Raw genomic sequence first — 85,437 nt, forward strand, 5'->3', positions numbered from 1 at the left:
CTGGACCGCGACACCAACGCGGCGGTCAACGTCGCCAAGGCCGCCGGACTGGCGGTATCAGCCTGTGGAGCGCAGGTAAGACCGATACTCGTACCGGCGCAGCGCGGTGAAGCAGGAACCCACCCGGAGCCCCGCCCGACAACGGCCGACCAGACGGGAATCGCCCTCCCTTAGGTTCCTTATAGGTGGGCGAGGATGTCAAAAGTCGATCAGCTGCCTGCGGTCGATCGTCCAGCCCCTCGACGCCGACGCGATCGAGCGGCTCCCGCTCATCCGTGGCTGCGCCGTGCAGTTCCAGCGGTACGTCAAGGGCACCAACGTCCGGGTGCACACCGTGTCCGGGGACGTCTTCGCCACGCGGATCGACACCGACCGCGTCGACTACCGCTACGCCCACCGCGACGGCGGCCGGGCCGACCTCTCCCCGTGGCAGCTGCCGGATGAGCTGGCCGAGCGCTGCGTACAGCTGGCCGGCCGGCTGGGGCTGTCCCTCGCCGGCATCGACCTGATGCTGGCCGACGACGGCGAGGTCTACTGCTTCGAGGTCAATCCCAGCCCGGCCTACAGCTACTACGAGTCCTGCACCGGCCAGCCGATCGCGCGTGCCATCGCGCTCGCGCTCGCACGGCCGTGAGGCCCCCCCGTACGCCGCGGTGCGGCACACGGGGGGAGTTCGCTTCCGCCATCAGGGTTGGGGTGTGAGGAGCACGGCCGTGGCCACCCCCGCGGCGTCCGCCGCGATGGCGGACATCTGGCCGCTGTTGTTGACGCCTGTCGCTTCGAGGATCGTGAACCCCGGCGTCGCCAGGTTGCCGGTCAGGTCGGTGAGGGTGGAATCCGAGGTGTCGAAGGCGAAGCCTCTACGGCCGGGATCACCGAAGTCGCCCACGAACCCGACGATCACCCCGGCGTCGCTGAATGCGCGCGTGCTGCCGGTCGTCGCCGCGAGCCCGGTCGGACCGATGCCGAACGGGCCGAGCTTGAACATCACCGGTGTCCGTTCCGTCCCCCCGGCCGGTGGGACCGAATCTCCGGCGATTCGCCCGAATGCGTTCTCGACGGCAACGGCCCTGCTGTCCCCCAGGAATCCACCCGAACCGTTCTGGAGCGTCCCGAGCGCGGTTCTGGTGAAAGGCGATGCGGTCGATGAGAAGAATGCCCGGCTGGCGACGTTGCCCTGTACATCCAGCGCGGTGCCCTCGCCGACGATCCCCCCGCCGTTGGCGATGCCGCTGGCCTGACTGAAGTCCGTCGTGCCCGGCGGCAGGATATCGAGCGGAGTCAGCGCGAGGTCGGCCATCGGCTGGCCGGGCAGCGAGAGAAAAGCGTGCGCGGTCCCCGAAGTGGCGGTGTCCGACTGGCCGACTATCTCTCGGTTGTCGTTGATGTCCAGCGCCTCACTGTTTCCCAGGAACCCCGGCGACGTGGGTGAACCGGTCGGGACGAGGGTGCCGAGGTCCACGGGCAGGCCACCTGCCGGCCAGAGGACCGCTCGCCTGTCGACGGGGTTCCCGAAGGCGTCCAGCGCTTCGGAACGGCCGACGACGTCACCCGCGCTGTTGATCGCGAGCGCGGCTGCCGAGGTGGGGGCTCCGCCCGTCGAGAGCGGACTCAAGCGCGTCACGGCCCCCGTCGTGCCGTTGGGGGTGGTCGGACGCCACACGAATCCCGTCTCGTCGCCCTCACCCACCACGTCGCCGCGTTCGTTGATGTCCCACGCGACGCTCACTCCGATGACCGGTGCCGCGCCTAAGGTCGTAACGATAAACGGAACAGTGACAGTCATGTCGCACCTCCGAATCGCGCAGGTGAATGAGCCGGGTGCGACCGGACGGCGGTTCGGTTGTGCCGCAGCGAATCCTCGTTGCCCGAATCCATTCGGCCGTCGACGAGTGCGGATACCGCATTGCCGGCACCGGGCTCCATGCCGCTATTTGACTTATGGGAAAATTGTCCCAGATTAGTCAATGTCTGGCGATCTGAACAGGCTGAGGCGATGGGCTGCGGGCCGCCGTGCCAGGAAGACCCGCTTCCTGGGAACCTCCCTGGTCGGAGCACAGGTGGAAGGCGCCGGTGACCGATGGCCGGTGCGACACGGAGAAACCCGCGGGAGATTTCTTCCAGGGAACGTCCCGATGGACATCAAGACGGCGCCGGTGGGGCGCCGGCGTCTGGCCTGAGGTGAGGCCGCCGGCGGCGGTGCGGCCGTCCGGTGCGACGCCGGTCTCGAAGATCTGGAAGCCGGGCCGGTCGAGGGCATGGAGTTCGCCTTCGGGCCGGTCGTCGTGGCCGCGCCGCCGGACGAGCACGCACACGCCGGTTCAGACGGTCACGGCTCGCTGTGATGGCCCAGAAGGGGCTGAGGATTGTCCTCGACGACGAGTTCGCCGTCATCGTCCCGGTACGCGAGCGGAAACTCGGTCAGGATGCGGAGGATCTCCGGTTTGGGGCCGAGCCCGAGGTGTCATCGGACCTCGGCGCTCATCGTGCGGGTCCGCGGCAGCACCCGGCCGACCGTCTTCGGGAAGAGCAGAGGATCGACTGGCCGGGGCGGCGGGGTCCGCTACGCGGACCCCGCCCGTGCTCTCCCGGAAACCGGTGCCGAGCCGTTGAACGCTGCGGGAACGCGACGGCAGTGGCCGCCTTCTCGTCAGCGAGCCGCGCCGGTGACGATGAGTGAGACGTTCTGTCCGCCGAAGCCGAAGGAATTGCTGAGCACGGCCTCCTGGGGGACGTCTCGTCGCGCTGTGACGACATCGAGATCGATGTCGGGCCCGACGCCGGCCGCGGTGAGGTTACGGGTCGGCGGGATGACGCCGTGCTCCACACTGAGGACGGCGATGAGCGCCTCGATCGCACCGGCCGCGCCGAAGAGATGACCGAGTGCCGCCTTGGGGGCTGTCACGGTGGCGCGGCCGAAGACCTCCCTGATCGCGTGTGCCTCGGCGACGTCGCCGGTCGGAGTTCCGGTGGCGTGGGCGTTGATGTGGCTGATCCGCTCGGGAGCCAGACCGGCTTGCGCAAGGGCCTTGCGCATGGCAGAGATCTGACCGGAGCCGTCGGGAGCGGGTGCCGTGATGTGGTGGGCGTCGGCGGCGATGCCGGCTCCCGCGAGCACCGCGTGGACGCGCGCACCCCGGGCGTCGGCATGCTCGGCGCTTTCGAGCACCACGACGGCGGCGCCTTCACTGAGGACGAATCCGCTGCGGTCCGCGGCGAACGGCCGGGACGCTGAAGCGGGTTCGGCGGCGTACCGCGACAGTGCTTGTGCCTGGGCGAAGCCGGCGACGGTGATCGGGGTGATCGCGGCCTCGGTCCCGCCCGCGATGACCACGTCCGCCTCGCCGGCGCGGATGAGCCTGGCCCCCAGGGCGATCGCCTCGGCACCGGAGGAACACGCCGAGACAGGTGTGTAGACCCCGGCCCGTGCGCCGTATTCGATGCTGATCAGCGCCGCCGCCGCATTGGGCATGAGCATCGGTACCGTGCGCGGCGAGACGCGCCGCGTCCCGGCCGCTTCCAGTACGTCGTCTTCCTTCAGCAGCGTCCGTACGCCCCCGATACCCGTGCCGATCGCTGATGCGAGCCGGTCCGGGTCCACCCGCGGGGCACCGGCATCGGTCCAGGCTTCGGCCGCCGCGGTGAGGGCTGCCTGCTGCGAGCGGTCGAGCCGCCTGGCCTGCACCGGCGGCAGCGACTCGGCGGGGTCGATCGTCATCGTCCCCGCGGCGGTGTCGGGGAGGCCGGTGTCCTCGTGGCCGCGCAGGACGCCGCCGCGGATGCCCGACTCGCCGGCGAGCAGGGCTTTCCAGGTGGACTCCACGTCTCCGCCCAGTGGTGTGATCGCGCCGAGTCCGGTCACGACGACTCCAGTCCGGTGCATGCCCTTCCGCCTTTCTTGTATGCGATACAAGCGAACGGGCCTAGTTGTATCACATACAATTCGGGTGTGGAGAAGAAGCGAACCGAAGCCCGATCGACGCCGGCCCGGTCGCGTGACCGCGGTCGCGCGACGAGACGCCAGCTGATCGAGGTGACCGCACGGCTCTGCAAGGAGCGGCCCGGCGCCGAGGTGAGCGTCGCGGAGATCGCGAACGCGGCAGGCGTCTTCCCCAATCAGGTCACCTACTACTTCGGCTCCAAGGATTCGCTGCTCGTGCACGCCGCCTTCCTCGGCCTGCTGCACGACGCCCGACGGATCGAGCGCATCGGTCGCCAAGCCCCCGATGCGGCGACGTTTCGGCGCAACATCGCCCGCGCCGTACTGGCCATGCCCTCGCTCCCATCGGTCGCGCGAGCACTCGCCGCCGGGATCTCCAAGCCCGAACTCGCCCCCGTGGTCGACCGGCACCTCCAGTTGCTGTTCCGGCAATCCGGGCGCTTCGTGAGCCAGCTCGTCGACGGTCGCGGCTGGAGGGTCCGTCGACCGCTCGACGTGGAGGTCAGGACGTTCTGGAGCACCGCGCTCGGCGCAGTGCTGCTCGTCCGCGCCGGGGCGCACGGCACTGTCGCCGATCTCGACCTCGCCGGAGCATTGACCATCCACGACGAACCCGAGCGCGGCTAGCCGGCGGCGACGCGGCGACGGTGCTGGGGCGGCTCGTGTCGGCGGACTCCGCACGGGCTGAGGTCGAAGGCGCCGGACACGCGTCGGGATGAACGTGGACGGAGCGCCGGCCACGCTCGCGCGGGCGCGCCGGCCAGGGGCCGGCACCGCGGTGGCTCGATCCAACGCCCGGCTGTCGTCGGCGATTTACCGCGTGTGATCCGCCTCGGTGGCGCGGGGATCAAACCGGTCGTGACGGCGGCGGATACGGATGGTCGTGAAGCCGCTTTTTGCCCCTGGTTGCCGAGCGTGTGTCCGGGCCCAGGCTGGAAGAACCCAAGAGATCCGGTGTACCGGGCCAGGAGGCGAGGTTCGCGATGAGCAGGCTTGAGGAACAGATCACCATCGACGCCCCCGCGCAGGAGGTCTGGGATCGGCTGCACGACGTGGAGGCCGCGCTCCTCACGGTCGGCGTGCTGGACAGTGCCTGCGCCATCGCGGAGGGGCCCCGGTAAGCCAACAGCCTCTGACACACCACCGAATACAGCCACCACACCAAGCTGATCGGGGACTTCGGGAAGAAGTTCACCCTGACGAGCCGAGGTCGGTATCGTCCGGAGCATGGGCTTCACCAGCGCCTGGGCGATCACCAGCCACCCCGACTCCTTCATCTCCGATCTGTCTCCCCGCCTGCTGACCGCGATGGAGGCGGACCGGACCGAGCCGCGCGCCCAGCAGCGCTGGGAGCGATGGCAGAAGGCTCCGCTGCCTGACCGCCGTACTTGGTACGGGAGTTCAGGGCTCACGGCAGCGGACGGTGCCGCTGTGGAGTCGTTTCGGGAACTCACCGCCCCAGGGCTCAACGTTGACGACATGTGCTGCGGCACGGCCGATCCGGACTTCTACGTCGTCGACGATGTGTGGACGGACCAGCCAGCCGAGGGCATCTTCGTCTCGGTCAATTCCAAGGAATACGCAGTCTCGTCGCTCTTCCATGCCATCGGCCCGGCCCGTGCCGCCCTCCTGCCGGGCTGGTGCGGCAACCTCCTGCTCACCTCCGCCCAGGTCCGCGAGACCCTGCCGTGCGTGGAGCGAGCCCTCGCCTTCACCGGTGCCGAACGGTCTGCTGCGGAGGCTCAGGACTGGCTGTACTACTCACCCCGAGAGGAGTCGGTTCTTGACGGCCCGCTGCGGCTGTGGCGCGCCGCCGCCGAGAACGGGCTCGGCCTGTGCGGGGTGGCGGTCCACCTCTCCTGACCCTCCTCGGCCCGAATCGGCTTCCCACCGGGCCCTCAGGCGTGCGAGTGACCCGCCTGCCGCGCCGGGTGGGCCGCGGGGATCGACCGGACTTTTCGTCAGTCACCACTCCGAAGGTCACACAGGCCTTCCTCAAAGGCCGGGAGTGGGTACGGCTCGGTGCCGCGCCCCGGCATCTCAAGCTTCTTGAGCTGTCCGCCGACGATGTGGGACACCAGCGGTACAGGCAGTGCGTCCGGCCAGAGGCCGGTCCGCTTGCCCTCCGAGAGCACCCGGCGGAACGCTCCGGTGGATCCCCGCAGGCTTCGGCCGTTTGCCTTCAACTCGTCTGCGGCGCACTCGCCTTCGCCATCGACGACCTGGAGCAGGATCTGTTGCGCGCGGGGCGGCAGGCGGTCGTAGTACGAGCGGGCCCGCTCCGGGGTCCAGCGGTCGTCGGGCACCGTGGTCACGACGGCAGCCGGCATGGTGGCGAGGGCGAGCAGTTTCTCGAGTGCCTCGGGGGTCGGATTCTCCACCGTGATCGTGATCTTCATGGCGGACACCATTGCACCTGAGAGCACTGAACACAAATAACCACAGCAAACACGCCAGAGACAAAGAAGGAGCCTCGCTCATCTTCGAGCGCCTGGACGACGGCACCGAGCAGATGGTCGTCGGCAAGCGCGCATCGAAAGACGACCACTGGTCCACCGGCCGGGAGTGTGTCATCCGCGACCCGGTAGCGATCACTGCCGTACGCACCTACATCTCGCTGCTCGCCGAACTCGGCTGAACAGAGCCGCAGTTGCCACTGCTCCGCGGCATCATCCGGTGGGGCCGGCTCATGCCCGTCCCCGCCGTCGGACGGCGCCGCCCACGCACGACGCTCGGCCGGGAACCCCGGCCGAGCGCGTGGCGTGCTGTCCTGCGGTGGATCGGGGATCAGAACTCGGTGCTGATCGTGACGCCGCTGAAGTCGGTCACGGCGTACAGGCTGAGGTACCGGTAACCGGCGGTGGGGTTGGTGATGGTGAGGGACTGGGTGGTGCCGGCGTTGGTGGAGGAGGCGGTGTAGGCGCTCGGCGAGGCCCAGATGCCGGGGTTGTAGTACAGGTGCGCGGTGCCGGTGCCGCCGGAGGTGGTGACCTTCAGGGTGGTGGTTCCGGCCGGCAGGTAGACGTACAGGTAGTCCAGGTTGCCGGCGGTCGCGGCGCGGCCGCTGCGCGAGCAGTTCCGGCCCATCGCGTCGGTGTCGGTGGCGCCGCGGTAGCTGTGCGAGACGTACTCGGCGAGGCCCTCGACCCACCAGATGTCTGGGACGGACATCTGGGTGGGGTAGTTGCCCTTCAGGTCGTGGACGCTGTCGAGGTAGTGGGTGTACTCGTGGTTGAGGTTCCACACCCGGGCGGGGTCGTTGTTGTTCCAGGTCTTCTGGTACATCACGGTCGCGGCCCGCGCGTTCGGGTCGGACGCGTCCATGACGGTCTGGCCGCCGTTGTCGGTGTCGTTGCCGAAGATCGCCCACGAGTAGGTGGTGTAGTCGGTCTTGTTGGCGAAGATCCCGAAGGTGACGTTCTTGGCGTACTGGTTCGGGATCGGCCCGTTGTCCTTGACCACGTTGTGGAAGAACGCGTCCTGGTTGCGCAGACTGGCGCAGACGGTGGCCAGCTCGTCGGCCGACAGCGCCTGGGCCTGGAGGGTGCGATTGTCGCAGACCAGCTGGTTCGGCAGGACCACCGAGGTGAGCTTGGCGGGCAGGTTGCAGATGTCGTAGTACGAGCACTGGCCGCCGTTGTAGTACGCCGCCTGGACGGCCGTGTGCACGTACAACGGTGCCGCGGGCGTCAGCAGCGGCGCGGAGTCCAGCACCTTCCTGACCAGCGGCTTGACCGCTGCCTCGACGGCGGGGCCGCTCCCGGCCATCCGGGCCAGGTCGTTGCCCGCGTTGGTGTCGAGGACGGCGTTGGGCCCGCTGAGCAGGTCCTTGTGGTTGATCGCGAAGTCGGCGAGGGAGTGGGCGAGGCTCGGGTCGGCGGCGACCGCCTTGACGAAGTCCGGGTTCGAGTTGCCCCGCCAGAGCGGGAACTGCAGAACGGAGTTGACCGCGCCGACCATCTTCGGGACCGCGTTGTAGGAGTTGTTGTAGTCGTCCAGTATCCGCTTGTAGACGCCCAGGTAGCCGGCCTGGACGTTGGCGCTGTCGGTGAGCCACACCACGTCCCGGAGCACGATGCCGTTGCTCTCGGTGACGTCGTGCCAGCGGGCGCCGGCGAAGAACGTGTCCAGGGCGGCCCTGACGGCGGTGGTGAGCTCGCCGGTGTACGGGCCGGCCGCGTCGGGATAGTAGAACTGGATGTAGTAGCCCACCTGAAGGTAGAGCGCCAGCTGGAGGATGCCGGTCGAGTTGTCGCCGGTGTAGCCGGCCGCCAGGTCCTTGAAGGCGCCCGCGACGGACAGCATCCGGGACTGCTGGAAGATGCTCGGGTCGGTGCCGCCGCTGCTGTACAGACCCCGGATGCACTCCGGGGTCGAGCTCTTGATGAACGCGACCAGGTCGGTCCCGGTGCGGCCGGCGAAGTCGGCCGGGGTGCAGGCCTGTGCGGCGGCGGCCGCGTCCGCGCCGGACGGGGCCCGCGCGGCAAGGGACTTGGGCTGGGCGTGGGCCCCCGTCGCGGCCATGGCGGCCGGCCCGCCCATGAGGCGCTCGCCGATCAGCGCCGGGGGCAGCGGGACCGCGGGCGCGGCGGGTTCCTCGGAGCCCGTCGTCGTTCCGGTGGCGGACGGGCCGGCCGTCTTCGCGGCGGTGGGCGCAGCGGGCGCCACGGCCGGGGCCGGGGCGGCGGTGACGGCAGCGGGTGCCGCGAAGGCCTGGGCCGGCAGCACGGCGGTGGCCGTGGCGCAACAGGCGACGACGCCGGCTGCGAGTGTGGAGAGTCTTGTGCGCAGGAGCACGCCGAGTCCTTCTTCGAGTGGGGGCAGCCCGACATGGAGTCAGGCTGAAGGAAGGAGATTTGGCGTGGATCCTGTCACCGACCGGAGGTCAGAACAATGTCACAGGTCATATGGCACGACAGTTTCGGCCACCTCGCGCCCACCGCGCCCCCGCGTGGCTGACCTGCGACGCTTCGGGCCGGGGTGGTGCGACGTGCGGGTGCGGGAGGTCCGTCGGATCACAAGCCGGGAGGTCCGCCCGCGGCCGCCCAGGCCTGCAGGCCGCGTGGAGTGGCCGATCTGCATCTCCGGCCCTGAAGGCCGCGGGGTCGGCCGGCGGCGGGTGGGCGGCAGCGGGCCCCGCGTCAGAGTGTGATGCGGCTCACATGTGACGGCCGATGAGTTTCCGGCCCGCCGCCGGTCCTATGAGCATGACGAACACGCAGACCCCCGCCGCCAAGGGCCCCGCCAGCTACTTCCCGTCCATCGAGAAGAAGCACGGGCAGCCGATCTCCCACTGGAAGGAACTGATCCGCTCCTCGCCGCTGACCAAGCACATGGAGCTGGTCGCCTGGCTGAAGGAGGAACACGGACTCGGCCACGGGCACGCGAACGCCCTCGTCAAGCACACGCTCGACGAGGGCGCGGAGTAGTACTGCAACGGTGCTTGCCGCGACGAGGCTTCGGCTCCCGGGCTGTGGCCTCGTCGTTCGTCGTGGCTGGTGCGGGCCTGGCGTCGGCGTCGGCAGCGCCGGTGGGGAGCCATCGTCAAGACCTGTGGACGGGCCGATCGTTGTCAGTCCGACTCGGTCGCGGCGATGGCGACGAGTTCGACTTCGAACCCATCGGTGTTCTCCAGATAGGCGGCGTAGGTCTGTTCGCCGCCGGCGTGAGGGTGCCGGTCGGGGAACATCAGGGTCCAGCCGTGCCGCGCGGCCTCGGAGACCAGTGCCTCCACGGTGCGGTGACCCTCAACGTGGAATGCGAGATGGTTCAGGCCGGGCCGGCACCGGTCGTGCTGGTCCGCGATGAGCGCCGGGGACTGCTCGAAGACCAGGTACGTCGTCCCGAGCCGCCAGCTCTGGCCGTTGTTCCAGCTCTGGAACCGCGTGTAGCCGAGGGCTTCCAGCAGCCAGCCGAAAGAGACGACGGCCCGGTCGAGGTCGGGCACCCAGATCTCGACGTGGTGCAGCATCCCAGTGACGGGGCGCGTCATGCAGCCACCGCCGGGGTCGGCTCGGCCGGGAAGTCGTGGAACACCAGCACCTCGTCCTCATCGTCGGTGATCGTCTTGACCGCCCTCGGGAACTTCGCACCGTGCTGCCGGGCGAACACCTCAACGGCCCGCGCCGCGTGCTCGCGGTCCTCGGCATTGTAGATCTCCTGCACGGCCTGCTTCGCCGCAGGCCCGGCGGACTTGGGCAGGCAGTCGATCACATCGGAGGTTTCGTGAACCCAGCACCTTTGCTCGCGGGTTGCGGGGAAGACCTCACGCAGCGCCTTCAGGAAGCCGAGCGCGTCGACACTAACAGGCCCCGGCTTTCAGCCAGCGGCGCAGGGCCAGGCGGAGGCGGCCCGTGGTCGGGCGGCCGGCGAGGACGGCTTCGAAGCGGCGGTGGTCGCGGGCTGCCCGCAGCACCGCGACGTCGTGGGTACCGGGGGCGGGCGGGGCCGGTTCGGCGTGCTGGGCGGCCCGGTAACTGTCGAGGAGGTGCTGGTGCAGGGCGTTCATGCGCCCACCATGTACCCCGGCCGCCCCGTCCGTCCCGCCGATTGACGACCCCCGTCAAATGACACGGCGGCTCCCCCCGCCGGGCCGGGTGCAACCGGGGCCCGGCACCATGGAGGGGTGAGCGTGACCATCGACATCACCGGACTGCCGCACGAGCGGATCACCTTCTGCCCCTCGCCACTGGCCGAGCTCGGCAACGCGCTGCACGCGCTGGCCGAGCCCGCTCACCACGCCCGGGTGCACGCGTGGACGACGACGACCTCCGCCGCGCTCGGGCCGGAGCTGGCCGACCGACTGCTGGAGGCCGACTTCATGTGGCGGTCGACGCGCTCCGACTTCCTGATGCCGGCCCAGCCGCGGGAGACCCTCGCCGAGGAGCTGGACGACCTCGACCGCATGGACGACGAGAAGTTCGTCGGCACGGCCCTGGAGATCTCCTGCAGCACCAACCACTACCCCAAGGGCCTGCCGTCACCGCTGGTCGACGACTGGTCGCGACGCCGCGCGCTCGACCTGGCGGCGGCCCGCGGCCCACGCCAGGCGGCGTTCGTCGAGCGGATGCTCGCCGATCCCACCGCCACGCGCGCATGGATACGACGGCTTCTGGAGGACTGCGACCAGGCGTTCTTCGCCGACACCTGGCGCCGCGTCCGCGTCCAGCTCGCCGCCGACGCCCAGCACAAGACCGAGCTCCTGCGCCGCAAGGGCCTGGCGCAAGCACTCACAGCGGCGTCACCGGCGCTGAGCCTGGAGGAGGACGAACACGGCAGCCGCATCGTCGTCGACAAACTGCTCCACGGCCGCACCGACGCCCGCGGCAGCGCCGTCACGCTCCTGCCGAGCGTGTTCGGCTGGCCACACCTCTTCACCCTGTACGGGCCGGGCTGGCAGCCCGTGATCCAGTACCCGGCCGCCGCCCACGAGGTCGGCGGCACCGAGCCCGTGGAGACGGTCAAGCTGCGCCTGGACGCGCTGACCCATCCCATGCGGATGAACCTGTGTCGCAACCTCTCGCGCGGCGCGTACACGACGAACGAACTGGCCGACGCGTACGGCATCACCGCCCCCGAAGTCTCCCGCCACCTCGCCGTTCTGAAGAAGGCCGGGCTGCTCATCACCCGGCGCCGGGGCCGCTACGTCCTCAACCAGCTCGACCTCTCGGTCGTGACCCGGCTCGGCAGCGACTTCCTGGAGTCCGTGCTGCGGTAGGGACGGCCGGGCGGGGCGGATCAGTCGAACAGGCCGAACCCGGTGATGACCAGGCCTGGTAGGCGGTGGCCCCCGAAGCACAGGGCGACTTCGTCGCGCAGCGCCCGCACACACGCGGCACCCTCATCAGGCCTGTCATTCCGCTGCCTTGACGAGGGCGGAAGCGGCGCTGGGACGGCCGGCAGGGCCACCGGCGCCCCCGCCGGGGCCGCCGAGTCTCACCCTGCATCTGTGGAGCCAATGGGACGGGCCCGGGTCTGTCGGCGGACAGCGCGTGACAATTCGATTGCCGTGGTGAACCTCGGTGCATACGGTCTACGCATGTCACAGCCGGATCAGTTGCCTCCCGGGACCGTATGGGCCGAAGGGCTGCTGCGGGAGGTGTTCCCCGACGCCGAGGTCATCGAAGTGGTGCCGCGTACGGGCGGCCAGTTGAGCGCGGTGTACGAGTTGCGTTGTGCTGATCCTGTCCACTGCGCGATCTTCAAGGTGTATGCGCCCGAGTGGGCCTGGAAGCAGGCAAAGGAGGTTCGCGTCTACGGGATGCTCGCGAGCCTTGGATCCCTGCCGGTGCCGAGCGTGCTGCACCACACGCCGGGGGGAGGGCCCGGTGGCCGGGCCGTCACGATCCTGAGCCTGCTCGAGGGGCGCCCGTTGTCCGAGGCGTCGAAGGATCTGGACCCGGCGCGAATTCCGTCGTTCTACCGGGAGATGGGCGCCGCCTTGGCCACGATCCATCAGATCGGCCAGGAGGCCTACGGGTATGTGACCGACCGCATCCTCGATCCGCGCTGCGACAACGGGAGCTACATGCGGCGCCAGTTCGCCAAGAAGCTCGGGGAGTTCAAGGCTCTGGGCGGCGACGGCCGGCTGCACGACGCGGTCGCGCGGCGGGTCGAGCGTGATGGGGCGCTGTTCGACAACTGCGAGACCGCCGTGCTCTGCCACAACGACCTGCACGAGGGCAACGTGCTCGTCGCACGGCGTCCGGGCGGCTGGGAGGTGACCGGCGTGATCGATGTCGAGAACGCGATCGCCGCGGACCCGCTGATCGACCTGGCCAAGACCGACTACTACTCCCTCGGCCGTGGCGAGCCGGAACGCAGCGCGCTGTTCGAAGGCTACGGGCCGCTTCCCGCCGACGCCGTCGAGCGGCTCGAACTCTACCGGCTGTACCACGCGGTCGAGTTGTGGGACTGGTTCCGTTCGATCGGCACGGTCGGGCCCTTGGGCGCCATCGCCGATGACATCGCCCGGCTGGCGGGTTAGGCAGCCCGGTGCACCAGGGCGGCGTCGTTCGAGCGGTCCGGTGTGATCACGTGATGCCGAAGGTGACGGGTGGGCGGCGGGGGCCGCGGGCGTGATGGGGGAGCCCGGCGGGGATGTTGTCGTGGCCGACCGGCTGCGCTGGTCTCGCTCTCCGGCGGAAGCGGGTCCTGCTGGCTCCCTGATCGAGGTCGGTCGCGGACTGTAGCTTCCCCGCATGGGCGTGTACCTGATGAGCGTTGGCGCGGGCCGTCCCCGGCTGCCCGCGTTCCGCGTTCAGCGCAGGACGGCGAGTTCGGCCACCACGGCGCGGTGGTCGCTGAGCGGCAGGGCGTGCTCGGAGACGTCGACGGCGGTCAGCGCGGGCCCGTGCAGGACGTGGTCGATCTGGATCACGGCCGGGACGCGGTAGTCGGGGTGGTCCTGGGGCCAGGTCGGGAAGAGGCCCGCGCCGAGTTCCTCGTGGGTGTCGGTCAGGCCGGTGTCGATCAGGTCGCGCATCGGCTTGTGGTCGAGGGTGGCGTTGAAGTCGCCCAGCAGGACCGCGTTGTGGGTGCGCCCGGGCGCGGCGGCGCGCAGGTCGTGCAGGCCCTCGGCCCAGCGGCGGGCGTCGCCGAGCGGGTAGTACGTGTGCACGGCGACCAGCTGCACCGGGCGGCCGGCGACAGCGACGGTCAGGTTGGTGGTCGGCCAGGCCGGGTCGGCGGCGGAGCTGACGGGCAGCCGGGTGTAGAGCGCGGTGTCGGTGCCGGCCGGCCGCTCGCGGTGCGGCAGCAGGGCGCGGATGCCGGCCGCGTCCAGCGCGTCGGCGGCGGAGTCGCTCTGCTCCTCGACCGCGAGCACGTCGATCCGCTGGTCGCGTACCAGGTCGACCAGGGACTTCGGCGAGACCTGCCCCATGAAGTTGTTGCTGGTCGCCACCCGCAGCCGGGGCGCGTCGGCCGGCGCGTCGGCCCCGTCCGGGACGAGCCGCGGTATCAGCCACCACAGTTGCAGCACCGCCAGCGCGGCCGCGATCCCGGTCAGCCACCGTTGGCGCAGTACCGCCACCGCTGCCAGCAGCAGCACGCTGAGCAGCGCCGCGTAGGGCAGCCCGGCCATCGGCATGGCCCACACGGTGCCGTCGTCCCACCCGAGCAGCCGCACCAGCGCGAGCGCTGCCGGGCCCAGCAGCAGCGCCCCGCACCCGATCAGCGCGGCCAGGCGCCAACGGCCTCTGCCGACGGGCGACGCGCTCTTCGACGTACCGTCCGTCACGGTGCTCCTTCCAGGGGGCGGCCGACAGCCGTGATCACCGGCCGCCGTCATGAAGGACGGACGCCTGCGCCCGGGGCCCGGTTCCGCGGGCCTCACCGTGTCAATGGCCCGGGCTCCGGGTTTCGCCCTGTGCCTGGATCGCGGTGATCGCAACGGTGTTGACGATGTCCTGGACGAGGGCGCCGCGTGACAGGTCGTTGACCGGCTTGCGCAGTCCTTGCAGCACCGGTCCGATGGCGATCGCGTTTGCCGAGCGCTGGACGGCCTTGTAGGTGTTGTTGCCCGTGTCGAGGTCCGGGAACACGAGAACGGTGGCGTGGCCCGCCACCTTCGAGCCGGGCAACTTGGTGGCCGCGACCCCGGGGTCCACCGCGGCGTCGTACTGGATCGGGCCCTCGACCGGCAGTTGGGGACAGCGTTCGCGGACGATCGCGGTCGCGTCTCGCACCTTGTCGACGTCCGCGCCTGCCCCGGAGGTCCCGGTGGAGTAGGACAGCATCGCCACCCGCGGCTCGACATGGAACTGGGTGGCGGTCCGCGCCGACTGGATGGCGATGTCGGCCAGCTGTTCCGCGTCCGGATCCGGGTTGATCGCACAGTCGCCGTAGACCAGCACCTGATCGGGCAGGCACATGAAGAAGACCGAGGAGATGCTGGAGACGCCCGTCGCCGTCCTGATGACCTCGAATGCGGGCCGGATGGTCGCTGCCGTGGAGTGCACTGCCCCCGACACCATGCCGTCGGCCAGGCCCTGGTGCACCATCAGCGTGCCGAAGTACGAGCCTTCCACGATCAGATCGTGGGCCATTTCGAGGGTGATGCCCTTGTGGGCGCGGAGTTCGGCGTAGGTCTGTGCGAAGGTCTCGCGCAGTGGCGAGTCGTGCGGATCGACGATCCGGCAGATGGCGCGCTCTTCGTGGTCCCCGGCCTCCGGGCCGAGGTGGATGCCGAGGCCGGCGGCCCGCCTGCGAACCGCGCTCTCCTCACCGAGGAGGGTGAGATCACAGACGTTGCGGCGCAGCAGCACTCCGGCGGCGCGCAGGATGCGCTCCTCGGTGCCTTCGGGTAGCACGATGTGGCGGCGGTCGGCGCGGGCCCGCTCTGTCAGCTGGTGCTCGAACATCATCGGCGTGACTCTGATGCCGCGGGTCATGGACAGGCGGCGAGTGAGTTCACGGGTGTCGACGTGCGTCTCGAACAGGCCGAGCGCGACCTCCGCCGTGTGCGGGGTGGCCGTGGTCAGCTCGCCTTCCAGGGTGGACAGCGCGGTGGCGGTCGGGAAGGAACGGCCGGCCACCGAGATCACCGGGGTGCCGGGTGCCAGCCGGTCGGCGAGTGTCATGATGTCGGGTCCCGGCCGCTGTCCCAGGGTGAGCAGTACTCCGGCGATCGCGGGGGCACCTGCCGAGTGCGCGGCCAGTGCTCCGACGACGAGGTCGCACCGGTCGCCGGGGGTGATCATGAGGCAGCCGGGGGTCAGCGCGGGCAGCAGGGTGGGCAGCGTCGCGCCGCCGAAGACGTAGTCGAGTACGCTGCGGGCGAGTCCGGCGTCGTCGCCCAGGAGCACCTCGCCATCGAGTGCCTGGACCACCTGGGCCACGGTGGGAGCGGCGAGTGAGGCGTCCTCGGGCAGGACGTAGACCGGCACCGGCAGCCGGCCCTTCAGATGCTCGGCGACTTGTGCGGCGCGGTCGGGGGCGATCCGGTTGGCGATCACGGCGACGACGTCGCAGTCCTGCGCAGTGAGGGCGCGGTGCGCGTTGTGCACCTCGTCGACGACCGAATCGGCGCTCTGGTGCCTGCCTCCCACGACGGTGAGCACGCAGGCGCCGAACTCGTTCGCGAGGCGGGCGTTGAGCGCCAGTTCCGTGGGCAGTCGGGTGTCGTGGTAGTCGGAGCCGAGGACCAGTACGACCTCGTGCTCACGGGCGACGGCGTGGAAGCGGTCGACCAGGCGGGAGACCAGCTCGTCGGTGCCGCGCTCGGCCTGGAGCGATGCGCCGGCCGGGTGGCTCATGCCATGGGCGGTGGCCGGGTCCTGGGAGAGCCGGTAGCGCGAGCGCAGCAAGTCGAACAGGTGGTCCGGCCCCTCACGCGTCAAGGGGCGGTACACGCCCACCCGCGCCACGTGGCGGGTCAGCAGTTCCATCATCCCCAGGTCGACGACCTCGCGGCCGTCACCGCGTCCGAGGCCGGTGATGTACACGCTGCGGGTCACGCCCTGCTCCGTTCTCCGCCGGGCCGGTGTGCTGCCACGGGTCGTTGTCGTCGTCCTTCTCGTCGAGCCTGACCGGGTCGCGGGGGCCGGATGCGAACGGTCAGTGCGGCCATGTCCATTGGGCGACCTCGGGCAGGTCGACGCCGTGTTCGCGGATCCAGGAGTGGTGGCGGGTGCGCGCGTCGGTCATCTGCTGGCGGACGGCCGCGGCGCGTACGGCGAGGCCGGGAACGCGGTCGATGACGTCCATGACGAGGCGGTAGCGGTCGAGGTCGTTGCGGACGACCATGTCGAAGGGTGTGGTGGTGGTGCCTTCCTCCTTGTAGCCGCGCACGTGCAGGTGGGGGTGGTCGGCGCGCCGGTAGGCGAGGCGGTGGATCAGCCAGGGGTAGCCGTGGTAGGCGAAGATGACGGGCTTGTCGCGGGTGAACAGGGCGTCGTACTCGCGGTCGGGCATGCCGTGCGGGTGCTCTTCGGCGGGCAGGAGGCGGGCGATGTCGACGACGTTGACCACCCGTACCGTCAGGTCGGGCAGATGGCGTCGGAGCAGGTCGGCGGCGGCCAGGGTTTCCTGGGTGGGCACGTCGCCGGCGCAGGCCAGCACGACGTCCGGCTCCCGGGTGCCGTCCTCGGTGCCGGCCCACTCCCAGATTCCCGCGCCGCGTGCGCAGTGCGCCCTGGCCTCGTCCAGTGTGAGCCAGTCGAAGCAGGGCTGCTTGCCGGCGACCACGACGTTGACGTAGTCGCGGCTGCGCAGCACGTGCTCGGCGGTGGCCAGCAGGGTGTTGGTGTCCGGCGGCATGTAGACCCGCACCGCCTCGGGGCTCTTGTTGAGGACGTGGTCGACGAAGCCGGGGTCCTGGTGCGAGAAGCCGTTGTGGTCCTGGCGCCAGACGTGCGAGGTGAGCAGGTAGTTCAGGGAGGGGACAGGGGCGCGCCAGGGCAGGTGGCGGGTGGTGCGCAGCCACTTGATGTGCTGGTTGACCATGGAGTCGACGATGTGGACGAAGGCCTCGTAGCAGGAGAACAGGCCGTGGCGGCCGGTCAGCAGGTAGCCCTCCAGCCAGCCCTGGCAGGTGTGTTCGGAGAGGATCTCCATCACCCGCCCGTCGCGTGCCAGGTGCTCGTCGGTGGGGAGAAGCTCGGCCTGCCAGGCCTTTCCCGTGGCCCCGTACACGGCCTGCAGACGGTTGGAGGCGGTCTCGTCCGGGCCGACGAGCCGAAAGTCGCGGCGCTCGGCGGTGTCGGCCATGACCCGTTCCAGCAGACCGCCGAGGACACGGGTCGGTTCGTGCAGGCCGGTGCCGGGCTTGTCGAGGTCGACGGCGTACTCCTCCAGCGGCGGTATCGGCAGGTCGCGCGTGAGCAGTCCGCCGTTGGCATGCGGGTTGGCGCCGAGGCGGCGCTCGCCCCGGGGCAGGCAGGCGAGCACCTGCTCCCGAGGGCGGCCGTGTTCGTCGAACAGCTCCTCGATGCCGTAGGAGCGCAGCCACGAGTCCAGCAGTCGCAAGTGCTCGGGGTTGTCGCGCACTTCCGCCAGCGGGACTTGGTGGGCGCGCCACGTTCCCTCCACCGGCACGCCGTCCACCTCGTGCGGGCCCGTCCAGCCCTTCGGGGTTCGCAGTACGATCACCGGCCAGCGCGGCCGTGCGGTGAGGCCTTCCGTGCGGGCGGCGCGCTGGATGGCGGCGATCGTGGTGAGAGCCCTGTCCATGGCGGCGGCCATGTCCTGATGGACCGCGCGGGGGTCGTCACCGGTGACGTGGATCGGTTCGTGGCCGTAGCCCTGCAGCAGCTCGTCGAGTTCCGCCTGGGGGATGCGGGCGAGCACGGCGGGGTTGGCGATCTTGTAGCCGTTCAGTTGCAGGATCGGCAGCACGGCGCCGTCGGTGACGGGGTCGAGGAACTTGTTGGAGTGCCAGGAGGCGGCCAGCGGTCCGGTCTCCGCCTCGCCGTCGCCGATCACGCAGGCGACCAGCAGCCCGGGGTTGTCCAGTGCGGCGCCGTAGGCGTGGGAGAGGGAGTAGCCCAACTCCCCGCCTTCGTGGATCGAGCCGGGGGTCTCGGGGGCAACGTGGCTGGGTACGCCGCCGGGAAAGGAGAACTGGCGGAACAGCTTCGCCATGCCGGCCTCGTCGCGGGTGATGTCCGGGTAGGTCCGGGTGTAGCTGCCGTCCAGCCAGGAGCCGGCGAGCACGGCCGGGCCGCCGTGGCCGGGGCCCCAGATGCAGATGGCGTTCAGGTCGCGGGCCTTGATCACCCGGTTGAGGTGGGTGTAGACGAGGTTCAGCCCCGGCGAGGTGCCCCAGTGACCGAGCAGCCGGGGTTTGACGTGTTCGGGACGCAGCGGCTCGCGCAGCAGCGGATTGGACATCAGGTAGATCTGTCCCACCGCGAGGTAGTTCGCGGCACGCCACTGGGCATCGACTTCGGCGAGCTCCTGCTCACTCGGAAGCCCGGACGGGGACATACCGCTGTCGGGTTCGGGGCGCACGTGGAACCTCCCGCCCAGAGGTGATGACTGCCGTTCGACCTTGTACGGGGAGTTCCAGTCTTTCACCCGCACAGGTGAGGCGCACGTGGGGCGAACGGTCGGTTGTGCTGGTCCGCGCGTCGTTGCTCGGCAGCCTCGGGCGGTCGTCCCGGGCTCCGGTTGAGCCGCCCCTGTCGCCCACTTAGCCTGGCGATATGCGCACGCCGCGGATGACGGTCGTCGGCGCTGGTTCCTGGGGGACGACGATCGCGTCACTTGTCGCCCGCAACGCCCCGGTCCTGCTGTGGGCGCGCGAGTCGGCACTGGCTGAGCGGATCAGTGTCACGCACGAGAATCCGCACTATCTGGCGGGCCGGCCGTTGCATCCGGAGCTGCGGGCGACGGCGTCGCTACCCGCGGCCGCCGAGCACGCGGACGTGGTCGTCATGGCCGTGCCGACGCACGCCTTCCGGCAGGTCCTGGCGGAGCTGGCGCCGCACGTCCGTCCCTGGGTTCCGGTGGTGAGCCTCTCGAAGGGCTTCGAGGAAGGCACCAACAAGCGGATGAGCGAGGTGGTCGCGGAGGAGCTCTGCGGCCATCCCGCGGGCGTCCTGTCCGGGCCGACCCTGGCGCAGGAGGTCCTTGCCGGACTGGCTGCCGCGGCTGTCATCGCGATGCCCGATCCCGCTGTCGCCCGGTACCTGCAGGGCCTGATGCGGACCAGCCACTTTCGCGTGTACACGGGCCACGACGTGACAGGTGTCGAGGTCGGTGGAGCCGTCAAGAACGTCGTGGCGATCGCTGCCGGGATGGCGGACGGCCTGGGAACCGGGGACAACACACGGGCTCTGGTGATCAGCCGAGGGGTTGCCGAGATGACCCGCCTGGGGGTCGCGATGGGCGGAAATCCGGCCACGTTCGCCGGCCTGACCGGCCTCGGTGACGCCATCGCGACCAGCATCAGCCCGCTCAGCCGCAACCGTGCCCTGGGGTTCCAGCTCGCGCAGGGCAAGAAGGTCAGGGAGGTGACTGAGGGATCGCGCATGGTGACGGAGGGCGTTCGGGCCTCGCGGGCGGCGTACGAGCTCGCGGCGACGTTCGGTGTGGACACCCCCGTCATCCGGGAGATCAATGCCGTGGTGAACGGGGGAAGGGCCCCCGGAGAAGCCTTTCGCGGGCTGCTGCGCGTCACACCTGCGACGGAGGAGGAGGCCGGCTGACATGAGCGTCAACGATGTGCCGGCCAGTGCGGTGGAGACGGGCCTGCCGGTCGAGTGGGGCGTCGAGCGGACGATGACGGACTTCGAGGCGATGCTGTGGCGCCTGGAGGCCGATCCTCGGCTGCGGTCCCCGGTGGCCGTGCTGGAAGTCCTCGACCGCACTCCCGGCCGGGACCGGTTCCTGGCCGCGCACGAGTGGGCCAGCCGGCTCCTGCCGCGGACCCGGATGCGCGTCGTGGACACGCCGCTGCACCTGGGCAACCCCCTGTGGGCCGTGGACCCGAACTTCGACCTGAGCTTCCACGTACGACGGCAGCACCTGCCGTCACCCTCGACGTTCGAACAGGCTCTGCGGGTGTGCCAGACGGTCGTCAGCGAGCCCTTCGACCCGGCTCGACCGCCGTGGCAGGCGCTGCTGATCGAAGGTCCGGACGGCGGCCCGGCCGTCTACCTGCTGAAGACGCACCACAGCCTCACCGACGGGCTCGGCGGCATGCAGATGCTGGCCCTGCTGCACAGTCGTCGGCGTAGGCACATCGCGCACAAGTGGCAGAGCGAGCCCCCCGCGGGTGAGCCGATCGGACCGTGGCGTGCGCTGAGCGAGCAGGTGGCCGGAGGTGTGCGCGCCGCACCCGCCCGGCTGGCGGCCACCGTGCTGCACGCGCCCCGGACACTGGCCCCCCTCGTCACCCGCCCCACCCACGCGGCAGCGGGGCTGCGATACCTGCGCTCGCTGAACCGCATGCTGGCCCCGCCCGCGTGCCGGCCTTCGCCGCTGTTGCGCGGCCGGAGCCTGTCCTACCGGTTCTCGGTGCTGGAGACCACGGTGGACGCCCTCAAACGGGCGGGCAAGGCCGGCGGCGGTTCCCTCAACGACGCCTACATCGCGGCGCTTCTCGGCGGCCTTCGCCGCTACCACGAGGCGCTGGACTGCCCCATCGACCAGCTGCCGATGGCGATGCCGTTGAGCATACGAGCCGGGGGCAACCCGATGGGCGGCAACCGTTTCACCGGAGCCCGTTTCGCGGCCCCGGTCGGTATCGCGGACCCGGCCGAACGGATCGCAGCGGTCCACGGGATCGTCCTGGGCGTGCGCGACGAACCCGCGCTCGATGCCCTCCGACTGCTCGCACCGGCACTGAGCCGGATCCCGGCACCGCTGCTCACCACCTGGTACGCCGGCCAGTCCACCCGCCTCGACCTGCAAGCCAGCAACTTCCGGGGAATACCCGTGCCGGTCTACCTCGCCGGCGCCCGTATCGAGCGCATGTTCCCCTTCGGGCCGCTCCCCGGGTGCGCGCTCATGGTCGTCCTGGCGTCCCACTGCGGTACGTGCTGCATCGGGATCAACGCGGACCCGGCCGCGGTCACCGAGCCCGAGCTGTTCCTGCGGTGCATGCAGGCCGGCCTCGACGAGGTCCTCCACCTCGGTGGCGAGAGCACCCCCCGAAGCCTGGCCGCCTGGCGGAAAGCATGGGAGAAGGCCCTGTGATCATCGACCTCGGAAAGCTGGAAGACCGCCTGGCCGCACTCAGGCCCCAAACGGTCCCCGGCCTCCTGCACAGGCGCACGACACAGGCGCAGGACCTCGCGAGGCATCCTGTGAACAGCGAGCAGGACGAGATCCCGCTCCTGGTGTGCGAGGAGATCACCGCAAGCACCCGGTACCGGTGCGGCATCAGGGAACTGGCCGACAGGCTGCAACTGCCGCCACACGACGTCGCCCGACGCGCCCGCACGTACCTACGGGAGATGGCAGCCGGCCAGAACAGGCTCGCCGTCGACGTCTGGGGACGGCTCGGCGCCTACCTCGCGCGCGCCTACCGGATCGACATCACCCGCGCGCGGCTGGACGAGGTGCGGCGCCTCGGCCGGCGCCACCCGCTGGTGTTCCTCCCCGCCCACCGTTCCTACCTCGACCCGCTGGTGCTGCGCCCGGCGCTCCTGCGCAACGGCTTCCCGCCGAACCACGTCCTGGCCGGCATCAACCTCTCCTTCTGGCCGCTGGGCCCGCTGGAACGGCGCAGCGGGTACGTGTTCATCCGCCGGACTCTTGCGGGGGACGAGATCTACAAGTGGGTGCTGCGCCAGTATCTGGGCTACGTGCTGCGCAAGGGGTTCAACCTCGAGTGGTACGTCGAAGGCGGTCGCAGCCGCACCGGGAAGCTGGGCCCTCCCCGCTACGGTCTGCTGACCTACCTCGCCGAAGCGTTCTGTGACGGCGGCGTGGACGACGTGTGCATCATCCCGGTCTCCATCACCTACGACCAGCTGTACGAGGTCGGTGCTCTGGAGGCGGAGGCGCGCGGCGCAGCGAAGGAGCCCGAGAACCTGCCGTGGATCGTGGGCTACGTCCGGGCGCAGGGCAGCCGGCGTGGTCAGGTGCACCTGGCCTTCGGCAAGCCGTTGTCGCTCGCGGGCGAGCTGGGGAGCGACTGGGCGATTCTGCCTCTTCAACAGCGGCGCCACGCCGTCCAGAGGCTCGGAACCGAGGTCATGCACCGCATCAACTCCGTCACCCCGATCACGGCGACGGGACTGGTCACGCTGTGCCTGCTGGGCGCCGGAGGCCGAGCCCTGACGGTCGCCGACATCCAAGCCCTGCTCGACCCGCTGCTCGGCTACGTCGGGCGCCGCAACCTGCCCACCGCCGCCGAACCGTCCCTGAAGGGCACCGGCGGCATCGGACGCGTGCTGGAGGTGCTGATCGCCGGCGGCGTGATCACCTGCTACGCCCAGGGGACGGAACCGGTGTACCAGGTCGCCGAGAACCAGGTCCTGGCCGCAGCCTTCTACCGGAACAACATCATCCATTACCTGGTCAACCGGGCGCTGGCCGAACTGGTTCTCCAGGCCGCGGCCGAGGAGCACTACCAGGACCCCGTCGCGGACGGCCGGCAAGAGGCCCTGCGGCTGCGGGAGCTGCTGAAGTTCGAGTTCTTCTTCAGCGACAAGCGGACCTTCCGTCAGGAGATCCGGTCCGAACTCACCCTCCTCGACGAGCGGTGGACCGAACTCCTGGGCTCACCGGAGGCCGCCGGAGAGCTGCTGGAGCGGGCCAGGCCGCACCTGGCCCACCGGGTTCTGGCCTCCTACGTGGAGGCGTACCTCGTCGTCGCCGACCGGCTCGCCGCCCGCCCCGGGCACGAGCCGATCGAGGACAAGCCGTTCCTCGACGAATGCCTCGACGTCGGACGCCAGCTGCTGATGCAGCAGCGCATCAGCAGCAGCGAATCGCTGTCCGTCGAGCTGTTCGCCACGGGGCTGCAACTCGCCCGCCACCGCGGACTGACCGATCCCGGCGATGCCGGGGTCGCGGACCGGCGGGCCGCTCTCGCCCGCGAGCTGCGGACGCTCGTCGGGCGGCTGGACCGGTCCCGCGTGCTGGCGCTGAGAGACATCGGCGCGCCGCCCGCACCGCCGCCGGCCGCCGGGGAGCGACCGTGACCAGCGTGGCCGAACTCCTCGCGTCCATCGCCGACGCGCCACCGGGACGGTCGAGCGCGGCCTTCTTCGACCTCGACGGAACGATCGTCGAGGGCTACACGGCGGAGACCGTCTACCGCGACCGGATGCGCCACGGCGGTATGGCCCCGGGCCGGTTCAGCCGCCTGGCACTGGCCGCACTGGACATGCGGTTCCGCCAGGCTCCCCTCGACAAGCTCGTCGGCGTCGCTTTCGAAGCGTTGGCCGGACGCACGGAGGACGAGCTCAGCGAACTCGGCGAGCGGCTGTTCAGACAGGACATCGCCGGCCGGATCTACCCGCAGGCGCGCCGGCTGGTCCAGGCACACCGCAGGGCCGGGCACCGCGTCGTCATGGCGACCTCCGCGACACCGTTCCAGGCCGGCCCCGTCGCCGCCGACATGGGCTTCGACGCCGTGCTCTGCACGCGCCCGCGGGTGCGGGCCGGGACGCTCACCGGCGAGGTGGACGGCGACGTCCTCTGGGGCCCCCGCAAGGCACGCGCCGTCACCGACCACGCCCAGCAGCAGGGCATCCACCTCTCGGACAGCTTCGCCTACAGCAACGGCACCGAGGACGTCCCGATGCTCACAGCGGTCGGCCACCCACGGCCCCTGAACCCGGAGCCGGCACTCGCCGACATGGCGCACATGCGCGGCTGGCCCATCGCCCGGCTCCAACCGCCCCGCCGCGGCATCACGCTCTCCTCGGCTCTGCGCACCGGCGCGGCAGTGGCCGCCCTGAGCACCTCGGCGACGCTGGGAATCGCCGTCGGACTGCTCAACGGCGACCGGCAGGCCGGTGCGAACGTCGCCACCGGAGCGGGCTGCGGCCTCGCCCTGGCCCTCGGCGGCATCACACTCGACGTCATCGGTGAGGACAACCTGTGGGCCCAGCGCCCGGCCGTGTTCATGTTCAACCATCAGAGCAGCCTCGACATGCTGGTGATCGGGGACCTCCTGCGCCGCGACTGCACCGGCGTGGCGAAGAAGGAGCTGGCCCACGACCCGCGCTTCGCCCCCATCGGCGCACTCATCGACGTCGTCTACATCGACCGGGCGCACACCCAGCAGGCGAAGAAAGCCCTGCAGCCGGCGGTCGGCAAGCTCCGCGACGGCATCTCCATCGCCATCGCTCCCGAAGGCACCCGCTCTCCCACCCCGACGCTCGGCACCTTCAAGAAGGGCGGATTCCACATCGCCCTGCAAGCGGGCGTGCCGATCGTGCCGATCGTCATCCGCAACACCGGCGAACTCATGTGGCGCAACTCGCTCTGGCTGCACCCGGGCACCGTGGACGTCGCGGTACTGCAGCCCGTCCCGACAACGGGATGGACCCCGGACAACCTCGGCGAGCACGTCACGGACGTGCGCCGGCGCTTCCTCGACACACTGGCCGACTGGCCAGGAGACATCTCCCACGCGGACGCCCCCAGGTGAGCGCTCCGTGCGCCGCGAGGCCGCACGACAGGGCGAGGAAGGCCCTGGCAGTTCGCGTTCCGGACCGCGGGAGAACGGAACGGAGGGACCACTCATGGAGAACCCGCCTCTCCTCCAGGGAGTGCACGTCGTCGACATCGCAAGCTTCATCGCCGGCCCCGCCGCGGCCACCGTGCTCGCCGACTTCGGTGCCGACGTGGTCAAGGTCGAACCACCACTCACCGGGGACACGTACCGGGCGTTCAGCCGTGTGCCCCCGAACCCGGAGGTCGAAGACGTCAACTACGCCTGGCAGTTGACCAACCGCAACAAGCGCAGCATCGAGCTGGACCTCAAGTGCCCCGAGGCACGGGCCGTCACCGAGCGGCTCGTGCGGTGGGCGGACGTGCTCGTGACGAACTTCCCCCCACCGACGCGAGCCAGGCTGGGCCTGGAGTACACGGACCTCGCCCCCCTCAACCCGCGCCTGGTCTACGCGGACGTCACGGGCTTCGGCGAAACCGGTCCGGCCGCCCATCTGCCCGGCTTCGACGCAACCGCGTACTGGGCGCGCACCGGCCTGATGGACGTCACCCGGCAGCGTGACACGCCACCGGCCATCAACGTGGCCGGCTCGGGCGACCACGCGACGGCCATCAGCCTGTACGCCGGGATCATGACGGCGCTGTACAGGCGCGAGAAGACCGGCGAAGGCGCACGCGTCACCGCCTCGCTGATCGCCGAAGGCGCCTGGGCCGCAGGCGTCTGGCTGCAGGCGGTACTACTCGGCGCCCCGAACCCCCGCCCGATCGACCGGCTCGACCCACCCAACGCCCTCACGAACGCCTACCGCACCGCGGACGACCGCTGGCTGCTGCTGGCCTTCGTCAACGAGGACAAGCAGGTTCCGCTGTTCCTCAAGGCCATCGGACACCCCGAGGCAGCGGAGAACCCCCACTACGCCACCACCCCGAGCCGTCGTGCCCACGCCGCCGAGATCACCGCTCTGCTGGACAGGGCATTCGCTGCCCGTCCCCTCGCCGAGTGGCGCGAGCTGTTCGACGCCGCCGACATCACCTACGGCGTCGCCCAGACACTCGAAGAATGCGCTGCGGACCCCCAGCTGCTGACCAACCGGATACTCCTGCCGATCGACGACGGCAGCGGCCGGCCGCACCTGACCATCGACAGCCCCGTGCGGCTGGACCAGGAGCAGAAGGTCAGCCCACGTCCGGCCCCGGAGCTGGGGGAGCACACCGAGTCCGTGCTGCGCGAACTCGGCTTCGACACTGCCGGAATCGACGAGCTGCGTGGCGCGGGAGCGATCCCGCCGTCCCGCTCGCAAGCGGCCGGCCCCTGAGGGACCCGCCGGACACCCGCGCCGAGCCGCAGGCGATCGCCACCATCGACCCGGCGCGGAACCTTCCAGGCGGGTCGACCCGATCGGAAGGACCCACATTGATCACCCATTCCGCTTACACGGTCGAGCCCTGGCGACTGCGCGAGGCCAGTCTCCACTGGGACGTCCTGGCACAGAGCGAATCGCTGTTCGCCCTGTCCAACGGAAACCTCGGCTGGCGAGGCAACCTCGACGAGGGCGAGCCGCACGGCCTTCCCGGCTGCTACCTCAACGGCTTCCACGAACTGCGCCCGCTGCCGTACGCGGAGGCCGGCTACGGATATCCGGAGTCCGGTCAGACGGTCATCAACGTCACGGACGGCAAGGTCATCCGCCTCATGGTCGCCCGGCTCACCCTCAGGCTTGTTGGGCCCGAACGGCCTTCCACTCCCGGGCGAGCGTCGCGTAGACGTACTCGCTGCCCCAGCGTCCGTCGTCGAGGTCGTTCTCGACGAGGTGCGCCTCCCGGCGCATGCCGAGGCGCTCGCACACGCGCACCGACCCGGTGTTGAGTACGTCGAGTCGGGCGAAGAGCCGGTGGACGCCCAGCTCGGCGAAGGCCAGTGCCGCGGTCGCACGTGCCGCCTCGGTCGCGTAACCCCGGCCGCCGTACGCCGGGTTGAAGGTCCAGCCGATCTCGGCCTGGCGAGCCCGCGCGCTCGCGAGCTTCAGGACGACCTCGCCGACGACCTTCGCCTCGCCGACCGGGCAGACGGCGAACACGAGGTCGTCGCCGTCCTCGGCCCAGGCCGTGCCGGCCGCGCGCCGCGTCACGCTCTGCGCGCACTGCTCACGGGTGAGCGGCGGCCGGTAGAGGTAGCGAGCGACTTCGGGGAGGCTCTGGTACGCGTACAGGTCATCGAGGTCGTCCGGCGTGAACGGACGCAGAAGGAGCCGTTCGGTGCCGAAGGGCAGCAAGGGCAGCAAGGGCGCGGTCATCAATCCGGTGTCTCTCCTCCAGGGGACGCCCCGCCGGCCCGTGACCGGGCCGTGGAGCCCCCCAACGACTCGTCCTGGGTGACAACGCCGTTCTAAGCCCCTTGCCACCAGCTGCGCAACCGTAATTTCACGACCTCGGGCTGACACTCCAGCGAGGCTTCGACGTTCTGCCTGCTCAGAGGGCGGCGGACACTTCTCGATCACGCAATGACCCTGCCAGGTACCGCCCTCCAATCGCTGCGACGCTCGTCTCTCGGCATACAACTGGCGTCCCGATGCTGACGCTCACGAACGATTCGGAAGTTTGCTGCACAGCGGGGGATCAAGACGCATCGCCCTGAAATTGGGCGGAAGCCGCACTCGGGCGGATCCAAACCCACTCGCGTGGGCGCCCGGTAGTGGGTGAGACTGACGCGCGATGAATGAGCAATCGTGCGGTGTTGAAACGGTCTTCGAGACGACGAGCGGCCGTGTACGGGGCAAGGGGTCCGACGGCGTCACCGCCGTGCTCGGCATCCCGTACGCGGCCGCGCCTTTCGGTGCCCTCCGGTTCCGGGAGCCGCAACCGGTGCCGGCCTGGGGCGGGATCCGGGACTGCACGGCCTTCGGCCCCATCGCTCCGCAGTCCGCGGAGCTGCCCGGGGCGCCGGTGTGGCGTCCCGGGGACGAGGACATCCTCTCCGTCAACGTGTGGGCGCCCGAGCGTGCGGACGGCGGCACGCTGCCGGTGTTCTTCTGGATCCACGGCGGCGCTTACACCTTCGGCTCCTCCGCCCAGCCCGACTTCGACGGGACAGCCCTGGCCCGCGCCGGACTGGTCGTGGTCAGCTGCAACTACCGGGTGGGCTTCGAGGGCTTCGGCCATGTGCCCGGCTTGCCCGACAACCGCGGACTGCTGGACCAGGCCGCCGCGCTGCGCTGGGTCCAGGACAACATCGCGGCCTTCGGAGGTGACCCCGGGAACGTCACCGTCGCCGGACACTCCGCAGGAGCAGGCTCGGTCGCCTGCCTGATGGTCATGGAGCAGACAGGGGGGCTGTTCCGGCGGGCCATTGCCCACAGCGTGCCCAGTGCTTTCTACGCGGTGGAGCTCGCGGCGGCGGTCACCGAGCGGATCGCGGCCGAGGCGGGGGTTGCCCCGACCGCGGAAGGACTACTTTCCGTGCCGCCCGAAGGGCTGGTGGCCGCCTCCGACAAGGTGGCCGCGCGCTGCGGGACCGACCCGGTGGCGGCGATCCATGCCTTCGACCCGGTGATCTTCCAGCCCGTCGTCGACGGCGAAGTGCTGCCCGTGGACCCCCTTCCTGCGCTCGCCGCGGGGACAGCGCGGGAGGTGGAGCTGCTGGTGTGCCACACGCTGGAGGAGTACTGGTTCTTTCACGCGGTGGGAGCCGTACGGGAGGTCACCACCGAGGCGGAGCTGGCGGACTTCGCCGAGGCCCTGCATCTTCCGGCCCGCCTGGTGGACGGTTACCGCGCGTCGATGCCGGACGCCCCGGTGTTCGACCGCTACCTCGCGATGTTCGGCGACGCGGAGTTCGGCGAGTACACCACCCGCCTCGCCGAGCACCATGCGAGCGCCGGCGGCCGGGCGTACCTGGCTCGTTTCGCCCGCAGGCGCGAAGGGGTCAGGCCCTGGCACACCGCGGACATCCCGTTCGCCTTCGGCAACCTGGACGCCGTCGGCGCCGACTTCCTCATCGGCGGTGCCCCCGACGACCACGACCGCGCCCTGTCTCACCGCATGCTCCGCTCCTGGGTCGACTTCGCGGCCACCGGTGACCCCGGCTGGCCTGCGGTCACCGCCGACAACACCCCGGTGAGGTCCTGGTCCGTCCCCGGCGACCACCTGGGCAACGACAACACGTCCGACTTTCGCGCCCTGTGGCGGGGCGTCGGGTTCGACCTGGAGCGCCCCGGGCGGACGGCGACGACCGGGCATCGATCACAGGGGGCTTCCATGTCCGGCTAGCGGCCACAAGATCCAAGCTGGTGACGGCAAGCGCGGAAAGTGCGAGGTAGCGCCCAGCGACATCAACAACGTCCGCCCGAAGCTCAAGCGGCTCGCCGAGCGGGGAGACCTGGCCGAGACCGAGCAGTGGCTGTTCACCCTGCCGCGGCCGTAGCCCTCCGGCGAGGCCCGCAACCAGCCTGCTCAGCCCAACCGAAAGACCAAACCGGGCATCACGTCACATACCGCCCTCTCGGTGGGTGTTTTGGTAGTCATATTCCTATGCGCGGCTTTCATCCCTGTCCACTTTCGTGACACTGCAGCCGATAGGAGAAGATTGCTCCGCCTTCAATTGCCGGCTGGGCTGTCCATCTCATCCGCTTCTGGGCCCTGAAATCCGTCTGGTTTGAAGAAGTCATAGAACCGCCCAACAGGCTGCGGAACGGGATCCTCCGTCGCATCCGTGCCGGCGCTGGTGCCGTGAGCCAGCGGAAGCCATACCCCAGCGACCTGCCCGACGCTCGATGGGCCCTGGTCGAGCCGAAACTGACGGCCTGGAGAAAGGCCCGGCTCGACCGTCGGCCCACTGGGAAATCGGCCCAGGTCGAACTGCGCGACGTTTTCAACGCGATCCTCTACGTCAACCGCACGGGAATCCCCTGGAAGTACCTCCCGCACGACTTCCCGAGCCACTCCACCGTCTACGCCTACTACGCGGCCTGGCGCGACGAGGGAGTCCTCGCGGAACTCAACTATGACCTGACCGGCCTGGCCCGCGTGAAGGAGGGCGCAAGCCCGAGCGGACCGCGTCCGTAATCGACACCCAGAGCGTGAAGACCTCGACCGGCGTGCCCCTGAGCAGCCAGGGGACAGGCGCGGCAAAGAAGATCGTCGGCCGCAAGCGCGGCATCCTCACCGACACCATCGGTCTGGTCCTCGCCGTGGCCGTCACCGCGGCGAGCCTGTCCGAGAATGCCGTAGGAATCCACCTCCTCAACCAGGCCAAGAAGACTTACCCGAGCATCTCCAAGAGCTGGGTCGACACCGGCTTCAAGAACGCCTTGATCGAGCACGGGGCCGGCCTCGGATTCGATGTCGAAGTCGTCGCCAGAAAATCCGACGTCCGCGGCTTCCGCGTCGTGAAAAGGCGCTGGGTAGTCGAACGAAGTCTGGGATGGCTCATGTTGCGCCGCCGGCTGGCCCGCGACTACGAGACCCTGCCGAGCAGCTCCGAAGCCATGATCCACACCGTCTCAATCGACAACCTCACCAAACGCATAACGGACGAGACCAGACCAACCTGGCGAGGAACTTACTAGGGCATAAAGGGCAATCCGCTTACGCCAGACGCCCTCTCAGAACGGACCGTGGAGGCTGCCCAGTCTGTCGGTCAGGCGCAGGTTCTCGGAGTAGTCGACGGGGCAGGCGATCACGGAGACCGTGTCGTCGTCGAGGGCGCGGCGCAACGCGGGTAGCAGTTGGCCGGCGGCCTTGATGGCGTAGCCGCGCGCGCCGAAGCTCTCGGCGTAGGCGACCAGGTCGGGGTTGGCGAACCGGGTGTGGCTGTGGCGGCCGAGTTCGAGTTCCATCTTCCAGGTGATCAGGCCGTATTCCTCGTCCACCAGGACAAGGACGACCAGTGGAACGCGTTGGCGGACGGCGGTTTCCAGTTCCTGGGAGTTCATCAGGAACGAGCCGTCGCCCATCATCGCCAGGACTCGTCGGTCCGGCTGTGCGAGCTTGGCGGCGATGGCGCCCGGCAGCGCGAAACCCATGGTGGACAGGCCGTTGGAGACCAGGCAGGTGTCCGGTTCGTAGGTCGGGTAGAGGCGGGACATCCACATCTTCCCGGCCCCGGTGTCGGCGAGGACGATGTCATGGCGGTCCAGGGCGGTGCGGACATCGTGCACCACGCGCTGCGGCACCAGGGGGAACGCGTCGTTGTCGCGTCCGTACTGGAGCTCTTCGTCGAGCAGCGTGCGGATCTTGGCGCTGCTTGCGGAGTCGTAGGTGAGTCCTTCGGGCAGTGCCGCCACGAGTGCGTCCAGTGCCTGCGAGGGGTCTCCTTCGACGCCCACGGCGACCGGGTAGTGGGCGTCGACCTCGGCGGGGAAACGGTGCACGTGAACGATTCGCTTGTCGCCGTGCGGGTTGATCTTGACGGGGTCGAACTCCTGGATCTCATAACCCACACAGACCAGCACGTCGGCGGTGTCGAACCCGAAGTTGCCGTAGTCGTGGCGCATGAAGCCGACCGCACCGAGGGCGTTCGGATGGTCGTCGGGGAAGACGCCCTTGCCGTGGAACGTGGTCGCGACCGGGACGTTCAGCCGCTCGGCGAACCGCTCCAGGGCGGCCGAGGCCCGGGCTCTGGCGGCGCCGTGGCCTGCCAGCACGACGGGGTGCCGAGCCGTGGCGAGCACCTCGGCCGCCCGCGCGATCTGGGTGGGCGAGGGCGCGTCGGCGCGCACCGCGTCGATCTGCAGGGGTGCGAGGGGCTTTGCGGGACGTTCGGCCTCGATGTCCTCCGGCACCGCCAGGAACACGGCACCGGGGCGCTCGCTCTGCGCGGTCTTGAACGCCTTGCGTGTCATCTCCGGCACCGCGTCCGGACACTCGATGCGGGCTGCCCACTGGGTGACCGGGGCGAACATCGACACCAGGTCGATGACCTGGTGCGACTCCTTGTGGATCCGGCGCAGCGACCCCTGCGCGGCCAGGGCCACCATCGGCGCGCTGTTGGTCATGGCGTCCGCCGTGCCGAGCAGTAGATTGATCGCACCAGGTCCCAGCGTGGCCGAGCACACGCCGGCCCGGCCGGTCAACCGTCCGTAGATCTCCGCCATGAACGAGGCGGCCTGCTCATGGCGCACCAGGACGTACCGGATCCCGGAGCCGTTCAGCGCGTCGACGAAGCGGATGTTCTCCTCGCCGGGAATCCCGAAGACGTACTCCACGCCCTCGGCCCGCAGACACCGCACCAACAGATGCGCGACGTCCTCCGCTGCTGCCGTGTCCCGCGACTCGCTCGCGCCTTCGGTACCCATGAGACGAACGTAGGCACGCCCGCCTGCCCCGGCCACTCGTCAGCCGCCGACCGAAGTGGCCGGGCGGATACCGATGCCTCAAGCGTGCCGGGGCCGTTCGGCGGCGTCGGGATGGCGGTGGCCGTGGGCTGCCCGCACGCTGGAGCCGGATAGGGACGTGCGCCGCCGGGCATCGTGCTGCGCAGAGGGTTCTGGGAGGACTGTGTGACCGCTTCGTCGCCCGCTACCGACGCACCGCCGGCCCGATACGACGATCTGCGCGCCCTGGTGATCAACTGCACTCTGAAACGCTCGCCACAGACGAGCAACACGCAGGGGCTGATCGACCGGAGCACCACCATCCTGGACGCACAGGGAGTGCACGTCGATGTCGTACGGGCCGTGGACCACGACATCGCCACCGGGGTGTGGCCCGACATGACGGAGCACGGCTGGGAGACGGACGCCTGGCCGGACCTCTACCAGCAGGTCCTGGCGGCCGACATCCTCGTCCTGGCAGGACCCATCTGATTCGGCGATACATGTCATGAGCGCGAGCTTGGTCCAGGTCTTCGGCGGACGCCCCGCGCATCGGCGACGGGCGACGGTGCCGCGCACTCCGGGTGGGTTGGACAGTACCCCGGGTATCCGGCCGCACCAACCGGGCTGGCCAGGGCCGAGCCTGCTCGTCGACCCGGACGGCTCGTAGCCGTTTGCCGCAGCACGTACCTGCTATGTGCTCGGCTCCGGAAGTCCCTCGGGGTTGATCATGTAGTGGGGCGGAACGAGGATTCTTCTGAGCGATAGGCGGTATGCAGGGCTCCGGGCACTGGTCGTCGGCAAGGCCGACCCGACCGGTGCGCCGGACTGCGGCGGCGTGACGACTACCCGGAACGACGAGTGCCGGATCTGGTCCAACCACGGCGGCGGGGGCACCGTCGACTACGACCAGATGATCGACCAGCGGGAGTCCGGCAAGGGAGTGTGGCAGGTGGTCGGCTTCGTCGGGACCGGCCTGTCGGCGGTCCTGACGGTCGTGGTGGTCACCAAGCTCGACCCCAAGTGCCCGTGGGGCAAACCGGTCCAGCTGTCTGCCCGTGCTGCCACCAGCCGACGCTGCGGAAGAAGAAGGTTGCTACGGTCCGATGGCTCCTCGCTCCTGTCAGCAGTTGGCGGGCACGGCGGCTCGCTTCCGTATTCCGCGACGGTCTGTCGCATGAAGCCGCGTGGCAGTTGGTGCGATTGCGATATCACCCCGACGAATTGCCGTATGTGCGGAACGCGATCGTCCGGACGTCGTCATCGACCCGCCATCCGGGTGCTCGCGGGCGGCGGGACTCGGTCTGACCGAGACGGGCATCGGTCCGCGTCAGTCGGCTGAACGGCCCGGCGCCGGTCGGGTCCGTCGGCCCCGCCCGGGCTGGTAAACACGTTTGGAAGCGGGTGCGGGCGAAGGCGATCGCCCCTGAGCTGTCGGCGAACACCCGGACGGAACCATCCGCGTCCGGGACCTGCGCACCGGGCGGCGCCTCGGCACGAGCATGAACGTCCGCGCCATGGCACAGCCGAGTCCGGCTGCGGTCAGCGCCCTCGTCAGCACCCGCCTGCCCGATGGACGCGTCGTGGCGATCGCGTGCAGCGAGGACACCACTTGTGCGACGGTGGCGGCCTGGCCGGCCAGAGCCGATGCGCGATGGGTTCCCTGACGGTGCCGGGCAGTCTCCCTGCGCTCTCTGGAGGTCTCCGGCGCAGGCATGCAGCCGGCCGACGTCCTGCCTTCAAACTCCCATCCCCCACGCCGTCCTGATCCGCCGACCGACACCGCAGGGTCGGTGGAGTCGGGGCCCTGGCATACGATCACGTCTCGGATCATCGTGGGTCGGGGCAATGGGGTGTGGATGTTCAATCTGCTGGTGTCGCAGACGGAGCCGAGGGCATATCGGACGCTGAGCGATGCGCTGCAGGCAGCCCCGGCCGGGGCGGTCAACATCGCGATCACGCCCGGTCACTACCGGACCGAGGCGTACCGGTTCTGGGGGACGGCGGTCGTCACCGCGCTCGGCCCGCGCGGGTCCGTCGTGATCGACTGCTCCGACGAGCACAACCTCCAGATCGAGGGCCGCACGACGCTCCAGCGCCTGGTCCTGCGCAACTGGCACCCCGACGGGCTGGCACTGAGCGTCGTCGGCGGCACCGCGGTGGTGGAGGATTGCGAGTTCATGAGCCGGTCGGCCACCAGCGTGTCGGCCCGCAGCGGTGCGGAGCTGTTCCTGCGCGGGAGCACCGCCCGCGACGCCGGCATCGCCTACCTGGACGCAGCCGGCGTGATCGAGGGCACCGAGGTGATCGGCGCCGGGGCGTGCGGTATCGCGCTGCGTGACGGCGCCCGGGTGAGCGTGCGTAACTGCCGTGTCAACGGTGCCCGGGAGCACGGGATCTGGGTCACCACACGGGCCAACCCGCTGATCGAGCAGTGCGAGATCGACGGCACGGACCAGGCCGGGATCATGGTCGACGCCCACGCCAGGGCCGCGATCCGCGGCGGCTCCATCTCCGGCTCCAAGCTGTGCGGACTCGTGGTCCGGGACGACGCCCACGCCACCGTGGAGGGGCTGCGGATCACCACGGCCGCGATGGACGGCGTCTGGTGCACCACCCGCGGTGTCCTGACCGCCGACAGGGTCACCGTGCAGGACGCCCGCCGCCACGGAGCGGTCGTGGACGACGGTGCCGCGGCCACGCTCACCAGCTGCGTCATCGAGGGGTCGACGGACCTCGGGATCGCGGCCGGCGGAGGCGGCAGCCGGACCGAGGTGACCGGCGGCCGGATCGAGCGGAACAAGGTCGGCGTCGGCTTCGGCGACGACGGCGCGCTCACCATGACCGGGGTCGAGCTGACCCGCAACGCCGACGCCGGCCTGGTGCTCATGCCCGGCGGGCCCGCCCGGCTGCGCAACGTCACGGTCACCAGGACCGAGGGCCCCGGGCTCATCGTGTTCCGGGGCGCCGACGCCGACATCGAGGCACTGGTGTCGACGGGCAACCAGAAGGGCGACCTGCGGGACTTCCAGCCGGCGTCGGACTCCACCACGGCTCCCGCCACCACCCCCGCCCCGCCGTCGGCACCGCCCCGCCCGTCCGTCCCGCCCACCGAGCGGCCGACCGGCAGTGCGGCGCCGACCGCCGCCCCGAACGCGTCCCTGGACGCGCTGCTCGCCGAGCTGGACGCCATGATCGGCCTGCGCGAGGTCAAGGAGGAGATCGGCAAGCTTGTCAAGTTCCTGCGGGTGGCCGAGCAGCGCCGCCGCGCTGGGGTGGCCCAAGGGCCGTCGATCGGGCGGCACATGGTGTTCTCCGGCTCCGCGGGCACCGGCAAGACCACCGTTGCCCGGGTGTACGGGCAGCTGCTGGCGGCCCTCGGCGTGGTCGCCGACGGCCACGTCACCGAGGTCTCCCGCGCTGACCTGGTCGGGAAGGTGCTCGGCGAGACGACCCAGAAGACCACCGCCGTCTTCCACAACGCCCGCGGGGGCGTGCTGTTCATCGACGAGGCCTACGCCCTCTCCCGCCGCTTCGGCGTGGGCACGGACTTCGGCCAGGAGGCGATCGACACCCTTGTGAAGCTGATGGAGGACCACCGGGACGAGGTCGTCGTCGTGTTCGCCGGCTACTCGGCCGAGATGCGCGAGTTCCTCTCCACCAACCCCGGCCTCCAGTCCCGGGTCTCCCGCACCATCGAGTTCGAGGACTACACCCCGGACGAACTCGTCGCCATCGTCGAGGGGCTTACCGCGCAGTTCACCTTCGTCCTTGCCGACGGCACCCGCGACGCCCTGAAGGCCCACTTCCAGCTGTCCCGGCGCACCGCGACGTTCGGCAACGGGCGCGAGGCCCGGCGCATCTTCGAGGCCACCGTCCAGCAGCAGGCACTGCGGCTGGCCGACCACGACGACCCCTCGCCCGAGGAACTGGTGCAGCTCCTGCCCGAGGACCTGAACGGCGTGGTCGACCGCGGACTGGGCACACGCTTCGGCGAGGCCAGGGACACCGACCAGCTGGACGCCATCCTGGGCCAGCTCTCCGCCATGGTGGGCCTGGAGAGCATCAAGCAGCAGATCCGGGACCTGATGGACCTGATCGTGATGGCCCGGCGCCGCCGCGCGGCTGGCCTGCCAGCCGACCCGCTGCCCAGTCACCTGGTCTTCTCCGGCCCACCCGGGACGGGCAAGACCACCGTCGCCCGGCTGTACGGCTCGCTGCTCGCGGCCTTGGGCGTCCTCGCCCGTGGGCAGGTCGTCGAGGTCTCCCGCGGGGGCCTGGTAGGCGCGTTCACCGGGCAGACCGCGGCCCTGACCACTGAGGCCTTCGAACGGGCCCGCGGCGGTGTGCTGTTCATCGACGAGGCCTACGCCCTGGTCCGTCCGGCCGGCTCGGGGCCCGACTACGGGCAGGAGGCGATCGACACCCTGGTGAAGCTGATGGAGGACCACCGCGATGAGGTCGTCGTCATCGTGGCCGGCTACACCGACGAGATGCAGTCATTCCTCGCCGCCAACCCCGGCCTCGCTTCCCGCTTCTCTGCCACCGTCGAGTTCCCCGCCTATGGCCTTGACGAACTCGTCGAGATCCTGGTCCGGATGGCCGAACCCGCCGGCTACACCCTCCCCGCCGACACCCTCACCGCCGTGCGCTCGCACCTCACCACCCACGCCCCCGACTTCGCCCTCGGCAACGCCCGCGAGGTCCGCAAACTCCTCGCGGCCGTTCAGACCGCCCAGGCTCGCCGCCTCCGCGACTGCGAACGCACGGGCCTGGAGACGACCGTCGACGACCTCCGCCTCTTCCGCCCGCAGGACATCGGCGCCCTGGAAGGTTCATGAAGCTCTCGGGTTCTGGCCCCGCCACGCGAGTGGCGGGGCCGGGCTGCCTGCCGTGGCGATGGCGGAATGGGCTGGGGAGCTGGTCGTGCACTGTCGTGGGGTGGCGTTGTGCACAGAGCGCATGAGGCAGCGGGCCTGGTGCGCGTCCGATCGGTTACAGGAACAGGACCGGCTGACGACGTCAGTCGAGGTCGCGCCAAGTCCACGCGGCGGCTGGCCGGCCGTCGATGTCATATCCGTGGGCGACGTGATGCCCGTTCGGGAGGGCGAGTCCCATCTGGGCGGCCCGGTCGGCGAGCCTTCGAGCGGCCTGGCCGGCGCCGAGGTCCTGCAACGTTGTCACGGCTTCGGCAACGTACTTGGGATGGAACAGGTCCACGTGTTCGGCGGGGTCGCGTGCCAGGAGTTCCTGGACGGCGCCATGGGCGCCGGCCTGGTGCAGTGCTTCGAGCAGGCGGAAGATGCCGGGGCTGGTGATGTCGGCCTTGCCGGCCGGCCCGCGGCGCACCAGCAGTTCGGCCGCTTCGCCAGCCTCGGCCTCGTGCAGAGCGGATAGCAGCAAGCCGGTGAAATCAGGAGACGCAGTCACGTCGGTGTCGGCGGCGATGCGCAGGGCCAGTGCCTCGGCCGCGCGGGGGACCCCCGATTCGTATAGCCGCTCCAGCCGCATGGAAACGTGGACCGGATCGTCCAGGTCGGCTTCGTCCGCAAGCCGCCGGGTCAAGGCGCGAACACCCGCAGCATCGCCTACCGCATGGAGCTCGGTGACCAAGTCGACGAGCCCCGACCATCCACCGAACAGGAGCTTCTGGTCGCTCAGGTCCGCCTGCTCGGCCGGCCGACGGTTCAGCAGCTCGGAGATGACGTCGTCGGCGCCCGCTTCGCGCAGTGACTTCAGCAGCGCAGCCGTCCAGTTGGCCTGGGTCAGGTCTCCCTCGACGGCTGCCCTGCGGGCCAGCCGGATGAAGGACGAGGACTCGCCGGTGGCGGTGAACGCCTTCAGTAGGTCGTGGACGAGGTGAGGCATGTCGAGCCCGACCGAGCCGGCCGGGTCACGGCGCAGCAGGGTCCCCACGGCCGGGTGGGCCAGGGTCTCGTGGAGCGCCGTCAGCAGGGCCGCGACGTCGGCGGGGTCGGTGACGTCCACAGTGTCGGCGGCACGTTGTGCCAGGACCCGGGTGGCCCGGTGTTCGTCGAGGTCGTAGAGTGCGTGCAGCAGTTCGGCTACGTCGGTCGGGTCATCAAAATCAACCAGCTCAGCGGGTCCCCGTTCGAGCAGGTGGGCGAGCGCTTGGGCGCCGTTCGGACCGGCGGCACGCAGCGCGGTCAGCAGTGAGGCGCCAGCGCGGGCATCGGTCAGACGCGCTTCTACGGCGATGCGTCGCGCGAGGTTTGTGAAGTGGTGCTCTTCACCGATGCGCGCGAGTGCCGTCAACAGGCTCACCGCGGGGGCTAGAGGTTCGACCGTCGCCTGTTCGACCGGGGCGCGACTCAGCAGCGCGTCGCTCATCTCCCGCAGGCCGGCCGTGTTCAAAGCCAGGAGAAGGGCCGCGACGGCGTCGGCATCCGTCACGTCGATTCCGGCGATGGCCTGTGCGGCGGTGAGCTCCAAGGACCGCGTCGCCCCGATGTCGTGCAGGACGTTCAGTTGCTGCACGACCACCTCGGACCGCTCGCCGGTCGGTACCGGATGGGTCCGGTCTCTGAGGACGTCGACGGCGCGGTGGGCACCGGACTTGCGCAGGGTTCTCACCAAGTAGGCGACGGCCCACGGATCGGTGAGACTCGCGTGGGCAGCGACCCAGCAGGCGCCCTCCTGCAGGGGGTCGAGGAGGCCGGCGATGCGGGCGACCAGCTCGGCCGGGGCATGGTGACTCCCGGCGAGGACAGCCTTCCTGCCCAAGAGGACGGCGTGCTTGTGGAATTCCCGCTCATGGGCCGACTTGGCCAGTTGGGCCAGGTCGTCCGCATCCGTGGTGTGGGCTGCGAGCGCCTCCCACAGCACGGCAGTCCCGAGAACCCGCTGCTTGCGGGTGTGCTGGTCGAGGTAGTCGGCCGGCTCGTACCGCGGGCCGGAGCGCACACTGGCACGGACCGGCACCAGTGCGGGCAACGCGCTGTACGCACCGCTGCTGCTCACCGCCTCGAGGGCCTGGTCCGGGTCGATGTTCCGCTGGCGCGAGGTAAGCCTGCCGTCGGCTGCGTCGGTCAGCAACTCCGAAGGGAGCGGGGTCCGGTGTCCGAGTCGGCGAGCCGTGAGTGCTGCGGAGATCAGCTCCCATTCGAAGTGATCGAACGTCCCCCCGGGCCCGGCACTGAACGCAGCGAGTAGCTCGGGGCCGCCGCTGAGGTGCTGGATCACCCTGCCGTCCGCGCGGCCGGCCTCCAGAGCGTGCAGCAGCCGCCGGTCCCGTCGGCGCTGTCCGAGACCGAGCCATTCGCGGCGCTCGGCTTCGGAGAGCTCGGCGGGCAGGGACACGGGGGAAGACAGCGGCCCGATCAGCAGTGCTCGCGCGTGGCTGTGCGGATCTCCGGGGATCCCGCGTGCGGTGAGCTGCTTCCAGTAGGGGTCCTTCCAGAGCGTGCCGACGGCCAGGAGGCCGGACCGTCCCCGCAGGAGTCTGTGCAGGCCCGCGGCGGCCCTCTCGCCGTGGGCGTTGCCGAAGAAGCGCTGTGACTCGTTGAGCCACAGCACCGCACCGGGTGGCACGCTGTCGTTCTCGATGAGGTCCAGCAGGTCCTCGCCGTCGACGGGCCTCAGCAGGGGGCGATCGGGGGCCAGCGCGACGAGCGCTTCGTACAACGCGCGCGTTTTCCCTGTGGACGACTCCCCGACCAGCATCGCGAAGGCGGAAGGCCCGCCGGCCAGCACGGCCGTCATCACAGCCCGGAGTTCCTCGTCGAAGGGACGCTCCAGGTACGGGGTCGGGCGGTCATCGGTCCGAACGGCGCGACCGGGCAGGGCGGCGTGGTGGATCTCCAGCTCTGCCAGCGGGACCTGAAGTACCGGAACATGGTCAGGCATCCGGGTTGCCTTGGGTCGGGTGCTGGTCGCCCGTCGGCCCGCGGTCCGGACGGCTGCCGGGGACGCGCTGCGCCCGGTGCCGGCCCGTCGCTCGGCTGCGGCCTTCTCGCGAACTTTCTCCCACTCGCCCGGGCTTCTACGGCGGCGCCCCGGATCCTCGCGTGCGGCCCGGAGTTCCAAGTAGTTGACCAGGACGGCGAAGTCCTCCTTGCGGGACGGGATCGCCTTGCCGGTGAACCAGGCGTTCAGTGATGGCTTCGTGAACCTCACCCGCGGTTCCACACGATCGCCGAACCTGATGATCTGGGTGTAGGAGCAGCCTGACGCTTCCATCAGCTCGCGGAGTTCCTCGGCCAGTGACCGCCCGTTCTCCTCGTGGGCTCCCATGCGTCTTCCCCCGTTCGGACCGAACCCTGGCCGAACACTATCTGATTCCCCTGCTGGCCTGGGGAGATGACCGAATCTCCGCCGACGGCGCCTCGCCGAACCCCTCCCCGAACAGGTGATGTCCTCCTCAGTCGCTCGGCGTGGTGCCGGGCGGTCCGAAAGGGGGATTTCCCATGAAGCGCCACTACCTCCCGACCGTCGGCAAGCCCATCCGCGCGATGGGTCGGCGGGGACTCTTGACGGCACTTCTTCGCATCGTCGTCAAGGTCGTTCTGAGCGAGGCCATCCAGGCCCTGCTCGACGCGCTGTCGTGATTCACCGCTGACAGCGCACGGCCCGCCCCGCACTACTCGCGGGGCGGGCCGCATCGTCTGGAGGACTGCTCGAACCGGTCGCCGAGGCTCGGTATGGTCAGGATCCGGGAGAGACGTGGGTCTGGACTGTAGCTGTACGACGAGAAGTGGGCCAGGCTGTGGGGCACACCGACACCGACGGCAATGCCGGCGCGGTGCTCCGGTCCAGAACGACGGCAACCTCGTGACCTACAGGACCGACGGCGCGCGCCCTGGGCCCGGCAATTCAACAGCAACACCTCGTGCGCCAAGCGCCCCTGTTGCTGTAGCGGACACATGAACGTGTGTCCCCGCCTCGCGCAACCCGGTGCCCCCGGACAAGCGCACGAGGCGGCTCCGCCGCCGGTAGGGGTCGCGAACGGATCACCTGAGGAGGACGAGTGCCCGATGGCGGAACCCCGCCGTCGGGCACTCGTGCCAGTCGCTCAGTTGCTCAGTCGCTCGGTGCCGGTCGCGGATGAGCTTCCCGGGCCCTGCCAGCCGGTGGCGGAGGGCCAGACGACGGAGACGTCGAGGACCTGCTCGACGAGGTCGGGGATCCACGGCTCGTCGGGCGGCGAGGTGAGGACGACGTGGAGCCGCTCGGGAGTCCCGCCCGTCACTTGTCCGATCTCCCGCACGCGGACGGCGCCGGCCCGCACGGCGTGGTACGAGGTGTGGCCGGCCGGAAGGACCTCACAGATGATCGGACCCCGCTCTCCGGGCCGGACGACGTCGACGATCGACGAGTCCTGCGGCTTGTGGCCCGCCCTGAAGAGGGCCGCCAAGAGCTGGTGGCGCACCGCCTCGTGCTGGAGGCACGTCCGGTCGGCCTCGGCCGCGGTCGCGAGCTCGGCCGTCAGGTGTTGAGTGCCGCCCAAGATGAGCATGAGCTTGCCACTCACGATGAGCATGAAAGGCCGGGCATTTCGGGCATGCGGGGTGGGTTTGATCTTCATCGTGTCACTGGGATGCTCATCGTGCCGCAGCGCGGTGGAGGGTGGAGGCGCGGAGGGCCTGGTTCTGCCCGTTCAGGGTGTGCCAGAGCGCGGGGTGGCGGGGGTCAGCGTGCCGGGGCGGGCAGGAGTCCGTCGGTGACGACGGTCAGCAGCTGCAGTGCGGTGGCGCCGACGGTGCCCACGAGGGCCAGCCGGAGGCGGTGGGCCAGGTCGTGGAGGTGCGCGGTGGCGAGTTCGTGTAGGTAGTCGACGCCGCTGGCGGCCGGGAAGGGCCGTGGTCGTGCGGCGGCTTCCAGCGCGTCGGCCAGGGCCGAGGCCGCGGCGGCCACCGTGGCCAGTGCTTCGGCCAGCGGTGGCACCGTCCACCCGTCGAGCGGGCGCAGGGCGGCACCCAGCAGCTGGGCGGTCCGGGCGGCGCGCGCGGAGATCGCGTCAGCGCCGCGGCGGGCACGGCGGCACCAGTCCCTGACGGTCCCGGCGGGGACCGCCAGTTCGGCGGCGATGGTTCGGTGCCCGGCCCCGTCCGCGGCGGCGAGCAGGGCCGCCGCCACTGTCCGGGCGCCGTAGCCGCTCCGGGGCACCACGGTGGCCGGCAGCAGCACGTGAGTAGCCGCGCAGCCGGTGCACCGGGCCCGGTCGGGCGTCAGCTCCACCGCCTCGTCGCCCTCCCGGATCCGCCGGGGCCTGGCCCGGCCCCACGGACGCAGGCGCTCGCCGCAGTCGGGGCAGCGCAGCAGGCGCGCGCAGAGCGCGAGCCTGGCCGCCGCCAGATCCAGCACCCAGATCACTCCTACTCACCTGCTTCATCCGGTCAGCGTCCCCGGCAACGTCGACCGTGGGAAGGGGGAACTGGTGTTGCAGGCTGCCGCACTGACGGGCCACCGCACAACATCGGCTGCGGAAGTCGCGGGATCGGCACCCCGAGCACCGCTCGGCGGCCGGCCACCTCACTGACCAGCCACCGGACGGCGATGTTCACGGTGCCGCTCGGCACCTTGAGCGCGAACGGTGCACCGCACATGCTCACCGTGAATGGCAAATCCGGCCCGAACCGTGCTTATCCAACGTGGCAATCAACATCAGGACGTCGGCCGGCGCGGCCGCGGCGGACGACTCGGAGGACTCCTCGCCCGTGAGCTTCGCCACGGCGGCGACCGCCCGGTCCCGCCAGCCGGTGCTCCGCAGGACCTCGCCGAGCCGCTCCAACTCGGCTGCCTCCGCTGACCGTACGGCCTCCGGAAGGCTGCGGGAGAGGTCCCGCAGCACCGTCAGGTCGGCGGAGGACGGGGATCCCAGGAGTCGCCAGACGGAGAGCCAGTCGGCCTGGTCGCGGCGGAGGCAGCCGCCGACCAGAGCATCGAGTTCCAGGACACCGGTATCGGACAGTTCGGCCGGACCGTCGCCACCGATGGCGGTCAGGACCGCCAGCGCGCTCCTGTACCGCTCGGTCGAGCGCTCGGAGATCCCGTGGCGCCCGAAGTCGTTCGCCGACACGACGTACACGCCGGAGCGGCGTTGCACGACCCAGACGTTCAGTTCCTGCCCGGCCTCGGGTGCCCGGTCAGTGGGCCTCAACTTCAGGAGGTACCGCCGCTGCCGGTCCTCCGGCACACGGGTGACCCTCCAGTGCAGCTGGTCACCGTGGGCGAGGGCGCGTACCCGCACTTCGGTACCGGGTGTGAGTTCGTCCGCCGCTCCCAGGCCGGCGGCCGCCAGGATCTCGGCGTCCAACGGGGTGGGCCTGCGGAGGAAGAGCACCGAACCGCCGTCCGGCGAGAGGCTCCAGGTGTGCGATGAACCGAGGACGAGGTGATTGCCCCGCGGCTGGGTCTCGATGTGGCCGCCGGACAGGTCCGCCGCCAGCGCGTTGCGGAGCCGGCTCAGGAAGGCGTCCGGCTGATCCGACCGGTCCGAGGCGAGGTCGGCGTACGCGGTCCGGGCCTCCGCGCTCACCTGGATCTGCTCGACCGTCAGGGCACGTACCGCAGCCGTGTCCTGGAGAGCCGGGCCGCGGTCGGCGGCGGCGAGCCCGGAGACCCGGTACCGGGACGGGACCCCGGCCAGGTACTGCGCAGGACTCCGTTCGCCGTGCACGCTCCGGTAGCCGGTCAGCGCCGTCCCGTCGTGGCTCAGGACGAACCGGTAGCCGCTGAGGTCGACGAGGCGGTAGCCGTCCGTCTGCTGCGCCTGGCGCCCGTTGGTGAGGAACGTGGCGATCACGCCACGGATCTCGGCTTCGGCCTCCTGGTCACTGCCGCCGTGCGCGGTCACGAAGGCCCGGACGGCGGCCCTGGTCACCCGGAGCCTGCCGAGGAACGCTTCCGACGCCTCCAACCCGGTCCCGAGGTCGGCGTCGGCGGGTACCCTGGGCAGGTTGCGGGGTGTCGGCCGCTCCGGCACCGAGCTCGTCCGGAAGCCGCCGCAGGAGCTGTCACGGCACCAGCCGTCGGCGTTCTGCGTGGGCAGCTCGCAGCGCTGCCCATCCAGGTGGAAGCGTGAGCAGACGCGACCCTGCGCCGGGCCGGACGCAGGCTCCGGTGCGGGATCGTCCGGTCCGGCGGAGGGCGACGGGCCGGCGGCGGGCAGCATGACCGCAGGCAGGGGTGAGGTGTGCAGCACCGTCAGCGTCTGGGTGCTCCGGGTCAGGGCCACGTACAGCTGCCGCGGGCCCTCGGCACCGCGGGCGGTGATGTCGCGCATGCGGCTGCGGCGGGCGGTGAGCGCAGAGGGCCGGGGGACCGCGCCGGTGTCTCTCCGGGGTCCTGCGTGGTCTGCTGTGCGCGGAGCGTGTGCCGGGCGGCTCGCTCGACCGCCCCGACGCCGTGGCCGAGCTGGTCGTCGGTGTGTGGTTGTCCGACACGAGGAGCAGTCGCGCCAGGCCGGGTGCGGACCGGCCCGCCGCCTCTGCCGTGCTGGGACCGAGCTGCGCCGTCTGAACCGCACTCAGCAATGTTGCGGGGGCGGTCGGCCGTGGATCGGGCCGCCCCCGCTTCGGAGGTGCGACGCCCATGGTGCCGGGTCCTGCGGGTCAGGATCTCGTGGGGATGCCGGGCAGCGGCCCTGCGCTGCTCTCCGGCCCTTCGGTCAGCGCAGGCCGTCCCACAGGAGTCGTTCGGGCCGGGCGGGGTCCTGATGGACGGCGGGTGCGGTGGCGTCCAGGAACATGACGGACCGGCCGGGCAGGTAGGCGGGCCAGGGTGGCAGGTGGCCGTCGGTGGGACGGCCGTGGCGGGCGAAGGAGGTCCAGGCGCCGCGTATCCGTTCGGACAGCAGCGGATGGGCCGACGTGTCCATCAGCGGGTCGTGGTTCCCGAAGACGGGGCCGAGTTCGGCCATGTGGCAGGCGCCGAGGGAGCCGTCCAGGGCCGGGGAAGGCTGGGTGAATTCATAGAAGTAGGTGTCCGCACCGTGGGCGGCGCGGGCCTCTGCGATGCGGACCGCCGGCAGACGGTAGCCGTGGTCGGTCATCACCGCCGAGAACAGGTCGGCGGCACCGGCCTGCGGCCGGGCCTCGGCGTAGACGGCCCGCGCGGCCACGGGCTCCAGCCCGAGAGCGGTGAGGAAGCCGTGCAGGAAGCCGTCGTCGATGCGGTCGGCCATGCCGAGCGGTACCAGGAACAGGCGGAACTCCTCAGCGGTGACGCCCGTGAGCAGATCCAGCCGGTGGCCCGCACCGGCGGCGACGGCGTCGACGGGGCGCTCGGGCAGCGTCGCCGTCCCGGCCACCGGCAGAACGGTCGTGCCGCCTCCTGCGGACTCGCCCCACTGGCCCGGATCGGTACTGCGGGCGATCTCCTGGGCGAGTCGGCTGTTGGCTGCGGCCAGGTCCTGCGGTGGGACGGCGGCGAGGGCTTCAACGGTGCACGCGGCGCCGACGAGTGCGGCCAGACGTTCGGTGATGCGGCGCGCGGTCTCGGGCGTGTGCGTGTGGTGTCCGGCCCCGCTCTGAGTGATGGCCCGCCGGAACAGGCCCTCGGCCCGGGGCATCGCCATGAGCGCGGTGATGCTGATCGCTCCGGCCGACTGCCCGAAGACGGTCACGTTGCCGGGGTCGCCGCCGAACGCGGCGATGTTGTCGCGCACCCACTCCAGTGCGGCGATCTGGTCCAGGAGACCGAGGTTGGCGGTGCCGTCGGGCAGCAGGAGGAAGCCCTCCGCGCCCAGCCGGTAGTTCAGGGTGACGCAGACGACGCCGTCACGGGCGAGGACGGAGCCGTCGTAGGTGGGCAGCGAGCCGGACCCGTTGCGGAAGGCGCCGCCGTGGATCCACACCATGACGGGCAGCCCTTCGCCGGACTGGTGCGGCGAAGGCGTCCAGACATTGAGGTTGAGGCAGTCCTCGCCCTGGGGGCCGGCCTCCGTGAGTAGGCCGGCCATGGCAGGGGCGTAGCCCGGCTGCGGTGCGCTCGGGCCGTGGACGAGCGCGTCGCGCACGCCGCCCCACGGCTCGGAGGGCCGGGGCGGACGCATCCGGTTCACGCCGAACGGTGGTGCCGCGTAAGGGATGCCCAGAAAGGACGCTATGCCGTCGTGGAGGTGACCGCGGACCCGGCCGTGACGAGTGCCGACTGTGACGTTGCTCATCGGGAAGTCCAGTTTCGCAAGAGCTTGGGAGGTGCGGAGCGGTAGGAGCCTTCCTTCCGCCCGGCACGACCGCAACCGAATTCCCTTTGCCCGGCCCGCCGGGTCAGGCCTTACCAGCCGATCCGCCACCGTGCCGGGCGCATCGGCTGGTCCGGAGCGAGCGCCGGCAGCTCGCCCACCGGGACACCGACTCCGCTGCCGGCGCGCCCCGCGGCCGACGAGAGAGCGGGAGTCCGCCGATGGCCGCGCACCCCGCACCACCGGCCACGGCCACGGCCACGGCCACGGCCACGGCCGCGTCCCGGCAACGGCGGCGGCTCCTGGCGACGTGACGCTTCAACCCGCTCGACCGACTCTCAAGGAGGGCGCGCGGACCACCGTCGATCGGTTCGGCAAGCTGGAGCTCAACCCGGAGAGCATTCTCGCCGAGGTATCGAGTAGCCGATCACCGGCGTCGGCGTGCCAAGGGCAACGACCTCGTGCGCAGCCTGACGGGATCGGTCAGACCTCCGGCGGCCGGCCGGTCCCGGAAGCGACGCCGGGACTGGGCGCAAAGCCGCTGGGACGGAACCGAGGGTGCGACGCGAAGGGCACCTGAGGCGCCGTCATGGAAGCTCACCCTGGCCTCTGTGAACTCAAGGATCCGAGAAATGACCGAGCACTCCAACACCACGGCCCGTTCGCGGACCGCCCTCAGGGCGCCCACCAAGCGGCCGTCCCAAGGCACGGCAGGCGCCTACATCGCCGAGCTGGTAGGGACCTCCATCCTGGTCCTCGCCATCACCGCGACCGCCACCTCCGCGGGCCTGGCGAGTCCCATCGCCGGGCAGCCGTACGGTTCCCTGGCCGTCGTGCTGGCCAACGGGCTGGCGCTGGCCGCGCTGGTCGGCGGGCTCGGCCACATTTCCGGCGCACACTTCAATCCGGCGGTCACCGTGGCCATGGCGGTCATCCGCAGGTTCTCCTGGCGCCATGTTCCCGGCTACGTCGCCGTCCAGATGGCAGGCGGCATCCTCGGCGCCATGGGTACATGGGCCATCCACGGCAGCGCCGCGAGGAACGTCACGCACCTGGGGGCCACCAATCCGGCGCCTGGTGTCGGGGACGGCCGGGCGCTGCTCGTCGAGATCCTGATCACGTTCGTTCTGGTCTTCGTGGTGACGGCCGCAGCCACGGACGACCGATTCCCGGCCTCCGTCGCCCCGGTCGTGGTCGGCTTCGCACTCGCCGTGGCGGTCTTCATCGGCGGCCCCAGCGACGGCGCTGCGGTCAACCCCGCCCGCGGTCTGGGGCCGATGATCGCCGCCGCCTCCTTCGACGGCTGGTGGGCCAGCCTGCTCGGACCCCTGCTCGGAGGCGTCCTCGCGGCCTTGCTCTACGACCGATTCGTCCGGCGAGGGACGATCCCCGAGCCCGGATCCACCGAGTGACTCCCGATCGGGCCGACTCCTCAGACCCCCGCGCTGCGGACCTCCGCATGCACCCGGGCCGCCAGATCGGCGAGTTCGCCGACATCCCGCGCGTTCGCCTGGAGGTCGAGCAGCACCTCGTCCGCCCCCGCGGCCGCATAGCCGGCCGTGTCCTGGACGATCTGCTCGACCGTGCCGACGAAGGGCTGCCGCTCGGCATCGCGGACCGGGGCTTCGGTGATCCGGATGTTCGCCCTCGCGCAGATCTGAAGCGCGCTCGCATCGCGGCCGTACGACGCGGCGCGCTCTCGGATCTCACGCCACCGGTCGGCCAGTTGCCCGGGTGTCATGCCTGACGGCAGCCAACCGTCGGCACGGCGGGCCACCCGGTCCAAGGCATTGCCGCCGGACGCCGCCAGGTAGACGGGGATGGGGTGCCCGGGCTTCGGCCCGACCTCGGCCTCGTCGATCACGGTGTGCCTGCCCTGGTACGACACGGGGTCCGGGCCCCACACCGCTGCACAGACATCCAGCAGTTCGTCCAGCACGGCTCCGCGCTCCTCGAAGGGGGCGAGCCCGGCGGCCGCGTACTCGTCCAGCGACCAGCCCGTCCCCAGCCCCGCGACCACGCGGCCGCCGCTCGCCGCATCCAGCGTCGCCAGGGCGCGGGCGAGCTGGAACGAGCCGTGCAAGGGCGCGATCAGCACACTGCTGCCGAGCCGGGCCCGCTCGGTCGCCGCGGCGGCGAGTGAGAGGACCACCAGCGGATGGGCAACCGACCGGTAGGAGTCCGGCCAGGCCAGTCCCGGTACGTTGTACAGGCCCTGCCGCGGACGTTCGGGGAACAGCACCCGTTCGAAGACCCACAGGCTGTCGTAGCCGATCCGCTCCGCTGCTCGTGCCGCCTCCGCCGGAGCGTGCGCGAGGTCGTACCACTTCATCTGGGGCAGCCCGAATCCCAACCGAATCGCCATGGGTCGATCCTGGCTTCCCGTGCTCCCGGCCGCAGCCGCTGTACCCCCGTCCGCAGGACCCGTGCCTGTCGGTGCCGAGCAGCGCGACCGTCGTTGCGGTCGTAGCGGCGGGGGTGAGGCCCGCGGAGTTCGGCGGTGACGTCGGACCCGCCGACCGACCGGCCGAGGAGCCCGGCCGCCTCGGTGCCGGTGAGAAACCGCTCGGCTGCGGCGTGCGGCGACGCCGCGGTCAGGGACTCACCGCGACGCCGTAGGGGCTGGTACCGACCGTCACGGTTGCGGCGACCTTGAGGCTCTTGGGGTCGATGACCGCAAGGGTGCCCGCTCCCTGGTTCGTGAGGTAGACCGCGGCCGGGGTGACTGCCAGGTTGAACGGGTCGGTGCCCGGAGGGCCCACGGCAACGGTCGCCGAGACGTGGTGGCTGTGGGTGTCGATCACGGATACCGTGCCCGGGCCGAGATTGGCGGCATAGGCCCTGGAACCGTCAGGTGCCAGCGCCACGTCGAAGGGGCCTTCGCCGACCGGGACCGTGGCGGTGACCGCCCCCGCGCGGACTCCCACGACGGACACGGTTGCCGCCGTCTCGTTGGCCACGTAGGCCGATTCGCCGTCCGGGGCGATGGCGACGCTCACCGGGGAGCGGCCCGCGGTCAGGTTCCGGACGACGCGCCGCGTCCGGGTGTCGAGGACCGACACGCTGTGGGACCCGCTGTTGGCGACGTAGGCCGTGGCACCGTCGCGACTGACGGCGACGCTCACCGGGGAGACGCCGACCGGGACCGTCGCGGTCACCTGGTTGGTTCGGGTGTCGAGCACCGAGACACTGTCCGACCCGCCGTTGGCAACGTAGAGGTGGCCGCCGTCCGGGCTCAGGCCGACGCCAGTGGGGTTGTGCCCGACCGGCACGGTGGTGGCGATCTCGTTGGTACGGGTGTCGAGCACCGAGACCGTGGCCGATCCGTTGTCGGCGATGTACGCGTACCTGCCGTCGGGGGTGATCGCGATGCCTTCGGGCGCATCGCCGGCCGGGACGGTCGCGACGACCTCGTTGGAGCCGGCGTCGATCACCGAGACCGTGTTGTCGAGCTGGTTGGTGACGTACACGTGGCCTTTGGCGCCTGCGAGTGGGCCGGCGGAGGGCGGCGGGGAGGACGCCGGGATGAGCCGTGCGGCGAGGAGACCGGAGACCAGCAGGAGCCCGATGCCGGCCCCCAGCACTGGTCGGACCGCCTTACTGCCCAGGCCGCGGTCGGTGGGGGCTCGGAAACCAGAGGGGGTTCGGAAACGCATCTCGCCTCCTGGGTACTTCGCGGAACTTCGGTTCGCGGCCCGGACCGTCTGCCGTACCACCGGTCCGGAGGCAGCGGTCAGGTCAACAGCCCGCGGGCGAAGTAGTCCTGGTCGTCGCGCACTCCTGGAAGGGCGAAGAAGTAGCCCCCGCCGCGCGGACTGATGTACGGCACGAGCGCCTCGGCTTCCAGCCGGGTCTGCATGGCGATGTAGGTGTCGAGTTCGCGCTGGAAGCAGCAGAACAGGTGCCCGAGGTCCGGTTGGCCGTCCAGGCTGGGACTTCGCTCGTAGTCGTAGCTGCGACGCAGGATGGTGCTGGTCGACGCGGTCTCCGGAGTCTGCGGGTTGGCGAGCCGGACATGGCAGTTCAGCGGGGTGATCAGTCCCTGCGGGTCGTTGGTGTAGACGGGATCGAACGTTTCCGGCGCGTCGTCCGAGACGGCGTACAGCGGAGCGCCGCTGATCTTCCGGCGGCCGAAGACCCGCTCCTGTTGGGCGACCGGCACCTTCTGCCAGGCGTCGAGTAAGAAGTGGACGATGCGCAGCACCTGGTACGTCCCGCCTGCCGCCCATGCCGGCTCGTCGGTGCTGGGCTGCACCCAGACCACCTTGTCCAGCTGGGCCGTGTCGGTGGTGTCGGGGTTGGCGATGCCGTCCTTGAATCCGAACCAGTCACGCGGAGTTCCGGTGGGGCGGGGCGGATTGCGCTGGCAGTGGAAGCTCCACCGCTGCTTCAGCATGCCCTTGGTGTGGGTCAGGATGTCGAGCATCGCGTGGACGGCGCTGTCGCGGTGACCGGCACACACCTGTAGCAACAGGTCGCCGTGGCACAGTTCGGGGTCCAGGTCGTCGTGCAGGAAGGGCTCCATCTGCTTGAGCCGGACGGGCTTGCGTTCCTGCAGTCCGTAGCGCGTGTCGAACAGGCTCGCACCGACGGCAACGGTGATGGTGAGGTCGTCCCGCACGACCCCGGGGCCCAGGATCCCGTTGTCCGCAGGCGGAGCGTCCGCGGACGCATCCGGATCCGTGCGCCCCGAGGTCAGCAATCGGGCCCGGGCCGTCAACGCGCGGAACAGCTCGGTGAGTTCCGCGCGGTTCGTGGCCTTCACGTCGAAGGAGGCGAACGCGCCGACGGTCTGGGGCGGGGTGGCGATCCCCGCCTGGTGGTAGCCGTGGAACGGAATCAGGCTCCCGGTCGTCCGGTCGCTGCCGTCCCCTTCCTGGGCGATGGCTTCCCGGTTGCCGCCCAGCAGGCTCCCGCCTGCCGCCCCGACCACGCCGGCGGCTGCGCCCTGAAGCATCGCCCGTCGCGCAAGGAGACCCGCGGGGCACCCTCCGTCATGCTGCCCGTCTGCCAGGGCAGCACCCCTCTCGTCACCCATGTTCTCTCCCGGATCGAGCACGGTGGAGTCCACCTGCGGCCTGGGCCGGTACCCTCGCCTGCCCGACACGGCGGTGATGACCGGTCGGGGGGCCTTCGTCAGTGTCCGGGCGGTGACTGGCCGCATCCTGGATGGTCGGAGAGCCGGGGACTCCTCGCGGACACGCCCGGACCGATGTCACTGACAGTGGCATACGACCACGGTCGATGCCCGCCTGCATCCCGGGCCCGCCATTCGGGTGCGGGGCCGGCGCCGCAGGCGACGCTCCGAAGCGTCGACCTCGGCACCGGGTCGACGACGGATCGGGCTGCCACCCCGACCGTCGTCGGAGAGCTTGCGCCGAAAGCGATCCGTGGCGGGAGGCACGGGTGCTCCACGCGAAGCCCTGCCCGGCGAAGGATCGCAGGGTGTGACCTGTTGGCGCGGCGGGGCGTGTTCCGGCCCCTCTTGCCGGGTTGTCTGGACCTGTGGTCCGGGGGCCAGGGGTGTCTGTCGGGCTGGCTCGGGTCTGCCGGGTTGGTGACTGTGTGTGGTGGTCGGGGTGGTGGTGGGGTGATGTCGGTTGCTCGTTCGGTAGCCGGGGGTGTTCTCGGCTTGTATTCGGGTTCGGATTTCCCGGAGGCCGGTTTTGCGAACTGGCTGGTGCTGGCGGTCTGAATTCGGGCCGGAACGGTCGGGTGAGGGGCGGGTGTTCGGTTTCGGCCGGGCTGCGCCCCCGCCCGGCGCCCGTCGTCGGCGTGATGGGACCGTCCGGGGGCCGTTCGGGCCGCCGGGTTCGTGTCGGGGGCCTGCTGCGCCCCGTCCCGGCCTGCTGCGCCGTGCCGTACCGTCCTGCACCCGATTCTGCCGGGCCGTCATCATCGCTGTCGCGGTCGGCCTGCGCGGCTGTGCGGGAGGCGGTCCGAGGCCGTCTGATGCAGGCTGGCTGCATGGGTCCTACGGGTGCGGACACGGGAAGGGCAGGGAACTCCGTGGCCGAAAGCGACGTGGCGCTGTCGGGGTGTGTCGCGCTGGTGACGGGTGCGTCCAGCGGTATCGGGGCTGCCACTGCCCTGGCGCTGGCCCGGGAGGGGGCGGCGGTGGCGCTGGTGGCCCGCAGCACCGAAAGGCTGGAGGAGCTGGCAGCCACGATCCGGGCCCATGGCGGTTCGTGCGCCGTCATCAGCGCCGATCTGCGTGACACCGCACGGGCCCGGGGCACCGTCGAGGAGGTCGCCGGGAGCCTGGGGCGGCTGGACGTGCTGGTGAACAACGCCGGTTACGTCGCGATGGGGGCTGTCGAGGAGGTTGGCGCCGAGGAGGTCGACCGGATGGTCGACCTCAACCTGACGGCTGTCCTGCACCTGTCGCAGGCGGCGTTGCCGCACCTGCTGCGCGCTGCGGCGGGCGGCCCGCGTAAGGTCGCCGACCTGGTCAACGTCAGCTCGGCTGCGGGCCGTGTGGTGCGCCGCGGCAACGGCGTGTACTCGGCGACGAAGCACGCGGTGTGCGCGTTCAGCGAGGTCCTGCGCCAGGAGGTGACCCGGCGCGGTGTCCGGGTGGGCGTGATCGAGCCAGGGCTGACCTCGACGCACATGGCGACCGGCCCCGGACTTGCCTCGGCCCGCGGCATGGCGCAGGAGTCCTGGCTGCGGGCGGAGGACATCGCCCGCTCTATCGTCTTCATGGTCACCCAGCCCCCGCACGCCGCGATCAACGAGATCATGGTGCGCCCGACGGCCCAGGAGCACTGAACCCCATCCCGCAGCAGCCGGCCGGACGGCGTCCGCTGCTGGGCTCGCCGGCCTCCTGCCCGCTGCCTGCCGCTGCGTCCGGCCGCCGTCCGGGGCGTGGCCTCGGCCCTGGCCCGCCCGTTCGGCCCCGTCCAGTGCTGTGACCGCACAGGTTTGCCGGGTTGGCCGCGCCGTGCGCCCACCCGTCTTGTTCGTCCTGGACCAGGGCACCAAGGGCGGCCGCCCCCGTTACAGCCCCGAAGCCCTCCAAGACCGCCTCAAGGCACTGCGCGACGCCATCCGCGAGCACGGATGGCTCGGCCCCACCTCGTGGTGCTTCGGCCGACGCGGCCGGTACACCCTCACCGACGCCCTCAACGGCCAACCCGACTGGAACCTCATCCACCAACGCCGCCAAGAACGCGAAGACCGTGAAGAAGCCGAGGAACAGGCCGGCGCCAAGGCCGAGCCGGACCGCCTGGAGTTGCCCGGCCTGCCACGCCGGCCGCTGCGCCCGAAAGGGCCGCCCGATCGTCCTCGCCCTGCCCTCCGCCCGCGACCTCCAGAAGGCCGCCGAACACGGCCCACCGGCAGGCGACCCGTGGAGGGCAGTCCGGCTCATCCACGCCAAGCGCCGGCCCAGGCAGGACCGGGGGACCGGAGAATTCCCCGAATTCTGGCCCAGCGTCAGCGCCTGACGGTTAATCTTCCGTGCATGCACATTGCCAGCGCTCCGGAAGATTTCGACCGAGAGATCCGAGCAACCAGCAGCGACGTCGTATACAAGAACCGCTGGATGACCGTCCGCGAGGACAAGACGATTCGCCAGGACGGCTCGACCGGGATTTTCGGCGTGGTGGAGAAGCCCGATTTCGCGCTGATCGTTCCTTATGCCGATGGTGGATTCCACCTCGTCCAGCAGTACCGATATCCGGTGGAGGGACGCTACTGGGAGTTTCCACAGGGCTCGTGGGAGGAGCGCCCCGACGCAGATCCGCTGGACCTCGCCCGGGGTGAACTCGCGGAGGAGACGGGGCTCACGGCCGCAGCGATGACGCGGCTCGGGTACCTGTACGAGGCCTACGGATACTGCAACCAAGGCGTCCACATCATTCTCGCCACCGACTTGACCAGGGGAGAGGCCAACCCGGAAGAGACGGAGGCCGGCATGATCAGCTGCTGGTTCAGCGAGGACGACGTGTGGCGATTGATCGAGGGCGGAGAGCTTCGCGACGCCCCGTCGGTTGCCGCACTCGGCCTGTTCCAGCGCTGCCGCGGCGAACTCGGCGTCTGACCGGTTGGGGGCCGGGCCGTGGCAGTCCGGCCTGTGAGTGTCATCGTCGTCATCGGGCTCGACGGAGCTCTCGGCGAGGTTGCCGAGTGCGCGGCCGAGGAGGTCGATGGCGTCGCGCTGGAGGCGGAGGCGGAGGCGGACGTGGGCGTACACCGTGGCAGTGACGCCGATGTGGGCGTGGCCCAGCAGCTCCTTGATGGTGACGAGTTCGATGCCCTGCTCCAGGAGCAGCGTCGCAGTCGAGTGCCTCAGGCCGTGGAAGCGGATCGCCCGCAGGCAGGAGCGGCGCAGCAGCGCGTTGAAGCGCCGTGTGAGGGTGGCGGGTTCGATGGGGGCGGCTGTCCGGGCGGGTGAAGACGAGGCCCGGTTTGTTCGGAACGAGCCGTAGTGGAATTGTATTTGACCGGCCAGGGGCCTGATGGCCATTGTTTGCCCCATGTCGAACATCAGTACAGGTGGTTCTCCGGCACTCGCTGCCGAGGAGGGCGGCGCGCAGGCCGCCGACGAGACCGCCGCGGACCGGTTGAAGGCCCGTTGGGCCGAGCCGGCCGCGCCCGTGCCGCCCTGGTGGAAGCGTGTACGGCGGGCGACGTGGATCAAAGCGGGCGCGGCAGCGGCGTGCGTGCTCCTGGTCGCGGGGGTGCTGGCGACGAGGCCCGGGCAGGACGACCTGAAGCGCTACCGACTGGATCCGCCGCAGACCATCGGTGAGCTGACCCGTGAACCGGACAGCGACGGGCGCTACGCGCGGCTGGACCAGGAGCTGTTCCCGAACCTTCCCACGAAAGTCCGTTACCGGGAACACTTCGTGACCGCCTACAGCCTGCCCGGCAGCGACGAGCCGGACTTCCTGGTGGTCGGCGCCACGGGCTCCTTCGCGAGCCCGGTCAGAGAGCTGGATCGCCTCCTGGGCGGCGCGGACCCCAAGTACGACCCGGTACCCGAGCACGAGTCCCCGCCGGCCGGGTACACGGTGTTCCCGCCAGGCCCGCTGGGCGGCTACCTCAAGTGTGTGGGCAACGAGAAGGGGCTGCTGCCGGCCTGCGCCTGGGCCGACCAGAGCGGGACCACCATCGGGAGCGTTGCGGACTACCGCAGCGGCGCCAGCACGGACGACCTGGCGTCTCTCGCCGAGCGCACCAGGGCCGTGCGCGAGGCGATGACGCACCAGCAGAAGTAGCGCGCGCGTGACGGCGGCTGGAAGCGGCACGCCGGGCGGTCCGCCTGGCCGCCGCTGCGCCGCCGGCCCAGGAGGGAATGCCGATGGCCGAGGACGCGCAGGAGCCCATGCCCTGGCCCGATGCCTCGCGGCGTTTCGCGGCGGACGGCTGGGCAAGGCACACAGCATGTTGACCGGCAAGAGGATCGAGAGAGAGGGCACGGGAACCCGGTGGCGACAAGCAAGCTGCGGCTCTTCGCGGACTACTTCCAGCTCCATGTGATGGACGAGGACGCCGAGGATGATCTGGGTGATGCCTGGACCGACGAAGCGGTGTCGGACGGCCTCGCGGTCTCGGAGCAGACGCTCGGCATCGGCACCCAGGCCAACATGTACGTCGATGTGACGGTCGAGCTTCTGGACCGCCGGCCGGGCGACGCCAGTGACGCCTTCGATCATGTGGTCGAGGCAAGTGTCGAGGTGCCCTCCGGTCGCCTTGCGATCCTGGGATGCACCGACTATCTACCGGATGCCGCGCGGTTCGAGGTCCCCAAGGGCTTCGTGCGCGTCCTCGCGTCGCGCGCGAACTTGGCCGATGTCCGTCAGCCAGGTGAAGAGGGCTCCGATGCGCCGGAAGTCGTCGAGCAGGTTCACCTCCAAGTCTGGCCCGCTCCCCACAGCTCACCGGTCGTGATCAAGCGATGGACGTCCGCTGGTGCTGTGACCGCATAGGTTCACCGGGTGGTGCGAATCGCACCTGGGTGCCTGGGTGTGCCTGGTGTGATCGCCGACATGATCGAAGAGGAGTTGGGGTCACCGTGCGCCGCCAGCCGGTCGGAGGCGGCCCGGACTCGGTGGCGCGCGGTCAACGCACCCCATCTGGTCGCCCTCGTCCGGGCGGGTGCACAGTTCCGCCGCGGACTTCTCGTTGAAAGGCAGGACCAGGTCGCATGACAGGCATCGAGGACAACGACTACTGCGTGATCTTCCTTCAGGGCGCGAGCCGACAGAACGTGACCGATCTCGTGGCAGCAGCCCTGGGTGGTTCCGGCCGGCGAGTGCACGGTCCAGCTCGGTGACCTGGAGCTCGACATCCGGTCCAACCCTGACGCCGGACTGGCCGACGGCTTCATCGGCTGGCCGCTCAAGATCGACGTGGAGGGGCAGACGGCCACCATTGTGAACGTCGTCTCCCAAGTCCTCACAGGCGCATGGGACGCCGGGTACAAGGCCGTTGCCGCCTGCGACTTCGGTGCGGAGGGCGAGCAGGCGCGTTCAGTCCACCACCCCTCTGACGGGGCCCCTCCAGGGCGTCTGGGCAGAACGTCCTCGGAGCACCGTCATACAGGGGAGCCGGAGGCAGGACCAAGCCACCCCAACGTTCTTCGAAGGCCACGACTCTGTCGACACCGGTGACCGGACCGTTCACCGGTGTCTTCGATTTCCGCCGCGCTGCTGTAGCCGGGAGTCTTGCCCTGCCGGTGGTACGGGCCCGTACCACCACCGGCCCCTGACCCGCCTCGGCCCCGCGCCGTGGCATGCCGGCCCGGCGCGGCTGTGGTCACCGTCGTCCGGAGAACAGGCGCGGTGCTTGGGCGGCTCGGCGGAGCGGGCCGCCCCGCAGGCCCCGGCCGAGTCGGTTGCCTCGGTCGCTTCGGTCGCTGCGCCCCGTGGCGTCCGAACCGTGCAACGGATCGAAGGTGACGACGCGCAACTGGCCCGCACCGCACGACGGTGCCCGCTCGCCGTGGGAGGGGGCGTTGCTTGAGCCGGATGGGCATACCGGGTATACATACCCGGTATGCCCACCCGTTGCAACCTGCGCACCCTGCTCGGCCGGGGCCCGCGCCCCGGCCACCGGCTGAGAACCGGGTTCGCGGCGCGCACCGGCGCCACCCGGCCGCTCAACGCCGGCCTGAAGGCCACCACGGCAAGTCCCGGTGTCGGTCTGGCGTTCGGCGTGACCGTATCCTTCGTCAACGCCCTCTCCTCCCCGTACGGGAAGCTCGGCGCGCCACTGGCGGGCACCGTCTGGGCCGGCGCAGCCAGAGTGTTCAGCCTGCTCCTGGGCGCCGGCTGGGCGTGGGCCGCACTGGCGGTCGCGACGGGCTGGCTGGCCGGGACGTGGGGCCGCGGTGCCCTCGCCGGCGCGCTGTCACTCATCGCCGCCACAGGGGCGTACTACGTGACGGACGCACCGCTCCGGGGCGAACCACTGGCCTTGTACAGGGGTGAGCTGGCCTTGTGGTGGGCGGCAAGCGTGCTGTTCGGCCTCGCGCTCGGCGCGGTGGGCGCGGCGATCAGGCAGCCCGGGACGGCCGGCCTGCTTGCCGCGCTGACCGTGCCGGTGGGGGCCGGAGCGCAGATGGTCCTGCTGCCGTCCCGGCCTCACCCCGCCCCGACACCGGCCACCCTTCTTGCCGAGATCATCGTCTGGACCGCCGCCGCGCTGGGAGCCGGCTGCGCCGTCCAGCGGTTCCGGGCCGCAAGGCGCGCCTCCGAAGCCGGACGACGCTCCCGGCTCACCCCGCAGGCCGGCTCCAGTACCGGCACGACGCACGACAACCAGCGCTCCCCGGAACCGATCAGTCCGGCTCGCACCACGCCCTGATCAGAAGAAGCGCGACGATGTGCCGGCCCCTCAGGGCGGCTGGTCCGGGGACATCGCCGGAACGGAGGTCGGGGCGGTAGCCGTTGGCCGTGCGGAGCCTGACAAGGCCGAGCCTGTGGCTGACCCCGGCCTTGGGCCCGCGTCGGGATCCGCGGCTGAGTCCAGCCCTGAACCCGCCGCCGAGATCGGTACCGCGCTCGCGGCCGACCTCAATCTCGCCCGCGGAACCCTTGACCTGTGCCGCGGGCCGTGGCGGCACACCCTCGACCTGGAGGAGCTCACCCATCGCCTTGCCGCCGACTGGCTGACCTACCGCCACCAGCGCCGGCCCACCAGCGTCAATCCCCACCTGCTGGTCAGCCAGAAGACCGCCCTCGACCTGGACCACCCGGCCGTGCACCGGATGACCATGCAGGGGGTCCTGTCCAACGGGCCGACCCTCGACAGGCTCCGCCAGGACTGCATCCTCGACGAAGCCTTCGCCACCGGGGACCCGCTCAGGCTCGTGAGGCTCTTCGGTATCACCGAAGCGACCGCCATGCGCTACGTCACCGTCGCCTGTCCGGAGCGCACCACCAAGCTGCCGCGGTAGCGCGGGCATCGTGATCCGATTGGCGCCTGGACTCCGGTTTCACGCCCGACCTGCTGCCGGCGTCTTCACCATGTCGGTGGTCAAGTCCGCCCGCCGATCATCCGATAGGGCGAGGAGCGCATTATGCCGGTGGACGAAGGCTTGACCGGGCAGAGGGTCCGGGCCGGGGCGGGCGAACGTGTCCGCACGGGCCGGCGCAATCGGGTGCGGCCGGACGGCGAACTCGTGGCCGACCCGGGACGGGGGCTGTTCTGGGGGGAACCGGGGCTCGCTGCTCGGCGCCGCCGGCCAGCCGACCCGCAAGCCGTCGACGCAGGCCTGGGTCTGCTGTGTGCTGGAATTCAAGGGCTGGTGGCGGGTTCAGTGGCAGCCGGGCCGGCTGACGGAGCTGTACTTCCTCGACGAGGCCACGGCCCTCGCCGCCGGCCACCGACCGTGCGGGCTGTGTCGCGTCCCGGACTACCGGCGGTTCCAGCGCAGCTGGGGCGACGCCCTGGGAGGCGGCCTTCCCGGCGCGCCGGAGATGGACCGCAGGCTGCAGGCGGACAGGCGAACGCCCGAGGGGCGCCGGCGCACCTTCCGCGCGGAGGCCGGTGACCTGCCGGACGGTGCGTTCATCCGCCTGGACGGCGAGAGCGGGCTGATGCGGCAGGGACGCTGGCGGTCCTGGTCGATGGCCGGGTACGGGGCGGCGCGAGCGGTCGCCCCGGACCTTCGGGTGGAGGTGCTCACCCCCGCGGTGACGGTGCAGGTGCTGGCCGCCGGGTACGCACCCGTCCTGCACCCGTCCGCCGGATGAGCGGGAGCGGCTGCGGCCGAGGGCCGCGCCGGGCAGGCGCCCACCGGATCGGCCGCCGCCGTATTCCGGCGGGAGGCATGGGCCGTGCCCGGGCCGCACCGTCCCGGGGCTCTCCGTCCTCGGCAGTGGCCGCCCGGGACGCGCTGGTGGCAACGCGTCGCCGGCAGGCCGGGGCCCGTGGCCCAGGCGGGTGAAATTCGGATCTCACATTCACGGCACCCGCACCGTCTTCCAGGTGAGACAGCCGCTGGAGAAGGCGGCCGGGCACCGTGAAGACCCGAAGACCGAGCGGAGGCCGCCGGACTTGGAGGAGAGCAGTGCCGGCTGCGACCGGCCGGCTGTTTCGGGAATTCGAACACATCGGTTCGGATTCAAGGTCTACGGCAGGGCGAGGATGAAGGAACCATTCGAGAAGGCGGTCGAGCAGCACGCCGCGACCGTGCTGCGGGTGTGCCGGGCGCTGCTGGGGACACACGACGCCGACGACGCCTGGTCGGAGACGTTCCTGGCGGCAATGCGGGCCTGGCCGGGGCTGCCGGAGACGGCGAACGTGGAGGCGTGGCTGGTGACGATCGCCCGGCACAAGGCGATCGACGTGCTGCGCGCCGCCGGACGCCTGCCGCTGCCGGCCGAGGAATTGCCGGAGGCGCCCAGCTCGTTGGGCGTTCCGGGCGCCGACGACGGGGAGCTGTGGGAGATGGTGGGGCGCCTTCCGGGCAAGCAGCGGCAGGCGGTCACGTTCCGCTATCTGGCCGGGATGTCGTACGACGAGATCGCGGCGGTCCTGGGCGGGAACACCGCGGCGGCACGCCGGGCGGCGGCGGACGGTCTGAAGAATCTACGAAAACACTATCCGGGCGCGACCTCGAGAGGAGCATCTACATGAGCGGCACCCGATCCCGCGATGACGCCCTGAGCATGCTGTCGGCTCCCGTCGACGCCGGGACCCTGGCCCGGCTGCACCGCCGGCTGGAGGCCGAGGCCCAGGCCGCTGCCCTGGTCGACATCGCCTACACGGTCGTCGACTCCCCGGTCGGACCGCTGCTGCTGGCCGCCACCGACCGGGGCCTGATCCGTGTCGCCTACGCGGTCGAGGACCACGACCAGGTCCTGCAGACCCTGGCCGACAAGGTCAGCCCGCGCATCCTGCGCGCCCCCGGCCGACTGGACACCGCCGCCCGGGAGATCGACGAGTACTTCGACCACCGCCGCCAGGCGTTCGACCTGCCGCTGGACCTGTCCCTGTCGAAGGGCTTCCGGCAGCTGGTCCAGCAACACCTGCCGGAGATCGGCTACGGCCAGACCCGCAGCTACCGCCAGGTCGCCGAACTGGTCGGCAGCCCCAAGGCCGTCCGGGCGGTCGGCACGGCCTGCGCCACCAACCCACTGCCGGTGGTCGTCCCCTGCCACCGGGTGCTGCGCTCCGACGGCACCCTCGGCGGCTACATCGGCGGCCTGGAGGCCAAGACCGCCCTGCTGGAACTGGAGGCCGCAGCATGACCGCCACCACCGTCACCAAGACCAGGACGACGAAGAAGACAGCTCCCGGCGCGGATGTCCCCGCCGGAGCCGGGCCGTGGGCCGGCCGGGCCGAAGCCGCCGACTGGGACGCGGTGGCCGTCGAACTCGACGCGTTCGGAGGCGCGCTGCTGCCCCAGCTGCTCACCCCGGACGAGGCCGCCCGGCTCCGGGACCTGTACGAGCGGCCCGAGCTGTTCCGCTCCGCCGTCGACATGGCCCGCCACCGGTTCGGGTCCGGCGAGTACAAGTACTTCCATGCCCCCTACCCCGAGCCGGTCGAGCAGCTCAAGCGGGCCCTGTACCCGCGGCTGCTGCCCATCGCCCGCACCTGGTGGGAACGGCTCGGTCGCACCGCTCCGTGGCCGGACACCCTGGACGAGTGGCTGCAGATGTGCCATGCGGCCGGACAGTCCAAGTCCACTGCGATCCTGCTGCGTTACGGCACCGGGGACTGGAACGCGCTGCACCGCGACCTGTACGGCGACCTGGTGTTCCCGCTGCAGGTCGTGATCAACCTGGACCGGCCCGGCACCGACCACACCGGCGGGGAGTTCCTGCTGGTCGAGCAGCGCCCCCGCGCCCAGTCCCGCGGCACCGCCACCTTGCTCCCGCAGGGCCACGGCTACGTGTTCACCACCCGCGACCGGCCCGTGCGTTCCGCGCGCGGCTGGTCCGCCGCGCCGGTCCGGCACGGCGTCTCGGCGGTCCGCTCCGGGCACCGGTACACCCTGGCCCTGGTCTTCCACGACGCCGCCTAGCGTCCCCGGCGGCCGCCGCCGGCCTGTCCGCGTCCACAGGCCCGCACGGTCGCCCCTGCCGTCCGGCCGGCAGGGGCGGTCCAGGCGGCCGGGGCCGCGGCGGCCGGATACCGGCCGGACCCCTGCCGGCCGTGGAAGAGCGTTGACGAGGAAGGCATCCCATGGACCCCCTGACCAGCCCCCTGCTGGCCGATCCCCCACCGCCGGGCCCCGATCTGGCGGTCACCGACATCGAAGTCACCGTGCTGGTCGGGCTGGCCCAGGCGCGCGGCGCCCGGAGCATCGCCGTCGGCTCCGGCCGGACCCCGGCCGCGCTGGCCGCCGCCGACGCGATCACCCGGGCCTGGCAGGCCGCCGGCGGCGTCGTGGCCGTCACGACCACCTGGCCGGAGACCGCGGCCTCCTGGCTGTGCCAGGCCCGCCAGTTCGCCGACGCGCCGGCCGACGTGTGGGTGATGACCGGCCCGGAGATCGGCTGGGCCCAGGTGGCCCGGCGGTTGCTGTGGTCCACATCCTGGCGGCCCGACCGCACCCTGGCCACCGCCGCCATCGGCCGCCCCGCCACGCTGGCCCTGGTCGGCGCCCGGCAGCTGTCCGGCCTGGCCGGAGCCGGCGCGAACGGCGCCACCTGGACCGTCACCGACGACGGCGGCTTCACGGTCACCGACCCCGGAGCACCACGATGACGGCGCTGTTCGACCTGCCGGAGGCGCCGTGCGATCCGGCCAGCCCCGCCCCCGGGGCGCACCTGCTGACCGGCTGACTCACCCTGGCCCGGCAGGCGTGGTTCGTCGGCCAGTTCCGCACCGGGGCTGCCGGGCCGGTCCCGATCCGCGCGCCCAGCGTGCGCGGGCACCGGATGAGCGTGCAGAGCGTGCGCCTGGGCTGGCACTGGCAGCCCTACCGGTACAGCCGGCACGCCGACGACGCCAACGGAGCCGCCGTCCTGCCGCTGCCGCCCTGGCCGGTTCGCCTGGGCCGCCGGGCCCCGCACGACACCGGCCACCCGGCGCAGCACGTCGCCCGGTACACCCCCGACGCGGCGCTGGTGAACCTCTACGACACCGGCGCCCATCTGGGCATGCACCAGGACCACGACGAGGTCAGTCGAGCGCCGGTGGCGTCGCTGTCGATCGGCGACGCCTGCACCACCCGCTTCGGCAACACCGCCACCCGCACCAAGCCCTGCACCGACCTGCTCCTGCGCTCCGGCGACCTGTTCGTGTTCGGCGGCCAGTCCCGGCTGGCCTACCACGGCGTGCCCCGCATCCACCCAGACACCGCCCCGGCCGGCTGCGGCCTGGCCGCCGGCCGCGTCAGCATCATCCTGCGCAACACCGGCCTGCCCGGCACCCCGGACAAACCCGCACCCCGATGAACACGACCGCCCCGGGCCCCCACCTCCGGGCAGGAGCCCCCGCACGCCCCCGTGATCGCATCTCACGTTTCAGGGCGCCCGCGCGTCTTCACTACAGACAGACAGACAGACAGCAGGCGCAGACAGGAGATCGACATGGACGTCCGACACGCCTACGTGGACAGCCCGGTGGGACCGCTCCTGGTCGTCGCCGGCGGCGACGCCCTGATCGGGCTGTACTTCCCGGGCTACCGGTACACGCCCCGGCCCTCGGCGTGGGGCCGGCGCGCCGACATCCCGGCCGACCCGGTCCTGGCCCAGGCCCGCAGCGAACTCGACGAGTACTTCGCCGGAAAGCGGCAGGTGTTCGACGTCGCGGCGGTGACGAACGGCGACGAGTTCCAGGAACAGGTCTGGGCGCAGCTGCGCAAGATCCCGTACGGCGCCCGGATCACCTACGGCGACATCGCGGTCGAACTGGGCAGCAAGGGTTTCGCGCAGTCCGTGGGCCAGGCCGTGGGGCGCAACCCGGTGAGCATCGTCATCCCCTGCCACCGGGTGGTGGGCGCGGGCGGCAAGCTCACCGGATTCGGCGGCGGGCTGGAGCGCAAGCAACTCCTGCTGGACCTGGAGGAGCCGGCCGAAACCCGGGCCGGACGGCTGTTCTAGCCGCGCCCCCACGACTCACCCGCCCCCTTGAAGAACAGCGAGGAACCTTCCCCGATGGCCAGCGACACCGTCCCCGTCCCCAAGCATCCCGCCGACCCCGGGGTGGTGGTCGGCGAGGACGGGCTCGCCCGCCCCGCCTGGGCCGCCACCGATTCGATGCTCCGCCAGTACTACGACACCGAGTGGGGCATGCCCGTGCGCGACGAGCGCGGCCTGTACGAACGCATCAGCCTGGAAGCCTTCCAGGCCGGCCTGTCGTGGGCGACGATCCTGCGCAAGCGCCCGGCGTTTCGCGCCGCGTTCGACGACTTCGACCCCGACCGGGTCGCCCGCTACGGCGACGCCGACGTCGAACGCCTCATGGCCGACGCCGACATCGTCCGCAACCGCGCGAAGATCCTGGCGGCCGTGGCCAACGCCCGGGCGACCGTCCGGCTGCGCGAAAGCGGCGGCCTGGCCGACTTCGTGTGGCGGTTCAAGCCGCTCGACACCCCCAGGCCGCGCACGTTCGCCGAGATCCCCACCACCTCCCCCGAATCGCGAGCCCTGTCCAAAGCACTGCGCGCGCAAGGGTTCGCGTTCGTCGGCCCGACCACCATGCACGCGCTCATGGAAGCCATCGGCATCATCGACACCCACCTGCTGGACTCCCACCGCCGCGGTTCCTCCGGAATCTGGCCGGCATGACCCCCACCACCCAGTGAATTGGCCCGGCCGGGCCGTTCGGCCACCACACCGCCCTGGCCGCCCTCACCGCCCACCGCATCGAAGGACTGCACGCGATCGACCCCGAACACGGCAACGCTGGACCGACGTCGACAACCACCCCGTCGCCGTCACGCTGCACCTCCACGCCACAGGCGTCACCGTGAGGACCCGCGGCGGCTCCCGCACCCTGGACCAGAAGGTGCGCGAGCGGGTACGCGGATGGTTCGACCTCGACGCCGACATCGCCGTGATCGACGCCGCGTTCGCCGCAGACCCCGTCCTGGGCCCGCTGGTGACGGAACGCCCGGGGGTGCGGATCACCCGGTTCCACAGCGCGTACGAAGCCGCGCTGCTCACCGTCATCGGGCAGCAGGTGTCCCTGGCCGCCGCCCGGCTGTTCGGTTCACGGCTGATCGCCGCCTACGGCGCCGACGCCCCCGATTCTGCGTTCGGCGGTGGCCTGTGCCTGCTCCCGGCCCCCCAGATGATCGCCCGCCAGAACGCCGAGGAATTGCGTGCCCGCACCGGCCTGACCCGCGCCCGCGCCCGCACCGTCCTGGCCGTCGCCGAACTGTTCGCCGACCTCGGCGGCACCGAGAACCTGCCCGGCCGCGCCACCCTCGCCGCCGCCTACGGGGCGGGGCCGTGGACGGTGGACTACCTGGCCGTGCGCGCCGGCACCGACCCCGACGCCTTCCCCGCCGGCGACGCCGTCCTGCGCCGCGCCCTATCCGCCCGCGGCTCCGCCACCCCCGGCGCAGCGGCCGAGAACTGGCGGCCCTGGCGCAGCTACGCCGCGTCCCGGCGCTGGGCCGCGGCCTAGAAAAAAGCTCTCCGAGACTTCCCGCCCCGGCATCTCACGTTCACAGGCCGGGGCGCGTCTACCAGCTGTGAGACCGAGACCCGGTCCGGAAGGAGAACCACAGATGTCCACCACCCTTCAGCAGGAGCGTGCCGAGCTGTTCCGCAGCCTGCACGACGACTTCCTCGTGCTGCCCAACGCCTGGGACGCCGGCAGCGCCCGCCTGGCGGCCGAAGCCGGCGCCACCGCCATCGCGACCTCCTCCGGCGCGCAGTCCTGGTCGCAGGGCCTCGCCGACGGCCGCTCGCTGGCCAAGGCCGACGTGCTGGCGAACCTGGAGCGCATGGTGGCGGCCACCGACCTGCCGGTCAGCGCTGACATCGAGAACGCCTACGCCGCCGGCGCCGACGACCTGCGCGCCACGATCACGCAGTTCCTGGCCACCGGCATCGTCGGCATCAACCTGGAGGACTCCGGTGCCACCGACGACGGTCCGCTGTACGGCACCGCGGCCGCCGCCGAGCGCATCGCGGCCGCCCGCGGCGCGGCGGACGACGCCGGCGTCGACCTGTTCATCAACGCCCGTACCGACGTGTTCCTCCTCGGCGTGGGCGACGAGCACGGCCGCCTCGCCGACGTCATCGCCCGCGGCAACGCCTACCGGGAAGCCGGCGCCTGCGGCCTGTTCGTCCCCGGCCTGCTCGACCTCGCCGCGCTGGGCACGGTCGCCCGCGACACCGGCCTGAAGGTCAACGCCATGTGGCTGCCCGGCGCCCCCGCCCCCGAGCAGCTGCGCGAGGCCGGCGTGTCCCGGTACTCCGCCGGCACGGCGATCGCCCAGGTCGCCTACACCGCCGCCGCCGACGCGGCCCGCGCGTTCCTTGCCGGACAGGACACGGCCATGGCCGCCTCCATCAACTACTTCGCGTTCAACGACAAGTTCGCGAAGTAACCCAGACCGGGGCGGGCGGCCGGCGCCCGGGCCGCCCGCCCCATCCATCACACAGCCCGCCACCTCCCCCCGCGTGGCGGGCTGTGTCGTCCATCGGGCCGGCCCAGCGCGCCGCCGACCACGACCCGGACGTCTTCCCACCCTCCTCCCGCGACCGGCTCTTCGACCCGCTGGAGGCCGACACCCTGACCTTCGGAATCGGCCGGCACTTCTGCCCCGGCGCCTGGCTCGCCCGCCTCCAGATGCTGATCGCCCTGCACCACCTGGCCACCCGTCTGTCCGCCCTCCGCCTCGCCACCCCGGTCACCGCCATCGAATGGCGCCAGGGCACCTGGTGCGTCCGGCAGATGCCGGCCACGTTGCCCGGCGGGCGCCACCCCACCCGGCCGGGTCCCCTTCTGGCTGCGTAGGTGGTCTCCAGGAACGATTGTTTGCGGCTTCCAGGAACGCCCCACGATCACCAACGTCCGGAATGTCGGCGAGAAGTAGGAACACCCGCCACGGAAGCGCACGAGTGTTGTAGGGCGTACGGGACTGGCACAACCGAACGGCCAGGACGCTGGCGATGGTCGCCCTCAGTCAGCGGTTGTTGGGGCCAGCAGCGTGGCGGCCGCGGCGATGAAGGCGACGGATGCTTCCTTGGCCGCATGCCGCCGAGCGTCCAGCTCGGTCCGGTCGATGGCCTTGCGCAGCGCGTACGTGGCATCAGCGGCTTGCTGGGCAGGGCCAGCCAGCTCGGGGACCAGGACCTGAAGGCGGATGTGGGGCGCGGTGGTTGCTGCCCGGGTGTCGTGGGACCTCGTCTGGGCCTCCAGCTGGTGCTCGGGGCCGGCCTCGGTCAGGGCCAGACGCTCCCGATGGAACATCGCCGAGCGGTGCGCGTCCAGGGCGGCCGCGAAATCGGTGACGGCGCCGAGCTGGTCCTGGCGGTGGCTGTCGGCGCGCTCCTCGGCGCGTGCGGTCCGTGCCGAACGGTGCTGGAGGAGTCCGGCGGTCAGGGCACCGGCGAGGGTACCGAGTACTGCAACGATCGAAGGCCATATGGACATCAGGTGCTGGGTCCTCTCGGGTAGTCGTTATGGCGGTGAGGTCGGCGGCCAGCGAGGTATGGGCGGCGCCTTCGTCGGCCGGGGAACGCCTGCGGCGCTCCGGATCCACCCTGGCAGTCAGTTTGCGGATGGAGCCAGAGATTAGGACTCTGGGGCCGCAATCACTTGCTCCGAGCCGACCAGCCTTCGAGACGGCCGGAAGCAAGTACCGGCGCGCTCCCAGAACTCAGCACCATGTTTCTTGTCGCTGACGGAGCGTTTCCAGCAGTGACCAACAAACGTTGCCCGCTCCCGGCAGTAAAACCACCCTCCACGCTCCCGTGCCGCGTCCCGTTCGGAGTCCTCGTTCGAGTCCCGTTCCCCCGGAGCCGATCGGCACCGACAGGCCAGGTCACCGACACGGACAAGGGGACCCACCCGCACCGACAACTTCCTGTGCGACCCCCGAGACGCCACCGAAGCAGCACCCCGGGCATCCCACGCGCCCTGGTGACCCGGGCAGCCCCATGACCCGCCGCCAGCACCCGAACGTTCCCCTCGCCCCCACACCGCCAGCGGCCGGGAGTGTCATGAATTCGGACGTCTGGAGGCGGTGCGGGCCGCTTTGGAGAGTCTGCGCTCGCCGGTGAAGCTGCGGGCGTTCAACCCGCGGGCCGTGGAGCGGCAGCGGATGCACGCGGTCGCAGCGGTGTTCCACGGCACGGCCATCTCGCCCCCACCGACAGGACGAGGCACGCGGAGCTGACCTCCTGGCTCGCCCGTCAGCGCCACCTGGGCGGCCAGGGCCTGGTCGATGCGGCCCGGGTCGGCGAGTTGGACGCGCTCGGCATGACCTGGTCGAAGCTCGCCAACGTCTGGGAGCGGTACCGGCCGCAGCGGTTGAACGGCCGCAACGCCGTGATGCGCGTCCACCCAGCGCTGATGGTCAGGCCGTTTCGCAGCCGTGGGGGAGTGCTGCTCGCTTTTATGAGGGTGCGCACCCGTTCCAGTCCGGGGCTGTGGTTGCTTATGACCCCGGCGGCAGGTACGGCTCGGTCGAATAGCGGGCCATCACCTCAAGAATGGCGTTCTCCTCCACCTGGTCCAGGCTGCCATGCTGCGCGATCAGGGCGGACAGGTCGCGGAAGTAGCCGATGTAGAGGTCCGGAGCCACCGTGCAGATGAAGGCTGCCCACTCGGCGGGGTCCGGGTTCGAAAAGGTGTGGGGAACACCGATCGGCGCGGTCACCATTCCTCCGGCAGTCACGTCAGCGTGCTCGCCGGCGGACGTGAAGCGCATCGTTCCGGACAGGACATAGAACGTCTCGGAGTGCTGGCGGTGGATGTGCTGAGGCGGCCCGCCGCTGTTCGGCGGCAGACGGCCGACCATGACCCCCATCCGGTGCCCGGTGTGCGAGCCGTCCTCCAGAATGCGCATCCCAGTCGAGCCGGCAAGCACCTCGCCACCACCCGCCGGGACGAGAACGACATCCATGGCACGCACCTTTCCCTGTGACGAGAGCACCAGGACCACCAGGACACTTCCACCGTACCCATCTCTTCCCTGTCAGGCAGGCCCGCCGTCGATCGGCGCCGGCCTCCACCAGAGCCAGCACCCCGGCCCACGGGAGACCGACCCGGCCGATCCACCCGGCATGCTCCAGGCCCAACTCGCGAGCTCTGGCGGCGGCACTGGCCAGGACCAGGAGCAGGCCCATGTCGTCCATCCCGGCGGTCTCTCCCCGGGCCAGGCCGCGGACGGGAACCAGCCGGGCCAGGGCTCCGGGGACGGGCAGCTCGCCGGCCCGCGAGGCCGGGCCAGGGCTCCCGGTGCCGGTCGCGCTCACCCATACCCGGCCCCTTCCCCGAGAGGGGCGCCGGAACCCGGCCGCGGGCAGGTCAGGCCGCCGGATCCTGCGCGGTGTCCGGCCGGGCGGCTCGCTTGAGTCTCATGCTCGCTTCGTGCCGGTTGCCCGCCGTTGCCCAGAACGGGTGGGCGTACAGCTCGGCGCCGACCCGGGTGAACGCGAATCGGTTCTCCTCGGTCGGGTCGGCGGCCCAGGCGGCCTCGGCCTCGTGGCAGCGGCGCTGAAGTTCCAGCAGGTCAGAGGGAAAACCGGAGTCGGACACCGGCCCGTCGTAGGTCGCACGCCCGTGCGCCGGGCGACGCCGTGCCCGGGCCGGCGGGGTGACGTCGACCGGAACGGCCCACGGGCCGCCCCGGGGCGGCTACCGTCGTCACCGCGCCGCTGTGCATCTTCGGCTGAGTGCTGACAGAACGGACGGGCATGAAGGAAGAAGCCGCGATCGAGAGCGCCCGGGAAGTCTGGCCGGAGGCGGAAGGATTCGAGCCCGCTCCCTGCGGCTGGACCTTTCGGGTCGGAGGCGGTTATGCGTGGATCACGGACTCCGGCCACGTGGCAGCCGACCCCGAAGGACAAGCCCACGCTCGTCGGCCCCTACCGCGACCACCTCCGCGCCCGCCGCATGGAAGACCCGGCCGTCCAACTCTTCCGGGAGATCAAGGAGTTGGGCTATGCCGAGAGCCTCAATCTGCTCTACCGCTACATCACCCAGGGCCGCGTCGAGGGCGGCAAGCCGGTCACCACCCCGCAGCGTTTCGCCCGCCTCCTGCTCACCCGCCCCGAGAATCTGCGCGACAAGGACCGCACCACTGGGGGAGTTCACCGAAGCCTGCCCCAAGATGGCCGAACTCGCCAGCCTCGCCGGCGAGTTCGCTCAGCTTCTGACCCCAGCGGAGGGCAACGACGCCAAGCTCACCGACTGGATCACGACAGTCTGCGCCGCCGACCTGCCCCACCTGCACTCCTTCGCGAACGGCCGTGAACTCGACCGTGCCGCCGTCGACGCCGGACTCACCCTCCCCTTCCACAACGGCCGCACCGAGGGGGGTCAACACGTGGACCAAACGGATCATGAGGCAGATGCACGGCCGAGCCGGGTTACCCCTGCGGCGGCTTCCCGGGTCCACCGGCGGTTCCTCCTGCCACTGCGCGGCGAGCATCCGGGTTCGGGTGGTCGGTTCCTTGACGGTGGCGTCCCCGATGAACTGCTCGTCCAGGACGAGTCCCTCGAACGGGTCGGGTGTCGCCCGGCCCGGCGCTATTGGCTCCGGTTCACGGGCAGGGGGCCGGTGGGGTTCCTCGGCGGTTGGCACGGCGCCAGTATGCCCGCCCGTTTGGACACACCGACCCGGCGAAGCGGCCCGGAACGCCTCGCGGCTTGGAGACCGACGGTCACTCAGCCTCAGTGCGACAGGACAACAGGGCCGCCGGGCCGGAACTGCTCCACCCCGACGATGTGCCGCACCTTGACCGGGCGCACGATCACCGCGACCCGCTGCTCCCCCGGCATGAGCCATTCGAAGCGCTCGCTGCCCAGGTACTTGCGGGCCAACCGGTCCATCCGATCGTGCGCCTCCTCGCCCTCGATGAAGCGGGCCACCACACCACTGATCTGCACTCGGTCGAAGGGATCAGTGGCGTCCGCGTGCGAGAGATAGACGCGGGGGTCGCGGCGCAGGTTTTCCTCCTTCACCCGACCCGCGGAGGTGTTGAAAGCCAGCTCCCCCTCTCCCTCCAGATCCACCCACATGGGGCTGACCTGCGGTGCTCCATCGGCGAACACGGTGCCGACGTACCAGATGTTGGGGGCTCGCAGCCGGGCGCGGACGGCTTCGTCGAATGTCGCAGTCACCCCTGGAGGCTACCAATCGGCGGGACCAACGAGGGCAACCACTGGGACATCCCGGCTACTGACGCCGACCTCGGGGGCCGGGGTGCCGGCCGTGTCACAAGAGGAAGACCGGCGAGGGCTTCGGGGTCAAGGCCGTTCTGACAGCACTCCGCCCCGGTGCGCACCGTACGGAGCCTGTACCGGGGTGGAGGTGCGGGTCATTGGTCGCGGTGCACGTGATGTTGGCGGATGGGAGTACGTCGAACGGGATGGCCAATACATTGACGTCGTGGCAGATGCCGGCCGGGACTCCGATGCCGAAGCTGTTGACAACATGGACGTCGAGATCGTCGGCCACGGCGCCGCTGGTGCCGGCGAGGACGGCGGCCACGGCCAGAACGGTGGCCGTGAGGGCGGTTCGAATGCGCAGGTCTCTCCCAAGGGTGATGACGGAACGTCGTACTGCGAGCCCACCTGCCGGAGTAGCCACCGGCAACCGCACTCACCCACTTGAGTTCGAGGAAGCGGCACACCCTGCCGAAACGTGGGCGTGGGCCGTGCCGACGCTGATGCGGAAGCCGGCCGCGATCTGCGCGAGGGTGTCGTGCTTGCGCAGGTACACCAGCGCGACGACGGCTCGCTGTGAAGGCCGGAGCTTGCACCGACGGTCACCCTCCCGGTTGACGATCAGCATGGTGACCCACTCAACGAGCGCGTGCGGCAGGTCCCGTGCGGCAGGACAGGTGACCAACGAGGCTCCCTGGCAGAACAGTTGAGACTTCAGACATCTCGCTCAACCGCCAGGGAGCCTTGCTCGTTCTGCACTCGTTCCGTCAGTCTGGCCGTCACCCGATCGGTGCCCAGCCTGAAAAGGCTCCCTGAAAACCTCTTCTGACGCCCTTTTTCCTTGTTGTGGGTGGTCGCGGGGCGGGTCCGTGTGGCGAGGTGTGGCGCCTGCGGCGGGCCTGGGAGGGTGGGCGCCCGGCGGGGTCGGCCGCCCGCGGCTGCGCCGCCGTCCGGGTCGGCCTCGGCCTGCTCGTCCGCCGGAGAGAGACAGCGGTATGTCTCAGACGGCCCCGGAGCTCACATACGGGGATCCAGGAGTTTTTCGGGCGTGATCGGGAGGTCGCGCACCCGCCGCCCTGTTGCGTCGAACACCGCGTTGGCAACGGCCGCTGCGATACCGGTGGCGGACAGCTCCCCGATCCCCTTGGCTCCGAGCGGCCCGGTGTGTGGATCGAACTCGTCGACGAAGGACATGTCGATGTGGGGCGGGATGTCGGCGTTCACCGGTAGCGGCACGCCGGCGAGGTCCTGGGACAACCAGTGGCCCAGCCTCGGCTCGAAGTGGCTGGCCTCCATGGCTGCCATGCCCCAGCCCCACACCAGTCCGCCGATCAGCTGGGAGCGGGCGGTGCGCTCGTTGACGACTGCACCGACGCTGTAGACACCGGTCGCGCGGCGCAGCCGGAGCAGGCCGAGGTCCGGGTCGACGCCTACCTCGATGAACATGGCGCCGAAGGTACGGGAGGAGACGCCAGGCGCTCCCCCGTCGGCGGATGCGCCGCCGGGCAGCACCATCTCGCCGTTGCCGACCACCTCGTCGAACTCGGCCGCGCGCAGGATGTCGGCGTATGACCGGCGCTGGTCGCGCCAGGTGAGGGCGCCGGAGTCGGCGCGCACCTCATCGCTCGGCCAGGACATGACGTTGGCGAGCTGGCGCAGGACGTCATTGGCGGCCAGGTGGACAGCGGTGCCCATGCCGATCGTGGTGCCCGATCCGTATGTAGGACCGGCGTACGGTAGGTCCGTGTCGCCGAAGATTCCCTTGACGGAGCTGATGTCGATGCCGAGGGTCTCCGCGGCGATCTGCGGGAAGATCGTGGTGGAACCCGCGCCGATGTCTGTGTAGCCGGCCTCGACGGTTGCGGTGCCGTCGCCCCGCAGCCGCACCCGGGCGTTGGAGGTGAACCGGAACTGGCCCTGCGTGCAGTCGGCCATGCCGCAACCGATGAGCCAGTGCCCGTCGCGGGTGCTGCCCCTGGGCCGGTCCCACCAGCCGAAGCGGCGGGCACCCTCCTCATATGCTTCCCTGAGCTTCTTCGAGGACCAGGGCGTGCCGTCGGCGGGGTGGCTCTCAGCGTAGTTGACCAGGCGCAGCGTCAGCGGGTCCATGGACAGGGTGTAGGCCAGTTCGTCCATCGCGGAGCCGAGTGCCCAGGTGCCGGGACCGTCGATGGGGGAGCGCATGAACGACGACAGATTGACGTGGCCGCGCCGCACCCGCTGGCTGGTGGAGATGTTCGGGGAGGCGTACAACGCTTTGGAGGGCACGGAGCCGAACTCGACGTAGTCGTCGGTGACGGCGGTGATGTTGTCGGCCTCGTGGACGATCGCCCGGAGTTCGCCGCTTTGGTTGGCGCCCAGGAGGACGCGGTGCTCCATCAGCGGCTGGTAGCCGACCATGCTGTACATGTCCTGGCGGGTGAGCACCAGCTTCACCGGCCGGCCGACGGCCCTGGCGGCCTGGGCGGCGAGGATCTCGTGCGGCCAGATGAACGCCTTGGTACCGAAGCCGCCGCCGGTGTGCTGGGCGATCACCCGCACCCTGCCGGAGGCGATGCCGAAGGCCGCGGCCAAGGTGTCCCGCACCGCGTACACGTGCTGGACGGAGTCGTGGACGGTCAACTGGCCGTCGTGCCACTCGGCGACGATTGCACTCGGTTCCATCGGGTTGCCGTGCCGGGACGGCTGTGTGTAGGTGCCAGCCGTGCGCACGGGCGCCTCCGCGAACGCGCCAGCCGCGTCGCCCTTACGGAACTCCAGTGCGTCGAGCATGCCGTAGCCGCTCTCCGGCGATGGCGATACGGCCACGGCCGTGTCCGGGTTGATGAATGGTTCCCGCTCGTACGACACCCGTACCCGTGTTGCCGCGCCCTCTGCCGCTTCCAGGGACTCGGCCAGGACCATGGCGACCGGTTGGCCCCAGTAGTTGACGATGTTCCCCTGCATGGGGAGGAAGCGGGTCGCGAGCGGAGGACTGGGCAGGGCGGCGAACGCCTTGTCGACCGCCGGCAGCTCGGTCAGCACGTGGACGACGCCCGGCTCCCGCTGAGCCTCCTCGACGGCGTAGCCGGCGACCCGGCCTGCGGTGATCGTCGCGCCGACCAGGACCGCGTACAGCTGGTCGGCGGCGTTGTAGTCGGCCGCGTACATCGCTGTTCCAGTGACCTTGGCGGGACCGTCCTGCCTGGTCACGCCACGCATGCCGGTCATCATGCCTCCAGGGCCAGCTCGAGGGCACGCAGTGCGGTGTTGCGGGCGAGAGGGATCTTGTACGCGTTCGAGGACAGCGGGCGGCTGGCCGAGAACCCGGAGGTCACGGCGTCCATCACCTCGGGGCCTCCGGGGCGAAGGCCGACCAGTGCCTGTTCTGTGTCGTACAGGCGCCAGGGACGCAGCGCAACGGAGCCGAGGGCCAGCCGTGCGCGGGAGATCACGCCGTCCTGGACCTCGACGGCAGCGGCGGCCGACACAAGGGCGAACTCGTAGCTCTGGCGCTCGCGCACCTTGACGTACGCGGACTTGGGCGCGGGCGCGCCGATTTCAATGCCGGTGATCAGCTCGCCGGGGCGCAGCACGTTGTGCGCCGACGGATCCTCGGCGGGCAGGGTGTGAAACTCGGTCGCCGGAATCCTGCGTCCGCCGTCCACGTGCTCGGTGATGATCTCCGCGTCCAGGCAAGCGAGGGCGACGGCGGGGTCCGAGGGCTGTACGGCCACGCAGTCCTCGGTCCATCCGAAAATGGCCAGCCGCTCGTTCGCGCCGTGCAGAGCCGCGCAGCCGGAGCCGGGGACACGTTTGTTGCAGGCCACCGGGCCGTTGGAGCGGAAGTAGGGACACCGGGTGCGCTGCACCGGGTTGCCGCCGATGGTGGCCAGGTTGCGCAGCTGCGCGGAGGCTGCCTTGAGGATGGACTGGGAGAGCAGCGGATACGAGATCTCGACGCGTGGGTCCTGGGCCACGTCATTGAGCCGGGCCAGTGCGCCGACGTGCAGGCCGTCGCCGGTGGAGGTGACCTCGTGCAGCCCGGGCAGGCGGCTGATATCCACCAGGTGGCTTGGGGACTCGATGCCGATCCGCGCCCAGTTGAGCAGTTCGGTGCCACCGGCAAGGAACATGGTGCCCTCGGTCCGCGCGCTGTCCAGGGCGCCGGGCAGGGACTCGGCTCGCACGTAGGTGAACGGGCCCATGTCACCACCCCTTTGCGGCTGCTGCCTCGACGGCGGCGGCGATCTGCGGGTATGCGGAACAGCGGCAGATGTTCCCGCTCATCCATTCACGGATCTCATCGTTCGATCCGGTATGGCCCTCCTGAATACAGCCAAGGGCCGACATGATCTGACCAGGTGTGCAGAACCCGCACTGAAAGGCGTCCGCATCGATGAAGGCCTGCTGGACGGGATGCAGTTCGCCGTCCCGGGCGAGCCCTTCGACGGTTGTCACCTCGGAGCCGTCGGTGCTTACGGCCAGCACCATGCAGGCGTTGACCCGGCGTCCGTCGAGGTGGACGGTGCAGGCACCGCACTCGCCCCGGTTGCATCCCTTTTTTGTTCCGGTCAGCCGAAGCCGCTCGCGGAGGAGATCGAGGAGGGTCGTGCGCGCATCGCACGTCACCTGCGTGGTCGCCCCATTGACCTGCACGGTCACTGCCGTTTCTGGGATGAAGCTCTCGTTCGGCATCGCATCGCTCCTGAGGAGGGCACCTGAACGCGGCGCGGCGGGGCAGCCAACCTGGCACGGTACGCCGCTACAGGGCTCACTACTACCAGCTCACCGGCGAGGGGCTCGACCACGACGCGCTGAAGCAGGAGGTTCAGAAAGGCAGGTCGCCGGGCTCCGGGCCGCCCCAGGACAGGCCGGTGACGTAGGCGCTTCAGTTGTCGTCGCCGGGCCTCGTCAGTCCGTCTCGGCAACGGGTAGAAGAGAAGGTCAACCACATGCGCCGCATCCATCACGCCCAGGTCATGCCCACCACCCGTTCCTGGTCAGCACGGACCCCTCAAACAGCGACAGAGCCCAGAAGTTGGACCAGAACCCGTTCTCGTGAACAGAACCAACACGGTTCTGGCCGGAGCTCCACCCCCGGTCCAGGGGGTGACGCACAGGCTCCACGCCCTATCTACACGGCATTGCTCCTGGGACAGTGTGTGTCCGCCGGTTCCATTCGCGGTTCTCTGGGGCCTGCGGCTGCAACTTGTGTGCACCCTGCACGGCTTGCCCGTCGCCTTCGTACTCACCGGCGCCAAAGCCGACGAGCGCACCACCCTGCTGGACATCCTGGACACCGAGACCGCTCTTGTGGCTGCCCGGCCCGGCCAGACCCTGATCGGGGGCAAGAACTACTACGGCACCGCGTTCGAGCGTGAGCTCGCCGAGTTGGAGATCCGGCTCCTGCGGCCGGCCGCTTGGTCGAGGGTGTGGTCATGCTCGGGGCTCTGCCCACCCCGCCACGGCGCCGAATCCCGCCGTCACCTGAACGGACCGTTGAAAACGGGTCTGCCGGCTGCCCTCGGGCCTGGCGCGTCCTGGCGGGGCCATTAACGCCGGGATGGCCTGGTACCGTGACACCCCAGCTTATTTGAACGCGTTCAATATTGGGGGGTGAATGGAGACCGCGAGCGCACGGCGGCGGGTACCCCGGACAGCACGGGTCCTGGCGGTGCTGGCGATGTTGTGCACCGCACCAGCACTGGCCTGGGCGGCCGGCGGTGACAAGTCATTCATCGGCGATCCGTTGGTGTTCGGTTCGCTGGTGACGACCGCACCACTGTTCACGCGGGATGCGGACACCTTCCGGACCGCTTGCCGGCTGACCGGCTGGGGGGTGCTCGCGTTCTCGGCCCTCGGCTTCCTCTCCGGGCTGTTCCTGCTGACGCCAGCGGGTATCGTCTTCCTTGCGGCGGGAAGCCGGTCGCGTCCCGAGCCCCGCCGCCTACCGCTGCTGGTCGGCGGCCTGGTGACAGCCGCGACCCTCGGCTTCGCCGGCTGGATGATCGGCGAGATCTGGATCGCTCCGTACTTCCAGGAGCCGGACGCGTTCCTCGCCACCATCCAGGAAGGCAGTCCACTTCTCAGCGTCGGCCAGCGTCCGGCGGGGATCCTCAGCGACGGTTCAGGCCTCGGCCACGGTGCCACGGACGTCGGCCTGAAGGAGAGCGACGGAATACCCGGCGCCAGGCTCGTCGTCGTCTTCGACCCCCACACTCCCGCCGCCGACCTTGCCGTCCTCCGCCAGAGGATCGCCGACCTGCCAGGCGTGCGCGACGTCAGGCTCTGCAATCCGCCAGCCCGCAACTGCCGCTGACCCGATTGGCTCGCCAACCGGGCGACTGTGTCTCACCGCCGCCGGCCAACATCTCGGTGACACACGCAACGACGCCTCAGCAATGCGAACGGGACTGATTGCCCGGGACCAAAGCGAACATGGGGAGGGCTCTGGACATCCGGGTCATGGGCGACCACCGTGACCCTCACGGTGCCCGGGATGACTGGTCACTGCCGGCCAGCGGCACGATAGTCCCCAGTTCCAGCCGGTCCTGGAACACATCCGGGCGTCCCGCGGGGCGTCGGCAGGCCACCGTCGGCTACGACCCGCGCGGCCTGCGCACGGGAACCACCTACTCCGACACCACACCAGCCATCTCCCGTACCTACGACAAGGCCGGGCGCCCCGCAACTGTCACCGACGCGACCGGAACAAGGACCCTGGGCTACGACCCGGCCGGTCGGCTGACCTCCGTATCCAAGCCGACCGGCGGTGCAGGCTTCGCCTACGGCTACGACACCGTCGGAAACCTGACCAGCCGCCAGTACCCCGACGGCCGCAAACTCACCTACACCTACAACGGCGACCGCCGCCGAACCCAGCAGACCATCGACGGCGCAACCACCAGCTACGCCTACGACCCCGCAGGGCAACTGACCAGCACCACCCTGCCCGCCGGCAACGGCTACACCGAATCCCGCTCCTATGACCCGGCCGGACGCCTCAGCGCGATCGCCAGCACCAAGGCCGGTACAACCCTCGCCTCCTGGCAGCTCACCCGCGACGCGGCAGGCCAGCCCACCAGCGTCAACGCAAGCCGCCTCGGACTGGGCGACGGCGTCCAGACCTACAGCTACGACCAGGCCGGCCGACTGCTGTCCGGCTGCCCCGTGTCACCGGCCACCGTCGGCTGCGCGAACGGCGCGCTGACCTACACCTACGACAAGGTCGGCAACCGTCTCACCCAAACCGACTCCTACGGAACCACCACCTCTACCTACGACGCCGCCGACCAGCTGACCAAGACCAGCATCGGCTCGGCCACCACCACCTACGCCTACGACGCCGACGGCAACCTCACCACCGTCAAGAACCCTTACCGCGACCAGACCGTCGCCAGCGGCTCCAGCCTGGCCTCGGGTGCAATCCTGACGTCCAACAACGCCCGGCTCATCATGCAGGCCGACGGCAACCTCGTCCTGTACCAGATCGACACCGGCCTCGCCGTCTGGTCCACCGCAACCGCCGGCCACCCCGGTGCCCGCGCCACCATGCAGACCGACGGCAACTTCGTCGTCACCGACACCAACGGCACCGTGCTGTGGAGCACCAACACCGCCGGAAACACCGGGGCCGTGGCCAAGGTCCAGGACGACGGAAACCTCGTCCTCTACGACACCGCCAACAAGGCGCTGTGGGCCTCCAAGACCTACCGCGACCCCCTCGCGATCCACGCCACCACCTACACCTACAACCCCCTCGGCCTGCCCCAGAGCCAACACGACACCTCCGGGGCCTCCTACCACCACCACGACTGGGTCGGCTCCGTCACCGACCTCACCAACTCCACCGGCACCCAGCAAAGCCGAACCACCTACGACCCTTACGGCCGATCCGGCACCGCCACCACCGCCACCGGCGCCCCGACCACCCCATTCGGCTTCACCGGCCAGTACAACGACCCGGTCGTACCGGGCAAGCAATACCTCCGCGCGCGCGAATACGACACCGCCAACGGCCGCTTCAACACCCGCGACCCCCTCGCCAGCCCAGCAAGCTCCCCGTACACATCCGCGTACACCTACGCAGCCGGCGCACCCACCATCTACACCGACCCCACCGGCCTGTCACCCGAAGACGACGACCCCGAGAAGATGGGCAACCTCGAGGCCATCCGCAGCGGCCTCGTCAAGGGCTTCAAAATGCCCTTCGAATTCGTCGGAGACGTCTTCAACGCCGTCACAGGCCGCAACGGCGGCGCCGGCGCCTTCGTCGACAAGTACATCCCCATCCGCCCCGCCTACGCCATGTACGTCGCCGCGGCCAAACTCCGCGAATTCGGCTGCAACAACGTCGCCGACAAGGTCGAAAAACAAGCCGACGAGCTGGCCACCCAGGTCGTTCTTGCCGGTCTCGGCGGTGTGCGCAGCTGGGGCAAAAAGGCGTTCGGCGAGAAAGTCGACATTGCTGGCGGCGGGGCAGCCCTTCGCCGCTGGTGGGCCGCCGATGTGCGAACGACATTGAACGGCGAAACCTACCTGGTCCCCTCGACGCCAGGCCTCACGGAACGAATCAACCCCGGTTGTGGCACGAGGAACTGCGGACCCGTTTCTGTAGCCACTGACCAGTTGCTGGCAGGAAGGAATCCTTCGCCGGTACCTGCTGCAGACAATCCACTGTTCCGCCCAGAGCTCCAGGCACTAGCCGGCTCCAGCCAACCCTTTGTCCAGAAGGGCGGCCTGTCTGGAATCGTGAGCGACATGCAGGGCTGGGGAAACGGCTCTCGCGCGATCGTCATGGGCCAGCCCTCGGCAGCGGATATGGCAAAGGGTGTCGAGGCTCACTACTTCAATGTAATCAACGATAACGGTGCAGTCGTGTTCCTTGACGCACAAACCGGCCGCGCCGTACCTGAGGGCTACCGCTACTACTTCATAATGCGGACCCACTAGCCCCACCACCTTCTGGATGGCCTCCCCAACCTTACCCGGGAGGCCATCCAGAGCCATCACACCGAGCCCCGAAGGTTTTTCAGTCGCTACATATCTAGCCCGGCGATTGCCTTGCGCGGTAGAATCACGATTGCCAGAAAGGCTGCGCCCGGCACGCCCGCAACCCTTCGCGAAAATTCGGAGCCGACAGTGAATGTAAGCAAGGAGCAAGCCGTCAAGCTGATTGAGGATCTGCTAGTCAGGCGGCAGAGCGAAGCGGGGCTGCCAAAGCTTGCCATCATTGGCGTCAATCAGACCGCTGTCGGATGGGTAGTGGCCTGGCAGTCCGAGCGATACAAATTGAATCCAATTTCTGACGACATTCTCGTCGGCGGCGGACCGTATCTCGTCGACGGCAAAGATGGAAGCATCTATGAAATTCCGGGAGAAACCTTTCGAACTGCAGACTGGCAAGCAATGTATCGGCAGCAGTTCAAAGGGGAGCGGCCTCCCGACCCCATCCTTGACTCGATTCAGGCCGCCCTCCAGGCGAACGGTCAGCTCGCAGCAATTCGCCTAGCGCGAAAGAGTGCACCTTCTTTCAGCATTTCCGAAGCAAAAGCATACGTTTCTGCAATTCAAAGTGGGGGTGGCCCGCCAGAAGAATTGGTGCAACGAACTCGCAAGGTCGACCCCTGCCCTCCGCTTCCGATCTACAGAATTTCGGGTCCAAATATTTGATGATCCCATCGCCGCGACCTCCACTTCCCGCCGGTGCCCACTGGGGCGGCGACCAGGCGGTGGCCTCGTCATAGAGAGTGCGGGTCTTGAGGCAGCCGTGGAGGATGCCGGCGAGGCGGTTGCCGAGTTGGCGCAGGGCGGGGTTGTAGTCGAGGTCTCGGGCGCGCTGTTTGTCGTAGGAGCGGCGGGCGCCGGGTGAGCTCTGCAGCGAGCAGAACGCCTGACGTTGCAGGGCGTCGGCGAGCCGGTTGTTGCGGACGTATCGGGCCTGCACTGTGTGTCCTGCCGGAGGCGCGGGTGACGGGGCTGGTGCCGGCGTAGTTCTTGCGGGCCTTGGCGGAGGTGTAGCGGGTGGGGTCGTCGCCGAACTCGGCCGGCACCCGGGCGCCGGTGATCTCGCCGATGCCGGGCATCGACAGGTAGATCTCAGCGTCCGGGTGCGCGAGAAAATGCGCGCTCACCTGCTCTTCCAGAGCGGCTGTCTGTTCGTTCAGTGCGATCAGCATCCTCGCGTGTGCGACCGCTGCCGTGCCGTAGGCGGTGGTGACCGGTGCGGGCAGGCCGAGCTGGGGCTCGCGGAGTGCGGCCTGGATCGCGGCGGCCTGCTGGTCCCGGTTGCGGCGGCGGTGTTTGGCCAGGACCGTGGTGATCTGCGGTTTCGTCAGCTTCGCCGCCTCTTCGGGCGTGGGGGCCTTGATCAGCAGTTCCATTGCGTCGGTGCTGGTGAGCTCCAGGGAGGCGTAGGCGGCCAGCGCGCCGGGGAAGTACTCGCGCAGCGTGCTCCGCAGCCGCTGGAAGGTGCGGGTGCGCTCCCAGATCAGGGTCTGGTGCGCGCGGGCGACGATGCGCATGGCCTGGGCCTTGTCGCTGTCCCCGGCGATCGGCCGCAGCTGATCGCGGTCGATGCGGACCATGTCCGCCAGTGCGTGCGCGTCGTCCTTGTCGCTCTTGGCCCCGGAGGTGCCGTAGCGCTCCTTGAACCGGGCGGCCTGCTTCGGATTGACCGCGTAGACCCGGTAGCCGACCGCGATCAGCGCCTGCACCCATGGGCCCCGATCGGTCTCGATTCCGACCACCACCCGCCCGGGGTCCGGCTCTTCACCGCCGTGCCGGGCGACCAGGGCATGAAGCTTCGCGATCCCCTCCACACCCTCCGACAGCCGGGCGATGGCCAGCCGGCGGCCCGTCCCGTCCTGCACCTCGACATCGTGGTGATCTTCGGCCCAGTCGTCGCCGATGAACAGCACCCGCTTCCCCCAACTTCTCTCGCCTGTCACGTCGATGCAGCCTGCGGAAGGCACGGCTCGCGCCCTAATGGATCAGTGCTCACGCCCAACTTGCCCGGCGGGCAAGCCATCCCATCAGCAGTCAGGCCTCCCGGCCGACCAGCGAGGGCACGGTCTGACACCAGAACTCATAGTGGCTCCGGGCGTGAAAGTGCTCACCCACTGGCGGCTACGGACCGTAGTCTCCCTCACGGCCCGACGAGTCCCAATAGGACGTGGGGGACGGCTCGTCGGGGGGAGGGAGTAGGCAGGGGGTGATGACCTGCAGGTACATGCGGTCCGCGGTGCCCGAGGCGGACGCTGTCGCGGAGTAGCGGCTGCTGGGGGGAACTTCAGCTCCGTGTTGTGCCGCAGGAACGCCGCAGCCTCCCTCGGCGTCCAGCAGGTCCGCTCCTCTGCGCGGGGCTTGGGCGGAACGCACTGCTCGGCTGGGTTGAACTTCAGCCGCCACGACCGCACTGCGTGGTTCAGCGCGTTGCGCAGCGTCGAGACGACCCGGTGCAACGTGACCCGGCCCAGGCCGGCCTTGCGCTGCGCGGCCACCCAGGCCTCGATCTGCTTCGGCCGCAGGTCCAGCAGCCGGCACCGCCCGAACGCGGGAATCAAGTCCCTCTCCATGTAAGCCACGTACCCGGCGTAGGTGTTCGCTGTGAGCTCCTCCATCCTCGCCGCCAGGTCGCCAGCGGGTGCTCAGGCGGCAGCGCGGTTCGCTTCGTCGTCGATGGCGTCGTAGAGGTGGGTGCCCTGGGCCCAGTCGCGGAGGATCCGCCGGTTGACGAGGATGAGGTCGTGGCGGGCGGCGAAGTCGCGGGCGTCCCGGGTGAAGCCGTTGAGTCCGATCATGACGGGTACGTCGGCGTGGTGTTCGGGCCGGGCGGTTCCGTTGAAGGTCTGGACGTCCCGGGAGCCGACCGGTTTGCCGTAGTGCTTGCACTGTACGACCACCTTGCGGCCGTGGTGGTCCCAGGCGATGACGTCCGCGCCGAGGTCCCCGGCGCGGCCCGAGTGCTGGACCCGGGGGAAGCCGTCGCGCGCGAGCAGGTCGGCGCACGCCCGCTCGAACTCCGTGGCCTCCATCGCGTCCAGGTGATGGATCCCGTACGTCAGGATGGCCGGGGCCTCGTCGTCGAAGTCGTCGTCCACGTAGCGGACGTACCTGCGCGGGGCGAGGAGGCGGGTCATGAGCAGGACGGGTACCAGCACGAGCGGAGCGGCGATCAGAGCCGACCACCAGGGGTGATCGGTGATCCAGCCCCAGACGTCCATGCTGAGCCAGCGCCAGAAGGTGGTGCTCAGCCATTGCCAGACCAGCTTGGCGACGGCGATGGCGAGTACCACCCCGGCGATGGCCTTCAGCAGCGGATCGAATGTGCCGTCATGGCGCACTGCGCGGCCTCTCCTGTGTCGTCTCGGGGCGCCGGGGCTGGACTGGCCGGGCTGCGGGGCGGCGGACTCGTCGCCGGGGCCTTCGGGCCGGCAGGTGCAGCAGTTCGTGGAGGGCCACGCCGTGCTCTGCCCACAGACGGAGCCGGTCGCGGTCGACCCAGCGCACCTGGTGCTTGTCGCCCCATGCTTTGGCGTCGCGGGTGAAGGAGCCGTTGGTGACCACGACGGCGATGTCGGCACCGTGGACGGGGCCAGCGGTGCCCTTGACCTGGTACATCACCGGGGAGCCGACCTTTCCGCCGACCGTGGTGTGCTTCGCCTGCAGCACGATCCGGCCCAGCGCCGGATGCTGACCGATCACGTCGGCGGCCTGGTCGCCCTGCCGGCCGACCTGCCGCGCCGTCCAGCCGTCGCGGACCAACAGGTCCCGCAACGCGAACTCGAACTCCTGGTCGTCCAGCGCGTCGATGCCGCTCAGGGGCAGCCGCAGACCGGCCCGTCGCGCCGCGTGGGCCCGATCGGCGGAGCGGCGCCGCACCCACCGCACTGCCGCGACGACGAGGGCGGTGGCGGTGAGAGCAGCGAGGACGGGCCAGTGCCGGGCGGCGGCCCGGGTACCGGCGGTCGCGCCCTGAGCGAGCAGGGTGGCCACTGCCAGGGCGGTGACACCAGCCGCCACGTGCTCGGTGGCTCCCCGGGGCCGGCGCAGCCACCGGCGTCGCCCGCGAGCCATTACGGCGCCACCGGGGTGGAGGTGGCCGTCGGCGCCGGATTGTTCGGCGTGGCCGTGCCGGTGTCGCCGAAGCCGATGAAGTGGCTCCACAGCCACACCAGCGCGCAGACGCCGACGATCGTCCAGCCGCTCATCTTCTTCGCGCTCGGCCGCGGGTTGCGTCGGATGTGGCTGCGGACGACGTGGTATCCCTCGGGTGCCGGCATCGAATGGGCTCCCCTCCTATCGGCGGGCCGCCCCTCGCGGCCCGTTCCGCCCTCTGATGTAGCAGCGCCCTCCGACACGAACTGACGGAACGTCGACAATCGATCACAGGTCGCAGCGGGATTTGGACACGGATCTCGTGCCGATGCCGGCTTCCTGACGGGGCCAGCCACCGGCATTGGCCCAGGCTGTCGAACTGCTCGACACATTGGTGCCTTTGAGCGCCGAGGCGGCCGCCGCTGCGGCCTTCACCCTGCGAACCACCTGTCAGCTGGACGAATGCCCGGCCGCAGCGGGGTGCGGTGGGCATCGTCGATGCATCTGGCGAAAACCAGCGGCGTACGCCGGGGGCGCAGAAGAGGGGTGCACGCGCCGTGGCCGGTCAGCGGCCGCACGTCCTCTGTCAGCCCGTCAAAGCCACAACAGGCCGTCGAATCACGGCGATTCATCAGAAGCGTGAACCGGGACTACGGTCAGGCTCTACCCTCTCGTCGGACGGGAAGGAAGCAGTGGGTGACAGGTATGACTTCCGGCGAAGGACGCTCGCGGCGCCAGGGCGGCATGGGTGCCGACGACGACAGTGACAGCGGTCTCGCGCTCCTGATGGGCTTCTTCGCGCTCGGCGCCGTCGTGCAGACCGTGGCCTGGCTGTGGGGCCATCCACTGGCGCCACCGCGGCACTCGGCGGTGCCGCCGCGGTACTCGTCGCCCTGCGTGCGGCACTTCGACATACCGCCCTCGGTCCACCAGTGCGCCGATTCCTGCAACCGCTTTGGGCCCTGGTCCGCGCTGGCATCGCCACGCGATTCACGCTTGCCCGCACCAGGGTCGCGGCGTCCGTCACTAGGCCGTGTCCTGCCGATCAGTTGAGTCGTTGATACGACTATGGGGAGTAGGGGTGATCTGACTGACGGCCAGTGGGAGCGGCTTCGGCCGCT

At 70.4% G+C, this 85,437-nt stretch carries 69 protein-coding genes and 8 pseudogenes; 42 read left to right on the plus strand and 35 right to left on the minus strand.

The features are described 5' to 3' along the window. The first annotated feature begins 286 nt into the window (after positions 1-286). Positions 287-634, plus strand: a complete 348-nt coding sequence (locus tag AB0O11_RS28875; protein WP_363392644.1) for an ATP-grasp domain-containing protein — start codon at positions 287-289, stop codon at positions 632-634. Positions 635-685: 51 nt separating this feature from the next. On the opposite strand, the gene AB0O11_RS28880 is transcribed toward AB0O11_RS28875, so the two are convergent. The 3 genes from AB0O11_RS28880 to AB0O11_RS28890 form a co-directional block, all read right to left on the minus strand. After that, positions 686-1,786 carry a hypothetical protein gene (locus AB0O11_RS28880; protein ID WP_363392647.1) on the minus strand — a complete coding sequence of 367 codons (1,101 nt, stop codon included), beginning with the start codon at positions 1,784-1,786 and terminating at the stop codon, positions 686-688. Positions 1,787-1,964: 178 nt separating this feature from the next. Further along, entirely contained in the window at positions 1,965-2,315 is a 351-nt protein-coding gene (locus tag AB0O11_RS28885) for a hypothetical protein (protein ID WP_363392650.1), read from the minus strand. 335 nt (positions 2,316-2,650) lie between these two features. Next, on the minus strand, positions 2,651-3,883 hold the full coding sequence (locus AB0O11_RS28890; RefSeq protein WP_363392653.1) for a beta-ketoacyl-[acyl-carrier-protein] synthase family protein: 1,233 nt from the start codon (positions 3,881-3,883) through the stop codon (positions 2,651-2,653). A 66-nt stretch (positions 3,884-3,949) separates the two neighbouring features. On the opposite strand from AB0O11_RS28890, the gene AB0O11_RS28895 reads away from it, so the two are divergent. From AB0O11_RS28895 to AB0O11_RS28905, 3 genes are all read left to right on the plus strand, one after another. Continuing rightward, positions 3,950-4,567 (plus strand): TetR/AcrR family transcriptional regulator C-terminal domain-containing protein, encoded by a 618-nt coding sequence (locus AB0O11_RS28895; RefSeq protein ID WP_363392655.1) that lies wholly within the window; start codon positions 3,950-3,952, stop codon positions 4,565-4,567. A gap of 356 nt (positions 4,568-4,923) precedes the next feature. Further along, positions 4,924-5,061: a hypothetical protein gene (locus AB0O11_RS28900; RefSeq protein ID WP_363392658.1), complete on the plus strand. Its 138-nt coding sequence runs from the start codon at positions 4,924-4,926 to the stop codon at positions 5,059-5,061. A gap of 106 nt (positions 5,062-5,167) precedes the next feature. Next, positions 5,168-5,803: a hypothetical protein gene (locus tag AB0O11_RS28905; RefSeq protein WP_363392661.1), complete on the plus strand. Its 636-nt coding sequence runs from the start codon at positions 5,168-5,170 to the stop codon at positions 5,801-5,803. Between the two features lie 98 nt (positions 5,804-5,901). Here the strand turns inward: AB0O11_RS28905 and AB0O11_RS28910 are convergent, their stop codons facing one another. Next, positions 5,902-6,339, minus strand: a complete 438-nt coding sequence (locus AB0O11_RS28910) for a hypothetical protein (RefSeq protein ID WP_363392664.1) — start codon at positions 6,337-6,339, stop codon at positions 5,902-5,904. 11 nt (positions 6,340-6,350) lie between these two features. Here AB0O11_RS28910 and AB0O11_RS28915 point away from each other — a divergent pair, with 11 nt between their 5' ends. Then, positions 6,351-6,578, plus strand: a complete 228-nt coding sequence (locus AB0O11_RS28915) for a hypothetical protein (protein WP_363392667.1) — start codon at positions 6,351-6,353, stop codon at positions 6,576-6,578. 149 nt (positions 6,579-6,727) lie between these two features. Here the strand turns inward: AB0O11_RS28915 and AB0O11_RS28920 are convergent, their stop codons facing one another. Next, positions 6,728-8,737 carry a collagenase gene (locus AB0O11_RS28920; protein ID WP_363392670.1) on the minus strand — a complete coding sequence of 670 codons (2,010 nt, stop codon included), beginning with the start codon at positions 8,735-8,737 and terminating at the stop codon, positions 6,728-6,730. 410 nt (positions 8,738-9,147) lie between these two features. Here AB0O11_RS28920 and AB0O11_RS28925 point away from each other — a divergent pair, with 410 nt between their 5' ends. Then, entirely contained in the window at positions 9,148-9,369 is a 222-nt protein-coding gene (locus AB0O11_RS28925) for a DUF4287 domain-containing protein (RefSeq protein ID WP_363392672.1), read from the plus strand. A gap of 143 nt (positions 9,370-9,512) precedes the next feature. Here the strand turns inward: AB0O11_RS28925 and AB0O11_RS28930 are convergent, their stop codons facing one another. The 3 genes from AB0O11_RS28930 to AB0O11_RS28940 are packed head-to-tail and all read right to left on the minus strand — an operon-like array spanning position 9,513 to position 10,448. Then, positions 9,513-9,932 (minus strand): VOC family protein, encoded by a 420-nt coding sequence (locus AB0O11_RS28930; RefSeq protein WP_363392675.1) that lies wholly within the window; start codon positions 9,930-9,932, stop codon positions 9,513-9,515. Then, the gene (locus AB0O11_RS28935; RefSeq protein ID WP_363392827.1) at positions 9,929-10,222 is read right to left on the minus strand and encodes a transposase; all 294 of its coding nucleotides are present in this window, start codon (positions 10,220-10,222) and stop codon (positions 9,929-9,931) included. Before AB0O11_RS28935 ends, AB0O11_RS28930 begins: the two co-directional genes overlap by 4 nt. Positions 10,223-10,241: 19 nt before the next feature. Beyond that, complete coding sequence (locus AB0O11_RS28940; RefSeq protein WP_363392678.1) at positions 10,242-10,448, minus strand: hypothetical protein; 207 nt, start codon at positions 10,446-10,448, stop codon at positions 10,242-10,244. 117 nt (positions 10,449-10,565) lie between these two features. Between AB0O11_RS28940 and AB0O11_RS28945 the strand changes: the two genes are divergently transcribed. Both AB0O11_RS28945 and AB0O11_RS28950 read left to right on the plus strand, forming a co-directional pair. Continuing rightward, entirely contained in the window at positions 10,566-11,657 is a 1,092-nt protein-coding gene (locus AB0O11_RS28945) for a DUF5937 family protein (RefSeq protein WP_363392681.1), read from the plus strand. Positions 11,658-11,978: 321 nt separating this feature from the next. Next, positions 11,979-12,926, plus strand: a complete 948-nt coding sequence (locus AB0O11_RS28950) for an aminoglycoside phosphotransferase family protein (protein ID WP_363392684.1) — start codon at positions 11,979-11,981, stop codon at positions 12,924-12,926. 273 nt (positions 12,927-13,199) lie between these two features. Here the strand turns inward: AB0O11_RS28950 and AB0O11_RS28955 are convergent, their stop codons facing one another. The 3 genes from AB0O11_RS28955 to AB0O11_RS28965 all read right to left on the minus strand — a co-directional run bounded on the left by AB0O11_RS28955 (position 13,200) and on the right by AB0O11_RS28965 (position 18,868). Continuing rightward, positions 13,200-14,180, minus strand: coding sequence for an endonuclease/exonuclease/phosphatase family protein (locus AB0O11_RS28955; RefSeq protein ID WP_363392687.1), 981 nt, complete (start codon positions 14,178-14,180; stop codon positions 13,200-13,202). Between the two features lie 100 nt (positions 14,181-14,280). Further along, the gene (pta, locus tag AB0O11_RS28960) at positions 14,281-16,398 is read right to left on the minus strand and encodes a phosphate acetyltransferase (RefSeq protein ID WP_363392690.1); all 2,118 of its coding nucleotides are present in this window, start codon (positions 16,396-16,398) and stop codon (positions 14,281-14,283) included. Positions 16,399-16,498: 100 nt separating this feature from the next. Further along, positions 16,499-18,868: a phosphoketolase family protein gene (locus AB0O11_RS28965; protein WP_363392829.1), complete on the minus strand. Its 2,370-nt coding sequence runs from the start codon at positions 18,866-18,868 to the stop codon at positions 16,499-16,501. 218 nt (positions 18,869-19,086) lie between these two features. On the opposite strand from AB0O11_RS28965, the gene AB0O11_RS28970 reads away from it, so the two are divergent. From AB0O11_RS28970 to AB0O11_RS28995, 6 genes and pseudogenes are all read left to right on the plus strand, one after another. Next, a complete protein-coding gene (locus tag AB0O11_RS28970) occupies positions 19,087-20,091 on the plus strand; it encodes an NAD(P)H-dependent glycerol-3-phosphate dehydrogenase (RefSeq protein WP_363392693.1) in 1,005 nt (334 codons plus the stop codon). Between the two features lies 1 nt (position 20,092). Next, on the plus strand, positions 20,093-21,583 hold the full coding sequence (locus AB0O11_RS28975) for a wax ester/triacylglycerol synthase domain-containing protein (RefSeq protein ID WP_363392696.1): 1,491 nt from the start codon (positions 20,093-20,095) through the stop codon (positions 21,581-21,583). Beyond that, on the plus strand, positions 21,565-23,538 hold the full coding sequence (locus tag AB0O11_RS28980) for a glycerol-3-phosphate 1-O-acyltransferase (RefSeq protein WP_363392699.1): 1,974 nt from the start codon (positions 21,565-21,567) through the stop codon (positions 23,536-23,538). Before AB0O11_RS28975 ends, AB0O11_RS28980 begins: the two co-directional genes overlap by 19 nt. Beyond that, positions 23,535-24,995 (plus strand): HAD-IB family hydrolase, encoded by a 1,461-nt coding sequence (locus AB0O11_RS28985; RefSeq protein ID WP_363392702.1) that lies wholly within the window; start codon positions 23,535-23,537, stop codon positions 24,993-24,995. Before AB0O11_RS28980 ends, AB0O11_RS28985 begins: the two co-directional genes overlap by 4 nt. Positions 24,996-25,089: 94 nt before the next feature. Continuing rightward, a complete protein-coding gene (locus AB0O11_RS28990) occupies positions 25,090-26,334 on the plus strand; it encodes a CoA transferase (RefSeq protein WP_363392705.1) in 1,245 nt (414 codons plus the stop codon). A gap of 98 nt (positions 26,335-26,432) precedes the next feature. Next, a pseudogene (locus AB0O11_RS28995) lies at positions 26,433-26,717 on the plus strand (family 65 glycosyl hydrolase); the annotation flags it as partial. Between the two features lie 13 nt (positions 26,718-26,730). Here the strand turns inward: AB0O11_RS28995 and AB0O11_RS29000 are convergent. Then, entirely contained in the window at positions 26,731-27,312 is a 582-nt protein-coding gene (locus AB0O11_RS29000) for a GNAT family N-acetyltransferase (RefSeq protein ID WP_363392708.1), read from the minus strand. A 418-nt stretch (positions 27,313-27,730) separates the two neighbouring features. Between AB0O11_RS29000 and AB0O11_RS29005 the strand changes: the two genes are divergently transcribed. After that, a complete protein-coding gene (locus AB0O11_RS29005; RefSeq protein WP_363392711.1) occupies positions 27,731-29,284 on the plus strand; it encodes a carboxylesterase family protein in 1,554 nt (517 codons plus the stop codon). 459 nt (positions 29,285-29,743) lie between these two features. Then, a pseudogene (locus tag AB0O11_RS29010) lies at positions 29,744-30,582 on the plus strand (IS5 family transposase). 36 nt (positions 30,583-30,618) lie between these two features. On the opposite strand, the gene AB0O11_RS29015 reads toward AB0O11_RS29010, so the two are convergent. Further along, positions 30,619-32,310: an acetolactate synthase large subunit gene (locus tag AB0O11_RS29015; RefSeq protein WP_363392714.1), complete on the minus strand. Its 1,692-nt coding sequence runs from the start codon at positions 32,308-32,310 to the stop codon at positions 30,619-30,621. Between the two features lie 204 nt (positions 32,311-32,514). On the opposite strand from AB0O11_RS29015, the pseudogene AB0O11_RS29020 reads away from it, so the two are divergent. Together AB0O11_RS29020 and AB0O11_RS29025 are read left to right on the plus strand one after the other, a co-directional pair. Further along, positions 32,515-32,817 (plus strand): annotated as a pseudogene (locus tag AB0O11_RS29020) (NAD(P)H-dependent oxidoreductase); the annotation flags it as partial. 1,370 nt (positions 32,818-34,187) lie between these two features. Continuing rightward, positions 34,188-37,169 carry an AAA family ATPase gene (locus tag AB0O11_RS29025; RefSeq protein WP_363392715.1) on the plus strand — a complete coding sequence of 994 codons (2,982 nt, stop codon included), beginning with the start codon at positions 34,188-34,190 and terminating at the stop codon, positions 37,167-37,169. Positions 37,170-37,350: 181 nt separating this feature from the next. On the opposite strand, the gene AB0O11_RS29030 is transcribed toward AB0O11_RS29025, so the two are convergent. Continuing rightward, positions 37,351-40,581: a hypothetical protein gene (locus tag AB0O11_RS29030; protein WP_363392718.1), complete on the minus strand. Its 3,231-nt coding sequence runs from the start codon at positions 40,579-40,581 to the stop codon at positions 37,351-37,353. Between the two features lie 173 nt (positions 40,582-40,754). On the opposite strand from AB0O11_RS29030, the gene AB0O11_RS29035 reads away from it, so the two are divergent. Next, on the plus strand, positions 40,755-40,895 hold the full coding sequence (locus AB0O11_RS29035) for a hypothetical protein (protein ID WP_363392721.1): 141 nt from the start codon (positions 40,755-40,757) through the stop codon (positions 40,893-40,895). 464 nt (positions 40,896-41,359) lie between these two features. On the opposite strand, the gene AB0O11_RS29040 is transcribed toward AB0O11_RS29035, so the two are convergent. From AB0O11_RS29040 to AB0O11_RS29055, 4 genes are all read right to left on the minus strand, one after another. Beyond that, positions 41,360-41,818: a hypothetical protein gene (locus AB0O11_RS29040; protein WP_363392723.1), complete on the minus strand. Its 459-nt coding sequence runs from the start codon at positions 41,816-41,818 to the stop codon at positions 41,360-41,362. Between the two features lie 158 nt (positions 41,819-41,976). Then, positions 41,977-42,651, minus strand: coding sequence for a DUF6431 domain-containing protein (locus AB0O11_RS29045; protein WP_363392726.1), 675 nt, complete (start codon positions 42,649-42,651; stop codon positions 41,977-41,979). Between the two features lie 244 nt (positions 42,652-42,895). Then, positions 42,896-44,572, minus strand: a complete 1,677-nt coding sequence (locus tag AB0O11_RS29050) for a hypothetical protein (RefSeq protein ID WP_363392729.1) — start codon at positions 44,570-44,572, stop codon at positions 42,896-42,898. Positions 44,573-44,956: 384 nt separating this feature from the next. Beyond that, positions 44,957-46,456: a carboxylesterase/lipase family protein gene (locus tag AB0O11_RS29055; RefSeq protein ID WP_363392732.1), complete on the minus strand. Its 1,500-nt coding sequence runs from the start codon at positions 46,454-46,456 to the stop codon at positions 44,957-44,959. A 650-nt stretch (positions 46,457-47,106) separates the two neighbouring features. Here AB0O11_RS29055 and AB0O11_RS29060 point away from each other — a divergent pair. After that, positions 47,107-47,886 carry an aquaporin gene (locus AB0O11_RS29060; RefSeq protein WP_363392735.1) on the plus strand — a complete coding sequence of 260 codons (780 nt, stop codon included), beginning with the start codon at positions 47,107-47,109 and terminating at the stop codon, positions 47,884-47,886. A 20-nt stretch (positions 47,887-47,906) separates the two neighbouring features. Here the strand turns inward: AB0O11_RS29060 and AB0O11_RS29065 are convergent, their stop codons facing one another. The 3 genes from AB0O11_RS29065 to AB0O11_RS29075 form a co-directional block, all read right to left on the minus strand. Further along, positions 47,907-48,839 (minus strand): TIGR03619 family F420-dependent LLM class oxidoreductase, encoded by a 933-nt coding sequence (locus tag AB0O11_RS29065; protein ID WP_363392737.1) that lies wholly within the window; start codon positions 48,837-48,839, stop codon positions 47,907-47,909. Between the two features lie 229 nt (positions 48,840-49,068). After that, positions 49,069-50,058 carry a beta-propeller fold lactonase family protein gene (locus AB0O11_RS29070; protein ID WP_363392740.1) on the minus strand — a complete coding sequence of 330 codons (990 nt, stop codon included), beginning with the start codon at positions 50,056-50,058 and terminating at the stop codon, positions 49,069-49,071. Between the two features lie 149 nt (positions 50,059-50,207). Continuing rightward, positions 50,208-51,431: a Dyp-type peroxidase gene (locus tag AB0O11_RS29075; RefSeq protein WP_363392743.1), complete on the minus strand. Its 1,224-nt coding sequence runs from the start codon at positions 51,429-51,431 to the stop codon at positions 50,208-50,210. 1,052 nt (positions 51,432-52,483) lie between these two features. Between AB0O11_RS29075 and AB0O11_RS29080 the strand changes: the two genes are divergently transcribed. Together AB0O11_RS29080 and AB0O11_RS29085 are read left to right on the plus strand one after the other, a co-directional pair. Further along, positions 52,484-53,245: an SDR family NAD(P)-dependent oxidoreductase gene (locus AB0O11_RS29080; RefSeq protein ID WP_363392746.1), complete on the plus strand. Its 762-nt coding sequence runs from the start codon at positions 52,484-52,486 to the stop codon at positions 53,243-53,245. Positions 53,246-53,384: 139 nt separating this feature from the next. After that, a complete protein-coding gene (locus tag AB0O11_RS29085; RefSeq protein WP_363392749.1) occupies positions 53,385-54,518 on the plus strand; it encodes an NUDIX hydrolase in 1,134 nt (377 codons plus the stop codon). Between the two features lie 102 nt (positions 54,519-54,620). On the opposite strand, the pseudogene AB0O11_RS29090 reads toward AB0O11_RS29085, so the two are convergent. Further along, positions 54,621-54,851: pseudogene (locus AB0O11_RS29090) on the minus strand (tyrosine-type recombinase/integrase); the annotation flags it as partial. A gap of 103 nt (positions 54,852-54,954) precedes the next feature. On the opposite strand from AB0O11_RS29090, the gene AB0O11_RS29095 reads away from it, so the two are divergent. The 15 genes from AB0O11_RS29095 to AB0O11_RS29165 all read left to right on the plus strand — a co-directional run bounded on the left by AB0O11_RS29095 (position 54,955) and on the right by AB0O11_RS29165 (position 66,856). Continuing rightward, entirely contained in the window at positions 54,955-55,698 is a 744-nt protein-coding gene (locus AB0O11_RS29095) for a hypothetical protein (protein ID WP_363392752.1), read from the plus strand. 210 nt (positions 55,699-55,908) lie between these two features. Next, entirely contained in the window at positions 55,909-56,409 is a 501-nt protein-coding gene (locus AB0O11_RS29100; protein ID WP_363392755.1) for a hypothetical protein, read from the plus strand. A 1,069-nt stretch (positions 56,410-57,478) separates the two neighbouring features. Beyond that, positions 57,479-58,288 carry a hypothetical protein gene (locus tag AB0O11_RS29105; RefSeq protein WP_363392758.1) on the plus strand — a complete coding sequence of 270 codons (810 nt, stop codon included), beginning with the start codon at positions 57,479-57,481 and terminating at the stop codon, positions 58,286-58,288. A 115-nt stretch (positions 58,289-58,403) separates the two neighbouring features. After that, the gene (locus AB0O11_RS29110) at positions 58,404-58,880 is read left to right on the plus strand and encodes a hypothetical protein (RefSeq protein ID WP_363392760.1); all 477 of its coding nucleotides are present in this window, start codon (positions 58,404-58,406) and stop codon (positions 58,878-58,880) included. A 331-nt stretch (positions 58,881-59,211) separates the two neighbouring features. Continuing rightward, positions 59,212-59,679 carry a hypothetical protein gene (locus tag AB0O11_RS29115; RefSeq protein WP_363392762.1) on the plus strand — a complete coding sequence of 156 codons (468 nt, stop codon included), beginning with the start codon at positions 59,212-59,214 and terminating at the stop codon, positions 59,677-59,679. Between the two features lie 235 nt (positions 59,680-59,914). Continuing rightward, complete coding sequence (locus AB0O11_RS29120) at positions 59,915-60,565, plus strand: sigma-70 family RNA polymerase sigma factor (RefSeq protein ID WP_363392764.1); 651 nt, start codon at positions 59,915-59,917, stop codon at positions 60,563-60,565. Then, positions 60,562-61,179 carry a methylated-DNA--[protein]-cysteine S-methyltransferase gene (locus tag AB0O11_RS29125; RefSeq protein ID WP_363392767.1) on the plus strand — a complete coding sequence of 206 codons (618 nt, stop codon included), beginning with the start codon at positions 60,562-60,564 and terminating at the stop codon, positions 61,177-61,179. The genes AB0O11_RS29120 and AB0O11_RS29125 overlap by 4 nt, the downstream gene beginning before the upstream one ends. Further along, positions 61,176-61,958: a 2OG-Fe(II) oxygenase gene (locus AB0O11_RS29130; RefSeq protein ID WP_363392769.1), complete on the plus strand. Its 783-nt coding sequence runs from the start codon at positions 61,176-61,178 to the stop codon at positions 61,956-61,958. Before AB0O11_RS29125 ends, AB0O11_RS29130 begins: the two co-directional genes overlap by 4 nt. A gap of 161 nt (positions 61,959-62,119) precedes the next feature. Further along, on the plus strand, positions 62,120-62,644 hold the full coding sequence (locus AB0O11_RS29135; protein WP_363392772.1) for a hypothetical protein: 525 nt from the start codon (positions 62,120-62,122) through the stop codon (positions 62,642-62,644). 143 nt (positions 62,645-62,787) lie between these two features. Further along, positions 62,788-63,336 (plus strand): alpha-ketoglutarate-dependent dioxygenase AlkB, encoded by a 549-nt coding sequence (locus AB0O11_RS29140; RefSeq protein ID WP_363392832.1) that lies wholly within the window; start codon positions 62,788-62,790, stop codon positions 63,334-63,336. Between the two features lie 135 nt (positions 63,337-63,471). Next, complete coding sequence (locus AB0O11_RS29145; RefSeq protein WP_363392775.1) at positions 63,472-63,984, plus strand: methylated-DNA--[protein]-cysteine S-methyltransferase; 513 nt, start codon at positions 63,472-63,474, stop codon at positions 63,982-63,984. 54 nt (positions 63,985-64,038) lie between these two features. Then, positions 64,039-64,671 carry a DNA-3-methyladenine glycosylase I gene (locus tag AB0O11_RS29150; protein WP_363392778.1) on the plus strand — a complete coding sequence of 211 codons (633 nt, stop codon included), beginning with the start codon at positions 64,039-64,041 and terminating at the stop codon, positions 64,669-64,671. Positions 64,672-64,684: 13 nt separating this feature from the next. Next, positions 64,685-65,515, plus strand: a complete 831-nt coding sequence (locus AB0O11_RS29155) for an AlkA N-terminal domain-containing protein (RefSeq protein WP_363392781.1) — start codon at positions 64,685-64,687, stop codon at positions 65,513-65,515. A 103-nt stretch (positions 65,516-65,618) separates the two neighbouring features. Next, positions 65,619-66,446 (plus strand): isocitrate lyase/phosphoenolpyruvate mutase family protein, encoded by an 828-nt coding sequence (locus AB0O11_RS29160; protein WP_363392784.1) that lies wholly within the window; start codon positions 65,619-65,621, stop codon positions 66,444-66,446. A gap of 83 nt (positions 66,447-66,529) precedes the next feature. Beyond that, positions 66,530-66,856 (plus strand): hypothetical protein, encoded by a 327-nt coding sequence (locus tag AB0O11_RS29165; protein WP_363392787.1) that lies wholly within the window; start codon positions 66,530-66,532, stop codon positions 66,854-66,856. 165 nt (positions 66,857-67,021) lie between these two features. On the opposite strand, the gene AB0O11_RS29170 is transcribed toward AB0O11_RS29165, so the two are convergent. From AB0O11_RS29170 to AB0O11_RS29180, 3 genes are all read right to left on the minus strand, one after another. Continuing rightward, entirely contained in the window at positions 67,022-67,495 is a 474-nt protein-coding gene (locus tag AB0O11_RS29170; RefSeq protein WP_363392790.1) for a hypothetical protein, read from the minus strand. Between the two features lie 1,006 nt (positions 67,496-68,501). Then, positions 68,502-68,969, minus strand: coding sequence for a cupin domain-containing protein (locus tag AB0O11_RS29175; protein ID WP_363392792.1), 468 nt, complete (start codon positions 68,967-68,969; stop codon positions 68,502-68,504). A 404-nt stretch (positions 68,970-69,373) separates the two neighbouring features. Beyond that, a complete protein-coding gene (locus AB0O11_RS29180; RefSeq protein WP_363392795.1) occupies positions 69,374-69,604 on the minus strand; it encodes a hypothetical protein in 231 nt (76 codons plus the stop codon). Positions 69,605-69,904: 300 nt separating this feature from the next. Here AB0O11_RS29180 and AB0O11_RS29185 point away from each other — a divergent pair. Continuing rightward, a pseudogene (locus AB0O11_RS29185) lies at positions 69,905-70,437 on the plus strand (transposase); the annotation flags it as partial. Positions 70,438-70,741: 304 nt separating this feature from the next. On the opposite strand, the gene AB0O11_RS29190 reads toward AB0O11_RS29185, so the two are convergent. From AB0O11_RS29190 to AB0O11_RS29215, 6 genes and pseudogenes are all read right to left on the minus strand, one after another. Beyond that, entirely contained in the window at positions 70,742-71,191 is a 450-nt protein-coding gene (locus tag AB0O11_RS29190) for a PPOX class F420-dependent oxidoreductase (RefSeq protein ID WP_363392798.1), read from the minus strand. Positions 71,192-71,285: 94 nt separating this feature from the next. Continuing rightward, on the minus strand, positions 71,286-71,561 hold the full coding sequence (locus tag AB0O11_RS29195) for a hypothetical protein (protein WP_363392801.1): 276 nt from the start codon (positions 71,559-71,561) through the stop codon (positions 71,286-71,288). Positions 71,562-71,705: 144 nt separating this feature from the next. After that, positions 71,706-71,921, minus strand: a pseudogene (locus AB0O11_RS29200) (transposase family protein); the annotation flags it as partial. Positions 71,922-72,253: 332 nt separating this feature from the next. Then, complete coding sequence (locus tag AB0O11_RS29205; RefSeq protein ID WP_363392804.1) at positions 72,254-74,437, minus strand: xanthine dehydrogenase family protein molybdopterin-binding subunit; 2,184 nt, start codon at positions 74,435-74,437, stop codon at positions 72,254-72,256. A gap of 8 nt (positions 74,438-74,445) precedes the next feature. Continuing rightward, the gene (locus AB0O11_RS29210) at positions 74,446-75,423 is read right to left on the minus strand and encodes a xanthine dehydrogenase family protein subunit M (RefSeq protein ID WP_363392807.1); all 978 of its coding nucleotides are present in this window, start codon (positions 75,421-75,423) and stop codon (positions 74,446-74,448) included. A gap of 1 nt (position 75,424) precedes the next feature. Further along, entirely contained in the window at positions 75,425-75,913 is a 489-nt protein-coding gene (locus AB0O11_RS29215; protein ID WP_363392810.1) for a (2Fe-2S)-binding protein, read from the minus strand. A 495-nt stretch (positions 75,914-76,408) separates the two neighbouring features. Here AB0O11_RS29215 and AB0O11_RS29220 point away from each other — a divergent pair. From AB0O11_RS29220 to AB0O11_RS29235, 4 genes and pseudogenes are all read left to right on the plus strand, one after another. Then, positions 76,409-76,636: pseudogene (locus tag AB0O11_RS29220) on the plus strand (transposase); the annotation flags it as partial. 202 nt (positions 76,637-76,838) lie between these two features. Then, positions 76,839-77,537 carry a hypothetical protein gene (locus AB0O11_RS29225; protein ID WP_363392812.1) on the plus strand — a complete coding sequence of 233 codons (699 nt, stop codon included), beginning with the start codon at positions 76,839-76,841 and terminating at the stop codon, positions 77,535-77,537. A 146-nt stretch (positions 77,538-77,683) separates the two neighbouring features. Then, positions 77,684-80,170, plus strand: a complete 2,487-nt coding sequence (locus AB0O11_RS29230; RefSeq protein WP_363392815.1) for an RHS repeat-associated core domain-containing protein — start codon at positions 77,684-77,686, stop codon at positions 80,168-80,170. 189 nt (positions 80,171-80,359) lie between these two features. Beyond that, positions 80,360-80,890, plus strand: a complete 531-nt coding sequence (locus tag AB0O11_RS29235) for a hypothetical protein (protein WP_363392834.1) — start codon at positions 80,360-80,362, stop codon at positions 80,888-80,890. Positions 80,891-80,939: 49 nt separating this feature from the next. Here AB0O11_RS29235 and AB0O11_RS29240 read toward each other — a convergent pair. From AB0O11_RS29240 to AB0O11_RS29255, 4 genes and pseudogenes are all read right to left on the minus strand, one after another. Continuing rightward, a pseudogene (locus AB0O11_RS29240) lies at positions 80,940-82,137 on the minus strand (IS110 family transposase); the annotation flags it as partial. 729 nt (positions 82,138-82,866) lie between these two features. Then, the gene (locus tag AB0O11_RS29245; RefSeq protein ID WP_363392817.1) at positions 82,867-83,562 is read right to left on the minus strand and encodes a restriction endonuclease; all 696 of its coding nucleotides are present in this window, start codon (positions 83,560-83,562) and stop codon (positions 82,867-82,869) included. After that, positions 83,552-84,295, minus strand: a complete 744-nt coding sequence (locus tag AB0O11_RS29250; protein ID WP_363392821.1) for a restriction endonuclease — start codon at positions 84,293-84,295, stop codon at positions 83,552-83,554. The genes AB0O11_RS29245 and AB0O11_RS29250 overlap by 11 nt, the downstream gene beginning before the upstream one ends. Next, positions 84,295-84,501, minus strand: coding sequence for a hypothetical protein (locus tag AB0O11_RS29255; RefSeq protein ID WP_363392824.1), 207 nt, complete (start codon positions 84,499-84,501; stop codon positions 84,295-84,297). Before AB0O11_RS29255 ends, AB0O11_RS29250 begins: the two co-directional genes overlap by 1 nt. Positions 84,502-85,437 lie beyond the last annotated feature (936 nt).

It is taken from the genome of Kitasatospora sp. NPDC093102, assembly GCF_040683915.1.
GTDB lineage: Bacteria > Actinomycetota > Actinomycetes > Streptomycetales > Streptomycetaceae > Kitasatospora.

Excerpts from the sequence above, each read along its gene's own strand:
- AB0O11_RS28880 (WP_363392647.1), bottom strand. The coding sequence starts at position 1,786 with ATGACTGTCACTGTTCCGTTTATCGTTACGACCTTAGGCGCGGCACCG.
- AB0O11_RS28890 (WP_363392653.1), bottom strand. The coding sequence starts at position 3,883 with ATGCACCGGACTGGAGTCGTCGTGACCGGACTCGGCGCGATCACACCA.
- AB0O11_RS28900 (WP_363392658.1), top strand. The coding sequence starts at position 4,924 with ATGAGCAGGCTTGAGGAACAGATCACCATCGACGCCCCCGCGCAGGAG.
- AB0O11_RS28905 (WP_363392661.1), top strand. The coding sequence starts at position 5,168 with ATGGGCTTCACCAGCGCCTGGGCGATCACCAGCCACCCCGACTCCTTC.
- AB0O11_RS28910 (WP_363392664.1), bottom strand. The coding sequence starts at position 6,339 with ATGAAGATCACGATCACGGTGGAGAATCCGACCCCCGAGGCACTCGAG.
- AB0O11_RS28925 (WP_363392672.1), top strand. The coding sequence starts at position 9,148 with ATGACGAACACGCAGACCCCCGCCGCCAAGGGCCCCGCCAGCTACTTC.
- AB0O11_RS28930 (WP_363392675.1), bottom strand. The coding sequence starts at position 9,932 with ATGACGCGCCCCGTCACTGGGATGCTGCACCACGTCGAGATCTGGGTG.
- AB0O11_RS28940 (WP_363392678.1), bottom strand. The coding sequence starts at position 10,448 with ATGAACGCCCTGCACCAGCACCTCCTCGACAGTTACCGGGCCGCCCAG.
- AB0O11_RS28950 (WP_363392684.1), top strand. The coding sequence starts at position 11,979 with ATGTCACAGCCGGATCAGTTGCCTCCCGGGACCGTATGGGCCGAAGGG.
- AB0O11_RS28965 (WP_363392829.1), bottom strand. The coding sequence starts at position 18,868 with ATGTCCCCGTCCGGGCTTCCGAGTGAGCAGGAGCTCGCCGAAGTCGAT.
- AB0O11_RS28970 (WP_363392693.1), top strand. The coding sequence starts at position 19,087 with ATGCGCACGCCGCGGATGACGGTCGTCGGCGCTGGTTCCTGGGGGACG.
- AB0O11_RS28975 (WP_363392696.1), top strand. The coding sequence starts at position 20,093 with ATGAGCGTCAACGATGTGCCGGCCAGTGCGGTGGAGACGGGCCTGCCG.
- AB0O11_RS28980 (WP_363392699.1), top strand. The coding sequence starts at position 21,565 with ATGGGAGAAGGCCCTGTGATCATCGACCTCGGAAAGCTGGAAGACCGC.
- AB0O11_RS28990 (WP_363392705.1), top strand. The coding sequence starts at position 25,090 with ATGGAGAACCCGCCTCTCCTCCAGGGAGTGCACGTCGTCGACATCGCA.
- AB0O11_RS29000 (WP_363392708.1), bottom strand. The coding sequence starts at position 27,312 with ATGACCGCGCCCTTGCTGCCCTTGCTGCCCTTCGGCACCGAACGGCTC.
- AB0O11_RS29005 (WP_363392711.1), top strand. The coding sequence starts at position 27,731 with ATGAATGAGCAATCGTGCGGTGTTGAAACGGTCTTCGAGACGACGAGC.
- AB0O11_RS29015 (WP_363392714.1), bottom strand. The coding sequence starts at position 32,310 with ATGGGTACCGAAGGCGCGAGCGAGTCGCGGGACACGGCAGCAGCGGAG.
- AB0O11_RS29025 (WP_363392715.1), top strand. The coding sequence starts at position 34,188 with ATGTTCAATCTGCTGGTGTCGCAGACGGAGCCGAGGGCATATCGGACG.
- AB0O11_RS29030 (WP_363392718.1), bottom strand. The coding sequence starts at position 40,581 with ATGGGAGCCCACGAGGAGAACGGGCGGTCACTGGCCGAGGAACTCCGC.
- AB0O11_RS29035 (WP_363392721.1), top strand. The coding sequence starts at position 40,755 with ATGAAGCGCCACTACCTCCCGACCGTCGGCAAGCCCATCCGCGCGATG.
- AB0O11_RS29050 (WP_363392729.1), bottom strand. The coding sequence starts at position 44,572 with ATGCGCGACATCACCGCCCGCGGTGCCGAGGGCCCGCGGCAGCTGTAC.
- AB0O11_RS29055 (WP_363392732.1), bottom strand. The coding sequence starts at position 46,456 with ATGAGCAACGTCACAGTCGGCACTCGTCACGGCCGGGTCCGCGGTCAC.
- AB0O11_RS29060 (WP_363392735.1), top strand. The coding sequence starts at position 47,107 with ATGACCGAGCACTCCAACACCACGGCCCGTTCGCGGACCGCCCTCAGG.
- AB0O11_RS29065 (WP_363392737.1), bottom strand. The coding sequence starts at position 48,839 with ATGGCGATTCGGTTGGGATTCGGGCTGCCCCAGATGAAGTGGTACGAC.
- AB0O11_RS29075 (WP_363392743.1), bottom strand. The coding sequence starts at position 51,431 with ATGCTTCAGGGCGCAGCCGCCGGCGTGGTCGGGGCGGCAGGCGGGAGC.
- AB0O11_RS29095 (WP_363392752.1), top strand. The coding sequence starts at position 54,955 with ATGTCGAACATCAGTACAGGTGGTTCTCCGGCACTCGCTGCCGAGGAG.
- AB0O11_RS29105 (WP_363392758.1), top strand. The coding sequence starts at position 57,479 with ATGCCCACCCGTTGCAACCTGCGCACCCTGCTCGGCCGGGGCCCGCGC.
- AB0O11_RS29125 (WP_363392767.1), top strand. The coding sequence starts at position 60,562 with ATGAGCGGCACCCGATCCCGCGATGACGCCCTGAGCATGCTGTCGGCT.
- AB0O11_RS29130 (WP_363392769.1), top strand. The coding sequence starts at position 61,176 with ATGACCGCCACCACCGTCACCAAGACCAGGACGACGAAGAAGACAGCT.
- AB0O11_RS29135 (WP_363392772.1), top strand. The coding sequence starts at position 62,120 with ATGGACCCCCTGACCAGCCCCCTGCTGGCCGATCCCCCACCGCCGGGC.
- AB0O11_RS29145 (WP_363392775.1), top strand. The coding sequence starts at position 63,472 with ATGGACGTCCGACACGCCTACGTGGACAGCCCGGTGGGACCGCTCCTG.
- AB0O11_RS29150 (WP_363392778.1), top strand. The coding sequence starts at position 64,039 with ATGGCCAGCGACACCGTCCCCGTCCCCAAGCATCCCGCCGACCCCGGG.
- AB0O11_RS29160 (WP_363392784.1), top strand. The coding sequence starts at position 65,619 with ATGTCCACCACCCTTCAGCAGGAGCGTGCCGAGCTGTTCCGCAGCCTG.
- AB0O11_RS29170 (WP_363392790.1), bottom strand. The coding sequence starts at position 67,495 with ATGTCCATATGGCCTTCGATCGTTGCAGTACTCGGTACCCTCGCCGGT.
- AB0O11_RS29175 (WP_363392792.1), bottom strand. The coding sequence starts at position 68,969 with ATGGATGTCGTTCTCGTCCCGGCGGGTGGTGGCGAGGTGCTTGCCGGC.
- AB0O11_RS29205 (WP_363392804.1), bottom strand. The coding sequence starts at position 74,437 with ATGCGTGGCGTGACCAGGCAGGACGGTCCCGCCAAGGTCACTGGAACA.
- AB0O11_RS29210 (WP_363392807.1), bottom strand. The coding sequence starts at position 75,423 with ATGGGCCCGTTCACCTACGTGCGAGCCGAGTCCCTGCCCGGCGCCCTG.
- AB0O11_RS29215 (WP_363392810.1), bottom strand. The coding sequence starts at position 75,913 with ATGCCGAACGAGAGCTTCATCCCAGAAACGGCAGTGACCGTGCAGGTC.
- AB0O11_RS29225 (WP_363392812.1), top strand. The coding sequence starts at position 76,839 with ATGGAGACCGCGAGCGCACGGCGGCGGGTACCCCGGACAGCACGGGTC.
- AB0O11_RS29230 (WP_363392815.1), top strand. The coding sequence starts at position 77,684 with ATGGGCGACCACCGTGACCCTCACGGTGCCCGGGATGACTGGTCACTG.
- AB0O11_RS29250 (WP_363392821.1), bottom strand. The coding sequence starts at position 84,295 with ATGGCTCGCGGGCGACGCCGGTGGCTGCGCCGGCCCCGGGGAGCCACC.
- AB0O11_RS29255 (WP_363392824.1), bottom strand. The coding sequence starts at position 84,501 with ATGCCGGCACCCGAGGGATACCACGTCGTCCGCAGCCACATCCGACGC.